At 65.3% G+C, this 114,291-nt stretch carries 109 protein-coding genes, 3 tRNA genes and 1 pseudogene (1 of these 113 only partly in view); 56 read left to right on the top strand and 57 right to left on the bottom strand.

The genetic code is table 11. The annotated features are described in order from the left end of the window. Positions 1-8, top strand: the 3' portion of a protein-coding gene (locus P0645_RS08900; RefSeq protein WP_284164219.1) for a DeoR/GlpR family DNA-binding transcription regulator. Its footprint begins 745 nt before the window's first position; the window shows 8 of its 753 coding nt (coding positions 746-753); its start codon lies beyond the left edge, outside the window; it ends in the stop codon at positions 6-8. 7 nt (positions 9-15) lie between these two features. Here the strand turns inward: P0645_RS08900 and P0645_RS08895 are convergent, their stop codons facing one another. Next, positions 16-318, bottom strand: coding sequence for a chorismate mutase (locus P0645_RS08895; RefSeq protein WP_284164218.1), 303 nt, complete (start codon positions 316-318; stop codon positions 16-18). 373 nt (positions 319-691) lie between these two features. Here P0645_RS08895 and P0645_RS08890 point away from each other — a divergent pair, with 373 nt between their 5' ends. The 5 genes from P0645_RS08890 (at position 692) to P0645_RS08870 (ending at position 5,244) form a co-directional block, all read left to right on the top strand. Further along, a complete protein-coding gene (locus P0645_RS08890) occupies positions 692-1,294 on the top strand; it encodes an acyl-homoserine-lactone synthase (RefSeq protein ID WP_284164217.1) in 603 nt (200 codons plus the stop codon). A 221-nt stretch (positions 1,295-1,515) separates the two neighbouring features. Next, on the top strand, positions 1,516-3,921 hold the full coding sequence (gene lon, locus P0645_RS08885) for an endopeptidase La (protein ID WP_284164216.1): 2,406 nt from the start codon (positions 1,516-1,518) through the stop codon (positions 3,919-3,921). An 85-nt stretch (positions 3,922-4,006) separates the two neighbouring features. Then, positions 4,007-4,399 carry an HU family DNA-binding protein gene (locus P0645_RS08880; RefSeq protein WP_284164215.1) on the top strand — a complete coding sequence of 131 codons (393 nt, stop codon included), beginning with the start codon at positions 4,007-4,009 and terminating at the stop codon, positions 4,397-4,399. Between the two features lie 13 nt (positions 4,400-4,412). Next, positions 4,413-4,487, top strand: a tRNA-Val gene (locus P0645_RS08875). A 142-nt stretch (positions 4,488-4,629) separates the two neighbouring features. After that, a complete protein-coding gene (locus P0645_RS08870) occupies positions 4,630-5,244 on the top strand; it encodes a histidine phosphatase family protein (RefSeq protein WP_284164214.1) in 615 nt (204 codons plus the stop codon). A 38-nt stretch (positions 5,245-5,282) separates the two neighbouring features. Here the strand turns inward: P0645_RS08870 and rpoD are convergent, their stop codons facing one another. The 7 genes from rpoD to P0645_RS08835 form a co-directional block, all read right to left on the bottom strand. Further along, positions 5,283-7,271: an RNA polymerase sigma factor RpoD gene (gene rpoD, locus P0645_RS08865; RefSeq protein WP_284164213.1), complete on the bottom strand. Its 1,989-nt coding sequence runs from the start codon at positions 7,269-7,271 to the stop codon at positions 5,283-5,285. Positions 7,272-7,382: 111 nt separating this feature from the next. Further along, the gene (dnaG, locus tag P0645_RS08860) at positions 7,383-9,353 is read right to left on the bottom strand and encodes a DNA primase (protein WP_284164212.1); all 1,971 of its coding nucleotides are present in this window, start codon (positions 9,351-9,353) and stop codon (positions 7,383-7,385) included. Positions 9,354-9,484: 131 nt separating this feature from the next. After that, positions 9,485-10,033 carry a sarcosine oxidase subunit gamma gene (locus P0645_RS08855; protein ID WP_284164211.1) on the bottom strand — a complete coding sequence of 183 codons (549 nt, stop codon included), beginning with the start codon at positions 10,031-10,033 and terminating at the stop codon, positions 9,485-9,487. Then, positions 10,026-12,965, bottom strand: coding sequence for a sarcosine oxidase subunit alpha family protein (locus P0645_RS08850; protein WP_284164210.1), 2,940 nt, complete (start codon positions 12,963-12,965; stop codon positions 10,026-10,028). Before P0645_RS08850 ends, P0645_RS08855 begins: the two co-directional genes overlap by 8 nt. Next, positions 12,962-13,297, bottom strand: a complete 336-nt coding sequence (locus tag P0645_RS08845; RefSeq protein ID WP_502854335.1) for a sarcosine oxidase subunit delta — start codon at positions 13,295-13,297, stop codon at positions 12,962-12,964. The genes P0645_RS08850 and P0645_RS08845 overlap by 4 nt, the downstream gene beginning before the upstream one ends. A 13-nt stretch (positions 13,298-13,310) precedes the next feature. Continuing rightward, the gene (locus tag P0645_RS08840) at positions 13,311-14,561 is read right to left on the bottom strand and encodes a sarcosine oxidase subunit beta family protein (RefSeq protein WP_284164468.1); all 1,251 of its coding nucleotides are present in this window, start codon (positions 14,559-14,561) and stop codon (positions 13,311-13,313) included. 320 nt (positions 14,562-14,881) lie between these two features. After that, the gene (locus P0645_RS08835; protein WP_284164209.1) at positions 14,882-16,318 is read right to left on the bottom strand and encodes a Glu/Leu/Phe/Val family dehydrogenase; all 1,437 of its coding nucleotides are present in this window, start codon (positions 16,316-16,318) and stop codon (positions 14,882-14,884) included. A 435-nt stretch (positions 16,319-16,753) separates the two neighbouring features. Between P0645_RS08835 and P0645_RS08830 the strand changes: the two genes are divergently transcribed. The 3 genes from P0645_RS08830 to P0645_RS08820 are packed head-to-tail and all read left to right on the top strand — an operon-like array spanning position 16,754 to position 19,771. Then, on the top strand, positions 16,754-18,490 hold the full coding sequence (locus P0645_RS08830; RefSeq protein ID WP_284164208.1) for a VWA domain-containing protein: 1,737 nt from the start codon (positions 16,754-16,756) through the stop codon (positions 18,488-18,490). 1 nt (position 18,491) lies between these two features. Then, positions 18,492-19,097 carry a TadE/TadG family type IV pilus assembly protein gene (locus P0645_RS08825; RefSeq protein ID WP_284164207.1) on the top strand — a complete coding sequence of 202 codons (606 nt, stop codon included), beginning with the start codon at positions 18,492-18,494 and terminating at the stop codon, positions 19,095-19,097. Between the two features lie 2 nt (positions 19,098-19,099). Then, entirely contained in the window at positions 19,100-19,771 is a 672-nt protein-coding gene (locus tag P0645_RS08820) for a TadE/TadG family type IV pilus assembly protein (protein ID WP_284164206.1), read from the top strand. A 40-nt stretch (positions 19,772-19,811) separates the two neighbouring features. Here P0645_RS08820 and P0645_RS08815 read toward each other — a convergent pair whose 3' ends face one another. Next, positions 19,812-20,396 carry a TetR/AcrR family transcriptional regulator gene (locus P0645_RS08815; RefSeq protein WP_284164205.1) on the bottom strand — a complete coding sequence of 195 codons (585 nt, stop codon included), beginning with the start codon at positions 20,394-20,396 and terminating at the stop codon, positions 19,812-19,814. A 125-nt stretch (positions 20,397-20,521) separates the two neighbouring features. On the opposite strand from P0645_RS08815, the gene P0645_RS08810 reads away from it, so the two are divergent. The 10 genes from P0645_RS08810 to P0645_RS08765 all read left to right on the top strand — a co-directional run bounded on the left by P0645_RS08810 (position 20,522) and on the right by P0645_RS08765 (position 28,692). After that, entirely contained in the window at positions 20,522-20,755 is a 234-nt protein-coding gene (locus P0645_RS08810) for a hypothetical protein (RefSeq protein ID WP_284164204.1), read from the top strand. Positions 20,756-20,834: 79 nt separating this feature from the next. Continuing rightward, entirely contained in the window at positions 20,835-22,121 is a 1,287-nt protein-coding gene (locus tag P0645_RS08805; RefSeq protein ID WP_284164203.1) for a homoserine dehydrogenase, read from the top strand. A 257-nt stretch (positions 22,122-22,378) separates the two neighbouring features. Further along, a complete protein-coding gene (locus P0645_RS08800; RefSeq protein ID WP_284164202.1) occupies positions 22,379-22,525 on the top strand; it encodes a hypothetical protein in 147 nt (48 codons plus the stop codon). Between the two features lie 108 nt (positions 22,526-22,633). Then, positions 22,634-23,497: a phage minor head protein gene (locus tag P0645_RS08795; RefSeq protein ID WP_284164201.1), complete on the top strand. Its 864-nt coding sequence runs from the start codon at positions 22,634-22,636 to the stop codon at positions 23,495-23,497. A 1-nt stretch (position 23,498) separates the two neighbouring features. Then, a complete protein-coding gene (locus P0645_RS08790; RefSeq protein WP_284164200.1) occupies positions 23,499-24,167 on the top strand; it encodes a hypothetical protein in 669 nt (222 codons plus the stop codon). A 201-nt stretch (positions 24,168-24,368) separates the two neighbouring features. Then, positions 24,369-25,334 (top strand): class II fructose-bisphosphatase, encoded by a 966-nt coding sequence (gene glpX, locus P0645_RS08785; protein WP_284164199.1) that lies wholly within the window; start codon positions 24,369-24,371, stop codon positions 25,332-25,334. Continuing rightward, entirely contained in the window at positions 25,331-25,912 is a 582-nt protein-coding gene (locus tag P0645_RS08780; protein WP_284164198.1) for a cysteine hydrolase family protein, read from the top strand. Before glpX ends, P0645_RS08780 begins: the two co-directional genes overlap by 4 nt. Beyond that, positions 25,905-26,666 (top strand): sulfite exporter TauE/SafE family protein, encoded by a 762-nt coding sequence (locus tag P0645_RS08775; protein ID WP_284164197.1) that lies wholly within the window; start codon positions 25,905-25,907, stop codon positions 26,664-26,666. The genes P0645_RS08780 and P0645_RS08775 overlap by 8 nt, the downstream gene beginning before the upstream one ends. Positions 26,667-26,730: 64 nt before the next feature. Further along, a complete protein-coding gene (gene recJ / locus P0645_RS08770; protein WP_284164196.1) occupies positions 26,731-28,482 on the top strand; it encodes a single-stranded-DNA-specific exonuclease RecJ in 1,752 nt (583 codons plus the stop codon). Between the two features lie 135 nt (positions 28,483-28,617). Next, a tRNA-Glu gene (locus P0645_RS08765) sits at positions 28,618-28,692 on the top strand. Positions 28,693-28,878: 186 nt separating this feature from the next. On the opposite strand, the gene P0645_RS08760 is transcribed toward P0645_RS08765, so the two are convergent. The 9 genes from P0645_RS08760 to P0645_RS08720 all read right to left on the bottom strand — a co-directional run bounded on the left by P0645_RS08760 (position 28,879) and on the right by P0645_RS08720 (position 37,366). Then, entirely contained in the window at positions 28,879-30,327 is a 1,449-nt protein-coding gene (locus tag P0645_RS08760) for a mannitol dehydrogenase family protein (protein ID WP_284164195.1), read from the bottom strand. A gap of 1 nt (position 30,328) precedes the next feature. Further along, entirely contained in the window at positions 30,329-31,096 is a 768-nt protein-coding gene (locus P0645_RS08755; RefSeq protein WP_284164194.1) for an L-iditol 2-dehydrogenase, read from the bottom strand. Further along, positions 31,093-32,082 (bottom strand): ABC transporter ATP-binding protein, encoded by a 990-nt coding sequence (locus P0645_RS08750; protein WP_284164193.1) that lies wholly within the window; start codon positions 32,080-32,082, stop codon positions 31,093-31,095. Before P0645_RS08750 ends, P0645_RS08755 begins: the two co-directional genes overlap by 4 nt. A 7-nt stretch (positions 32,083-32,089) precedes the next feature. Further along, on the bottom strand, positions 32,090-32,920 hold the full coding sequence (locus P0645_RS08745) for a carbohydrate ABC transporter permease (RefSeq protein ID WP_284164192.1): 831 nt from the start codon (positions 32,918-32,920) through the stop codon (positions 32,090-32,092). A 114-nt stretch (positions 32,921-33,034) separates the two neighbouring features. Next, positions 33,035-33,907: a carbohydrate ABC transporter permease gene (locus P0645_RS08740; protein WP_284164191.1), complete on the bottom strand. Its 873-nt coding sequence runs from the start codon at positions 33,905-33,907 to the stop codon at positions 33,035-33,037. A gap of 127 nt (positions 33,908-34,034) precedes the next feature. Then, the gene (locus tag P0645_RS08735; protein ID WP_284164190.1) at positions 34,035-35,348 is read right to left on the bottom strand and encodes an ABC transporter substrate-binding protein; all 1,314 of its coding nucleotides are present in this window, start codon (positions 35,346-35,348) and stop codon (positions 34,035-34,037) included. Between the two features lie 107 nt (positions 35,349-35,455). Then, a complete protein-coding gene (locus tag P0645_RS08730; protein WP_284164189.1) occupies positions 35,456-36,403 on the bottom strand; it encodes a sugar-binding transcriptional regulator in 948 nt (315 codons plus the stop codon). Next, positions 36,400-37,080, bottom strand: a complete 681-nt coding sequence (locus P0645_RS08725; protein ID WP_284164188.1) for an HAD family hydrolase — start codon at positions 37,078-37,080, stop codon at positions 36,400-36,402. Before P0645_RS08725 ends, P0645_RS08730 begins: the two co-directional genes overlap by 4 nt. Before the next feature lie 209 nt (positions 37,081-37,289). Continuing rightward, positions 37,290-37,366 (bottom strand) — tRNA-Asp (locus tag P0645_RS08720). Positions 37,367-37,537: 171 nt separating this feature from the next. On the opposite strand from P0645_RS08720, the gene P0645_RS08715 reads away from it, so the two are divergent. The 4 genes from P0645_RS08715 to P0645_RS08700 all read left to right on the top strand — a co-directional run bounded on the left by P0645_RS08715 (position 37,538) and on the right by P0645_RS08700 (position 40,941). Then, entirely contained in the window at positions 37,538-37,963 is a 426-nt protein-coding gene (locus tag P0645_RS08715) for a Fur family transcriptional regulator (protein ID WP_284164187.1), read from the top strand. Positions 37,964-37,974: 11 nt separating this feature from the next. After that, on the top strand, positions 37,975-38,856 hold the full coding sequence (locus tag P0645_RS08710; protein ID WP_284164186.1) for a DMT family transporter: 882 nt from the start codon (positions 37,975-37,977) through the stop codon (positions 38,854-38,856). Positions 38,857-38,926: 70 nt separating this feature from the next. Then, positions 38,927-40,204, top strand: a complete 1,278-nt coding sequence (gene eno, locus P0645_RS08705) for a phosphopyruvate hydratase (RefSeq protein WP_284164185.1) — start codon at positions 38,927-38,929, stop codon at positions 40,202-40,204. Positions 40,205-40,209: 5 nt separating this feature from the next. Further along, entirely contained in the window at positions 40,210-40,941 is a 732-nt protein-coding gene (locus P0645_RS08700; RefSeq protein WP_284164184.1) for a sulfite exporter TauE/SafE family protein, read from the top strand. Here the strand turns inward: P0645_RS08700 and P0645_RS08695 are convergent. After that, positions 40,928-41,296 carry an FAD-binding oxidoreductase/lyase gene (locus tag P0645_RS08695; protein WP_284164183.1) on the bottom strand — a complete coding sequence of 123 codons (369 nt, stop codon included), beginning with the start codon at positions 41,294-41,296 and terminating at the stop codon, positions 40,928-40,930. The two genes, P0645_RS08700 and P0645_RS08695, sit on opposite strands and share 14 nt — an antisense overlap. 439 nt (positions 41,297-41,735) lie before the next feature. Between P0645_RS08695 and speD the strand changes: the two genes are divergently transcribed. The 7 genes from speD to P0645_RS19295 all read left to right on the top strand — a co-directional run bounded on the left by speD (position 41,736) and on the right by P0645_RS19295 (position 47,643). Then, a complete protein-coding gene (gene speD / locus P0645_RS08690; RefSeq protein WP_284164182.1) occupies positions 41,736-42,110 on the top strand; it encodes an adenosylmethionine decarboxylase in 375 nt (124 codons plus the stop codon). Between the two features lie 116 nt (positions 42,111-42,226). Next, entirely contained in the window at positions 42,227-43,345 is a 1,119-nt protein-coding gene (locus tag P0645_RS08685; RefSeq protein WP_284164181.1) for a Rossmann-fold NAD(P)-binding domain-containing protein, read from the top strand. Continuing rightward, a complete protein-coding gene (locus tag P0645_RS08680; RefSeq protein WP_284164180.1) occupies positions 43,335-44,120 on the top strand; it encodes a class I SAM-dependent methyltransferase in 786 nt (261 codons plus the stop codon). The genes P0645_RS08685 and P0645_RS08680 overlap by 11 nt, the downstream gene beginning before the upstream one ends. Before the next feature lie 11 nt (positions 44,121-44,131). Beyond that, positions 44,132-45,358: an MFS transporter gene (locus P0645_RS08675; protein WP_284164179.1), complete on the top strand. Its 1,227-nt coding sequence runs from the start codon at positions 44,132-44,134 to the stop codon at positions 45,356-45,358. Continuing rightward, positions 45,351-46,154, top strand: coding sequence for a class I SAM-dependent methyltransferase (locus tag P0645_RS08670; RefSeq protein WP_284164178.1), 804 nt, complete (start codon positions 45,351-45,353; stop codon positions 46,152-46,154). The genes P0645_RS08675 and P0645_RS08670 overlap by 8 nt, the downstream gene beginning before the upstream one ends. Next, on the top strand, positions 46,147-47,394 hold the full coding sequence (locus tag P0645_RS08665; protein WP_284164177.1) for a trimethylamine methyltransferase family protein: 1,248 nt from the start codon (positions 46,147-46,149) through the stop codon (positions 47,392-47,394). Before P0645_RS08670 ends, P0645_RS08665 begins: the two co-directional genes overlap by 8 nt. Positions 47,395-47,424: 30 nt before the next feature. Next, a complete protein-coding gene (locus tag P0645_RS19295; protein WP_349775074.1) occupies positions 47,425-47,643 on the top strand; it encodes a hydantoinase/oxoprolinase N-terminal domain-containing protein in 219 nt (72 codons plus the stop codon). Here P0645_RS19295 and P0645_RS08655 read toward each other — a convergent pair. After that, positions 47,570-47,869, bottom strand: a pseudogene (locus P0645_RS08655) (DDE-type integrase/transposase/recombinase); the annotation flags it as partial. The gene P0645_RS19295 and the pseudogene P0645_RS08655 overlap by 74 nt on opposite strands. Before the next feature lie 80 nt (positions 47,870-47,949). Here P0645_RS08655 and rarD point away from each other — a divergent pair. After that, positions 47,950-48,885, top strand: coding sequence for an EamA family transporter RarD (gene rarD, locus P0645_RS08650; protein ID WP_284164176.1), 936 nt, complete (start codon positions 47,950-47,952; stop codon positions 48,883-48,885). Here rarD and P0645_RS08645 read toward each other — a convergent pair. Continuing rightward, on the bottom strand, positions 48,860-49,966 hold the full coding sequence (locus tag P0645_RS08645) for an anhydro-N-acetylmuramic acid kinase (RefSeq protein WP_284164175.1): 1,107 nt from the start codon (positions 49,964-49,966) through the stop codon (positions 48,860-48,862). The genes rarD and P0645_RS08645 overlap by 26 nt on opposite strands. Positions 49,967-50,028: 62 nt before the next feature. Here P0645_RS08645 and tyrS point away from each other — a divergent pair, with 62 nt between their 5' ends. Together tyrS and P0645_RS08635 are read left to right on the top strand one after the other, a co-directional pair. Next, complete coding sequence (gene tyrS, locus P0645_RS08640; protein ID WP_284164174.1) at positions 50,029-51,279, top strand: tyrosine--tRNA ligase; 1,251 nt, start codon at positions 50,029-50,031, stop codon at positions 51,277-51,279. 4 nt (positions 51,280-51,283) lie between these two features. Next, positions 51,284-51,640 (top strand): hypothetical protein, encoded by a 357-nt coding sequence (locus P0645_RS08635; protein ID WP_284164173.1) that lies wholly within the window; start codon positions 51,284-51,286, stop codon positions 51,638-51,640. Between the two features lie 9 nt (positions 51,641-51,649). On the opposite strand, the gene P0645_RS08630 is transcribed toward P0645_RS08635, so the two are convergent. From P0645_RS08630 to P0645_RS08620, 3 genes are all read right to left on the bottom strand, one after another. Then, complete coding sequence (locus tag P0645_RS08630) at positions 51,650-52,627, bottom strand: DUF3179 domain-containing protein (RefSeq protein WP_284164172.1); 978 nt, start codon at positions 52,625-52,627, stop codon at positions 51,650-51,652. Positions 52,628-52,714: 87 nt separating this feature from the next. Continuing rightward, positions 52,715-53,329, bottom strand: a complete 615-nt coding sequence (locus P0645_RS08625) for a peptidylprolyl isomerase (protein ID WP_284164171.1) — start codon at positions 53,327-53,329, stop codon at positions 52,715-52,717. Beyond that, positions 53,322-53,828 (bottom strand): peptidylprolyl isomerase, encoded by a 507-nt coding sequence (locus P0645_RS08620; RefSeq protein WP_284164170.1) that lies wholly within the window; start codon positions 53,826-53,828, stop codon positions 53,322-53,324. The genes P0645_RS08625 and P0645_RS08620 overlap by 8 nt, the downstream gene beginning before the upstream one ends. A 159-nt stretch (positions 53,829-53,987) precedes the next feature. Between P0645_RS08620 and P0645_RS08615 the strand changes: the two genes are divergently transcribed. The 8 genes from P0645_RS08615 (at position 53,988) to P0645_RS08580 (ending at position 62,031) form a co-directional block, all read left to right on the top strand. Next, a complete protein-coding gene (locus P0645_RS08615) occupies positions 53,988-55,178 on the top strand; it encodes a phosphoglycerate kinase (RefSeq protein WP_284164169.1) in 1,191 nt (396 codons plus the stop codon). A 90-nt stretch (positions 55,179-55,268) separates the two neighbouring features. Continuing rightward, positions 55,269-56,057 (top strand): SDR family NAD(P)-dependent oxidoreductase, encoded by a 789-nt coding sequence (locus tag P0645_RS08610; RefSeq protein ID WP_284164168.1) that lies wholly within the window; start codon positions 55,269-55,271, stop codon positions 56,055-56,057. A 174-nt stretch (positions 56,058-56,231) separates the two neighbouring features. Beyond that, positions 56,232-57,122 carry a fructose bisphosphate aldolase gene (locus P0645_RS08605; RefSeq protein ID WP_284164167.1) on the top strand — a complete coding sequence of 297 codons (891 nt, stop codon included), beginning with the start codon at positions 56,232-56,234 and terminating at the stop codon, positions 57,120-57,122. A 114-nt stretch (positions 57,123-57,236) separates the two neighbouring features. Then, complete coding sequence (locus P0645_RS08600; RefSeq protein ID WP_284164467.1) at positions 57,237-57,536, top strand: septum formation initiator family protein; 300 nt, start codon at positions 57,237-57,239, stop codon at positions 57,534-57,536. A gap of 176 nt (positions 57,537-57,712) precedes the next feature. Continuing rightward, positions 57,713-58,702, top strand: a complete 990-nt coding sequence (gene pdhA / locus P0645_RS08595; protein WP_284164166.1) for a pyruvate dehydrogenase (acetyl-transferring) E1 component subunit alpha — start codon at positions 57,713-57,715, stop codon at positions 58,700-58,702. 11 nt (positions 58,703-58,713) lie between these two features. Continuing rightward, positions 58,714-59,238, top strand: coding sequence for a hypothetical protein (locus P0645_RS08590; RefSeq protein WP_284164165.1), 525 nt, complete (start codon positions 58,714-58,716; stop codon positions 59,236-59,238). A gap of 85 nt (positions 59,239-59,323) precedes the next feature. After that, entirely contained in the window at positions 59,324-60,718 is a 1,395-nt protein-coding gene (locus tag P0645_RS08585; RefSeq protein WP_284164164.1) for a pyruvate dehydrogenase complex E1 component subunit beta, read from the top strand. 8 nt (positions 60,719-60,726) lie between these two features. Then, complete coding sequence (locus tag P0645_RS08580; RefSeq protein ID WP_284164163.1) at positions 60,727-62,031, top strand: pyruvate dehydrogenase complex dihydrolipoamide acetyltransferase; 1,305 nt, start codon at positions 60,727-60,729, stop codon at positions 62,029-62,031. A 65-nt stretch (positions 62,032-62,096) separates the two neighbouring features. On the opposite strand, the gene cysE is transcribed toward P0645_RS08580, so the two are convergent. From cysE to P0645_RS08450, 27 genes are all read right to left on the bottom strand, one after another. Then, a complete protein-coding gene (gene cysE / locus P0645_RS08575) occupies positions 62,097-62,906 on the bottom strand; it encodes a serine O-acetyltransferase (protein ID WP_284164162.1) in 810 nt (269 codons plus the stop codon). Continuing rightward, complete coding sequence (locus P0645_RS19340) at positions 62,899-63,276, bottom strand: DUF7742 family protein (protein WP_502854354.1); 378 nt, start codon at positions 63,274-63,276, stop codon at positions 62,899-62,901. Before P0645_RS19340 ends, cysE begins: the two co-directional genes overlap by 8 nt. Before the next feature lie 2 nt (positions 63,277-63,278). Next, positions 63,279-63,989: a DUF2793 domain-containing protein gene (locus tag P0645_RS08570; protein WP_284164161.1), complete on the bottom strand. Its 711-nt coding sequence runs from the start codon at positions 63,987-63,989 to the stop codon at positions 63,279-63,281. Further along, complete coding sequence (locus P0645_RS08565) at positions 63,982-67,905, bottom strand: baseplate multidomain protein megatron (RefSeq protein ID WP_284164160.1); 3,924 nt, start codon at positions 67,903-67,905, stop codon at positions 63,982-63,984. The genes P0645_RS08570 and P0645_RS08565 overlap by 8 nt, the downstream gene beginning before the upstream one ends. Next, positions 67,906-68,352 carry a C40 family peptidase gene (locus P0645_RS08560; protein ID WP_284164159.1) on the bottom strand — a complete coding sequence of 149 codons (447 nt, stop codon included), beginning with the start codon at positions 68,350-68,352 and terminating at the stop codon, positions 67,906-67,908. Beyond that, positions 68,349-69,239, bottom strand: coding sequence for a phage/gene transfer agent baseplate hub protein (locus P0645_RS08555; RefSeq protein WP_284164158.1), 891 nt, complete (start codon positions 69,237-69,239; stop codon positions 68,349-68,351). The genes P0645_RS08560 and P0645_RS08555 overlap by 4 nt, the downstream gene beginning before the upstream one ends. Beyond that, positions 69,236-69,868, bottom strand: coding sequence for a DUF2460 domain-containing protein (locus P0645_RS08550; RefSeq protein ID WP_284164157.1), 633 nt, complete (start codon positions 69,866-69,868; stop codon positions 69,236-69,238). Before P0645_RS08550 ends, P0645_RS08555 begins: the two co-directional genes overlap by 4 nt. Positions 69,869-69,874: 6 nt before the next feature. Next, the gene (locus tag P0645_RS08545; RefSeq protein WP_284164156.1) at positions 69,875-70,552 is read right to left on the bottom strand and encodes an RcGTA-type gene transfer agent tail tape measure protein; all 678 of its coding nucleotides are present in this window, start codon (positions 70,550-70,552) and stop codon (positions 69,875-69,877) included. Further along, positions 70,539-70,751, bottom strand: a complete 213-nt coding sequence (locus P0645_RS08540; RefSeq protein ID WP_284164155.1) for a rcc01693 family protein — start codon at positions 70,749-70,751, stop codon at positions 70,539-70,541. Before P0645_RS08540 ends, P0645_RS08545 begins: the two co-directional genes overlap by 14 nt. Further along, complete coding sequence (locus P0645_RS08535; protein WP_284164154.1) at positions 70,748-71,071, bottom strand: gene transfer agent family protein; 324 nt, start codon at positions 71,069-71,071, stop codon at positions 70,748-70,750. Before P0645_RS08535 ends, P0645_RS08540 begins: the two co-directional genes overlap by 4 nt. After that, a complete protein-coding gene (locus tag P0645_RS08530; protein ID WP_267633861.1) occupies positions 71,071-71,481 on the bottom strand; it encodes a phage major tail protein, TP901-1 family in 411 nt (136 codons plus the stop codon). Before P0645_RS08530 ends, P0645_RS08535 begins: the two co-directional genes overlap by 1 nt. A gap of 85 nt (positions 71,482-71,566) precedes the next feature. Beyond that, positions 71,567-71,974 carry a DUF3168 domain-containing protein gene (locus P0645_RS08525; protein WP_284164153.1) on the bottom strand — a complete coding sequence of 136 codons (408 nt, stop codon included), beginning with the start codon at positions 71,972-71,974 and terminating at the stop codon, positions 71,567-71,569. Next, positions 71,971-72,309, bottom strand: coding sequence for a head-tail adaptor protein (locus P0645_RS08520; protein ID WP_284164152.1), 339 nt, complete (start codon positions 72,307-72,309; stop codon positions 71,971-71,973). Before P0645_RS08520 ends, P0645_RS08525 begins: the two co-directional genes overlap by 4 nt. Then, a complete protein-coding gene (locus P0645_RS08515; RefSeq protein ID WP_284164151.1) occupies positions 72,306-72,905 on the bottom strand; it encodes a head-tail connector protein in 600 nt (199 codons plus the stop codon). Before P0645_RS08515 ends, P0645_RS08520 begins: the two co-directional genes overlap by 4 nt. 157 nt (positions 72,906-73,062) lie before the next feature. Further along, positions 73,063-74,259: a phage major capsid protein gene (locus P0645_RS08510; protein WP_284164150.1), complete on the bottom strand. Its 1,197-nt coding sequence runs from the start codon at positions 74,257-74,259 to the stop codon at positions 73,063-73,065. Between the two features lie 37 nt (positions 74,260-74,296). Then, positions 74,297-74,839 carry an HK97 family phage prohead protease gene (locus tag P0645_RS08505; protein ID WP_284164466.1) on the bottom strand — a complete coding sequence of 181 codons (543 nt, stop codon included), beginning with the start codon at positions 74,837-74,839 and terminating at the stop codon, positions 74,297-74,299. Positions 74,840-74,863: 24 nt separating this feature from the next. Continuing rightward, a complete protein-coding gene (locus tag P0645_RS08500) occupies positions 74,864-75,100 on the bottom strand; it encodes a GTA head formation protein, RCAP_rcc01685 family (protein ID WP_284164149.1) in 237 nt (78 codons plus the stop codon). Next, complete coding sequence (locus P0645_RS08495; RefSeq protein WP_284164148.1) at positions 75,097-76,272, bottom strand: phage portal protein; 1,176 nt, start codon at positions 76,270-76,272, stop codon at positions 75,097-75,099. Before P0645_RS08495 ends, P0645_RS08500 begins: the two co-directional genes overlap by 4 nt. A gap of 67 nt (positions 76,273-76,339) precedes the next feature. Further along, complete coding sequence (locus P0645_RS08490; RefSeq protein ID WP_284164465.1) at positions 76,340-77,686, bottom strand: DNA-packaging protein; 1,347 nt, start codon at positions 77,684-77,686, stop codon at positions 76,340-76,342. Then, the gene (locus P0645_RS08485) at positions 77,637-77,963 is read right to left on the bottom strand and encodes a hypothetical protein (RefSeq protein WP_284164147.1); all 327 of its coding nucleotides are present in this window, start codon (positions 77,961-77,963) and stop codon (positions 77,637-77,639) included. Before P0645_RS08485 ends, P0645_RS08490 begins: the two co-directional genes overlap by 50 nt. 273 nt (positions 77,964-78,236) lie before the next feature. Then, positions 78,237-79,394, bottom strand: coding sequence for an endolytic transglycosylase MltG (mltG, locus tag P0645_RS08480; RefSeq protein ID WP_284164146.1), 1,158 nt, complete (start codon positions 79,392-79,394; stop codon positions 78,237-78,239). Then, positions 79,394-80,656 carry a beta-ketoacyl-ACP synthase II gene (gene fabF / locus P0645_RS08475; RefSeq protein ID WP_284164145.1) on the bottom strand — a complete coding sequence of 421 codons (1,263 nt, stop codon included), beginning with the start codon at positions 80,654-80,656 and terminating at the stop codon, positions 79,394-79,396. The genes mltG and fabF overlap by 1 nt, the downstream gene beginning before the upstream one ends. A gap of 206 nt (positions 80,657-80,862) precedes the next feature. Beyond that, the gene (locus tag P0645_RS08470) at positions 80,863-81,609 is read right to left on the bottom strand and encodes a 1-(5-phosphoribosyl)-5-[(5-phosphoribosylamino)methylideneamino]imidazole-4-carboxamide isomerase (protein WP_284164144.1); all 747 of its coding nucleotides are present in this window, start codon (positions 81,607-81,609) and stop codon (positions 80,863-80,865) included. Between the two features lie 155 nt (positions 81,610-81,764). Further along, positions 81,765-82,310 carry a GNAT family N-acetyltransferase gene (locus tag P0645_RS08465; RefSeq protein ID WP_284164143.1) on the bottom strand — a complete coding sequence of 182 codons (546 nt, stop codon included), beginning with the start codon at positions 82,308-82,310 and terminating at the stop codon, positions 81,765-81,767. Between the two features lie 79 nt (positions 82,311-82,389). After that, complete coding sequence (locus tag P0645_RS08460) at positions 82,390-82,623, bottom strand: acyl carrier protein (protein ID WP_267633847.1); 234 nt, start codon at positions 82,621-82,623, stop codon at positions 82,390-82,392. A 208-nt stretch (positions 82,624-82,831) separates the two neighbouring features. Next, positions 82,832-84,406 carry an ABC transporter permease gene (locus tag P0645_RS08455; protein WP_284164464.1) on the bottom strand — a complete coding sequence of 525 codons (1,575 nt, stop codon included), beginning with the start codon at positions 84,404-84,406 and terminating at the stop codon, positions 82,832-82,834. A gap of 173 nt (positions 84,407-84,579) precedes the next feature. Next, positions 84,580-85,323 carry a helix-turn-helix domain-containing protein gene (locus P0645_RS08450; protein WP_284164142.1) on the bottom strand — a complete coding sequence of 248 codons (744 nt, stop codon included), beginning with the start codon at positions 85,321-85,323 and terminating at the stop codon, positions 84,580-84,582. A gap of 245 nt (positions 85,324-85,568) precedes the next feature. On the opposite strand from P0645_RS08450, the gene P0645_RS08445 reads away from it, so the two are divergent. From P0645_RS08445 to P0645_RS08415, 7 genes are read left to right on the top strand one after another with little or no spacing between them, the layout of a single operon-like run. Beyond that, positions 85,569-88,292 (top strand): nitrate/nitrite transporter, encoded by a 2,724-nt coding sequence (locus P0645_RS08445; protein ID WP_284164141.1) that lies wholly within the window; start codon positions 85,569-85,571, stop codon positions 88,290-88,292. 17 nt (positions 88,293-88,309) lie between these two features. Next, the gene (locus P0645_RS08440) at positions 88,310-92,050 is read left to right on the top strand and encodes a nitrate reductase subunit alpha (protein WP_284164140.1); all 3,741 of its coding nucleotides are present in this window, start codon (positions 88,310-88,312) and stop codon (positions 92,048-92,050) included. Then, positions 92,047-93,570: a nitrate reductase subunit beta gene (narH, locus tag P0645_RS08435; protein WP_284164139.1), complete on the top strand. Its 1,524-nt coding sequence runs from the start codon at positions 92,047-92,049 to the stop codon at positions 93,568-93,570. Before P0645_RS08440 ends, narH begins: the two co-directional genes overlap by 4 nt. Beyond that, positions 93,567-94,265: a nitrate reductase molybdenum cofactor assembly chaperone gene (gene narJ, locus P0645_RS08430; protein ID WP_284164138.1), complete on the top strand. Its 699-nt coding sequence runs from the start codon at positions 93,567-93,569 to the stop codon at positions 94,263-94,265. The genes narH and narJ overlap by 4 nt, the downstream gene beginning before the upstream one ends. Positions 94,266-94,274: 9 nt before the next feature. After that, the gene (gene narI / locus P0645_RS08425; protein WP_284164137.1) at positions 94,275-94,964 is read left to right on the top strand and encodes a respiratory nitrate reductase subunit gamma; all 690 of its coding nucleotides are present in this window, start codon (positions 94,275-94,277) and stop codon (positions 94,962-94,964) included. Between the two features lie 5 nt (positions 94,965-94,969). After that, entirely contained in the window at positions 94,970-95,758 is a 789-nt protein-coding gene (locus tag P0645_RS08420) for a peptidylprolyl isomerase (protein ID WP_284164136.1), read from the top strand. Between the two features lie 14 nt (positions 95,759-95,772). Beyond that, a complete protein-coding gene (locus tag P0645_RS08415; RefSeq protein WP_284164135.1) occupies positions 95,773-96,285 on the top strand; it encodes a DUF2478 domain-containing protein in 513 nt (170 codons plus the stop codon). A 27-nt stretch (positions 96,286-96,312) separates the two neighbouring features. Here P0645_RS08415 and P0645_RS08410 read toward each other — a convergent pair whose 3' ends face one another. Continuing rightward, positions 96,313-97,071 (bottom strand): gamma-glutamyl-gamma-aminobutyrate hydrolase family protein, encoded by a 759-nt coding sequence (locus P0645_RS08410; RefSeq protein WP_284164134.1) that lies wholly within the window; start codon positions 97,069-97,071, stop codon positions 96,313-96,315. 246 nt (positions 97,072-97,317) lie between these two features. Between P0645_RS08410 and P0645_RS08405 the strand changes: the two genes are divergently transcribed. From P0645_RS08405 to P0645_RS08375, 7 genes are all read left to right on the top strand, one after another. Next, on the top strand, positions 97,318-98,184 hold the full coding sequence (locus P0645_RS08405) for an FAD binding domain-containing protein (protein WP_284164133.1): 867 nt from the start codon (positions 97,318-97,320) through the stop codon (positions 98,182-98,184). Beyond that, positions 98,181-98,660: a (2Fe-2S)-binding protein gene (locus P0645_RS08400; protein WP_284164132.1), complete on the top strand. Its 480-nt coding sequence runs from the start codon at positions 98,181-98,183 to the stop codon at positions 98,658-98,660. The genes P0645_RS08405 and P0645_RS08400 overlap by 4 nt, the downstream gene beginning before the upstream one ends. Next, the gene (locus tag P0645_RS08395) at positions 98,660-100,912 is read left to right on the top strand and encodes a xanthine dehydrogenase family protein molybdopterin-binding subunit (protein ID WP_284164131.1); all 2,253 of its coding nucleotides are present in this window, start codon (positions 98,660-98,662) and stop codon (positions 100,910-100,912) included. The genes P0645_RS08400 and P0645_RS08395 overlap by 1 nt, the downstream gene beginning before the upstream one ends. A gap of 1 nt (position 100,913) precedes the next feature. Continuing rightward, the gene (locus tag P0645_RS08390; RefSeq protein WP_284164130.1) at positions 100,914-101,159 is read left to right on the top strand and encodes a MoaD/ThiS family protein; all 246 of its coding nucleotides are present in this window, start codon (positions 100,914-100,916) and stop codon (positions 101,157-101,159) included. Positions 101,160-101,406: 247 nt separating this feature from the next. Further along, positions 101,407-102,276 (top strand): cyanophycinase, encoded by an 870-nt coding sequence (locus P0645_RS08385; protein WP_284164129.1) that lies wholly within the window; start codon positions 101,407-101,409, stop codon positions 102,274-102,276. Between the two features lie 30 nt (positions 102,277-102,306). After that, entirely contained in the window at positions 102,307-105,111 is a 2,805-nt protein-coding gene (gene cphA / locus P0645_RS08380; RefSeq protein WP_284164128.1) for a cyanophycin synthetase, read from the top strand. Between the two features lie 12 nt (positions 105,112-105,123). Continuing rightward, positions 105,124-106,872: a Mur ligase family protein gene (locus P0645_RS08375; RefSeq protein ID WP_284164127.1), complete on the top strand. Its 1,749-nt coding sequence runs from the start codon at positions 105,124-105,126 to the stop codon at positions 106,870-106,872. A 1-nt stretch (position 106,873) separates the two neighbouring features. Here the strand turns inward: P0645_RS08375 and P0645_RS08370 are convergent, their stop codons facing one another. From P0645_RS08370 to fabD, 3 genes are all read right to left on the bottom strand, one after another. Further along, a complete protein-coding gene (locus tag P0645_RS08370) occupies positions 106,874-109,702 on the bottom strand; it encodes a DUF4344 domain-containing metallopeptidase (RefSeq protein ID WP_284164126.1) in 2,829 nt (942 codons plus the stop codon). Positions 109,703-109,769: 67 nt separating this feature from the next. Then, a complete protein-coding gene (gene fabG, locus P0645_RS08365; protein WP_284164125.1) occupies positions 109,770-110,507 on the bottom strand; it encodes a 3-oxoacyl-ACP reductase FabG in 738 nt (245 codons plus the stop codon). 68 nt (positions 110,508-110,575) lie between these two features. Next, positions 110,576-111,502, bottom strand: a complete 927-nt coding sequence (fabD, locus tag P0645_RS08360) for an ACP S-malonyltransferase (protein WP_284164124.1) — start codon at positions 111,500-111,502, stop codon at positions 110,576-110,578. Positions 111,503-111,713: 211 nt separating this feature from the next. Here fabD and P0645_RS08355 point away from each other — a divergent pair, with 211 nt between their 5' ends. Then, complete coding sequence (locus P0645_RS08355) at positions 111,714-112,892, top strand: cytochrome b/b6 domain-containing protein (protein WP_284164123.1); 1,179 nt, start codon at positions 111,714-111,716, stop codon at positions 112,890-112,892. Here P0645_RS08355 and P0645_RS08350 read toward each other — a convergent pair. Together P0645_RS08350 and P0645_RS08345 are read right to left on the bottom strand one after the other, a co-directional pair. Continuing rightward, positions 112,889-113,401 (bottom strand): GNAT family N-acetyltransferase, encoded by a 513-nt coding sequence (locus tag P0645_RS08350; RefSeq protein ID WP_284164122.1) that lies wholly within the window; start codon positions 113,399-113,401, stop codon positions 112,889-112,891. The genes P0645_RS08355 and P0645_RS08350 overlap by 4 nt on opposite strands. A gap of 95 nt (positions 113,402-113,496) precedes the next feature. Continuing rightward, positions 113,497-114,072: a YceI family protein gene (locus P0645_RS08345; RefSeq protein WP_284164121.1), complete on the bottom strand. Its 576-nt coding sequence runs from the start codon at positions 114,070-114,072 to the stop codon at positions 113,497-113,499. Between the last annotated feature and the right edge of the window lie 219 nt (positions 114,073-114,291).

Genomic DNA, 114,291 nt, shown 5'->3' with positions numbered 1-114,291 from the left:
TCGCCTGAGCAAGGCTCAGCCGAGCGCACGTTCCTCGCGCGCGATCGACCAGTCGATCAGATGCCGCCAGATGGTTTCGGCCAGGTCGGGATCGAGCCCCTCGGCCAGGGCCCGCGCGCGGACCTTCGCCACCACCTCCTCGACGCGCCAGTCGATGCGGGCGGGAAGGTTCAGCGGCCGTTTGATCTCGGCCGCGCGGTCGATATAGCCCACCCGGCGCATGAAGAGCGCCACAAGCTGTTCATCGACATGATCGATGCCGGTGCGGACATCCTCCATCGAGCGGCAGGCGCTGGGATCTCGGGGCTCTTCGGTCATCTGCGGGCTTCCAGAGGTTCGGGCCGCCCCCCTCCGGCAGAGGCGCCGCACCTGTCGCGCTGTCCTTGAGCGGCAGCAGGCGGAAGAGGACGCGGCTGGACTATGCCGGATGTGCCCATAAGGCAAGGCCTGAGGGCCAGACGGGTGCGCGTCCCGTCGCCGCATGGCGGCGCCGGTCAGGCTGCCGGCAGCGCCCAGCCTATCGGACGGAGCGGCCTGGTCTTGCCCCGCCTGGCGCAGGTGCAAGCGATCCGTCGGGACGAGGAGAATTTTCGCATCCACAGGTGGTATCTTAAAATTTTAGTCTCTTTTTAGGTTATCAATAGTTTCTGATTGGTTGTCTAATCACCGTGCCTGAAAAGGAGGGGCAACCATGTACAACATCACGTTCGATCTGTCCGACATGTATCAGTATGGGTCCGCTTTTTACGATTATCTCAAGTTGAGGAAACAGTATTTCGTCGACACGCTTCATTGGGACATTCCGCACAACGACGCGGTCGAGATGGACCAGTATGACAATCCTCTGGCCCACTATTCGCTGGTCATGAAGGATGGAAAGGTGGTCGGCGGTGCGCGGGCCATGCCCACAACCTCGCGTTGGGGAGAGCATACCTACATGATCCGGGATGCGGTGGCCGGGAAATTGCCGGGCATCCCGACCGGTTTGCTGCAAAACGGCATGGTGACGCCGCAGGTCTGGGAATGCACGCGGCTGATTACGGCGGATTCCGTCGACAATCACGCAGATCGCGGGCGCGTTCTGTCGCTGGTCATGCAGGGCGTGTCCGACATCGCCCGCCGCCATGGCGCCAGCGAGCTGATCGCCATTGCCCCGGTCCTTCTGGTCCGGGCGATGCGTCAGCTTGGCTGGCCGGTCAATCGGATATCCGAGCCCTACTACGGCAAGGAGGACGGGCGGTGCTACGCCGTCCTGCAGATGCCGGTCGAGGATATGCGGATCGCGGCGGAATAAGCGGCCCCCGCCAGTCCGCCGACGACGCAGGCCGTCGGCGGAACCTGTCATCAATGCCGGGTTCGCGCTTGTGCTACCCGAACGGGCAGCTATTCTTCTAGCCAACCCGGCGCCGGTTGAAGTGAACCGGCGCTGCGCTTAGATACGATGCCTGAACGGGGAAAGCCGGGGCTGCCGATCACCGGGGCCGGTGCTTTCCTGCAAGACCTAAGGAAACGCGAATGACAAACCATGCGACCCAGAGCTACCCGGTATTGCCGCTGCGCGATATCGTGGTGTTCCCGCATATGATCGTGCCGCTCTTCGTCGGGCGAGAAAGATCGGTGCGGGCGCTCGAGGAGGTGATGAAGGACGACCGGCAGATCCTTCTGTCGTCGCAGATCGACCCGACGGTCGATGACCCGACCAGCGACGGCATCTACCGTACCGGCGTGCTGGCCAATGTGCTGCAGCTTCTGAAGCTGCCCGACGGCACCGTGAAGGTGCTGGTCGAGGGCCGCGCCCGCGTGCGCATCACCACCTTCATCGAGAACCCCGATTTCTTCGAGGCCGAGGCCGAGGCGCTGGACGAGACGCCGGGCGAACGGTCGGTCGTCGAGGCGCTTCTGCGCTCGGTCGGCGACGAGTTCGAGAAATATGCCAAGATCAAGAAGAACGTGCCTGAAGAGGCCCTGTCTGCCGTGGCCGAGGCGCGGGAGCCCGCGAAGCTCGCCGACCTCGTTTCCGGTCATCTGGGCGTGAATGTCAGCCAGAAGCAGGAGCTTCTGGAAACGCTCGACGTGGGCGAGAGGCTTGAGAAGGTCTATGGCCTGATGCAGGGCGAAATGTCGGTCCTGCAGGTCGAGAAGAAGATCAAGTCCCGCGTCAAGACCCAGATGGAGAAGACCCAGCGCGAGTATTATCTGAATGAGCAGATGAAGGCCATTCAGAAGGAGCTGGGCGACGGCGAGGATGGCCAGAACGAACTGAACGAGCTGGCCGAAAAGATCGCCAGGACCAAGTTCTCGAAGGAGGCCCGGGAAAAGGCCGAAGCGGAGCTGAAGAAGCTGAAGTCGATGTCGCCGATGTCGGCCGAGGCGACTGTGGTGCGCAACTACCTCGACTGGCTTCTGTCGCTGCCCTGGGGCGTGAAGAGCCGGGTCAAGAAAGACCTGCGCGCGGCGCAAAGCGTGCTGGACGCCGACCATTACGGGCTGGAGAAGGTCAAGGAGCGGATCGTCGAATATCTCGCCGTTCAGGCGCGGCAATCCTCGCTCAAGGGCCCGATCCTCTGCCTCGTTGGCCCGCCCGGCGTTGGCAAGACCTCGCTCGGCAAGTCGGTCGCGAAGGCGACGGGGCGCGAGTTCATCCGCATTTCGCTGGGCGGGGTGCGCGACGAAAGCGAGATCCGTGGCCACCGGCGGACCTATATCGGCTCGATGCCCGGCAAGATCATCCAGGCACTGAAGAAGGCCAAGACCACCAATCCGCTGATCCTGCTCGATGAAATCGACAAGATGGGGCAGGATTTCCGCGGCGATCCGGCGTCCGCGATGCTGGAGGTGCTGGACCCCGAACAGAATGCGACCTTCGTCGATCACTATCTTGAGGTCGAATATGATCTCTCGAACGTGATGTTCATCACCACGGCCAACAGCTACAACATGCCGGGGCCACTGCTCGACCGGATGGAGATCATTCCGCTGGCGGGCTACACCGAGGATGAAAAGCGCGAGATCGCCAGGCAACATCTGCTGCCCAAGCAGATCAAGAACCACGGTCTGAAGAAGGGCGAGTTCAAGGTCAGTGACGAGGCGCTGACCGAGATTGTGCGCACCTATACCCGCGAGGCGGGCGTGCGGAACCTTGAGCGCGAGATATCGAAACTGGCGCGCAAGGGGCTGACCAAGATCCTCAAGAAAGAGGTGACGAAGGTCGAGATCACGCCAGAGGTGCTTGAGGACTATCTGGGCGTGAAGCGGTTCCGCTATGGTCTGGCCGAGAAGGAAGATCAGGTGGGCGTGGTCACCGGCCTTGCCTGGACGTCCGTTGGCGGCGATCTGTTGCAGATCGAGGCGCTGAAACTGCCCGGCAAGGGCCGGATGAAGACCACCGGCAAACTGGGCGACGTGATGAAGGAATCGATCGAGGCGGCGGCAAGCTATGTCCGTTCGGTCAGCCCCGAACTCGGCGTGAAGCCGCCGAAGTTCGAGAAGATGGATATCCATGTCCATGTGCCCGAAGGCGCGACACCCAAGGACGGGCCCTCGGCGGGCCTTGCGATGGTGACCTCGATCGTTTCGGTCATCACCGGCATCCCGGTCCGCAAGGACATCGCCATGACCGGCGAGGTCACGCTGCGCGGCAATGCGCTGGCGATCGGCGGATTGAAGGAGAAACTGCTTGCGGCGCTGAGGGGCGGGATCAAGACGGTCTTCATCCCGGAAGAGAATGCCCGCGACCTGCCGGAGATTCCGGAGAATGTGAAGGCGGGGCTGGAGATCGTGCCGGTGTCGCATGTGCGCGAGGTTCTGGCCCGCGCGCTGCTGCGTCAGCCTGAACCGGTGGTCTGGGACGAAGAGGCGGAGGAGCTGGCCGCCAAGGCGGCGGCCGAGCGGCCCGAGGGATCGGGCGCCACCGCCCATTGACACCATAGGGCGGCCCTTCGGGGCCGCCATTTTTCTTGCGCCACACCTCTGGTCGGGCGCTCATGACGGTGCGAAGGAGTGACCCATGCCAGCCATGAAGACCAAGACCCCCGCCGATGCCGCGAAGCCCGCCCGCAAGCGCCCCGCCAAGGCGTCAGAGACGCCCGCGAAGCCAGAGGCCGACATGGCGGATGCGGCGGAGGGAACGGTCCTGAAACTGCGTGATCTGGTGGAGCGTGCCGCGAGCCGCTCGGGCGCCAAGAAACCGGCGGCGAAGCCGGTGATCGAGGCAGCCCTTGCCGTGATCGCCGAGGCGCTCGATGCGGGCCAGAGCCTGAACCTGCCGCCGCTCGGCCGCGTCCGGGTCGGCAAGGTGAAGGAGGGCGCCCAGGGCGCGATGCTGACCCTGAAGCTGAAGCGCGGCGGCCCGGCGCGAAAGGACGACGCCCCTCTTGCAGAGGGCGGCGAAGCGGGCTAAGAGCCCCGGCAAGGGGCGATTAGCTCAGCGGTAGAGCGCTTCGTTCACATCGAAGATGTCAGCGGTTCAAATCCGTTATCGCCCACCATTCTTCCCGAAGGCGCGGCCCGACCGGCGCGCTTTTCCTTTTAACGCCCCGGGCCGCTCATCGTGCGCCTCGCGGCTTCTCTTCGCTGGCGATGAGCGCGCATGAGCGCGACGAAGAGCCACCCGCTGACGGCGGAACGGACATGAAGCACGAGATCTACATCATCCGCCACGGCCAGACCGAATGGAACGCGGCGGGCCGGATGCAGGGCGGCACCGCCGACAGCCCGCTCACCGCGCGTGGTCGCGCCCAGGTCGTGGCGATGGCCGACTGCCTCGCTGCGCGCGGCGTGACCGCCGAAAGCCACCTCTTTCTCGCGAGCCCCCAGGGCCGCACGCTGGAAACCGCTGCCGCCATCGCCCGCCGTCTGGATGCCCGCTTCACTCTCGACCCGCGCCTGCGCGAGATCGATATGGGGCCTTTCGCCGGACTGACCCACGACGAAATCGCCGCCCGCTTTCCCGGCGCTTTCGAAGAACAGCACCCCTGCCTGTGGTACGACACGATCCCCGGCGGCGAGGGGCTCGCCGCCCTTCAGGCCCGTGCAATCGCCGCCGTGCACGAGATCGACCGCCCGGCCGTCATCGTGACCCACGGGATGACTTCGCGCATGCTGCGCGCTGCCTATCTCGGACGTGATCATCTGTTCGCGGCGACCGAGATGGAGGGCGGACAGGGTATTCTTTTCCGGCTTGCGGATGGCGCCATAGAACGGATTCAGCCGCCGACGCCAAAGGGCCCGGAGACCCGGCCATGAAACAAGCGGGCGGCGCATGGCGCCGCCCGTGAACCAGATTACTGGTCGAGGAAACTTCTCAGCTTCCGGCTGCGGCTGGGATGTTTCAGCTTCCTCAGCGCCTTCGCCTCGATCTGTCTAATCCGTTCGCGCGTGACGCTGAACTGCTGGCCCACTTCTTCCAGCGTATGGTCGGTGTTCATGCCGATGCCGAAGCGCATGCGCAGGACGCGTTCCTCGCGCGGGGTGAGCGAGGCCAGGACCCGCGTCGTCGTTTCGCGCAGGTTTTCCTGGATGGCGCTGTCGAGGGGCAGGATCGCGTTCTTGTCCTCGATGAAATCGCCAAGCTGGCTGTCTTCCTCGTCGCCGATGGGCGTTTCGAGCGAAATCGGTTCCTTGGCGATCTTCATCACCTTGCGGACCTTTTCCAAAGGCATCTGGAGCTTTTCGGCCAGTTCCTCGGGCGTCGGTTCGCGGCCGATCTCGTGCAGCATCTGGCGCCCCGTCCGCACCAGCTTGTTGATCGTCTCGATCATATGCACCGGGATGCGGATCGTGCGGGCCTGATCGGCGATCGAGCGCGTAATGGCCTGCCTGATCCACCAGGTCGCATAGGTCGAGAACTTGTAGCCCCGGCGGTATTCGAACTTGTCGACGGCCTTCATCAGGCCGATGTTGCCTTCCTGAATGAGATCAAGGAATTGCAGGCCGCGGTTGGTGTATTTCTTGGCGATCGAGATCACCAGACGAAGGTTCGCCTCGACCATTTCCTTCTTGGCCTGACGCGCTTCCTTCTCGCCCTTCTGGACCTGATTCACGATGCGGCGGAACTCGGAGATATCGACGCCGACATACTGGCCGACCTTGGCCATTTCGGCGCGCAGGTCTTCGACCTTGTCGCGCGAGCGTTCCAGAAGCGCCTGCCAGCCGCGCCCGGCCTTATCGGCCATCCGGTCGAGCCAAGTCGGGTCAAGCTCATATCCGCGGTATTCGTCGATGAATTCGCGGCGGTTGATGCGGGCGGCGTCCGCCAGCTTCACCATGCCAGAATCGAGTTGCATGATCTTGCGGTTGATGCCGTAAAGCTGGTCGATCAGCGCCTCGATCCGGTTGTTATGCAGGTGAAGCGCGTTCACCAGAAGCACGATTTCCGACCTGAGCTTCTGATAGGCCGCCTCTTCGGCCACCGAGAAACTGCCGTCCTCGTTCAGGGTCGCCGACATGCGCAGATCCTGCATCTCGGCCAGAGTGGCATAGTCGCGCGCGATGATTTCGAGCGTCTCAAGCACCTTGGGCTTCAGCGCGGCTTCCATCGCTGCAAGCGACATGTTCGAGGCTTCATCATCCTCGTCGTCATCGTCGGCCCGCGCGATCGGATTGCCGTCGGCGTCAAGCTCCGGCTCGTCGGACGCGGCACGGCGCGGGGCCGCCGCCTCGCCGACGTCGACCTCCTCCAGGCCCGGCCCGTCCATCTCGCCGTCGCCATCGAGCGAACGGCCAAAGGTCGCCTCGAGGTCGATCACGTCGCGCAGGAGGATGTCTTCGTTCAGAAGTTCGTCGCGCCAGATGGTGATCGCCTGAAAGGTCAGCGGGCTTTCGCACAGCCCAAGGATCATCGTGTTGCGGCCCGCCTCGATCCGCTTGGCGATAGCGATCTCGCCCTCGCGCGACAGAAGCTCGACCGAGCCCATCTCGCGCAGATACATGCGCACCGGATCGTCGGTGCGGTCGAGCGTCTCGCCCGACGAGGTCGCGACCGCCACCTCGCGCGAGGTCGACACTTCCACGACCGCGCCGCCCTCGGGGTCTTCGGCCTCTTCCTCCTCGATGACATTGATGCCCATCTCGGAGAGCATCGACATCACATCCTCGATCTGTTCGGAGGAGACCTGTTCGGGCGGCAGCGCCTGATTGAGCTGGTCATAGGTGATGTAGCCCCGCTCGCGCGCGTCGGCGATCATCTTCTTGACCGCCGCCTGGCTCATGTCGAGCGAATGTTCGTTCTCTTCACCTTCCGGCTTCTGATCGTCGCTGTCCTTGGCGGCCATGGGCGCTCCCGTCTTCCAATGGGTGGTGATTCGGGCGGCGGCCCGAATCGCTTGTCCGGTTTGTACCGAATCGCGCGGCTGATTCGAAGGGGCGCGCGTACGCCCGGGGTTTCACTGTCGTTTCTTATGCCAGACCTGATCGTCGATCAGCCGCTGCAATCCGGCCGACAAGGCGGCGCGGTCCTCGCCCATGTCGCTGTCGTCATCCAGGCGCGAGCGTTCGGCGCGATGGCGCGCCTCGGTCGCCTGGCTGAGACGCCAGGTGACGCCCTCGTCGGCCAGGCCTGTCAGATCCTCCATCGCCTCCTCGATCTCGGCCCTCACGCCGCGCCGCGCCTCGAGCTTGGCGAATTCCTCGGCCAGGCACATGCGGGCAAGCGTATGATCCCTGGCATTGCGCACTGGCGGCGCGATGAGGACGTGGGGAAGGGCGAGGAGCTTTTCAAGGTGCCCGACCGCATCGGCGGGAAGCTTGCGGCGGAAAATGTCGGGCGGGCAATGGGCAAGCAGACCTTCATGCGCGGCATGGATCATCGCGTCGCGCAGGGCGGCATGGCCAGGCCCCAACATCGCGGCGCGTTCAAGCTGGCTTTCGAACTCCACCACCAGATTGGGGTGGATGGCGCAGATCGCGAGGATGATCGCCTCGCGCAAGTCCTCCTCGGCCCGCTCGTCCGCCATGCGTGCCAGAAGCGAGGCGCGGGTGCCGGCCAGGGGCGCTGCCGGCGGCGCAAAGCCGCCGCGCCCGCCGCGGCCCGTGCGCTGGCGCGGCGTGAAGCCGCGCGGCGCGGGCACTCCCTTACCGAAGAGCGCCTGGCGCAGGCGCTTGACCTCCTCGCCGTAATGGGCTCGGATCGACGGATCGCCGATGCGCTTCAGGATCGCGCGCAGGTCCTTGTCGAGCGCTGCCCGCCGTTCGGGGCTGTCCAGGACCTTGCCTTCGGTCTCGCGCCGCCAGAGCAGGCTGACCATCGGCTCGGCGGCGCCCAGCGCCTCCTTCATCGCCCCTGCCCCGCGCGCGCGGATCAGATCGTCGGGGTCCATCCCCTCGGGCAGGGTGACGAAGCGCAGCCCCTGCCCCGCCTCCATCACCGGCAGCGCAAGGTCGATGAGTCTCAGCGCCGCCCGGACACCCGCCGCATCGCCGTCGAGCATCACCAGCGGCTCGGGCGACAGACGCCAGAGAAGCCGGAGCTGATCCTCGGTGACCGCCGTGCCAAGGGGGGCAACGGCGCCGCCGAAGCCCGCCTCGACGAGCGCGATCACATCCATATAGCCTTCGGCGACAATCAGCGGCTGGCCCTTGGCGCAGGCCTCGCGCGCAGGCCCGTGATTGTACAGGCTGCGGCCCTTGTCGAATAGTTCGGTCTCGGGCGAATTGAGATATTTGGCGCTTTCGCCCGGGTCCATTGCGCGTCCGCCGAAGGCGATGCAGCGGCCACGCGGGTCGCGGATCGGAAAGATAATGCGGTTACGGAACGTGTCATAAGGTGCCTTGCCCTTGGTCGATGGCTTGGCGAGACCCGCATCCAGGATCAGATCGTCGGCGATCCCCCTGGCCTTCAGATGATCCCAAAGCCCCTGCCAGCCATCGGGCGCAAAGCCGATCTCGAACCGCTCGCGCCCCGCCTCGGTCAGTTTCCGACCATCAAGATAGGCGCGCGCCGCCGCCCCCGCCGCCGTCTTCAGCTGCAGGCGGTAGAATTTCACCGCCTCTTCCATCACCTTCGCAAGCTCTGTCCGCCGGTCGGCCCGCTCCGCTGCCTTCGGATCGGCCGCGGGCATCTGCATCCCCGCCTCGCGGGCAAGCACCTCGATCGCTTCCATGAAGGACAGATTCTCGGTCTCGCGCAGGAAGGAAACCGCATCGCCCTTCTGATGGCAGCCGAAGCAGTAATAATACCCCTTCCGGTCATCGACATGGAATGAGGCGGTCTTTTCCTGGTGGAAGGGGCACGGCGCCCAGAGATCGCCCTTGGCCTGATTGGATTTCCGCTGATCCCACGTTACCTTGCGCCCGACGACACGGGACAGCGTCACGCGCGTGCGCAGTTCATCGAGAAATCCGGGTGGCAGACTCATGTCCCCTATATAGCGGGGGCTTTGCGCCCCCGCACCCCCGCAGGATATTTTTGCCAGACTGAATTGCAGCCTTTCATCTTGGCGCAAATACCTCACGGGGGTGCGGGGGTGTGAAACCCCCGCTTCCGCGCTCAGAGACTGGCGCGCGCCAGAAGGGCGCGCATGACCGCCTCCAGTTCATGGACCGCCGTCGCGATCATTGAACGGAAGAGATAAAGGGCAAAGCTCTCCGCGCCCGTGCGGTGGAGAAGGATCGTGACATGCCCCAGGCCCGTGCGCGCCGTCGCGCCTTCGGGAAAGGCGGCAAGCGACAGGTCGAGCGGCACGAGCCGCGCAAGCACCGCCTCGCCCCCCGGCCCCGACAGGGCAAGGCCCACCCAGCCGTCGCTCTGATCGGTCTGCGCCGCCAGCGGGCCAAGCCCCGCGGGTGCGGCCGCGCCGATCAGGAAGGCAAGGTCGCGCCCGGCCCAGAGGATGCGCGCCCTGGCGGCCTGCCGCGAGGTGCCGGGCGCCGGAAAAGCCAGCCCGAGCTTGTCGAGCGCCGCCGAAACCTCGTCTGTCTTGCCCGGATAGGGGGCAATCGCCGTGATTCTCTCCTGCGGCAGGTCCGACAGGGTCAGCGGCCCGATGGTGAGGGGCAAAAGCTCGCCCGCGGCGGGTTTGGCGATGAGCTTAGCCACGGGCACGTCCTCCGTCGGGGTCGAAGAAGACCGGGTGGGTGACTTCGCACAAAAGGTCGAGGCCGCGCAGGTGATCGACCAGCCGCACCGACTGGCCGTGCCGGGCGCGGCCGTTCTTCAGGAAGCCGATCCCCAGATGGGATTGCAGCGTGGGCGACCAGCAGACCGAGGTCACATATCCCTGATCGTTCTCGCGAACCGGCGCCGCGCCCGGATCGAAGAGATGCGCGCCCGCCGTGATCGGCTTTTCGGCGCCGAGCGGCTTCAGCCCGACAAGCTGCTCGCGTTCCGGCCCCGAAAGGCCGGGCCGCCCGCTCGCCGCCTTGCCGATGAACTCCTTCTTGTCGCTCATCATCCCCTGGAGGCCGATGTCGAAGGCGGTGACCCGGCCGTGTATCTCGGCGTGGGTGATGAAGCCTTTCTCGATCCTCAGCACATTCAGCGCCTCCATCCCGTAGGCGCATCCGCCGAAGCTTTCCGCCCGGGCCACCAGATCGCGGTAAAGCGCCTCGCCGTATCGCGCGGGCACGGCGATCTCGTAACCGAGCTCGCCCGAGAAGGAGATACGGTAAAGCCGCGCCGCGACCCCGCCGAGCTTCACCGTGCCGCAGGACAGGAAGGGAAAACTCGCCGCATCGATCGGCGCGTCGAGCATCGAGTTCAGAAGCTCGCGCGCAAGCGGCCCCGCCACGGCGAATTGCGCCCATTGCTCGGTGACGGAAATGGCGCGCACCTGCCAGCCGGCGCAGAAGGCCTGGCTCACGAAATCGATATGGCGCATGACCTGTCCGGCGGCGGCGGTTGTGGTCGTCATCAGGTAATGGTCGCGGGCAAGGCAGGCGGTGGTGCCATCGTCCATCACCATCCCGTCCTCGCGCAGCATCAGGCCATAGCGCACGCGCCCCGGCTTCAGCGTCGAGAAACTGTTGGTATAGAGGAAATCGAGGAAGCGGCCCGCATCCGGCCCCTGGATGTCGATCTTGCCCAAGGTCGAGACATCGCAGATGCCGACGCGGTTCCTGACTGCGATCACCTCGCGGTCGCAGGACTGGCGCCAGTTGGTCTCGCCGGGCCTAGGAAAATAGGAGGGCCGGTACCAGAGCCCCGCCTCGATCATCGGCGCGCCGCGTTCCTGGGCGGCCTTGTGCGAGGTGGTGAAGCGCTGGGGCGCGAAACCCTTGCCCTGCCCGCCCGCGCCCATCGACGCGATCGAGACGGGCGTGTAAGGCGGGCGGAAAGTGGTGGTGCCGGTTTCGGGGATTGCGCGGCCGGTCGCATCGGCAAGGATCGCCAGCGCCGCGACATTGGAATTCTTGCCCTGATCCGGCGCCATGCCCTGCGTCGTATAGCGCTTCATATGCTCGACAGACCGGAAACCCTCCTGCGCGGACAGTTTCACATCCTTCACCGTCACGTCGTTTGCGAAGTCCAGCCAGGCGCGGCCCGTGGTATCCGGCACCTGCCAGTAGGCCTTCAGGCTCGGGGTGCCATTCTCGGCCCGGGGCGCATCGAGCCTTGCGGACTTGCGTCCAAGCGCTGCAAGCGCCTCGTCTGCGGCGGCCAGGCCTTCCGCCAAAGCGGCGGCGGTCGAAAAGACGCCGTTCGCAGCACCCGCGACCACCATCCCGGGCACCATGCCGGGACGCGGCACGAAGGCCGCAATCTCCTCGCGCCAGTCGGGGCGGCCGTTCATGTGGCAGGCAAGATGCAGGGCCGGGTTCCAGCCGCCCGAGACGGCGAGGCAATCGGCCACGATCTTCTCGACCGTGCCGCCGTCCGTCCGCACGCTGATCTCGCCGAGCCCCAGCCGCCCCTTCGTGCCCACGACCGCGCCGCCCGCGATCACCCGCCAGTCGGCGGACTGGGGCGCATCGGCGCGCGGGTCGATGACGGCAGCGACCTCGATCCCGGCGGCGGCGAGGTCGCGCGCCGTGCGGTGGGCCTGATCGTTCGCTGCGAAGACCGCGACCTTCTGGCCCGCAGCGACGCCATAGCGGTTCAGATAGGCGCGCACCGCGCCCGCCTGCATCACGCCGGGCCGGTCGTTCATCGGGAAGGCGATCATGCGTTCCTGCGCGCCGGAGGCGAGGATCGCGCGGCGGGCGACGATCCGCCAGAAACATTCGCGCGGCAGGTCCTTCGGCGCCCGCGCCACATGCAGGCCCACCCGCTCCAAGGCGCCATAGGTACCGTCGTCATAGGCGCCGGTCACCGTGGTGCGGGTCATCAGGCGGACGTTCGGCAGGCTTCCCAGTTCATCTGCCACGCCCTTTGCCCAGAGGGCCCCGGGCTGGCCGCCCACCTCCTCGACCTCGGCATTGAGCCGCCCGCCCGGCAGGAAATCCTCATCCGCCAGGATCACCCGCGCCCCGGCCCGTCCGGCGGCCAGCGCCGCCATCAGCCCGGCAGGCCCCGCGCCGATCACCAAGAGATCGCAGAAGGCATAAGCCTTCTCGTAATGATCCTCGTTGTGCCTGCGCGACAGGGCGCCAAGCCCCGCCGCGCGGCGGATCGCCGGTTCATAGAGCTTCTCCCAGAAGCTACGCGGCCACATGAAGGTCTTGTAATAGAAGCCCGCGCCGAAGAAGGGCGCCATGAGGTCATTCACCGCCATCACGTCGAGCGAGAGCGAGGGCCAGCGGTTCTGGCTGCGCGCCTCGAGCCCGCCATGGATCTCGACCTGCGTGGCGCGCAGGTTCGGCACCTGCGCCGCCCCGTGCCCCACGGTCACCAGCGCATTCGGCTCCTCCGACCCCGCCGACAGGATGCCGCGCGGGCGGTGGTACTTGAAGGATCGGCCAAAGAGCCGCACGCCCGCGGCCAAGAGGGCCGAGGCGAGCGTATCGCCCTCGAACCCGGTATAGTCCCGCCCGTCGAAGCGGAAGCCGACGGTCTGGCCGCGGTCGATGATGCCCTTGCCCGCGATCCTCATGCCTGCCCCTCCGCCGCCTTTCCGGCCGGTTTCCGTCGCGGTTTCTTCTTTGGCCCAATACTCCCGCCGGAGGCTTCCCCGCCCGCCACGAGCCGCACCGCGAAAATCTCGTGCGTCACCGTATCGCGCTCGACGGCGAGCCAGGCGGCGCAGCCCTGTTCGTGATACCAGAGGTCCTCGGTCCGGCCCGCCGGATTGTCGCGCAGATGCAGGTAGCTGTCCCAGGCCTCGGGTGCCGCGCCCTCGCCCGGGCGGTCGAGGTAATCGCGCGCGCCGTAATAGGTGAATTCGCGCCGGTCGCGGGTGCCGCAGAGGGGGCAGGTGATGCGCATCTCTCTGCCTCCCTCAGTGCAGGTTATGCTGGCTGCCGGTCCCTTCCTCGTCGAGGAGGTGGCCGGTGGCGAAACGGTCAAGGCGGAAGCGGCGGGCGACCTCGTGGCTTTCGCCGGTGGCGATCAGGTGGGCAAGGCACCAGCCCGAAGCGGGCACCGCCTTGAAACCCCCATAGTTCCAGCCGCAATTGAGGAACAACCCTTCGGTCTGCGTCTTGTCGATGATGGGCGATCCGTCGGGCGACATGTCCATGATGCCGCCCCAGGACCTCAGCACCTTCGCCTTGCCGATCATCGGCATCAGCGTCATGCCCGCCTCCATCACATGTTCGACCATCGGCAGGTTCCCCCGCGCCGCATAGGAGGCGTAGAAATCCAGATCGCCGCCGAACACGAGCCCGCCCTTGTCGGACTGCGAGATGTAGAAATGCCCCATCCCGAACGAGATCACATGGTCGATCACCGGCTTCAGCCCCTCGGTCACGAAGGCCTGCAGCACATGGCTTTCGATGGGCAGGCGCATGCCCGCCATCGCAGCGACCTGGCTTGAGCGGCCCGCGACCACGATCGCCACCTTCTTGGCCCGGATCGCGCCGCGTGTGGTCTGCACGCCCCTGACCTTGCCGTTCTCGATATCGATCCCGGTCACTTCGCAGTTCTGAATGAGGTCGACGCCGCGCTGGTCGGCGCCCCGCGCATAGCCCCAGGCGACCGCGTCATGGCGGGCCGATCCGCCGCGCGGATGGTGCAGGCCACCGTAGATCGGAAAGCGCGTCTGGTCGAAATCGAGATAGGGCAACAGGCGGCGCACTCCTTCGCGGTCAAGCAGCACCGCATCGTCGCCCTGGTTGATCATCGCATTGCCGCGCCGGGCAAAGGCGTCACGCTGGCCGTCGGAATGGAAGAGGTTGATGAGGCCGCGCTGGGAATGCATGACGTTGTAATTGAGCTCGCCCTCGAGCCTTTCCCACAGCTTCAGCGAATGGCTGTAGAATTCCTGATTACCGGGCAGGAAATAGTTCGCCCGCACGATCGTGGTATTGCGCCCGACATTGCCGCCGCCGAGATAGCCCTTCTCCACAACCGCGACATTGGTGATCCCGTGGTTCTTCGCGAGGTAATAGGCGGTCGAAAGCCCGTGCCCGCCGCCGCCGATGATGACGACGTCATAGTCAGCCTTCGGATCGGGCTCTCGCCAGACCGGTTTCCAGCCCCTATTGCCGAAGAGACCCTCGGTCAGGATCTTCAAGCCCGAATAGCGCATCACCGCCCGTCCCCGCCCGCTGCGGGATCGCATCGCCCCGCCTTTGACCGATCTTGCGACGACGGGCGCGAAAGGCCAAGCGTTTTTGCGACGGAAATCTGTCGCTTCGCTCACATCGGGGCTACAAATGGCACCGGCCCGGACGAAGCCCGGGCCGGTTGCGCGATGGTGACTGGTCAGAGCGCGAGGCGCAAATGATCGACCTCGAATGATTGTTGCGGTTGATCGAGTTGCCGCCGTCCGGATGGATGCAGAAACCAAGGGCCATCCGGGCGGTGAAACTGATTCGACCGCCTTGCAATCCGCACCGCGGCGCTGCGTCAGAGACCCTTTGACCTGTAGGTCGCGGCAACCCGGCTGATCGCCACGATATAGGCGGCCACCCTCAGATCCTCGACATCGTTGCGGCCATGCCAGACCTCGCGCATCGACTGGTAGGCACCGCGCATCGTGTCATCGAGGCCCGAGCGCACCAGCATCAGTTCGTCCGAGCCTTGCAGGAACTTCTCCTTGAAGTCGGCGGCGAGCGTCCAGCCGAGGCCCTTGTCGGCCGACAGCCGTTCCAGCTCCTCGACGATCAGGCGCGAGCGTGCCTCCTCGGCCCGGCGCTGCATGCGGCCGAAGCGGATGTGGCTGAGGTTCTTGACCCATTCGAAATAGGAGACCGTCACGCCCCCCGCATTCGCGTACATGTCGGGGATGATCAGGATGCCCTTGTTGCGCAATATCTCGTCGGCGCCGAAGGTGATCGGCCCGTTCGCCGCCTCGATGATCAGGGGGGCCTTGATCCTTTCGGCGTTGCCCTTGTGGATCACGCCCTCCATCGCCGCAGGAATGAGGATGTCGCACTCCTTTTCAAGGACGCTCGCGCCATCCTCGACATAGGTCGCCTCGGGGTAGCCCTTGATCGTGCCGTGCCTGGCGATCCACTGGCGGACCTCCTCGACATTCAGGCCCTTGTCGTCGACCAGCGCGCCGTCGCGTTCGATGATCGCGGTGACGATCGCGCCATCTTCCTCGGTGACGAATTTCGCGGCGTGATAGCCCACGTTGCCGAGGCCCTGCACGACGACGCGCTTGCCTTCAAGGTCGCCCGACAGGCGCGCCATCGCCGCGTCCTCCTTGTGACGGAAGAATTCGCGCAGCGCATATTGCACGCCGCGCCCCGTCGCCTCGACCCGGCCCTGGATACCGCCCGCATGCGGCGGCTTGCCGGTGACGCAGGCCTTGGCGTTGATGTCTGTCGTGTTCATTCGCGCAAACTGGTCGGCGATCCAGGCCATCTCGCGCTCGCCCGTTCCCATGTCGGGGGCGGGCACGTTCTGCGCGGGATGGATCAGGTCGCGCTTGATCAGTTCATAGGCGAAGCGGCGGGTGATACTCTCCAGCTCGTGCTCGTCCCACTGGCGCGGGTCGATGCAGAGCCCGCCCTTCGATCCGCCGAACGGCGTTTCCACCAGCGCGCATTTGTAGGTCATCAGCGCCGCCAGCGCCTCGACCTCGTCCTGGTTGACCGAGGTGGCATAGCGGATGCCGCCCTTCACCGGTTCCATATGTTCGGAATGGACCGAGCGGTAACCGGTGAAGGTTTCGATCTTGCCGCGCAGGCGGACCCCGAAACGCACCGTATAGGTCGAGTTGCAGACCCGGATCTTTTCCTCAAGCCCGGGGCTGAGATCCATCAGCCGCACCGCGCGGTTGAACATAAGGTCCACGGACTGGCGAAAGCTGGGTTCGCCGTGGCCATTGGTCGACATGAGATCCTCCAGACTGTCGGAACCGGCGCCCGCCTCCCCGGGGCGCGAGGACAGAGCGCATCGGCGCTTCGAGCGCGCACTCTATAGTCGCTTGGTTAACAAGAAATGTCGCTTTCACAACCCCGGGCCGGGTCAATCGCGCCGGTTTGCCCGACCGAATCCTACAGTTTGACCGGCATCGTAGCGGCGCCTTGCACGCTTTTGCGCTAACGGCCCAGCCTATCGGCTGGTACATCGCGGGGGCGCGATACGCCTGGCAAGGCCCAAATCCCCGCAATCGACCGCGATTGTCCACGGGCCCCGAACTTTCCGCGCCACCGCCCGCAGCCCGCCCAACTTTCGCCACACTCGACGCGCCTTGTTCGGTCCCAAATATTTCTCGGGCTGCCTGCGCCATTTTCGCGGGCAGGGTGCTGCTACGGAGAAGGAACGAACATGCCGGTTCAGGGGATGCCTGCAACGTCCGCGACAGGTCTGGTGCGCCGTGCCAGACAGTCGCTCATCACTTACCACCGCGCGGATGAAGGATCGATGCTGATCTTCGGCATGTTCCTTTTCGTCTCGATGCTGTTGATCGCGGGCATGGCGCTTGACCTCATGCGCTTCGAGGAGCGGCGCACGAAACTTCAGGCCACGATCGACCGCGCGGTTCTGGCCGCCGCCGACATGGACCAGACGCTTGATTGCAAGTCCGTCGTGAAGGACTGGTTCGTGAAGGCCGGCGCTGGCGCACCGAGCGATGATCAGATCACCTGCACCAAGAACGATTTCGGCAGCGAGGTGAAGGTCACCGCCAGCACCACGATGCCCACCTGGTTCATGAAGATGGTCGGCGTTCCGACGCTGCAGACGCCGACGGCCAGCACCGCCGAGGAAAAGATCGGCAGCGTTGAAATCTCGCTCGTGCTCGACGTGTCGGGTTCGATGTGGGGCAGCCGCCTCACGAACCTGAAGGCCGCCGCGAGTTCGTTCGTTGACCAGATGTTCGCATCGGTCGAGACCGGCAAGCTGTCGATATCGATCGTCCCCTATTCGACGCAGGTGTCGCTTGGGCAAGACTTGCTGAAGTATTTCTACTACACCAACTACGACCATGGGCAATCATCGTGCCTCGAATTCGCCACGACCGACTTTTCCGCCACCGCAGTCAGGCTGAAACCGACGGTGCCGACCTCGGCAGATGTGCCCTATCGGCTGAACGGTCACTTTGACCCTTTCTACTCTAACAACCGGTTGTCGCTCCCCAACTGCCCTCCCGATACCAAGACGTCCCAAGCGATCCTGCCCTTTTCGGCCAGCGCGGACGCCCTGAAAGCACGAATCAAAGGGCTGTCTATCGACGGCAACACTTCAATCGACCTAGGGATGAAGTGGGGCGCAGCGCTGCTCGACCCGTCGATGCAGCCGGTTGTCACGAAGATGATTGGCGAAGGAAAAGTTGCGGGCGCTTTGAGCGGCCGCCCATACAGCTTCACCAAAGCCGACGGCACCAGGAACAACGACGTGCTGAAGGTTATCGTTGTCATGACCGACGGCCAAAACACAGTAGAATATAAACTGAGGGACGGTTATGAAAACGGCGCAAGCAATCTGTTCATGACCAACACCAAATACCCTGGCTATGATGGGTTTTCCGGTTTCTACAAACGCTTTTCTTGGTACGATCCAAGCCGTTCGGGAAACAAGTACTATAGCCTTTCTCAGCAAGCGTGGCGTTCCCAGCCCTGGGGTGCGAACCCGTTGGACATTCCGAACAACTATAACGGTGACGACGACAAAGACGGCGTCAAGGACGAAGACGTGACCACTCAGCTCAATTGGGACGAGGTCTGGGCAATGATGACGGTTCTATATTTATCGGATGAGATCGTCTACAAAGTGTACGGGTCGACGTGGATCCGCAATCAGTGGCGCCCTGGCTACAACAATTCGCTTACCACGAGCTATGTCTACGGCACGAAGGACAGCAACGTGCTGTCCGTGTGCAGCGCTGCCAAGGACAAGGGCGTGAAGGTCTATGCCATCGCCTTCGAGGCGCCGACCAACGGGCAGAACCTGCTCAAGCAGTGCGCCTCCTCGCCCGCGCATTACTACTACACGTCCGGCTCGAACATTTCGCATGTGTTCTCGTCCATCGCCAATTCGATCAACAAGCTGAGGCTGACGCACTGATATGGGACAGATATTCAGGTTCCTGACGGCGCGCGCGCGCCGCTACCGGACGGACGAGGACGGGGCGTCGACCATCCCCTTCATCATCATGGCGCCGTTCTTCATCATCCTCACGCTCTCTTCGATCGAGCTTGGCATGCTGATGATGCGTCATGTGATGCTCGAACGCGGCCTTGACATGTCGGTGCGCGAACTGCGGCTGGGCCTGTGGATCCCCGCAAGCGACGATGGCATGACCGACGAACAGCGCGCCATCCTGCATCAGACGCTGCGCGAGCGCATCTGCAAGAACGCGGCGATGATCCCCGATTGCGACAAGGTGCTGTCGGTCGAACTTCGGCCGGTTTCGAAGGACACCTGGGCGCCGCTTGCGGGTGGCGCGACCTGTGTAGACCGCTCGGCCGACGCGCTGCCGGTGACCGAATTCAAGGTCGGCACATCGAACGACATCATGCTGATCCGCGCCTGCGCGATCTTCACACCCGTCTTCCCGACCGCGGGTCTCGGCGCCAGCCTGCGCGTCGCCGATCCGAACGATAAGGACGACTGGGCCTATGCGCTCGTCTCGACCACCGCCTTCGTCAACGAACCACGTCCGGGGACCTGATCATGCGCATCTTCCGTGCCCTCAAGAACCGTCTGTCGGAATTTCACCGCGATGAGGAGGGATCTGTTGTCATCGAGGGAATTCTCGTCACCAGTTTCCTGACCTGGTGGTATGTCGCCTCGTTCCAGTATTTCGACGCCTACCGGCAGAAGAATACCAACCTGAAGGCGGCCTACACGATCGCAGACATGCTGTCGCGCGAGACCGGACCCACCAGCGACGATCCTGATGCGGCGGAGGTCAACCAGACCTATGTGAACGGCCTGAACCAGATGTTCGACTATCTGTCGAACGCGCGGGAGCCGACCTGGATCCGCGTCTCCTCGGTCTATTTCGACGAGAATGACGACAAGTATCACGTCGACTGGTCGGCAACGTCCGGCAGCGGCCATCCGATCATGACGACCGCCGCCATCCAGAACTACAAGAACAGCATTCCGGTCCTGCCGCGCGGGGGCAGCGTGATCCTGGTCGAGACCTTCATGGAATACGAGCCCATGTTCGCGATCGGCCTCGATGAACAGACCTTCTCGACCTTCATCACGACTGCTCCGCGCTTTGCCTCCTGCCTGCCATGGCAGACCTATGGCTGCGGCATCGATGCGGCGGGCAACTGGACCAATCCCGACATTCCGGACCTGCCGGACCCTGAGGCTGACCCTGACTCGATCTGACGTGTCGGGTCTGCCACGTTGACTTCTGGATCGGCGCTCCTCACCGGGCGCCGATCATACCTTTGGCCATGGTTTCGTGAATGGCAAGCACCTCGTCCCGGCTGAGCCGACCGCTCTGGCGGTACCAGGTGTTCACCCCGTTCAGCATCGCGATGACCGCCATGGTCGCGAGCCGCACATCGGTGATCTGGAACGCCCCCTGCCCCACCCCGTCGCCGAGAATGGCAGACAAGCGGTCCTCGTAGCGGCGGCGCAGGCTTTCGATGGCGGCGAAATTCGCCGGCTCGAGGTTGCGCAGCTCCATGTAGGACAGGAACACTTCATCGGCATGGTCGAGGTTGTAGCCGATATGGAACCGCACGAACTGTCGCAGCCGCGCCTCGGGCGGCCCCTCCGGCACGCGATAGGCGGCCAGAAGATCCTCCATATGGCCGCGCAGAAGGTCGAAGAGCAGTGTCTGCTTGTCGGGCGTGTAGAGGTAGAGCGCGCCCGCCTGAAGCCCGACTTCGGTCGCGATCTGACGCATGGAAACGGCGGCATAGCCGTGGCGGGCGAAGAGCCTCAGCGCCGCCGCTCGGATGCGGGGGCCTGTGACTTCGGCGGAGGAACCGGTGCGGCGTGCCATTGGCGTATGGTTATATGAACGCCCGTTCAATACAAGGGTCGCCTTCCACCCTTGCGGCGAACCGGCGCGGGGCTATTGTGCAAGACGACCGCAGCGAAGGAACCGAAGTGCGCGACAGACCGCAAATGATCCGGATCGTCCTTATGGCCGCGACTTGCGTCTGCCTGACGGCCTGCGCGCCGCGCCCCGTCGTCAAAGCCGCCGAGAGCGCGGCCGTCGCCCAGGCTCCCTACCCGATGCTTCTGCCGTTCGAAACGCTCACCCCGCCGCCCGCACCCCCGCCCGGCCTTGTGGAGGGGCTTCTGGCGGAGGGTGCGGCCCTCAGGGCGGCCGCGACCGGGCAGCAGTCGCAACCCTAACCCAATGCGCGGCGCACATGCGTTGCATGGTCGCCTGCCTTGGGCTAACACCCGCCCGATAAGACAAAGAGGACGCAGCATGGCCGACCCGTTGAGACTTGGCATCGCAGGGCTGGGCACTGTCGGCACCGGCATCGTCCGCATCGTGCAGACCCATGCGGCGCTTCTTGAAAAGCGGGCCGGGCGGCCGATCGTGATCACTGCGGTTGCCGCGCGGTCGCGCACGAAGAACCGGCCGGTCGACCTGTCGGACTATGCCTGGGAGGACGATCCGGTGGCGCTCGCCCGCCGCGCCGATGTCGATGTCTTCGTCGAGGTGATGGGCGGCTCCGAAGGCCCGGCGAAGGCCTCGACCGAGGCCGCCATCGCGGCCGGGAAAGATGTGGTCACGGCGAACAAGGCGCTGCTGGCCCATCACGGCCAGGCCCTGGCCGAGGCCGCCGAGGCCAAGGGCCATGTGATCCGGTTCGAGGCGGCCGTCGCGGGCGGCATTCCGGTGATCAAGGCGCTGACCGAGGGGCTTGCGGGCAATCAGATCCGCCGGGTCATGGGCGTGATGAACGGCACCTGCAACTATATCCTGACGCGCATGGAAAGCGCCGGGCTTCCCTATGACACGGTGTTCGAGGAGGCCCGCCAGCTTGGCTATCTGGAGGCCGACCCGACCCTCGACGTGGGCGGCATCGACGCGGGCCACAAGCTGTCGCTTCTGGCGGCCATCGCCTTTGGCACCAAAGTGTCGTTCGACGCGGTGGAGCTGGAGGGGATCGGCCGGATTTCCATCGACGATATCCGCCGCGCCGCCGATATGGGCTACAAGATCAAGCTGTTGGGCGTCGCCCAGATGACGGGCCGGGGGCTGGAGCAGAGCATGTCGCCCTGCCTCGTTCCCGCCGACAGCCCGCTTGGCCAGCTGCAGGGCGGCACCAATATGGTGGTGCTGGAGGGCGATTCTGTGGGCCAGATCGTGCTGCGCGGCGCGGGCGCGGGCGAAGGGCCGACTGCCTCGGCGATCATGGGCGATGTGATCGACATCGCGCGCGGCACGCGGCTTTCGACCTTCGGACAGGCCGCCGCGACGCTTTCCGAGCCGGTCGCGGCCAGGGCCACCTCGCCCGCGCCGCATTACCTCAGGATGGAACTGGCCGACAAGCCGGGCGCGTTGGCCAAGGTGGCGACCGTCCTCGGCGACGAGGGCATCTCGATCGACCGGATGCGGCAATATGGCCATGCCGACACGTCGGCCCCGGTTCTGATCGTCACCCACAAATGCACCCGCGAGGCGATTGCACACGCTTTGTCGAGACTTCCGGCAACGGGGGTGATCCTGGGCGAGCCAGTGGCGATCCGGATCGAGAACGTCTGAGGCCCAAACCGTTGAGGACGCTGGGTTAACGGTGCCGTCCTGCGGCGGGAACAGGGTATTCCCGACGTATTCCAAACGTATTCCGGAGAGGCATACGTCCGACCCTGTGGCGCAGCGTTAATCCTGCGGCGAGAGGCTCGTGATTCGACGGACGGGCGAGTGGCAGAGGTGCCCGGCGCCACCGGCGCTCTGCACTCTTGGTTACGGCCACGTTAACCATTTGGTGGTTCGCTCTTGCGGCGTGCAGGGAGCGAGCGATGTATCGAACAAGTTTTGAAACGTTCATCCGGTCTGGCGGGGGTGGAACCTTCACGCTGAATACGATCGGCCATCCGCCCCTCGCCATGAAACAGGATCGCGCAACGACCGAAAGTGCCGTGCGCCAATGGGTCGACCAGGTCTGAAGCCGGCGCTTCGGAGCAACGGCGCAGGCCATTCTCAAGACCGAGCCATTCGAATTTTCCGCGGCGGGCCTGTCCGATCTGGATCAGGAGGCGCTTCGTGCCGACGCGGTGAGCGAACTTCTGGCTGCAATGGAGCGGGAGGGGTTCGATCTGACGAGCGACGAGGGCGAACAGCGGGCCATCGCCGTGCTGTTCGGCTTGCTCAATCAGGCCCAGCAGAAGGCCATGGGCATCGAATTCTATGTCTGGATCACGCAGCACGACGGCCGCGTCCGCGACAGCCATGCCGAGCGCGACGACAAGATCTTCCGCTGGGACAATCCGCCAGAAGGCGGGCATCCCTCGCAGGACTACGGTTGCAGGTGCTATGCGCGGCCGCTGGGTGTGGAGGGATACTGGGAGCGGGTGAGCGAGGGCGTCGAAACTTTTGCTGCGGACCTGGGCCGATGGGAGGGAAACGTCGATCACATGTATCTCGATACAGACAGCAATGTGACTGTCGGAAAGGGCAAGCTGCTGCCGGACGCTGAAAGCGCAGCGGCACTTCCGTTTCGAGATCGAGCGACCAACGAACTCGCATTTGCTGATGAGATCACCATTGACTTTGATTTGATTAGCGCAATGGAGGGGTCGCAAAGTCGTCGGGCAAGCTACTACGAGCCGTTCACGCACCTTTATTTGCCGCAGTCCGACATCGATCGCATGGTAACTGAGCATATGCGAAAGGATTTCAAGGCACTGCTACGGCAGTATCCGGAGTTTGGAAACCTGCCAGTATCGGTTCAGGTTGCCCTCTGGGACATGATTTATAATCTCGGCGCAGACGGATTGGCGGCGTTTCGTTTACTGCGGCAAGCCATAGAGGATGGCGACTGGGCAGAAGCGGCGCGGCAATCGCATCGGATCGGGCCAGCGGAGGAGCGGAATCAGTTTGTCTTCGATCTTTTCATGGACGCGGCCGGAGAGCCTTAATGTGCTGGCAGCCGCCATGGTCGCGGGCTGTATCTCGGCATCCGCGACGTTCGCCGGTCCCCAAAGCGTCCGCCTGGGACAGCACTTTCGTGACGTCGCGGGCTATCAGATGCACGGTTTCGGCAATGTCGCCACCGTGCTCGAACGGCAGAGTTTGGGGGTTGAAGCCTTTGTCAGAGAGGCTCGCGACTGCCGAGACCTGCTGGCAATTCCTCAGGGCAAGGAACATGGCTACGATACGCTCCGCGAAACCTATGCGGTCATTCAATCGATCAAGGTCGAGTGCTGGGTGATGTCGCATGTCGATCCCGGAGTGCTTACGACGCCAACGGAAGCGACCGACCTGATTACGCCAGCGATGATCCGCGGCATCATGGCAAACGCCCGAAACCTGTCCGCCGCAAACGAGGACTGGGCGAAGACCTTGCTCGACTTTTCAGACGGAGAAATAGCCTGCCGGGACAAAGAGCGCTGCCGCCTGGAGAGGCCCGACGGGAAGAAGCCTCCCGAGCAGTCCGTGGGCTTTGAGCTGGTCCTCGCCCGCGGTGATGAGCGGTTCATCCGTGTCATTCAGATGATCTACGGGCGGTCTGGCTTCGTCTACGGCGTGCGCTGGCGCGAGGCCGGGGGCGGCGGCGAGGTCGTGGCGGTGTTCCCGGAGTTGCAGTGAGGCCGGGGGGCGATTGATTTGACTCGAAGGCGGGCGGGCCGCGCGCCGGGATGAGGATGGCGCGAGGGGCACGAATTTTCAGACGAGAAATCGGGACCCTTTCGCGGAATGCGAGCGGTAACGGGGCGGCCGCCCCCTTGCCCGGCGGGCGGGGGGCGGGCTAGATGCGGCGAAGACATCTTTGACGCCGGAAGGACCGCCATGACCAACGCCCAGGACTTTCAGGACCGCATGCTGTCGCTCGGCCTCGCCCGGGTCAGCGAGGCGGCGGCCCATGCCTCGGCCCGGCTCATCGGGCGGGGCGACGAGAAGGCGGCCGACCAGGCCGCGGTCAATGCGATGCGCGACCAGCTGAACATGCTCGACATCAAGGGCGTGGTCGTCATTGGCGAGGGCGAGCGTGACGAGGCGCCGATGCTGTACATCGGCGAAGAGGTCGGCACGGGGAACGGACCGGAGGTCGATATTGCGCTCGATCCGCTGGAAGGCACTACGCTGACGGCCAAGGACATGCCGAACGCCCTGACCGTGATCGCCATGGCGCCGCGCGGCACGCTTCTGCACGCGCCCGACGTCTATATGGAAAAGCTCGCGATCGGGCCGGGATATGCCAAGGATGTGGTCAGCCTCGACATGCCGCCCGCCGAGCGGGTGCGGGCGCTGGCCAAGGCCAAGGGCTGCGACACGAGCCATATCACCTGCTGCATCCTCGAACGGCCCCGTCATCAGGACCTGATTGCCGAAGTGCGCTCGACCGGCGCCGCGATCCGCCTCATCACCGATGGCGATGTGGCGGGCGTCATCCATTGCGCCGAGGCAGAGATCACCGGGATCGACATGTACATGGGTTCGGGTGGTGCGCCCGAGGGCGTGCTGGCGGCTTCGGCGCTGAAATGCATGGGCGGGCAGATCTGGGGCAAGCTTCTCTTCCGCAATGACGACGAGCGTGGCCGGGCGGCCAAGGCCGGGATCACCGACCTCAACCGCATCTATTCGCGCGACGAGATGGTGCGTGCCGACGTGATCTTTGCCGCGACCGGGGTCACCAACGGATCGATCGTGCAGGGCGTGAAGCGCGAGCCGGGATATATCACCACCGAGACGATCCTGATGCGGTCGAAGACCGGTTCGGTCCGGCGGATGATCTACCGCAATCCGGCGAAATGAGCGGGCCACACGCTCTCCTCCTCGTCGATTTCCAGCGCGCTTTCCTCGATCCGTTCTGGGGCGCGCGGAACAATCCCGATGCCGAGGCGCGGGCGGTGGACCTGCTGGCCCATTGGCGGGCGCGGGGCTGGCCGGTGATCCATGTGCGGCACGAAGGCGCGTCGCCCGAAAGCCTGTTCCGGCCGGGCTCGGAAGCGGTTTCCTTCCTGCCGGGGCTGGAGCCCCTGCCCGGCGAGATGACCTTCACCAAGTCGGTCAATTCGGCCTTCATCGGCACCGGCCTTGAGGCCCATCTGCGTGCCAAAGGCATCCGTGATCTGGTGCTGTGTGGCCTGACCACGCCGCATTGCGTCTCGACCAGCGCGCGGATGGCGGCGAACCTCGGGTTCGGCGTCACGCTTGCCCATGACGCCTGCGCCGCCTTCGCCGCCACCGCGAACATGGGCTGGGCGGCGGGCCTGCCGCAAGCGGATGCCGAAACTGCCCACATTCACGCGGTCGCCCATCTGCATGGCGAGTTCGTCACGGCGCAGGCGAGCCGTGACATCATCGGGGCGGAGGCGGCGCCTGTTGCCTGACATCGCAACAGACCCGCTGTCCTTTGGCCTTCTGGTCGCCATCACCTTTGCCGCCGCACTGGCGCGGGGATTTTCGGGCTTCGGGGCCGCGCTGATCTTCGTGCCGCTTGCAAGCGCGATCCTCGGCCCGCGCGTCGCTGTGCCGCTCCTGCTGGTGGCAGACGGGGTGATGACGGCGGGCATGATCCCGGGCGCGGTCAGAACCGCCGACCGGCGCGCGGTGATGACCATGGCGGCAGGCGCCGTTGTGGGGGTGCCTGCCGGGGTCTGGCTTCTGGGCAGCCTGCCGCCCCTCACGCTGCGCTGGGGGATTGCGGGCCTCGCTGCCCTGATGCTGGCGCTTCTGCTCTCGGGCTGGCGCTATCACGGCCGCCCGAAGCAGCTGCTGACCGTGCTGGTAGGCGCGCTTTCGGGCCTCTTCTCGGGCGCGGCGCAGATCGGCGGGCCGCCGGTCGTGGCCTACTGGCTTGGCGGCCCCTCCCCGGCGGCGGCGGTGCGCGCCAACATCATCTTCTTCTTCGCGGTCACCACCGTCTTTTCGGCGGCGGGCTATGTCTGGAACGGGCTGGTCAACTGGCAGACCCTCACGCTCGCCGCGATCATCGCGCCGGTCTACGGGGTCGGCGCCTGGGCGGGCAGCCGGATGTTCGGGCTGGCGAGCGAGCGGACCTTCCGCCGCATCTGCCTTGGCATGATCTTCATCGCGACGATCGCCAGCCTGCCTGCGCTTGACGGCTGGCTGCGCGGCGGCTGATGGCGGGCGTCTGCCCGAGAGGTTCGGCCTTGCATGAACCGGCCCTTTGCGGCACCCCTGCCCCATGAGTTCTTCCGCTGCCTTCCTGAATGTCGAGCAATCCCTGACCGGCCGCCGCTGGGTCGGGCCGGATGCCGCCGCCGACCGGCTGGCCGAGGCGATGGTGCAGGAGACGCGGCTGCCCTTGGCCCTGGCCCGCATCCTCGTCGCGCGCGGCGTGGCACCGGAGGAGGCCGCTCGCTTTCTGGAGCCGCAGTTGCGCGACCTGCTGCCCGATCCGCGCGGGCTGAAGGATATGGGGGCTGCCGCTGCCCGGTTCCTCAAGGCGGTGAAGGGGCGCGAGCGGATCGCGATCTTCGCCGATTACGATGTGGATGGCGGATCGTCGGCGGCGCTTCTGATCAGCTGGCTCAGGCATTTCGGCCAAAGGGCCACGCTTTATATCCCCGACCGGATCGACGAGGGCTATGGCCCGAACGTCCCGGCGATGGAGGCCCTGGCCGAGGCCCATGACCTGATCCTGTGCGTCGATTGCGGGACGCTGAGCCACGAGCCTGTGGCGGCGGCGAAGGCGGCCGATGTGGTGATCCTCGACCATCACCTGGGCGCCGAGACGCTGCCTGAGGCGCTGGCCGTGGTGAACCCCAACCGGCAGGATGAGGACGGGGCGCTGGCCCATCTCTGCGCCGCCTCGGTCGTCTTTCTGATGCTGGTGGAGGCGAACCGGCTTTTGCGAGAGGATGGGTTGCAGGGGCCGGACCTGATGGCGATGCTCGATCTTGTGGCGCTGGCGACGGTCGCCGATGTCGCGCCCCTGACCGGGGTCAACCGGGCGCTGGTGCGGCAGGGGCTGAAGGTGCTGGCGCGGCGCGAACGCGCGGGGCTGAGGGCGCTTGCCGACGTGGCGCGGGTGAACGAGGCGCCGAGCGCCTATCATCTGGGCTTCATTCTTGGCCCGCGCGTGAACGCGGGCGGCCGGATCGGCGCGGCTGACCTCGGCGCGCGGCTTCTCGCCACTGACGATCCGCGCGAGGCCGCAGCTTTGGCCGAACGTCTGGACCATCTGAACAGCGAAAGGCGCGAGATCGAGAACCGGGTGCGGGAGGAGGCGCTGGCGCAGGCCGAGGCGCGTGGGGTGGAGGGCCCGCTGGTCTGGGCGGCGGGGGAAGGCTGGCATCCCGGCGTCGTCGGTATCGTCGCGGCGCGGCTGAAGGAGGCGACGAACCGGCCTGCCGTGGTGATCGGCCTCGAGGGTGGGATCGGCAAGGGCTCCGCCCGCTCGGTGAACGGTGTCGACCTCGGCGCAGCCGTGCAACGTGTGGCGGCCGAGGGCCTTCTCCTGAAGGGCGGCGGGCACCGGATGGCGGCGGGTCTGACGGTCGAGGCCGGGCGGATCGAAGCCGCGATGGAACGGCTGGGCGAACTTCTCGCCCGTCAGGGCGCGGGCGCGGGCGGGCCGCGCGACCTGAGGCTCGACGGTCTTCTGATGCCCGGCGCGGCCACGCCCGCGCTGATCGAGGAGATCGAGAAGGCAGGGCCCTTCGGACAGGGCGCCCCTGCCCCGCGTTTCGCCTTCGGTTCGGTGATCGTGACCTATCAGAAACGGGTGGGCGAAAGCCACCTGAGGTTCGGCTTTTCCGACGGCACCGGCCCGGCAATCGAAGCGATCGCCTTCGGCGCCTTCGACGGCCCGCTCGGCCCGGCGATCGAGGCGCATGGCCGCCTGCCGATGCATCTGGCGGGGCGGCTGGAACTGAATGTCTGGGGCGGCCGGAGCCGGGTGCAACTGCGGCTGGAGGACGCGGCAAAAGCCTGAGCGCGCGCGCCCGGGAGCGCGCCGGACACCACCCAAAAAATCTGCAAACTGGCCGCAAAAGCCCCTTGCGCAGCTTCGCCGCCTGCCATAAACACCGCCCACGCCACGCGAGAGCAACTCGCTTGTCCCAAGCGCGGCCCGTTCGTCTATCGGTTAGGACACCAGGTTTTCAACCTGGGAAGAGGGGTTCGACTCCCCTACGGGCTGCCATTTCTTTCTGTAAAGCAGCATGCGACACCGGATCGGGAAAGCTTTTCGCGCTGGTTCGCCTGTCTATCCCGTCAAAGCGCCGGTCGTCACTCTCATCGATGCAATGGCGCAGCAAGCGGGCGAGGGCCTGGAGGGGCGCGCGTGAGCGGGCCTGTCTGTGACCGGACGGGCAACGCGGCGCGCGTGCTAACGGGCCCGGCCCAGATAGCGTTCCAGCGTGCTGCGGACACCGGCTTTCCAGATGTGATCGAGCGCCCGGGCGAAGGCAGTCGCAAAGGGTGTGTTGTGGCCCAGATCGCCATAAATCTCTGCGATGCCGAGCCAGGCCTCGGGCCGGACACGCGCCGCCTTGGCAAGGTCGGTCAGCCTGGCCCAGGACGGGTCGTTCGGCGCGATGGGCGCGCCGCTGTCGGTTTGGCCATGGCAGTAGCGGCACCAGAGCGCGGAGACGAGCGCGAGCCCCTCGATGGAGCCCCCCGCGGCCAGCGCATCGCGCAGCGAGGGCAGGATGAATTTCGGCTGGCGGTTCGAGCCGTCTAGGCAGAGCCTGCGGGTCGTGTCGGCCACCTCGGGGTTCGAGAAGCGGCCACGGACGGTCCGGTAGTAGGTGCCGATGTCGGTATTCGGCACGGGTGGGACATAGGGGATGACCTCGTCGGTCTCGACCCGGTCCAGAAAGGCCGAAACCAAGGGATCGGCCATCGCCTCATGCACGAATTCGATATCCATCAGCGCGGCCGGATAGGCGATGGTCGCATGGCCGCCGTTCAGGATGCGGATCTTCATCGCCTCGAACGCATGGACATGGGGGGTGAAGGTGACGCCCACCTTTTCCAGCGCCGGGCGTCCCGCGGGGAACGTGTCTTCGACGACCCACTGGCGGAAAGGCTCGCAGGTCACCGGCACGGGATCATCGAGGCCGAAATCCCGCGCCATGCCGCGTTCGCGCGGGCCGGTTGCCGGGGTGATCCGGTCGACCATGCCGTTCGGGAAGGCGACATGGGCCCCGATCCAGTCGGCGAAGGCGGGGTCGGACAGGCGAGCGAGGCCCGTGACCGCCGCGCGCGTGACCGTGCCGTTGCCGGGAAGGTTGTCGCAGGACAGGACGGTGAAAGGCTGAATTCCTGCCGCACGACGAGCCTTCAGCGCGGCGATGATGGCGCCGAAGGCGGTGGCGGGATGGCCGGGCCGTGCGGCATCTTGCCTGATCTCCGGCGCGTCCGGATCGAACCGGCCGGTGGCGGCGTCGATGAAATAGCCGCCCTCGGTCACCGTCAGGCTGACGATGCGGATTTCGGGGCGGGACATTGCGGCGATGAGGCTGCGGTTGTCGGGTTCCACGGGCAGGAAATCGACCATCGCGCCAACCCGGCGCGCCCGGCGGCCTGACGGGTCAAGCTCGATCACTGTCGAGAGGCAGTCCTGCGCCAGCATCGCCTCGCGCATCCGGGCGTCGCCCGCGCGGACGCCCGCGCCGATGATCGCCCAGTCATGGCCCTCGCCCAGATTGAACAGGTCGTCGAGATAGACCGCCATATGGGCGCGGTGGAAGTTTCCAAGCCCGATATGGACGATGCCGGGGGTCAGCCGGGACCGGTCGTAGGCAGGCAGGCAGAGTTTCGGGGCGCCGGTCATCTCAGGCCATCCAGTTGCCGCCGTCGACGCCATAGCATTGCGCGACGACATAATCGGCCTCGGGCGAGGCGAGGAAGATGGCCATGCCGGTCAGGTCGGCCGCCGTGCCCATGCGGCCGAAGGGCACGGCCTCGCCCACCAGCCTTTTCTTCTCGCCCGGCGCGCGGCCCTCGTAGCGGGCGAAGAGGCTGTCGACATGGTCCCAGTGTTCGCCCTCCACCACGCCGGGCGCGATCGCGTTCACGTTGATCCGGTGCCTGATGAGGTCGAGCCCCGCCGACTGGGTCAGCGAAATGACGGCGGCCTTTGTCGCGCAATAGACGCCGACCAGGGCCTCGCCGCGGCGTCCGGCCTGGCTCGCCATGTTGATGATCTTGCCGCCGCGTCCTTGGGCGATCATCGCCTTCGCCGCTGCCTGCATCATGAAGAGCGTGCCCGCGACATTGATGGAAAAGAGCCGGTCGTAGCTGGCCCTTTCGATCCGGGCAATCGGCGCCATGTCGAAAAGCGCGGCATTGTTCACCAGGATGTCGATGCCGCCGTCGGCGGCGACCTTCGCCATCGCGCCGTCGATGCTGTCCTGCCTGCTGACGTCAAGTTCGATCGCCGAGGCGCCAGCGCCGATTTCTGCGGCGGCGGCCTGGGCTGCGGGCAGGTTGATGTCTGCGATCCAGACGCGCGCGCCTTCGGTGACATAGGCGGCGGCGAAGGCCTTGCCGATGCCGCGGGCGGCGCCGGTGATCAGCGCGGTCTTGTTCTTCAGTCTCATAGGGCGTTGCCGCTTTCGTCGAAGCGATGGATCTTTCCGGCAGGAGCCAGGCGAATGCGGTCGCCGTGATGCACGCCGACCTCGCCCGCGGCGCGGACGGTCAGGGTGCCGATCCCTTCGACCGCCACTTTCAGGAAGCTGTCCGACCCCAGATGTTCCGAAAGGCCGACCACCCCTTCCCACGGGCCCTCGCCCACCGTGACATGTTCGGGCCGCACGCCGATCGTGTGGGCCTTGTGCCTGGCCGCCTCGGCGCCCTCGATGAGATTCATCTTCGGGCTGCCGATGAAGCCCGCGACGAAGAGGTTGCGGGGATTGTGGTAGAGTTCCAGCGGCGCGCCGACCTGTTCGATCCGGCCGGCGTTCAGGACGACGATCTTGTCGGCCATGGTCATCGCCTCGACCTGATCGTGGGTTACGTAGATCATCGTGGTCTTCAGCGACTGGTGCAGTTCGCTGATTTCCTGCCGCATGCCGACGCGCAGGGCTGCGTCGAGGTTCGAGAGGGGTTCGTCGAAGAGGAAGGCCGCCGGTTCGCGCACGATGGCGCGGCCGATGGCCACACGCTGGCGCTGGCCGCCGGACAACTGGCCGGGCCGACGGTCGAGGTAGGAGGCGAGGTTCAGGACCTTGGCGGCGCGTTCGACGCGCCTGTCCTGCTCGGCCAGGTCCATCCCCGCCATCTTCAGCGGGAAGGCGATGTTCTTGCGGACGGTCATGTGCGGATAAAGCGCATAGGACTGGAAGACCATCGCGAGGCCGCGCTTGGCGGGCGGCAGCGTGGTTGCATCCTTGCCGTCGATCTCGATCGTGCCGGAGGTCGTATCCTCGAGCCCCGCGATCAGGCGCAGGAGCGTGGACTTGCCGCAGCCCGAGGGACCCACGAAGACAACGAATTCTCCGTCATGGATCGTCAGGTCGATGCCGGGAATGACATGCACGTCGCCGAAGCTCTTGCGGACCTTTGTCAGTTCTATCTTGCCCATGTCTTCCTCACTTCACCGCGCCGAAGGTCAGGCCGCGCACGAGTTGCTTCTGGCTGAACCAGCCAAGGATCAGGATCGGCATGATGGCCATGGCAGAGGCCGCCGAGAGTTTTGCGTAGAAAAGGCCTTGCGGTGCCGAGAAAGAGGCGATGAAGGCCGAAAGCGGTGCGGCCTTGGTCGTCGTCAGGACGATGGTCCAGAAGGCCTCGTTCCAGGCCAGGATGATGTTCAGGAGCATGGTCGATGCGATGCCCGGGATCGCCATCGGCGTGAGCACATAGAGGATCTCGCCCCAGAGGCTCGCGCCGTCCATGCGCGCGGCTTCGAGGATCTCGCCGGGGATTTCCTTGAAATAGGTGTAAAGCATCCAGATGATGATCGGCAGGTTCATCAGCATCAGCGCGATGACAAGGCCGATCCTGGTGTCGATGAGACCCGTCCAGAGGAAGATCAGGTAGAGCGGGATCATGACGGCCACGGCCGGCATCATCTTGGTGGAGAGCATCCACATAAGAAGGTCCTTGGTCCGCTTGCCGGGTACGAAGGCCATGGCCCAGGCCGATGGGATGGCGATGGCGAGGCCAAGGAGGGTGGAGCCGACCGAAAGGACGACGGAGTTCCAAAAGAAGCGGGGATAATCGGACCGCGCCCAGACTTCGGCATAGTTCTCCAGCGTCCAGTCGGCGGTGAAGAGCTGCGGCGGGCTGGCGACGGCGGAGACCTCGGTCTTGAACGAGGTGAGGATCATCCAGAGCACCGGAAAGAAGATGATCAGCGCGACAGCCCAGGCGGCGAGGGTCGTCAGGAGCTTGCGGCGGGGGGAAACGGCACGGGCCATGGTCAGGTCCTTTCAACCCCGTCCCGGGCCTGACCCGGGACCTCGCACGACACGGGGCGGAACGGGTGGGCGAAGAGGCCCCGGATCAGGTCCGGGGCGCGATGTTTCTGCTGCTTACGCATCGAGGTTCCTCCCCAGGCCGCGCATCAGGAAGTAGGCCACGACATTGGCGAGGATCACCGCGATGATCCCGCCTGCCGCCGCGCGCCCGATGTCCTTGGCCGCGATCGCCTGCTTGAAGATCATGTAGGGCAGCGTGGTAGAGGCCGAACCGGGGCCGCCTTGCGTGGTAGTGAAGATCTCGCCGAAGATGCCCAGAAGGAAGATAGTCTGGATGAGGATCACGACAGTGATCGCGCGCGTCATGTGCGGCAGGATGATATAGCGGAAGCGGCTGAGGGCGCCTGCGCCGTCCATCTCGGCTGCCTCAAGCTGCTCGGAAGACAAGGATTGCAGCGCGGTCAGAAGGATCAACGTCGCGAAGGGCAACCATTCCCACGACACGATGAAGATGACCGAGGCCATCGGATAGTTTTCCATGAACAGGATCGGCTTCATGCCAAGCCCGAGGGCAAGCGACGCCAGCATCCCGTTCTGGGGGTGCATGAAGAGGTTTTCCCAGATCGAGGCCGCGACCGGCGGCATCACGAAGAAGGGCGCGATGACAAGGATGCGCAGCGGGCCCTGCCCCCAGACCGGCTGGTCGATCAGAAGCGCGATGAGGGTCCCGAGCACGATGGTGATGGCCAGAACGCCGCCGACCAGCAGGAGCGTGTTTGAAATCGCCAGCCAGAATTCGGGGGAGTTGACGAACCAGGTGTAATTCCGGAACCCGACCCAGCCGGTCCGGTCCGGCGAGATCAGCCGGTAGAGCCGGAACGAATAATAGATGGCCATCGCGAGAGGGATGATCATCCAGATGAAGAGGACGAACACCGAGGGCGCGACCATAAGACGTGCCGCAAAACGTGAGGATTGCGTAGCCATGGGATGCCTCCGATGTCAGGAATTGCGCCGGTCCGGCCGCAGGGTACTTGCCGGGCAAGCCCCCCCGCAAACGTTGATTTCGCGGGGGAGAGAGGGCACCGGCCCGCGGAAGGGCCGGGTCCTGAACTTACTTGATGTAACCGGACGCGGTCATTTCATCGAGCGCCAGCGCCTGAGCTTCGGCCAGCGCGTCATCGACGGACTTCTGCCCGGCCAGTGCCGCCGAGAAGATTTCACCCACACTGGTGGCGAGGCCTGCAAACTCGGGGATCGCGACGAACTGGACGCCCGTGTAGGGAACCGGCTTCACCGTCGGATTGGTCGGGTCAGCCGCGTTGATCGAGTCGATCGTCATCTTCGCGAACGGCAGGGCCGCATAGTCCGGGTTGGAATAGAGCGACGTGCGAGTGCCGGGAGGGGCTGCGCCCCAGCCTTCCTTCGAGGCGACAAGGGCGATGTAGTCCTTGTTGGTCGCCCAGTTGATGAAGGTCTTGGCCGCATCCTTGGCATCCGACGAAGCCGGGATGGCCAGCGACCAGGCCCAGAGCCAGTTCGCCCGCTTGCCCAAGCCTGCGTCAGGGGCCAGAGCGAAGCCGACCTTGTCGGCAAACTCGGACTGCTTGGGATCGGTCAGCGCACCCGCCGACACGGTGGCGTCCATGCGCATCGCGCACTTGCCCTGCAGCGACAGCGTCAGGTTTTCGTTATAGCCGTTGTTCGATGCGCCGGGCGGGCCGTACTTGGTCAGCATCTCGACATAGTCGGTCATCACGGCTTTCCATTCGGGCTGGTCGAACTGGGGAACCCAGTTTTCGTCGAACCAGCGCGCGCCATAGCTGTTGGCCATGGTGGTCAGGAAGGCCATGTTCTCGCCCCAGCCGGCCTTGCCGCGCAGGCAGATGCCGTAGATGCCGTTGGCCTGATCGGTCATCGCGGCCGCGGCGGCCTTGATATCGTCCCAGGTGGGGGCGTCCGGGATGGTGATGCCGGCTTTCTCGGCCAGGTCCTTGCGGTAGTTCAGGAAGGACGATTCACCGTAGAAGGGCGAGGCAAAGAGGTTGCCGTCGACGGTCAGGCCGCCACGGATCGGCGGCAGAAGATCGTCCACATCGTAATCGGCGGGCAGGTCGTTGAGGCTCTCCAGCCAGCCCTGCTTGCCCCAGATCGGAACCTCGTAGGTGCCGATGGTGATGACGTCATACTGACCGCCCCCCGTGGCGATGTCGGTCGTGACGTTCTGGCGCAGGACGTTTTCCTCAAGCGTCACCCACTCGACCTTGATGTCGGGGTGCTTGGCGTAGAAATCGTCCATAAGCCCCTGCATGCGGACCATGTCGCCGTTGTTGACGGTGGCGACGGTGATCGTGGTTTCCGCCGCGGCTGCCGAGCAGATGGCGCCAACGGCGCAGGCGCCCAGAAGCGCCCGGATCGTGAAAGTCATGATATCCTCCCTAAGAATGAGCATTTGCCCATTGCATGAGTAATTATTCATGTTAGCGCAGGTCAGGTCAATCGGGAAAATGTGAGCAAACTCAGGGGAGCCGGTGGTCAGGTCCGGGACAGAAGCGCGCTTGCGGTCGGTTCGTCAGTGACGAGGCAGTTGACGATTCGGCCCGTGAGCGCGGCGCGGATCGCCGAGACTTTCGTCGGCCCCGCCGCCACGGCGATCACCGGCCCTGCGCGGCCGGGCTCCACCCTCACCCCGCCGACGAGCGCCGAAATGGGCGTCTCGATATAACTGCCGTCGCGGTCGAATACCCCGCCCACGATCTCGCCCGCCGCGCCCTTGGCCTGCATGTCCCGAAGCTGCGCGCGGGTGACGAACCCGTCCTTGTAGAGGGGCGCATCCTCGCCCATCTGGCCGACCCCGACGAAGACCACGTCGGCCTCGGCTGCAAGCGTCGCGACCGTCTGCACGGGCCTGAGGGCATGGAACAGGGCACGTTCCTCGGGCGTTTCGGAAATCAGCGGCACGGGCATCGGATAATGCGGCGCGTGCAGCTTGTCGGCGAGCCGCATGATGACGTCGTAGAACGAGGCGGAGCCATCGGGCGCGATATTGCCGATAAGCGAGACGATCTTGTGGCGTTCGTTCGGCTGGGTCGCGATCTCGTTCACCATCGCACTCAGCGCCCGGCCGGTGCCGAAGGCGATCGTCAGGCTTTCGGGGCGCGCCAGATAGCTTTCCAGAAGCGACGCCCCCGCCCCCGCCGTCGCCCGCGCGGGGTCGGCGCCTTGCCCGAGATCGGGCGCGACGCGCGCCTGCTGCAGGCCGTAGGTGCGGACAAGACCCGCCTCAAGCTCCAGACAGCGTCCGATCTTGTGATCGAGCCGCACTTTCACCAAACCCTCGGCCATCGCCTTGCTCACAAGCCGCTGCGCGCGCTGGCGCGACACGCCGAGTTCCGTCGCGATCTGGTCCTGCGTCATGCCCGCGACGTAGGAGAGCCAGCCCGCGCGGGCCGCCTCGTCGAGCAATGTCGGTTCGCCTGTCATGCCGCCGGTTCGCCTTTCGCCAGATCCGGTGCAATCTGGAAGAAGTTCTCGAATGAAACAAGTCTGCGGTGCGGGCGGGCGCCTTCGGGCTCGTCGTCCGTGCCGGGGCCGAGGTGGCTGGCGCCGACGAACCGCCAGACCGTCATCCCCGCCGCAAGCCCGGCGCGGATGCCGGTCAGGCTGTCTTCGATGACCAGAGTGCGGGCCGGATCGGCCCCCATCGCGGCGGCGGCGTGAAGGAAGAGATCGGGTTCCGGCTTGCCGCGTGCGACCTGCGAGGAGGTGAAGAGCCGCTCGCCCACCAGACTGCGGAGCCCGACGAGGTCAAGCGACATGTCGGCCCGGCGCGGGCTGGACGAGGTGGCGACACAGAAGGGAACGCCGATCCGTTCCAGAACCCCGCGCACATGCGGCACGATCCTCAGCCCGCCCCGGAAGGCGTCGAGCAGGTTTTCGCGGTAGCTCGCCTCGAAACTGTCGGGCAGGTCCACCCCGAACTCCGCCCGAACCTGACGGATCACCGTCGGATAGCTGCGGCCGAGGAAATGGCGGCTGACATAGTCCATGTCGATCATCAGCCCGAGCTTCGCCAGTTCGGCGATCAGCATGCGCGCGCTGATGATCTCGCTGTCAATCAGCACGCCGTCGCAATCGAAGATCACCAGCGAGAATGTCATCCAGTCACCCCGATCTGGCCCGGCGGTTGGCGTAGGCGGCCCCGTAGGCACACACAGACGCGTGCACCCGGGCACGCACACTATGGGGCGGCTGGGGCCGGTCATCAATGGCTGGCCAAAACAGGTGCGGCCCGAAGGCAAGGCGGATCCTTGGCCCTGAACGCGCCCCGAAAAACCAAAAGCCCCCGTTGCCGGGGGCTTTGGAAAAGTGGCGCGGTGGACGGGGCTCGAACCCGCGACCCCCGGCGTGACAGGCCGGTACTCTAACCGACTGAGCTACCACCGCGCGTCTGGCGATCCGGGCATCGGCCCGAAGCGTGGGGGGTGACATAGGGCCATGGGCGGGCCGCGTCAAGCGGGCTCTGGCGGCCGGTGAGAGGAAATTTGGCAAGGCCCGCCGGGCGGCTGCTTTCATCGCCGGTGCAAATCGACTAAGGCGGGGGCGAAGGGGATGCGCATGGGCCAGACCGCCGCCAAGACGATCACCGAACGCTGCGAGGCACGGGGCCTGCGGATGACCGGCCCGCGCCGGGTGATCGCGCGCGTCCTGGAGGAATCGCCCGACCATCCGGACGCGGACGTGCTTTACGCCCGCGCCACCGCCATAGACCCCCGTATCTCTCTTGCGACCGTCTACCGGACGGTGAAGCTGTTTGACGAGGCGGGCATTCTCGACAAGGTCGAATTCGGCGACGGGCGCGCGCGCTACGAGGATGCCGAGCGCAAGCACCATGACCATCTGATCGATACCGAAACCGGCCGCGTCATCGAATTCGTCGAGCCCGAGATAGAGGCGCTGCAGGAGCGGATCGCGGCAAAGCTCGGCTACCGGCTGACCGGCCACCGGCTGGAGCTGTTCGGCACGCGCCTGAAGAAGGACTGAGAGGCGGATTCATGTCGGACGGCAACCTTCGCGGCATCCTGCTTGTGCTCTATTCGATGGCGATCTTCGCCGTCGAGGATGCGCTGATGAAGCATCTGTCCGCCGCGATGCCGGTCGGGCAGCTTTTGATCATCATCGGGCTTGGCGGCATGGCGGCCTTCGCGGCGCTGGCCGGTCCGCACGGGCGCCGGGGCCTCTGGGCCGCGCTTCGCAACCGGCCGGTCTTCTGGCGCACGGCGGCAGAGGCGGTGTCGGCCATCACCTTCGTCACCGCCCTGTCGCTGATCCCTCTGTCGACCGTCGCGGCGGTCTTTCAGGCGACGCCTCTGGCCGTTACGGCGGGGGCAGCGCTCTTCCTCGGCGAAACCGTTGGCTGGCGGCGCTGGACGGCGGTCGCGGTCGGGTTCGCGGGGGTCCTGATGATCATCCGTCCGGGGCTGGAAGGCTTCCGGCCGGAAGCCGGGCTGGTGCTGATCACGGTCTTCTCGATCGCGCTGCGCGATCTGGTGACGCGCGCGATACCGGCGAGCCTGTCGTCGGCGGTCGTGTCGTTTCACGGCTTCCTCGGCGTCGTCGTGGCCGGGCTGGTCCTGATCGCGGCGGGCCAGCGCCCGGCGATGCCGGACGGTTCGGGCATGGCGCTTCTGGTCCTGACGCTTTTCTGCGCGACGACCGGATATCTGGCCATCGTCGCCTCGATGCGGGCGGCGGAAGCCTCGGCGCTGATGCCCTTCCGCTATGCGCGGCTGATCTTCTCGCTGGCGATCGGCGTTCTTTTCTTCGCCGAGCGGCCCGACGGGCTGACGCTTTGCGGCGCGGCGCTGATCCTTGCCGCTGCCTTCTACACCTATCTGCGCGAGCGGGCGCGAAAACAGGTTGCCGCCGCGGCCTGAGGGCCTTTTCCTTGCGCGGATGAGGGCGTAAAGGACGCGCGAGAGCATTTCCCCGCGAAAGGACCGGCCCATGAGCACGATCATCGACATCCATGCCCGCGAAATTCTCGACAGCCGGGGCAACCCGACGGTGGAAGTGGATGTGACGCTGGAGGATGGCACGCTTGGCCGTGCCGCCGTGCCCTCGGGCGCCTCGACCGGCGCGCATGAGGCGGTAGAGAAGCGCGACGGCGACAAGAAGCGGTTCCTCGGCAAGGGCGTCTTGGAGGCGGTCGCGGCGGTGAACGGCGAGATCGCGGAAAACCTCGTGGGCGAGGATGCGACCGAACAGGTGGCGATCGACCGGCTGATGATCGAACTGGACGGGACGGCGAACAAGGGCCGCCTGGGCGCCAATGCCATCCTCGGCGTGTCGCTGGCAGTTGCCAAGGCCGCCGCCGATTTCACCGCGCAGCCGCTCTATCGCTACGTCGGCGGCACTTCGGCCCGCGTCCTGCCGGTGCCTATGATGAACATCATCAACGGCGGCGAACATGCCGACAATCCGATCGACATCCAGGAATTCATGATCATGCCGGTCGGCGCGGAGAATATCCGCGAGGCGGTGCGGATGGGCTCGGAAGTCTTCCATACGCTGAAGAAGGAATTGTCGGCGGCGGGCCTGTCGACCGGCATCGGCGACGAGGGCGGCTTTGCCCCGAACCTGTCGTCCACCCGCGACGCGCTCGACTTCATCCTGAAGGCCATCGAGAAGGCGGGCTACAAACCCGGTGAGGACATGTACCTCGCGCTTGACTGCGCCTCGACCGAATATTTCAAGGGCGGCAAATACGAGATGAAGGGCGAGGGCAAGAGCCTGACCTCGGCCGAGAATGTCGAGTATCTGGCGGCGCTGTGCGGCGATTACCCGATCATCTCGATCGAGGATGGCTGCGCCGAGGATGACTGGGACGGCTGGAAGATGCTGACCGACAAGCTGGGCGGCAAGGTCCAGCTGGTGGGCGACGACCTTTTCGTCACCAACCCCAAGCGTCTGGCCGAGGGGATCAAGAAGGGCGTCGCCAATTCTATGCTGGTGAAAGTGAACCAGATCGGCACGCTGACCGAAACCTTGCAGGCGGTCGAGATGGCGCATCGCGCGCGCTATACCAACGTCATGTCGCACCGCTCGGGCGAGACCGAGGATGCGACGATTGCCGATCTGGCGGTCGCCACGAACTGCGGCCAGATCAAGACCGGCTCGCTTGCCCGGTCGGACCGGCTGGCGAAATACAACCAGCTGATCCGGATCGAGGAGATGCTGGGCGAGACGGCAGAGTTTGCCGGACGGTCGATCCTGAAGGGCTGAGGCCGGTGCTGCCTTTCGCCGATCTCCTCCTGATCGGCGGGGCGGCGTTTTTCGCGGCGCTTGTCGGCGGGGTGACCGGCTATGGGACCGGGCTTCTGCTGCCGCCGGTCCTCGTGCCGCTGATCGGGGCCGAGGCGGTGGTGCCGGTCATCGGCCTCTCGGCCCTTTTCACCAACGCAAGCCGCGTCGCGGCCTACCGGCCGGACCTTGATATCGACCGGCTGAGGCGGATCGCGCCGGTCGCGCTGCCCGCGACGCTTCTTGGTGCCTATGGCTTCACGCTTCTGTCCGGGCGGGGCGCGGCAATCCTGATCGGCGCGATGCTGATCCTTCTGGTGCCGCTCAGAACGCTCGCACGGCGGCGGGGGCTGGTTCTGACCGGGCGCGGGCTGACGGCGGCTTCGTTCGGATACGGCGTGGTGAATGGCGGCACGTCGGGGTCGGGGGTGATGCTTCTGACGCTCCTCATGGCGGCGGGGCTGACGGGGCCGCAGGTCATTGCCACGGATGCGGCGATTTCCTTCCTTCTGGGCATCAGCAAGTCGGGGATGTTCGCCGCGCGCGGCGCGCTTGATCTGCGCCTTGCAGGGCTCGCGCTGATGATCGGCGCGGCGGCGGTGCCCGCTACCTTCCTCGCCAGGCGGCTGGCCCATCTTCTGCCCGGGACATGGCATTTGCGCCTTCTCGATGGCGCGGTGCTTCTGGGCGGGTTCCTTCTGATCCTCAGAGCGGGCTGAGGAGCCTTGCGGGCCGGAAGGGCGCGAGGAGCGCATGGTTTCCCTGCCCTGTCAGTTCATCCGCGAGGCCCGAGGCGACGAGGGGCGCGAGCGTGACCCCGGAATGCAGGACGGCAAGCGCGAGGCCGGGACGCGCGGTGGCCGGGCCCACAGCGGGCAGGCCGTCGCCGGAGACCGGACGGTCGGCATGGAGGATGGCGGCGGGCCGGAAGTTCTGACCGGGCAAGAGACGGGCAAGGCTAGCGAGCGTGGCACGAGCGAGATCGCCCGGGCTTTCCGTCGCACGTTCGGTGCGGTCGGACTGATGGCTCGCCGAGGCAGGGGCGAGAATGGCGCCGAAAGCGTCTTGCCGCACCTCCTGATCGGGGCTGGCGAGGATATGGCCGAACAGCAGGGTAGGAACCTGGCTGGTCTGCGGCGATGGTATACGCCAGCCAAGGCCCTGCGCCAGGCGACGTCGATGAATGCGACAGTTCTCGACCTGTCCGGGCCACGCAAGCCCTATGCCGGTGCTTTGGGTCTGGTCCGGGCCGGGGCTTGCGCCGACTTGCTGCTGGTTGACGGCGACCCGACCGAAGATCTGTCGCTGGTTGCCAATGTGACCGCCCTGACGACATCAGTATGCAAAGGCGGTTCTGCGAGAATCCACACAGAAGAGCGAACACAGCAGCGGAGCAGCGTGTCGTATCCAGAACTTCACGGGGCGCATTTTTGCATCTTAGGTTGCAGAAGATAGTTAGAAATGCAACCGAGAAGAGAGATTGGTACTACCTTCTTATGGACGGGGGCATTGCATGGAAGACTTGCTGTTAGCCGCTGCGCCCGGACTGGGCCGCCATATTTTGGCCGAGTTCTGGGGCTGCGTGAATATCGAAAATCCCGAGAAAGTCGAGGACGCCATCGTCGATGCTTCCCGTTTGGCGGGTGCCACGGTTTTGGGCGTGAATGTCCATCATTTTGGCGAAGGGATGGGCGTGACCGGGGTGGTCATGCTCGCAGAATCCCATCTGTCCATCCACTCCTGGCCGGAAATCGGTTATGCGGCGATCGATGTGTTCGTCTGCGGCAAGGCAGACCCGCACAAGGCGATCGACCACCTTAGAAAGGCATTCCTGCCTAGCCGGGCCGAAGTCAGGGAGATTGCTCGGGGCGAGATGGCGCATGCCTAGAGAGGGCATCTCCGGCATCAACGAAATGCCGGACTGCACCTCGCTGTTTCTTCTTTCAAGCGAGCCTTCGCACCGACTGACACAAACTTAACCGAACACTTCCGGGGGGCGTCACTATGGCCGGCAAAAGTATTTCGATCCTGAAGGAACGACGGAGCGGGGAGAAGCGGGTCATCCTGCTTCCCGAGGCTGTTCGACAGTTTACCGCCAACGGCTATCGCGTTCTTGTCGAGCATGATGCCGGTCTTCTGGCGGGCTTCCCCGACGCTACCTACGCCGATGCTGGCGCGGAAATCGTCGACTGTGACGGTGCATGGACCGGCAGCGATGTGATCTTCAAATACAAGGCACCTGGGCCTGACGAATATCGGCGCTTCCGTCCCGGTATGCACCTTGCGAGCTTCATGCACGCCGAAGGGAACCTTTCACTGGTTGAGGCGATGCGGGCAAGCGGGATGTCGGCCTATGCGCTGGAATTTTTCCGCAACGACGCCGGGGAGTATCCGGTGCCTGTTTCCGACAACGAGATTTCCGGCAAGCTCGCGATCCTGCTGGCTGCCTATCATCTCCAGAGCCACATGGGCGGTAGTGGCACCTTGCTCGCAGATGTGCCGGGGGCGGCGCGGCCGAAGGTCGTTGTCATCGGATACGGGAATGCGGGCGGCGGTGCGGCACGGCTTGCCGCTGCGATGGGCGCCGACGTGACCGTCTTCGGAACGCGTTGGGAAGGGTTGCGCCGTTTCATGGCAGGAATGCCCGCCAATGTCCGATGCCTGCTCAACACGCCCGCCGCCCTTGAGGCAGCAGTGCTCGAGGCGGATGTGGTCGTCGGCGCTATTCTGATCTCGACCTACGACACTCCGGTCATGCTGAGCGACGATCTGGTTGCCAGGATGAAGCCCGGTTCGGTCATCGTTGATGTCACCTGCGGCTATGGCAAAGGCTACATGCCGAGCTTCACCAATCTGACCACCTATGACGCGCCGTTCTATGAGCGTCACGGTGTCCTGCACTGCAAGATCGACGCCATGCCGGCGTCGGTCCCGCTGACCGCGGCGAGAGCCACCAGCGCGAATGTCTGGCGCTACCTTCTCGGGTTGGCGCGCGCGGCCTGCGAGGGCCAAAAAGACACCACATCGAAGAATGGCTGTGTCGTTTCCGGGGGCAGTATCGTTCATCCGGAAGTGCTGCGCCATGTCGCCATGATGGAAGGTGGTCTGGCGGATGCCGTATAGTGATCGCGCCAAAGTCTATGAGGTCGAGTATGTCGAGGAACGGGACTTCGCGTTTGTCGACACGCTCCTCGGCGCTGGCGGGCTCAGGGTGCTTGAAGTGCCTTGCGGGGCCGGTCGCTTGTCGGGAAGGATTGCGCGAAAAGCCGCGGAACTGACTTTGGTGGACCTGGAGCCTGCGATGGTCGCAAAGGCGGCCGTCGCGGCAAGAGCATCAAATGGCTCTATCCACATCCACACCGAAGTCCAGAACATGCGGACACTCGACCTTGGCAGAAGTGTCGACCTGGCGATCATCCCGCGCGAAGCGCTCCAGCTTCTGCCACCATCTGAAGGAATGGAGGCCCTTGCAGCAGTTTCGGCGCATTTGGTCGAGGGTGGATTGCTGTTCGTTGATGTCGCGACATTTCGCGCCGGGCCAGGACCAGCCGCGGCTGATCCCGACTATTTCAATGCGTCCCGTGAAGATGATGCCTGGGGCGTGGATTGGACCCGAGACCTGCCTGATGGCTCCAGGTTGACCCGTCAGTCGGCGCAGCGCCAGGATGACGCATCAATCCTGCTGCGGCTCGCCTATGAAATTAAAGACAAACTTCATGGGGTGGAGAGCTGGCGCTCGGAAATGCGCCTCTATCGCTACGACCCCGGCTGGTTCGGCCCGGCCACTCCCGATGGGATGACGCTTGAATCTGTCTGTGGCGACTATGATGGCTCGCCAGTTTCAGATCTATCGCCACGCCTGCTCGCAATGTATCGGAAATCAAACTCGCTTTCGTAATGGGAAACACCATGTCATCAGGCAGCCGCAAAAGCGTTGAGACGACGCTGCTTTTCACCGCCTTCATCGCCGCTACATACGGCTTCGGGATGTATCTGTTCCCGGCGATGGTCGAATCTGTTCGCCTCGACATTCCATTTTCCTACGGAACGATGGGGACGATCTCCGGCTTCGTTCAGGCAGGCTTCATGATCTGCGCCCTGCTCGCAGGCTTTCTGACCGTGCGGTTCGGTGCGATGCCGATGATCCTGGGTTCGATCTCGCTTTGTGCGATAGGTCTTCTTGGGCTGGCTGTTGCGCCCAACATCATCGCGATGGCGATCTGCCTGACGGTCCTCGGCGGTGCCGCCGCGGCGATCTGGGTTCCGATGGTCGAAGTCGCAAGAGACCACATCTCGAAGGAACATCAGGGCAAGGCACTTGGTCTCATGTCGTCGGGGACCAGCTATGGGGTGTTCATCAACAGCTTCCTTCTGACTACCCTATTGCCGCAACAGGGATGGCGGTCTCTCTGGCTGGCGACGGGCGTTCTTGTGGGATTGCTCGCCCTGGTTGCAATGTTGCGTCTGCGGAGTGCGAAGGGCGAAACGGCCAAGGACGCCTTGACGGAACGCGTATCCGTGGCCTCCCGCGTGAAGGCGCTGCCCAAGGCGCTGACCGCCGCGATCCTGTTCATGATGTTCCTGAACGGGCTTTCCTGCATGCCCTACCAGACCTATCTCTCTGCATTCCTTCAAGCCGAAGCGGGATATTCTGCCGAGACAGCCGCCCATATGTGGCGCATCATCGGCGTTGTCGGGATGGTGAGCGGTTTTGCCGTTGGCTGGCTCGCGGATCGGATCACGGTCCGGATCGCGATGATCCTCACCTATGCGGTACTCGCTGGTTCCTGTGCGCTTCTCCTCAACGCGACAGGAGGGGCCAGCTATGAATTTCTCTACATCGCTGCGGTGACGTTCGGGATCACATTCTATGCAATCTTCGGCTTGGTTCCGGCCTATATCAGCCATGTCTTCGGGCAGGGCAGCGCGGCTTTGGTTTTCGCTTTCGGGAATATTGCGCTCGGCCTGGGCGGGATCGTAGGGAATATTCTGGGCGGCGCGCTCAAGGTATCATCGGGATCGTTCGAGCCGATCTACATGGTCATGCTGGGCGCGGCGGTCGCCTCGGCCGTGCTGAGTATGTTAATGCCGAGCGAGCAGCGCGCTTTCGGCGAAGCGGTCCCCGCCAATGGCTGAGGGCCGGGTTGAAGCAATCGGCGGGTGGCTGAAGGAAAAAGACGGTAGCCTTGACCGTTCGTACCGTCGCTTGGACGATATTCCCACGACATCTTTCAGCGCAGACCATATCGCCTATTTTGAGGACTATCGGCAGCGATATTTCAACGAATGCCTAATCCCCGGACAGGGGGTGGAGGAGATATTGCAAGCCCTCAAGGAACTGGGAGGAACGCCCAGGAACTGGATTGACCTAGGAGCTGGTGTCACAACTCTATTCTGGGCGACAGGTGTCAACGCGCCACAAGCTGTTGCTGCCTGCGATCTGGTGCCGGAGGCATTGCACGTCCTGTCTCTGTTCAAGGATGGATCGGAATTGCCGCAATGCTACAAGGATGGGCTGGAGATCACGGGAAAGACGGAAGACGATTTAAGCGCGATCCGATCTCTGAAATGGGACTTCCACGTCATGGATTGCCTAAAACCATGGGCTCTGCCAGAGGGAAGGTCAGGTTTCGACCTGATTACGGCCATTGGCTGTTTCGGCCTGGCAGCGGACTCCCACAGATATGAAGAAGCCTTCTTGGCCGCAGCAGCAAGGCTTGAGCCAGGCGGCAGGTTGGTCGGTGCCGACTGGATCCGCAGCGCAGCCTTCATCGAGAAGGAAGAGCATGACAACCGCTATCTCGGATGCGAGCTGTCCGAGAGGTGCGCCCAACGAGCGGGCCTTGCCAAGCTCTCGTGCCAGACTGTCGGCATCGCGAGCGATCCGTATTACGATGCCTTGATCGTGTGGGCTTTTTCTCGCGATGCGTGAAGAAACAATGCAGCCTCTGCCACAAAAGGACCGCCGGCTTTGCAATCTCTCGCCAGTTGACTCACTTCAACTGGATCAGATCGAGCGTGGTACCGACCGGATTCTTGAGGAAGTCGGCCTCCGGTTTGAAGGTGATCCTGAAACGCTGGACATGTGGCGGTCACAGGGCATGTCGGTCAAAGAGGATCGCGTTTTCCTCGACGGTGCCTGGCTGCGTTCCGTGATCCGTGCCTCGGCGCCGAAATCCTTCAGGCTTCGCGCCAGAAACCCGGTTCATGACACGATCATCGGCGAGCATGCTCCGCAAGTCTTCGCGCCGATCTACGGGGCACCGAACCTTCAGTATGCCGATGGCCGGCGCAGCATGGGCGCGCTGCGCGACTACAGGGAGCTGGTTGCTCTTGCGCACCAATCTCCTGCCTTGTCGAACACCGGGCACATGATCTGCGTGTTGAACGAGCTGCCCGAACCGGAGAGGCCGATACAAATGGCCCTCGCGCACCTGGAGTGCTCTGACAAGCCCTTCATGGGCAGCGTTGCATCGTCCGAGGCGGCTGAAGCGGTTATCGACATGGCGAGCCTGGCGATCGATCGGGGGAGTAGCGAGGGCGAATGCGATCTATTGCACTTGATCAATGCAACGCCGCCCCTAACATACAAGGCGAACCCGCTGAAATGCCTCAGAGCTATCGCCAAGCGCCGTCAGGGGCTGATGGTGACATCCTACATGATGATGGGGGCGACAGCGCCGACAACGGTTGCAGGGGCCCTGATCCAGGGCTACGCGGAGACGCTTGCAGGACTGGCTTTGTCGCAGCTCTGGCACCCGGGAACCCCGGTCGTTTTCGGTCTCTTCGCTATCCCATTCTCCATGCGGACCATGGTGCCCGTCTTCGGCGATCCGGTGTCGGATCTCGTGCAGATCTATTCGGTACAACTGGCAAGACGGCTCGGCATCCCCGCGCGTGGCGACGGTGGAGTGACATCAGCGAACATCGACGACGCGCAAGCCGGCTACGAGGGTGGCCGCGCAACATCGATAGCAATAGCTGCCGGCGCTGACTTCATCCTCCATGCTGCCGGATGGCTTGAACAGGGCCGATGCGTATCGTTTGGCAAGTTCGAGCGTGACGAGAGGGCTCTCCGCGAGATGTGCGGACGGGGGACCGAACCCGTCGCACCGCCCAAACCTCTGGATGTCGACGTGGCGGCCGCCCTGCGCCGGAGAGTTGCGGTATGAGAGGGCGGATCGAGGGGCAGCTCACCCATCATGGATCAGCTCTATCTCGGCACCGATACCGGCGGGAGATATACGGATGCCGTTCTCTGGTGCGAAGACCATGGCCTTGTGGCAAAGGCGAAAGCTCTGACGACGAGATACGACCTTTCGGTCGGTATTTCCGAAGCGGCTGGGCGGACCAGCCGACCACGCGTCGCGAGAACAGATCGATCACGACCGAAAGATACAACCAGCTCTCCTGGGTCTTGATGTAGGTGATGTCGGTCACCCAGCCCCTGTCGGGCGCATCGACCTCAAACTGCCGGTCCAGGGTGTTGTTCACGAGGACGGCGGGCTTACCGCCATAGCGGCCGGGACGGCGCTTGTAGCCAACCTGCGCGGCTATCCCGGCCATTGATGCCAGCCGTGCCACCCGGTTCTCCGAAACGTGCTCGCCTTGGTCACGCAGATCGTCGGCGAGCTTGCGGTAGCCGTAGGGGGCAAAGCGTCTACAAATCTAGGGGCACCTCAAAGTTCCGGGTGGCGCCCGGGTGCGACGGGGCGTAGGACGCCGACATGACCGAGACGAATGCAAGCCGACAGCCCATGGCTCAGAACGAGGATTCGCTGCGCGGCTTCTTGTTCGCGCTGGCCGCCTATGTGCTCTGGGGCTTCCTGCCCCTGTACATGAAGGCGATGGCCCATATCCCGACGCTGGAGGTTCTGGCGCATCGGGTGATCTGGTCGGTGCCGGTGGCGCTCCTGATCCTTCTCTGGCTTGGCCGGACGGCGGATCTGACGGCGGCGCTAAAGACCCCGAGGATGCTTGGCATGGCGGCGGTAACGGCGGGGTTCATTTCGATCAACTGGGGCATCTATGTCTGGGCGGTCCAAAGCGGGCATGCGCTGGACGCCGCCCTTGGCTATTACATCAACCCCTTGTTCAGCGTCTTCCTGGGTGCCGTCCTTCTGGGCGAGCGGCTGGACGGGATGCAGAAACTCGCGATCCTTCTGGCCACACTGGCAGTCGGCGTCCTGACCTGGGAAGCCGGGCGGCTGCCTCTGGTGGCGCTCAGCCTGACGCTGACCTGGGGGATCTATGCCTATTTCAAGAAATCGCTGCCGATCGGCCCCAACCAGGGTTTCGCGCTTGAGGTGATCCTGCTTCTGCCCTTGGCGCTTGGCTATTTGGCCTGGCGGGCGGCGACCGGCGCGCCGGTGGCTTTCGGCGGCGCCTGGACCGATACGGCGCTTCTGGCGGGCTGCGGGCTCGTCACCGCCGTGCCGCTGATGGTCTATGCCAACGGCGCGAAACTCTTGAGGCTCTCGACCATCGGCATCATGCAATATATCGCGCCGACGATGATCTTCCTGACCGCCGTCTTCCTCTTCGGCGAGCCGTTCGGGCGGGGCAAGGCCATCGCTTTCCCGATGATCTGGGCGGCCTTGGCGATCTATTCGATGGCACTGATCCGGCAGGCGGGCGTCAGGCGGGCACGGTCGGGCGGCTGACCTGGCCGCCGCCAACCGCCATGCGGGCGCCGGTGGTTTCCGGGCAGGAGGTCGGCAGGCCGTTCAGAACCCGGACCGCGAGATAGGCGAAGGCCTGCGCTTCCAGCATGTCGCCATTGAGACCCGCCGCCTCGACCGGCTTGACCGGACAGGGAAGCCGGTCGGCCAGCATCTTCATCAGTGTTCTGTTATGCCGCCCGCCGCCTGAGACGAGGACCGCCTCGGGCGGGCTTGGAAATTGGGAGAAGCCTGCCGCCACGGCGGCGGCGGCGCAGGCCGTGAGGGTGGCGACGGCGTTCGGGATGGTGCGGGTGCGAACCGATTTCAGGAGCGTGTGAAAATCGTTCCGGTCGAGCGATTTCGGCGGGACTTTCAGGAAATAGGGATGGGTTAGGAAGGTGCGGACGATGCGGGCATCGACCCTGCCCTTCGCCGCAAGCGCGCCCGCCTCGTCGCGTTCCTTTCCGAGCCGCAGGCGCATGTAGTCGTTGATCGGCGCATTGGCGGGGCCGGTGTCGAAGGCGACGCAGGCGCCCGGCTTGTCGGGGTCGGGGATGGACGGATCAACCCAGGTCACGTTGCCGACGCCGCCGAGGTTGAGAAAGACCACAGGCCTTTCAGCGCCGGTGAGGCGGGCGAGCGCATGGTGGAAGAAGGGCGCAAGCGGCGCGCCCTGCCCGCCCAGGCCCACGTCGGCCGAGCGGAAATCCCAGACGACCGGCAAGCCCAAAGCCTCGGCCAGCAGCGCGCCTTCGCCTGCCTGATGGGTGCCGCGCCGGGCCGGGTCATGGGCGAGCGTCTGGCCGTGGAATCCCACGAGATCGGCACCGGTGAAACGTGCGAGAAGCTCCGCATGCGCGGTTTCAACCACTTCCGCCGCCTCGGCCACCCCCGGCTCGCCCGGCCAGCGGCCGAGGGCGGCGCGCAGGGTCGCGCGTTCGGCGTCGGTATAGGGACGGTAGGCGGTCGTGCCGAACTCGAATATCTCGTGCCCGTCGGTCCGGATCATGGCCGCATCGACCCCGTCGAGCGAGGTCCCGGACATGGTGCCCAAGGCCCAGAGTGCCTGCCCCTTCATCATCCCTTTCCTCGCGCCCAAGGCGCCGATATACCGCCACTGTCAACAGAATGGACGATAGGACGATGACCTACCACCCGAAATCGGATTTCATGCGCGTGATGATCGAGCGCGGCTTCCTGGCCGATTGCACCGATTATCAGGGGCTGGACGAGGCTTTGGTGAAGGGGGTCGTGCCGGCCTATATCGGCTTTGACGCGACGGCGAAGTCGCTGCATGTCGGATCGCTCATCCAGATCATGATGCTGCGGTGGTTGCAGAAGACCGGGCACAAGCCGCTGGTCCTGATGGGCGGCGGCACGACGAAGGTGGGCGATCCGTCCTTCCGTGCGGAGGAGCGGCCCCTGCTGACGCCCGCGCAGATCGACGACAATATCGCCGGGATCAAGCGGGTGTTTTCGGCCTATGTCACCTTCGGCGACAAGCCCGGCGACGCCTTGATGCTGAACAATGCCGAATGGCTGGACAGTCTGAACTACCTAGATTTCCTACGCGATATCGGGCGGCATTTCTCGGTCAACCGGATGCTGTCGTTCGAAAGCGTGAAATCGCGGCTGGATCGCGAACAATCGCTCTCGTTCCTCGAATTCAACTACATGATCCTGCAGGCCTATGACTTTCTGGAGCTGAACCGGCGCTATGGCTGCCTGTTGCAGATGGGCGGGTCCGACCAGTGGGGCAATATCGTCAACGGGATCGACCTGACGCGGCGGGTGCTCGACCGGGAAATCTATGGCCTGACCTCGCATCTTCTGACCACCTCGGACGGCAAGAAGATGGGCAAGTCACAGTCGGGCGCGGTCTGGCTGAACGCCGACATGTTCAGCCCCTACGCGTTCTGGCAGTACTGGCGGAACACGACCGATGCGGACGTGGGCCGTTTCCTGAAGCTGTACACCGAGCTGCCCGTCGAGGAGTGCGACCGGCTGGGAGCGCTTGGCGGGTCGGAGATCAATGCGGCGAAGATCGTGCTGGCCAATGAGGTGACGACGCTTGCCCATGGGCCGGAAGCGGCGGCGGCGGCGGAAGCGACCGCGCGCGAGGTGTTCGAGAAGGGCGGCGTGGGCGATGACCTGCCGACCTTGCGTGTCAGTGCCGAGGAGGCGGCGGAAGGTCTGGGCATCGTCCAGCTGTTCGTACGGACCGGCCTTGCCGCCTCGGGCAAGGATGCCAAACGCCTGATCCAGGAAGGCGGCGCGCGGCTGAACGACGAGCCGGTGACGGATGCGGGGCTCAGGCTCGGCGCGAGCCATCTGGCCGGGCCCCTGAAGCTGACGGCGGGCAAGAAACGCCATGCTTTGGTGGTGATGGACTGAGATGATGAGACGGATTTTCGCGATTCTGCTTGCGCTGACCGTGCCTGTCCCGTGTCTCGCGGATTTCCCGCTGTCACCGGAAACGCAACTTGCTATCAGCCGCGCGCCCTTCAACTCGAACGAAGTCTACACGGGCGGGAGTTTCATTTTCGTCATCGACGAGGACGTGAAGTTCAAGGGCAAGGTACGCTACAAGCACGGTATGGCCTTTGATGCCGAAGGGAACCCGCTGAGCGACGACAGTGCGGTGCAGGCTGCGCTTCGCAACATTCAGGCGCGATCAGGCTGCAAGCTGGCGGAAAGCACTTACATTCCCGCAAAATCGCTTGCTTTCGTCCTGGAATGCCGTCCCGGCGGCTGATCGCCGACGTCACCGCCCGAGCATCCATTCCCCCTGCGGGTGGAAGGCGTGAAAGGCAAAGGCGAAGGGCAGGTCGTGGACGAGGTCGCGCCCGGTCGCGGGATCGGTGACCCGCACGCTGCCCACGTCGCGGCCCTTGCCGATTGCCTTCTCGTCAAGCGCCGAGGCCTGGCCGCCGGTCCAGGACAAGGTCACGCCGGCCTCGGTCAGGGTCCCGGCGGCCACCACCCGTTCCATCGGCCAGGCGCGATTGCCCACCCGCACCACGCGGGCAAGGGGCGCGATACCGTGCGGCGGGTCGTCGCCGGTATAAAGGAAGGGCCGCGCTGCGCTGTCATAGCCCACGTAAGGGTTGCTGCCATAGGCACGCGGCCAGTCGGGTTCATCCATCACCAGCCCGTCGGGATGGGCGCGGCGAAAATCGCCCCAGCTTTCCATGCGGGCGGGCAGTTGCGTGAGGCGCTTGCCCGCCATCTGCCCGGCGATCCCCTCGCCCAGCGCCTGTTGCCACCAGCTTTCGGTCTCGCGGTCGTACATGATCATGTCGGAATGCCGCAAAAGGCCCGAGACGCCAAAACTGTAGGTCCGCCCACCAAGGCGGCGGTCGAAGATCATGCCGGTATTGCAGAGCGGACAGAAGGTGACGGCGACGGGCATATCGCCCACCCGGTCATTCACGATTTCATGCCAGATCAGATAGCGGATGGGCCAGGCCCGCGGCGCATCGCCGGGATGCGTGAGGGTCATCACCGGCTCCGCCTCGGTCAGGCGCGTCTCGTCTGCAACCGCGATCATCTGCGGTGCGTCGATCGCCGGAATGCCGTCCTTGGGCGGACCGCCGGAGAGGACCTCGTCAAGATCGATGGTCGTCCGGCTGAAATCGGTCGCGGGCCAGAGCGCGCGCCAGCGTGCTTCGTCACCTGCGGCGGGCGGTGCCGTCAGGATTGGCGCGAGCGCCAAACAGAGGACAAATGAGAAGCGGATCATCGGCGGCCTTCCTCCGTCAGTCAGACTGCCGGAAGAGGTGCCCGGAGGCCAACCAAAAGGCCGCCGATCACCGGATTATGAACGGGCCTACTCGGTGACCGAGACCCGCGCCATCACGTCGGGCGCGTCGGTGACCGCGCCGCCGAGGTTGACCTCGCCGCGCTTGATCTTGTCGACGACCTCCATCCCCGAGATCACATGGCCGATCACGGTATAGTCGCCGTTCAGATGCGGGGCCGGGCCGAACATGATGAAGAACTGGGAGTTGGCGCTGTCGGGCGAATTCGTCCGCGCCATGCCGACGATGCCGCGTTCGAACGGCACCTTCGAGAATTCCGCCGGCAGATCGGGCAACTCGGAATTGCCCATGCCCGCCTGCGAAATGTCGCCGCCGGAACGGCCATATTGCACATCGCCGGTCTGGGCCATGAAGCCGTCGATCACCCGGTGGAAGACGACGCCGTTGTAAAACCCGCCCTTCGCGAGTTCGACCACCTGGGCGACGTTGCGGGGCGCAAGCTCGGGCTGGAGGTCGATCACGACCGTGCCGTTCGCCTGCCCCGCCACCTCGATCACCAGGTTCGGCCCTGGTCCGTCGACATCGCTGACCGAGCTTTGCGAGAGTTGCCCGAAGAGCCACCAGGCGGCGACGATGGAGGCGAGCGCCGCCGCCCCGCCGGTCAGGAAGATACGGTCAGACATCCGCCGCCACCTTGACCGAGACCATGCGGTCGGGGTTCGCGGGCGGCTCGCCGCGCGTGATCTTGTCGACATGTTCCATGCCCGAGATCACCCGGCCATAGACAGTATACTGGCCATTCAAGAAGTGATTGTCCTTGAAGTTGATGAAGAACTGGCTGTTGGCCGAGTTGGGGTTCATCGAGCGCGCGGCGCCGAGCGTGCCGCGATCATGGGGAAGCTTGGAAAATTCCGCCGGAAGGTCGGGCAGGTCCGAGCCGCCGGTTCCGGCGCGGCCGGGGTTCCAGCCCGCCTCCATATTGGCATGCTGCACGTCGCCGGTCTGGGCCATGAACCCGTCGATCACCCGGTGGAAGGCCACATTGTCATACTTGCCCGCGCGGGCGAGGTCTTTCATCCGTTCGGCATGCTTCGGCGCCACATCCTTCAGCAGCTCGATGACGACGGGGCCGTCCTTCAGCGTGATGATGATCGTGTTCTCGGGATCCTTGATGTCGGCCATGATCGCCTCCTTAATTCGTTCGCGCGGGAACCTAGGGCTTGACGGCGGGCAAGAAAAGCGAAAAGCGGCCAGAAAGGCATGGTTGGGCAGAGATCGGTTGATCGAGGCTGCCGCGGCCTGCGAGACTGGCCGCGAGAGCGCGGTGGGAAAGGACGGATCATGGGGTTCAAGACGATCGACGACATGGATGTCGCGGGCAAGGTCGCGCTGGTGCGGGTCGATATCAACGTGCCGGTGGAAGCGGGCGTCGTGACGGACGCGACCCGGATCGAGAAGATCGTGCCCACGGTGAAGGACCTGATCGCGAAAGGCGCGAGCGTGGTGCTGCTTGCCCATTTCGGCCGCCCCAAGGGCAAGGTCGTGCCGGAGATGAGCCTGCGCGTGACGCTGCCAGCCCTTGAAACGGCGCTAGGGCTGCCGGTGGCCTTTGCCGAGGATTGCGTCGGCGGACCGGCGAAGAAGGCCGTGGCGGCCCTGCCGCCGGACGGCGTGCTGCTTCTGGAAAACACCCGTTTCCATGAGGGCGAGGAAAAGAACGACCCCGCGCTTGCCGCCGGGATGGCAGCCCTTGGCCAGGTCTATGTGAACGATGCCTTTTCGGCCGCGCACCGGGCCCATGCCTCGACCGAAGGGATCGCGAAACTGCTGCCCGCTTGTGCGGGGCGGCTGATGGAGGCCGAGCTGAAGGCGCTGAACGCGGCGCTTGGCGAACCGCAGCGGCCGGTGGCGGCGGTGGTGGGGGGCGCGAAGGTCTCCACCAAGCTCGACCTCTTGGGCAACCTGATCGAGAAGGTCGACCATCTGGTGATCGGCGGCGGCATGGCAAACACCTTCCTCGTCGCCAGGGGCGTTGAGGTCGGCATCTCGCTGGCCGAGCGCGAGATGGCCGAGACGGCGAGCGCGATCCTGGCCAAGGCGGAAGAAACCGGCTGTGCCATCCACCTGCCGGTCGATGTCGTGGTGGCGCGCGAATTCAAGGCGGGCGCGGAGCATGAGGTGGTGCCGGTCTCGCACTGCCCGCCGGATGCGATGATCCTCGATGCCGGACCCTCGACGGTCGCGGTCCTGGACACGGTCTTCCAGTCCTGCCGGACGCTCATCTGGAACGGACCTTTGGGCGCGTTCGAACTGCAGCCCTTCGATGCGGCGACCAATGCGGCGGCGGCGAAGGTGGCGGAGCTGACGCGGGCGGGCAAGCTTGTCTCGGTCGCGGGTGGCGGCGATACGGTCGCGGCCCTGAACAAGGCGGGCGCGGCCGATGATTTCACCTTCATCTCGACGGCGGGCGGCGCCTTCCTCGAATGGATGGAGGGCAAGGACCTGCCGGGTGTCGCCGCATTGATGGACTGAGGTCCGGGCGGGCGGCGTGACGGCAGGGAAAGCTTGCAAGACTGCGCGAATGTCCTACCTTCGAGGGGCGCGCGGACAGAGGAGGTCTTGATGGCGGCTGGCAGTGGCCTGAAGGGCTGGACGCTCATCACCGGAGCCTCCGAGGGGCTGGGGCGCGAGTTCGCGATCATCGCCGCCGCCGAGGGGCGCGACCTGATCCTTGCCGCCCGGCAGGAAGCGAAGATGGAGGCCCTGGCCGAGGAGCTGCGCGCCAAGCACAAGATCGCCATCGAGGTCATCCCGACCGACCTGGCAGACCCGGACGCGGTCGAGCTTCTGTGGCGCAAGGCCTCGTCGCGGCGGCGGATCGACGTTCTGGTGAACAATGCGGGGCTTGGCTACAACGGGCCCTTCGGCGGCGAGGATTTCATCCGCGAGGAAATCTCGATCCTCGTCAATGCGCTAGCGCCCACGATCCTGATGAAACATGCGATCCCGCACATGCAGGCAGCGGGTGGCGGGCGGATCCTGAATGTCGCCTCGACGGCGGCCTTCATGCCGGGACCGAACATGGCGGTCTATCATGCGACCAAGGCCTATCTTCTGTCGCTGAGCGAGGCAGTGGCGGAGGAATTGCGCGGCGGGACGGTGAAGATTTCCGTCCTCTGCCCCGGGCCGACGGCGACCAACTTCCAGAAGGACGCGAAGATGGAGGAGGTGACGCTGTTCAAGCGCGCGCCGGTCCAGTCGGCGCGAGCGGTGGCGAAAGCGGGCTGGCGGGCGATGAAGCGCGGCAAGAGGGTGAAGGTGACGGGACTGTCGAACAAGGTCTTCGCGTTCGCGCCGCGCCTCGCGCCCCGCTGGCTGACGACGCGGATCGCCGCGAAATTCCTGAAATAGCGGCTGCGAAAGCGTTTCCGGGTCGAGCTGTGCAGGCGGAATGCGGCCGAATTGGCGCCGCCCGGGAACCGGGTCGCGCCTGTTAGCGCCACCAGATTTGCAAGCCCGCCTGCCCTGTCCTAAGAGCGGTGGAAAGGGTGGCGCTTCCTGCCGCCCGCAGTGACGGAGAGACAGATGGCACGTCAGAGCCAGGCCGAACAGATGCGCAAGGGCAAGGGCTTCATCGCCGCACTCGACCAGAGCGGCGGGTCGACACCCAAGGCGCTGAAGCTTTATGGCGTGCCGGAAAGCGCCTATGCGGGCGACGCAGAGATGTTCGCGTTGATCCATCAGATGCGTGCACGGATCGCCCAGTCGCGGGCCTTCGACGGCAGCCGCGTGATCGGGGCGATCCTGTTTGAGCGGACCATGGATGGCGAGATCGGCGGCAAGCCCGCCGCCGATTATCTGTGGGACGAAAAGCAGGTCGTCCCCTTCCTGAAGGTCGACAAGGGGCTGGAGGAAGAGGCGGACGGCGTGAAGCTGATGAAGCCGATCGGCGGGCTGGATGCGCTGTTGAAGCGGGCGGTCGAGAAGCGGATCTTCGGCACCAAGATGCGCTCGGTCATCGATGCGGCGAACGCCAGGGGGATTGCGGCGAACGTCGCCCAGCAGTTCGAGGTGGCAGCGCAGATCCTTGACGCGGGCCTGATGCCGATCATCGAGCCGGAAGTCACGATCTCGATCCCCGACAAGGCCGAGGCGGAAGAGATGCTGAAGGCGGAGATCCTGCGCCAGCTCGACGCGCTGCCTGCGGGCCGCGAAGTGATGCTGAAGCTGACGCTGCCCACGGTCGAGGGCCACTATCGGGCGCTGATCGACCATCCGAAGGTGATGCGGGTGGTGGCGCTTTCGGGGGGCTACAGCCGCGACGAGGCCAACCGCATTCTCGCCCGGAACCCCGGCATGATCGCGAGTTTCTCGCGGGCGCTGACCGAAGGCCTGTCCGCCCAGCAGGATGATGCAGCCTTCGACCGGGCGCTGGATGCGGCGGTGCAGGGCATTTACGAGGCCTCGATCACCTGAGCAAAGGGCTGAATTCTCGGCGAGAATCCCCCATGGGGGATTCCCTTCGCGAATCGGATGTGCCATGATTCGTCCATGACCGCCCGTGAGAGGCGGCATGGAGTGCATGGGCAGATGCTGGCGACATTGAAACCTGCGGTGGGCATGGCCACCATGGCCGGGCTATTCCTGGCGACGGCGGCCTATTTCACTTTCGCTGCCGTACAGGGCGATTACGGCGTGGTGAAGCGTGTCGAGATCAGCGCCGAAAAGCAGGAACTGATGGCCGAGCGCGACCGGCTGAAGGCCGAGGCGGCACGGATGGAAAACCTGACGCGGCGCCTCTCGGACGATTACCTCGACCTCGACCTTCTGGACGAACGGGCCCGCAACGTGCTGGGCTATGTCCGCTCCGACGAACTGGTCATCCAGTAAAGGGCAGCCGCATCCTTTGGGCGAACCGAAATCTTTCAAAGATTTCGGACCGGATTTCGCATCGAAATCCGGTACCCGCCCTTCCGTCGGGGAAGTTTTCGCTCGCATTGCGGGTGTAATTGCGCTATAGATAGTTTAACGTTGAACTATCTTACCGCCAGCGGGAGGTCGCCAGGATGGCAGCGCGTAAAAGTTCCGAAAAATCAAATGTCTCCAAGGATGAGTTGCTCAAATATTACCGCGAGATGCTGCTGATCCGGCGATTCGAGGAAAAGGCGGGTCAGCTATACGGCATGGGTCTGATCGGCGGCTTCTGCCATCTCTACATCGGGCAGGAAGCGGTGGTGGTGGGGCTTGAGGCCTGCACCAAGGACGGCGACAAGCGCCTGACCTCCTACCGCGACCATGGCCACATGCTGGCCTGCGGGATGGAAGCGCGCGGCGTGATGGCGGAGCTGACCGGGCGCGTGGGCGGCTATTCCAAGGGCAAGGGCGGCTCGATGCACATGTTCAGCCGCGAGAAGCATTTCTACGGCGGCCACGGCATCGTCGGCGCGCAGGTGCCGCTGGGTGCGGGCCTTGCCATGTCGGACTGGTACAAGGGCAATGACAATGTGACCTTCGTCTATTTCGGCGACGGGGCGGCGAACCAGGGCCAGGTCTACGAGACCTACAATATGGCGGAACTCTGGGGCCTGCCGGTGGTCTTCGTGATCGAGAACAACCAATATGCGATGGGCACCTCGATGAAGCGCGCCACGAAGTCGACGACGCTTTTCGGGCGCGGCACCGCTTATGGCATCCCGGGCGAGCAGGTCGACGGGATGGATGTGCTCGCCGTGAAGGCCGCGGGCGAGAAGGCGGTGGCGCACTGCCGTGCGGGCAAGGGCCCCTATATCCTCGAGATGATGACCTACCGCTACCGTGGCCATTCCATGTCGGACCCGGCGAAATACCGGACCCGCGAGGAGGTGGAGAAGATCAAGCAGGAGAAGGACGCGATCGATCATGTGCGCGACCTTCTGGTCGGCGCGGGTCATGCCTCCGAAGAGGATCTGAAGACGATCGACAAGGAAATCAAGGCGATCGTCAACGACAGCGCCGATTTCGCCAAGGAAAGCCCCGAGCCGCAATTGAGCGAGCTCTGGACCGATATCTACGCCTGAGGATACTTCCGATGTTCGACGCGATCGCGAGTTCCTTCGACGGCATGAACCTGATCGAGCTTCTGGTGATGCTCGCCTTCGGAGTATTGGTCGGCAGCCTGCTGGCGTCCTGGCTGATGGCCGTGGTCAGCCGGACGCTGCTGCGATTCCCTGCGACATGGGCTTCGTGCTTTTCGGCCTATTGGTGGTCCGTCCTGTTCGGCACGATCGCGGGTCTCATCCTGGGGTTCGGCATCGCAACTGGGAAAGTGGCGGTATCGGCCACCGCTCAATCAGGAGGCGGATGGCAGAGCTGGGTGACGTTTGCCACGACAAGCCTCGTCTGCATACTGGTCTATTCCCACTATGTCAGAGACCTTGATGGCCGACGGCTGGGGCTTTTGCGCTCCATCGGGCTGAATGTCATCTACTATCCGATCATCGTCGGGCTGGCGGCATTCGCGGTCTGGGCATTCGCCGGATTCGACCGGCCGGAACGGCTTGCGACCTCATGGTGCGGCTTCTGGCCGTCGATCTGCGACTGGACGCGATTTTGATCATTGCGTCGGCCGAGTCGTCGGCCCGCGCGAAAGTGAACCAGCCGCGCGGGGCGCGCGCGCGCATGAGGGAGAGAATGGCAAGATGGCAACCGAAATTCTGATGCCGGCCCTGTCGCCCACGATGGAAGAGGGCACGCTGGCGAAATGGCTGGTCAAGGAAGGCGATGCGGTCAAGTCCGGCCAGATCATCGCCGAGATCGAGACCGACAAGGCGACGATGGAATTCGAGGCGGTCGATGAAGGGACCGTGGGCAAGATCCTGGTGGCCGAGGGAACGCAGGGCGTGAAGGTCAATACGCCGATCGCGGTTCTGGTCGAGGAAGGCGAAGCGGTTCCGGCAAGCGGCCCGTCGGGCGCCTCATCGGGCGCGGCCGCGCCCTCTTCGGCGAAGAGCGACGCCCCGCAGAGCGATGAGCCGCCCGCCGCGCCTGCGGTCGTGGCCGCACCGGTTGCCGTCGTCTCCAACGCCTCGCCGGACTGGGCCGAAGGCACGGCGATGAAGACGATGACGGTGCGCGAGGCGCTCCGCGAGGCGATGGCCGAGGAGATGCGCGCCAACGGCAATGTCTTCCTCATGGGCGAGGAGGTCGGCGAATATCAGGGCGCCTACAAGATTTCCCAGGGGCTCTTGGACGAGTTCGGGCCGAAGCGGGTGATCGACACGCCGATCACCGAGATCGGGTTCGCGGGCATCGGCGTCGGCGCGGCCTGGGGCGGGCTGAGCCCGATCGTCGAATTCATGACCTTCAACTTCGCCATGCAGGCGATCGACCATATCATCAACTCGGCCGCCAAGACCAATTACATGTCGGGCGGCCAGCTGCCCTGCCCCATCGTCTTCCGTGGCCCGAACGGCGCGGCAGCGCGGGTGGCAGCACAGCACAGCCAGGATTATGCCGCCTGGTATGCGGCGATCCCGGGCCTCAGGGTGGTGATGCCCTATTCGGCGGCCGATGCGAAGGGTCTTCTGAAAAGCGCGATCCGCGATCCCAATCCGGTCGTGTTCCTGGAAAACGAGATCCTGTACGGCCGGTCGTTCGAAGTGCCGGACCTGCCCGATTTCACCATTCCCTTCGGCAAGGCGCGCATCTGGCGCGAAGGTTCGGATGTCACCATCGTGTCGTTCGGCATCGGCATGGCCCATGCGCTGGAGGCGGCGGATCAGCTGGCGAAGGACGGGATCAGCGCCGAGGTCATCGACCTTCGGACGCTCAGGCCCATCGATTATGACACGGTGCTCGCCTCGGTGATGAAGACCAACCGCTGCGTCACCGTCGAGGAAGGCTTCCCGGTCGGCTCCATCGGCAACCATCTGTCGGCGGTGATCATGGAGCGGGCGTTCGACTATCTCGACGCTCCGGTCGTGAACTGCACCGGTAAGGATGTGCCGATGCCCTATGCGGCGAACCTTGAGAAGCTGGCGCTGATCACGCCCGCCGAGATTGTGACCGCCGTCAAATCCGTCTGCTACCGGTGAGGTGACCCATGGCAACCGAAATTCTCATGCCCGCGCTTTCGCCCACGATGGAAGAGGGCACTCTGGCCAAATGGCTGAAGAAGGAAGGCGACACGGTCAAGTCGGGCGATATCATCGCCGAGATCGAGACCGACAAGGCGACGATGGAATTCGAGGCGGTCGATGAAGGGACGCTTGGCAGGATCCTGATCGCCGAAGGCACGCAGGGCGTGAAGGTCAACACGCCGATTGCGGTGCTGGTCGAAGAGGGCGAGGCGGTTCCGGCCGCTTCTGCCCCGGCGGCTCAGCCCGTTGCGCCTGCGCCGGCCGCTGCACCTGCGGCTGCTTCCGAACCGGCTGCGGTCGCTGCGGCACCCGCGCCTGCAGCTCCGGTCAAGGCCGGTGCGCGCGTGATCGCCTCGCCGCTCGCACGGCGGCTGGCGAAGGAAAAGGGCGTCGATCTGGCCGCCATAGCGGGCAGCGGCCCGCATGGGCGGATCATCAAGGCCGATGTCGAGAAGGCGGTGCCGGGCTCCAGACCCACAGCTGCTCCCGCCGCAGCCCCGGCGCCAGCCGCCGCTGCACCTGCGACGATGCCGTCTGGTCCCGCGACGGCGACGGTTCTCAAGATGTACGAGGGTCGCGCCTTTACTGAGGTCACGCTCGACGGCATGCGCCGTACGATCGCGGCACGGCTGACCGAAGCCAAGCAGACGATCCCGCATTTCTACCTGCGGCGAGACGTGCAGCTTGACGCACTGATGGCCTTCCGCGAACAGCTCAACAAGGGGCTGGAAGCTCGGGGCGTGAAACTGTCGGTCAATGACTTCGTCATCAAGGCCTGCGCCGCAGCACTTCAAGCCGTGCCGGACGCGAACGCCGTCTGGGCGGGCGACCGTATCCTGAAGCTCAAGCCCTCGGATGTCGCTGTCGCGGTGGCCGTGGAGGGCGGGCTTTTCACACCGGTCCTGAAGGACGCCGAGGCGAAGAGCCTGTCAGCTCTGTCCGCCGAGATGAAGGACCTTGCCACCCGTGCCAAGACCAAGAAGCTCGCACCTCATGAATATCAGGGCGGGAGTTTCGCGATCTCGAACCTCGGGATGTTCGGCATCGACAATTTCGATGCGGTGATCAATCCGCCCCACGGCGCGATCCTTGCGGTCGGCGCGGGCGTAAAGAAACCGGTGGTGAAGGCCGACGGGACGATCGGCGTGGCAACCGTCATGTCGATGACCCTGTCTGTCGATCACCGCGTGATCGACGGCGCGCTCGGGGCGGAGCTTCTGAAGCAGATCGTGACCAATCTGGAAAACCCGATCGCGATGCTCGCGTGATCAGGGAAAACAAAAGGCCGGAGCGCGAAGACGCCCCGGCCTTCCTGTTTCTCAAGGACTGAAGCTCAGCCTTCGTCGTCGAAATTCTGATCCATGGTCAGCGAGGGCTGCGAACAGCCCGCCTCCCCCACGATCCGCGCCGGAACGCCGGCGACGGTCTTGCAGGGCGGAACATCGTGCAACACCACCGACCCGGCGGCCACGCGGCAGCAATCGCCCACGCGTATATTGCCGAGGATCTTCGCGCCCGCGCCGATCAGCACACCATTGCCGATCTTCGGATGGCGGTCGCCGTCCTCCTTGCCGGTGCCTCCCAGCGTCACTGAATGGAGCATCGAGACATTGTCGCCCACGACCGCCGTCTCGCCGATGACGATGGAATGGGCATGGTCGATCATGATCCCCTTGCCGACACGGGCATTGGGATGGATATCGACGCCGAAGACCTCGCTCACCCGCATCTGGACGAAAAGCGCCAGGTCGCGGCGCCCCGTGGTCCAGAGCCAATGACCGATCCTGTAGGCCTGGATCGCCTGATACCCCTTGAAGAATAGAATGGGTTGCAGGAAGCGGTGGCAGGCGGGATCGCGGTCATAGACGGCGACGCAATCGGCGCGCGCAGCCTGGCCGAGCTCGGGCGCCGAGGCGTAGGCTGTGTCGGCGATCTCGCGCAGGAGCTGCTCGCTCATCTCGCCCGAGGCAAGTTTCAGCGAGAACCGGTAACCCAGAGCCCGTTCCAATGTCGGGTGGTGTAGAATGCCGGTATGGAAGAACCCACCCAGCAACGGCTCGTCCCGCACGGCGGCGCGGGCCTCTTCGCAGACATGGGTCCAGACCGGATCGACCTGCGCGACTCTTGCTGCAACTTCAGCCATCTGCTTCTCCCTCAGTTCTGCGCGTCAGGGTAGCAGATATGGCGCCGGGAGAAAACGGCAAGCGGACGTCAGGCCGTTTCACATTTTGGCGGGTTCGCCATTCCAGAATGCCATGTCGAACCGCCAGCGTCGCCGCGAAATACAAAGCGCTGTCCCCGTCTGGCTGAGCGCTCATGTTTCCGCCGACAAGTGCTGAAGCCAATCCGCCGCTTCCCCATCGCGGCTGAAGACGGCCCAGTCTTTTTCGGTACAGATCTGCGGCTTGCACATGCTGCAAATGGCTCTGAACTAGCCTCTGCCAACCGACCGGCGACGTTGTTGCAAGGGCGAGAGCGAGCAGTTCCACATCGGTCGGCGTCACTGACCGCATTCTCAGAGATCAGGCAGACCGATCTCGAGATAATGGACCGCGATCCGGACGCTTCCCCCCGCGAAGTTCCCGCCCGTCGCATCGAGCTGCATCGGCGTCGCGGAATAGAATGCCGTCGGCTGACTAAGAACGCCGCGCGCGAAGGCGTTGGCGGCGGTTCCAAGGCCCGACCCATAACGACCGACGGCGCCGGGATTGCCGAGCTGCCAGCTGGTCAGCGTACCGGTGATCGTCGTCAGGACCCGCGCGGTGGCGCCTAGGACGACGGCGTTCGGAGGGATCAGATTGGCTGTCGTCGAAACCGTTCCCGCAGTGACTGTATGGTCGATCTCGGCTACTTTCGCAGCCATTCCGGCATTGTTGGGCGACAGCGTCAACATGCCGCCGCGCCAGGCTGTGCCGTCGTGGATCGCCTGAATACCTTCGTCCAGCAGCAGTGCGCGCCAGCCGCGTTTCGGCGCGACGAAATCCCAGCCACCGTTGCGCCCGACCGCCAGCGCCCCGTCCTGTCCCGACCATTCGTTGACGGCCCCCGAGGGTACGGACCAAACAAGCCCCTCGCCAACAACGGCCGGCGGAACGGCGAGCGTCCTTGATTGGACGACCAACTGGACAAGGCCATCAATTCGCGCAAGCGCTTCGTTCATTGTCACATGTTTCTGGGCCTGTGCCGCCTGAAGAAGCGGAAGGCCGAGCTGAGACGTATTAGTCATTGATCGTGATCTCCGTGAAAGGCCCCGGCCCGAATGCGTCGGACAATTGAGCGACGAGAAGCTTGAAGGTCTGCCCGATGGTTCCATCGGCCGTCCGCATTGCACCGGAGTAGGTCCAGTCCGGGCTGCCGAGCGTCGCTTCGCGAACCATGGCGCTGCCAACCATCACACGCAGCAGATAGCGCTCGCGCAGCTCACCCAGCGGCACCTCATAGGCCGACCAACTGTCGCCATCGATCCGCGTGCGGCGGATCCAATCGACCGCATAATCGCCCGAGCCCGAACGCCGGGCCTGCAGGTGACAGGGCGAGAGCGGCCGAAGACCAATCCCCGAGAAAGCCTCCGTGACATGCTCGTATGACGGGTCGGTATAGGGGCGCTTCGCCGCACCGATCCGGTAGTGCCGGAGGAGATCGCGCTCCGAGATCGACATCGCCAGCTGTTTCGGCGCCCCGTTCATCAAAACGATCCGGCTGCCGGCGGGCCAACCTCCGCCAACCGCTGCATCGGTTCCCGCCTGCCCGCGAAGGCGCATAAACAGATCATAGGTGTCGGGCGCGACCAGAACCGCGTCGCGGAATTGCAGAAGTTCCCAGGTGGCAGCGCTCCCGTCACCGATGGCGAGCAGATTGGCGCCGTTGAACAACTGATCATCCGTTACCGACGCCAGCGCGCCGCCGGTGACCCTGACCCTGAGAGCCGGGCCGCGGTCCCATACCCCATGACGCGCCGGATCGAGCGTCGATAGCGTTTCGCCGATAACCGACCGTGCGGTGATCTGCCTGTTCAACCGATAACCCGCGTCCACATCGGACGAATAGACTGCTACCGCCCCGGGCCAGGGCGTGGCCGTTACAGCGACATGCGGCTGATGTTCCACCTCATTGCCGGACATCAGCGGCAGATCAAGGAAGGAGAACTCGACCGGCACCGGCGGGACGAAGGCCCGTGGCGTCACCCGCACCTCGGCTTCATCGGAGGGCTGATAGACCGCCGGTTCCACGCGGACGGCCTCGACCGCTACGGCACCGGCGCGCTCGACCCGGTCGATCCGGTAGGCCCCGGTCGGACCGTCAGCCAACTGAACGACATCTCCTGTCCCGATGTGAGCAAGCGAAGGCGGCAGCGCGAACTTCGCGCCGTCTCGCGCAACACGCGCCTCGCTCAGCCAACGCTCGACCACGCGCCGCGCTTCCGGCTGGGTCAGGGACAGGTTGACCTCCGACTGCGATACGCTCGTCGTTTCTTCGTCAGGGAAGATCGCCTCGACCGCCCGTGCCTCATAGTCGCCCTCTGCCTCGACAAAAGACAGCCTTACCCTGCCCGCGACCTCCGCCTCCATGGCCCTTGCCGTCTCGACAAAGCCGGTGAGATCATCGGTCGTGGCCAACCAGTCCTGCCCGACCGTATGATCTGGCCGGCCGTCCCGCATCCGGAAGACGAGAACCCCGTCGCGCTCCAGCGCCTCGAACCCATAGGCGATCATCAGCGGCTGCAGGGCCTGCCGCGCGGTGCTGACATCGGGAACCGCATATCCCCGGACAAGACCATAAAGGCCCGACACGTCGAACGCAGTCAGACCGGTGCGACCGCATATCTCGGCAACAACGCTCGACAGGGGCTGAGCCGTGGTACGGCCGCTCACCCAATGGCCACGGCGATAGTTAGGACCGTCCGACCAGGCAGTTTCGTTGCTTGGAAACTGCGGGAAGGGCCGCGCATCCCAGCACCAGACATGGGCACGCTCCATGTCAATCATCGGTCCGTTGTAGACGGCCGACACCGGATTGTTCGCCGGTTCTGCCCAGAAATCGATCATCGCGCGCAGATATTGCATCTGGATCAGATCGTCGCGCCGCCCGTTTGAATGGATCGGCAGAACCGACTCTGACGATTTGGGGTCAAGGAACTTGTTCGGCTCGTTCGTCCCCTTGTCGATGGCCGCACAGCCATATTCGGTGAACCAGATCGGCTTGGATCCCGGCACCCAGTCCGTCGCGGCCGCCTGCCTGACCCCGTTCAACCGGTCGTGGTGTGCGTTTTCCCACCAGCCGCGAATATCCTTGACCCGCCAGACCCAGGGCTCGCCATAGGCACCATCGGTGATCGGCGTCCGGCGCTGGGCAGCGCGCTCTTCGGGCGACCCATAGTACCAATCGTAATATTCACCCCCTGCGACATTCGCCTTCAGATAGTCGATGCTGTAGATCGACCCCCAGCTTTCGTCCGCGTGCCCCTCCTCGTCGCGCCAATCCGACAGCGGCAGATAGTTGTCGATCCCGATGAAATCGATGTTCGGATCCGCCCAGAGTGCATCGAGGTGGAAATAGAGATTGCCCTGGCCGTCGTTGTAACTCGCATATTCCGACCAGTCGGCAGCGTAGGTGATCTTGACCGAGGGGCCGAGGATCGACCTTACATCCGCAGCGAGCGACCTAAGCTCGTCTACCGTCGGGAAACTGTCAGACGCGCCGCGGATCTGCGTCAGACCTCGCAGCTCCGATCCGATGCAAAAGGCCTCGACCCCGCCCGCAGCCGCACAAAGCTTCGCATAATGCAGGATGAACCGCCGGTACGACCATTCACTCGGGCCGGAATAGCTGATCGAGCTGCCGGAGCCGGAAAAATTGCCCGGCGCGGCGGCGCCGAAGAAGCTGTCAACCTCGGCCGCAGCGGCGGCTGTCCGATCCGGCGTGCCGCCGCGTCCCGGCGCAACCGACAGGGTGATCCGCCCGCGCCAGGGAAGTGCGGGTTGATCGCCTGCCCCCGTCCATGGGTCGGGCAGGCCATTGCCCGCCAGCTGATCCATCAGCACGAAAGGATAGAACATGACCTCCTTGCCCGATGCATGAATAGACTGGATGGCTTCGACAACCGACGCGTCCGAAGGTGTCCCGCCGTAGGCCGGTCGCCCCGCAATCCGCACCACCTCCTCGGCCTGCGAACGGTCGATACCGCCCGCGCGCCATGCCAGCGGCACACCGTCGACGCTCGCATCCTCGACCTTGGGCTTGATCGTACAATGCCCCGCACGGAGATCGCTGCCAAACCAGCTGACAACCAGCGACACGGACTGACAGGCGGGCAGCTCGACACCCAGCGTCCGAAGCGACACCACCATGTCGGTGCCGCCCGCCGGGCTGTGGATATTGGCCGACACGTTCTGGCCAAGCGCGCGGGGATAGTGGACAGGGCTGGTCGCAAGCGCATATTCCCCGGTGCCGGGAATAAGCGCCACAGCCTTGATCCCGCGCGAAAGATCGGGCGCCTTGTCGATCAACGGCCCCTGCGCCTGCCGGAAGACTTCGAAGGAGAACTGCGGGACCCGGTTGCCATAGGGCGCAAGCTCCAGATCCTCGAACACCACATAGGCCGTGCCGCGATAGGCGGGTACCTGCCCCGCTGCCTCCACCGCCTCGATCTTGGGATCGGGAAGTTGCGTCTCGCTGCCGGTGTAGACGCGCATGTTCACACTGCCCGGGGCAATCTCGACCCCATCCGCCCAGACGCGGTTCACGGCGGCGATCTCGCCTTCGCAGAGTGCCAGCGCAAGGCTCACCGAGTAGCTATATTCTGTGACCGTCGTCGACGGCTGCGGCGCACCCTTGCCGCCACCGCTCTCGGTCGTCGTCGTCTTCTCCAGAAAGCGCGATGCCCAGATCACCTGCCCGGCAACCCGCATCCGGCCCCAGACCTGACCGACCGGCGCACCCTCGCTCGCGCCGCTCAAGCGAAACCGGTCGATCTTTCCGGTTTCGACAGCTTGCGAACCCGGCCCCATCAATCTCTGGTCGATCGCCCGACCGATGGTCGCGCCGATCGCCCGGCCGATCACCGCGCCGGAAAGCCCGAATATGGTGCCGCCAAAGCCCGCGCCAATCGAGGCGCCTGCGGCCGACAATAGGATCGTCGCCATTCATCTTTCTCCCTCGGGAAAGGTAAAACGCGCCACGATCCGGCGCGCCCAGGGGGCGGAAAGCGGGCTCTCGACTACCGCATGCCCACTATATGCATGGATGAAGCCCGGCCCGCCGGGCCCGGTGCTGAGAATGCCCAGATGCTTGGCCACGCCGCCGTCCCGCATCCTGAAAAGCGCAACCTGCCCCGAGTGAAAGCGAATTTCCTCAGGCACAGGAAGCAAATGCCGCAGTGCGGCTGCCCAAAGCAGCTCCTCTCCACCCGGCTCGGACCAGTCCGCCGTATAGGCAGGTGGCAATTCCGGCTCATGCCCGTAAAGTTCTCGCCAAACTCCGCGGATCAGCCCTAGGCAGTCAGCCCCGGCTCCTTGCGTGGATGCCTGATGCCGATAAGGCGTCCCGAGCCAGCGTCGGGCGGCGGCAACGGCGCGCTCACCGACCGTCATCCGTTCAGGCTCCCGCCATCATTCAGGCCGCCGCTGGTCGGAAAGGACATGAGCCAGTCCTCGCCTGGAATGTGCGGAAACCCTCTGAAATTCAGGAAGTTCGCGAACTTCAGCCGACAGGTGTCCTCGCGCTTGTCGCAGCCCGCCTCGATCCGGACCTGATCGCCCGCCGACGGCGACAGACCAAGCGCCTGCCACAGCTCCACCACCCGCGACCCATCCACGCCAAGGCGGTCGTTCTTCACCACACCGACCAGACCCGCCGCCTGCCCGCTCAGAACGACAAATCGCCCCTTTTCGAAGAAACGATCCTCATATCCTGCAAAGGACGCAAACCTGAACGTCCGCGCACCCGTCACAACCTCGACCGGACGTTCATCGCTATATCCAGGCTGGTTCAGATCGAATGCGCAACGTGCGTCACCCAGGATTGCCGAACATTGCCCGTGATAAATGCGGCCCTGCGGCTGGTTGAGCCGCTCGGACAAGCCGCGCAGCTCCGCCGTGAACGACCCGCCCGACCGGCTGACCTCGCCTATGGTGCCCGTGAACTCCCGCGCCCGCACCGAAACGTCCGCCCAGTTGACGATCCAGGCCGTGACCTCGGCGCCATCATAGCGCCCGGCCAGGATATCCTCCTCGGTGATCGCGTCGGACCTCAGCGCACCGAACGCCTCGCTGTTGTCGACCGACAGGCCCGTGCCCATCTGCAGCGCCCGCGCCGTCAACCCGGTATCCGCGCGATAGGTCACGCCGCCAAAACTCAGATCGCGGTCATGGTCGGTGAAGCCAAGCGTCAGCCCGTCCCTGCGCTTCAGCGAAAAGCACCGCGCGATGGTGGTCGAGCCGCTCGCAAGATGCGCCTTCAGTGCGTCTGGATAACTCACAGCCGCACCTCCGCTACCGGCACATGCGGCACATCACCCGCCTGAAAAGACGCAACCGAGACCTGGATACGATCCACGTCGAAGCGCACCGGCACATCGAACTCGAACCCGGCCGTGACCTGTTCGCCGACGGCGGGCGGCGTGACGAAACTCACGATCCCGCTCGTGTAGTCCACAGTAAACTGCAGGCTCTCCTGCACCTCATCGCCCTGCAGCCCGATCCGTACCGTCCCGAGGACCGGCTTGGTGATCCGCCGCACCTGCGCCGTCGGGCCGGAGGAATAGGTCTTGGTCAGTTGATAGTCGGTCGCGACCCCATCGCCGACGCCAATCAGCTGGTCCTCGAAGCCGACCGCAACCGACGACCGGCAGCTCTTGTAATCCGCCCAGTCCTTCCAGCGGAAAGCGTGCAGCTGCCCCTGCCGCGCCTCGAAGAAGGCGATCAGATCCTCGATATCGTCGAGGCTCCTGAGCGATACGCCCGCATCATAGCGCCGCCGCGCCTCGGCCCAGGGCGTGTTGCGTTCCTCAAAACCGTTGGTCAGCGTCACCACTTCGGTGCGTCGCTCGGGGCCTCCGACCGACCCGAAGGACAGGTTCGCCGGAAATCTGACTTCATGAAAGGCCATGGTCCCTCACCTGTTCCTGTCGCCGCGCGCAAGCGCGCGTGCCATCTGCGCGGCGATCTGGCTCTGGCTGCGCTCAAAACCCTTCACGTCCGGCGTCGTGACGTTGACCGTCACATTCACCGGCCGCCCCCCGCCCGCCGTCTGCACGCCAAGCCTCCCGTCGGCGCCGCGCGTCAAAGGCATGATCGCCTCCGGCCCCGCTTCGCCCATCAGCCCGCGCCCGCCCCGCATCGGAAACATCGTGGGGCTCGACACCACGCCGCCTCGCGCGAAAGGCATCACGCGACCCTGCGCAAACCCGGCCCCGTTCGCGAACGGAAAGAGGCCCGAAAGCATGTTGTTCATCCCGGTCGCGATCGCCCCACCGACCGCATTCTGGATCGGCCGCATCGCGACATTGTAGACATTGTCGATGATCGACTGGCCAAGTTGCTTCAGCGCATCCGACAGTTTCATTCCGTCGAAGATCACACCATCGAAGGCACTCCTAAGCCCGCGCCCGATGCCAAGCGACAGCGTATTCACCTCGCGCGAGGTGAAGATCATGCTGTCCTTCATCCGGACAAGCTCGCTGTCGAAGGCCGCCGCCACCGCCTGCGCACCGCCCAGCGATTGTTCCAGCGCCTGAACCTGTGCCTGAAACCCGTCGATCCCGTCCGTCCCGAACGGCTTATCTTCCGCCATCTCCCGGCTCCTTTCGTCCATCCGGCCAGGCCGCGATCAGTGCCTGAAGCCGGTTCCGCCCCATCGGTGTCACCGCCGCCGGATCACCGAGCATCAGCGCGAGTTCCGCGGGCGTCAGCCGCCAGAAGTCCTCGGGGCGCAGGCGCAAACCCTGCATCCCCGCCCGCATGAGCCCGGGCCAGTCGAGCCCACCCCTCATGCCTCCGCCTCCGGCACGGTGAACGCCCGCGCCAGCAGTTCCGCCGCGATCCTGACCGCTGCCAGCGGCCCGCCACCGATCTCCGCGGCGCTCAGATCAGAAGCGCTGCCGCGCCAACCCCCGCCCCTCAGCCCCGCCAGTAGCACGGCAATCACGTCACGGGTCGAAAAGCGCCCGCTCTCGAACCGCTCGACAAGATCGAGGAGCGAACCGGCCCCCAAACCCGCTTCCAGCTCGGCCAGCGCGCCCAATGTCAGCTTCGCGACCAAAGGCGTCCCGTTCAGGACAACCTCGACCTCGCCCGCCCAGGGGTTCACCATCAGATCGCCGTGAAGCTCAGGACACCGGCCGAGGCGAGCGACAACTCGTAGGTCGCCTCGCCATTGTAGCTGCCCGCATATTCGATCGCGGTGATCTGGAACGGGCCTTCAACGATGCCAAAGTCCGGGATGATCACCTGAAAGACCTCGACGGTTCCCGCGAAGAATATCTGCCGCGCGCGATCATCTGTGTTGGCGTCAACGAAGACGCCCGAGCCCGAGACACTGGCCGACCGCACGCCCGCGCCCGACAGAAGCTCGCGCCAGCCACCCTGGCTCTCGAGGCTCGTCACGTCGACCGTTTCCGCATTGAAACTGATCCTCGTCGCGCGAAGCCCGGCGACCGTCGCGAAATTCGCGCCGCCGAGGTCGAGCTTTATCAACAGGTCCTTGCCGTTTTGGGCCACCATGTCCGTTCTCCGAATTGTGAAGGAAGAAGGCGGCAAGACCCCGCCCTGAACCGCTCATAGGTTCGATAATTGAAAATTTGTCGCCCTAGTCCTCGATCCGGGCCCTGAAGACCAGGTCGATCCGGCGCACGTCCGCCTCTTCGACCCGCCGCGCCCGCGCCCTGAGGAACCAGAGGCCGACCAGATGGCCGCGTACCAGAACCAGACTGGCCCCCGTCAGCGCGTCCGACACCGCCGCCGCAACCGCCTTCGCGTTCTGGAAACCCGCCGCATCGGTTACGACCGATATGGTGAACTCATGCTGCGCGCCCCGCTCGGTCTGGCTGGAGGCATCCTTGACCACTTCCGGCCCGATCGACACATATGTGCCCGCCGTATTGCCCGGCGGCACGGAATCGTAGATCGCGCCAGAGACCAGCGCATCCAGCGGACTGTCCGCCACCAGCCGCTGATAGATCGCCGCCTGCAAGGCGGCGGCTGCACCATAACTCATGACAGCACCTCCTCGGTCGCATAGCAGGTCAGATAGCGCCCGCTGTCGTCCGCCTCGGTCACGGCGGTGATCAGATAGATCCGCCCCCCCTCGCTGAACCGTTGTTCCGGTCGCGGCCGCGACGGCGCGCCTTCGGGCGCCCCCCGAACCGTGATCCGGTAGGACACCTGCGAGACAGTCACCGACTCCCCCGCCCGCTCCCGCCCCGTCACCGGATCGATAGCGGCCCAGAGGATACCACGCGCGGTCCAGACCAGCGAATAGCCGCCCGCGCCGTCCGGCGCCCTGACCGCTTCCTCAAGCGTCAGTCTGCGATTGAGGCGGGGCGCGTTCATGCCTCACCTCCGCCCAGTACCCGCACGGTGCGCCAGCGCTCGATCAGAGCCATCACGCCGAAGGGCAGCGCGGTCGCGCGGTCGCCCACCTCATGCCGGTTCTCGTGGTAGTGCGCCGCCAGCAGGAACACCGCCTGCGCCAGATCGACCGGCACATCGGCCCAGACCGGGCCGAACCCCGCGGTGAAGGCAACCTCCACCGTTCCGTCGGTCGGCACCGAGGGCAGCGACCCGCCGACGCCTGCGATCTTCGGCCGATGTGCATCGCGCACCAGCCGGTATGCGCTGCCGGGAAGCGCCGTCGGCGCCCCGGCTGCATCCTTTAGCGTAACCGAAGCGATCAGCGTCACCGGCGCCACCGGCAGCGCCTCGGCCGACGCACCCCGCCAGCCATCCAGCACCCACAGGAAATCCCGCGCCAGCAGCGCCTTGCCGATCCGCCCCTCGATCGCGGCAATCGCCGCGCGCAGATAGGTCTCGGCCAGGGCGTCCTGCACCCCGTCGTCGGCAAACCCGCTGCCCAGACGCAGATGGTCCTTGAACGCCTGCACCGGCAGCGCCGATCCGGGCACCACACTCGTCTCTGTCAGCAACATCAGGGTTTTCTCCGAATTCCAGGTCTCGCCCGTGGGCGCGGGACCCCGCCTTCCGGCCAGGGACCCACATTGCTCGGACGGAGGGAGCAGCTAGACAATGCGGGCCGGGGCCCGCGCCCGGGGCGCGGCCCGCAAGGGCCGGCCCCATCCGCGACCGTCAGCTGGTCGCGAACTTCAGAAGCTTGACCGCGTTGAAGTCGGTCACATCGCCGCCCACGCGCTTGGTCGCGTAGAACAGCACATTCGGCTTGGTCGAGAACGGATCGCGCAGAACCCGCAGGTCCGGACGCTCCGCCACGGTATAACCCGCATGGAAGTCACCGAAAGCGATGGCATAGGCATCGGCGCCGATATCGGGCATGTCCTCGGCGATCAGCACCGGATAGCCCATCAGGCGCGACGGCTCGCCCAGTGCCAACCCGTCGGACCACATGAAGCGGCCGTCGGCATCCTTCATCTTGCGAACCGCACCTGCGGTCTTCGAATTCATCAGGAAGGTACCGTTCGCGCGGTAGTCCGCGCCGAGCGCATAGACCAGATCGACGATCGAGTCCGAGGCGTTGGTCGCCGCGAAATCTCCCGCCGCACCCGTGGGAATATACCCGAGCGACCCCCAGGCCCAGGACCCGTTGTCAACGGCCGGATAGTTCAGGATGCCCTTCGGCTTGTCGATCCCGTCTCCATTGATGAACGCCGCCGCCTCGGCGCGGGCGAACTTGTTGGCGATCCGCTCGGAAAGCCAACCCTCGACGTCGAATGCCGCATCATCGAGCAAGCGCTGGCTGATCTTCGGCATGGCTGCAAGCTCGTGGAGCTTGATCGAGATGCGCTCGATGGTCGGCGTGGCGGTTTCGGCGAAAGCCGCGATTTCCGTCGCCCAGCCCGACCCCAGATCGGTGCGATCGATCACCACATCGAACGACCCGCTCTCGACATTGACCACATTGGCGACGGCCCGAACCGACACGCTGGACCGCAGCACGCCCTGAATGCGCTCGGCCATCTCGGGGTTGATCAGATAGCCGCCATCGGCGCTCACCGCCGTGTTCATCGCCTTGCCTTCCAGGCTCAGGCCGCGCAAGCCGTCATCTTCGCCATGGCGGACATAGGCCGCAAAGGCCTTCTGATGCGGCGCGTCCGCATCCGCCGTGACAGACAGCGCCGGACGCCCGGCGGCATAAGTTTTGCGATCCAGCATGGTCAGTCGCTCTTCCTGTTGTTGAAGCTTCGATTTCAGTTCGTCCTGAAAGCCCTTGAACTCGCTGACAAAACCAGCGATCGCAGCCTTCACTTCCTGGGCCGGAGCGTCAGACACGCCTTCCCCGGCCCGAGATTTCACCTCGGTCTTCGTCATACCCATCACCTTCGTCAGGGGTTGCGTTCGGCGGGTCCTAGCGGCCCGCCAGCCTCCGGCGCGCGTCGGCAAAGACCGCCGCCAGGTCTTTCAGATCGGCCACCAGCGCCTCCGCGCCCTTCGCGCCGATCCTCGCCTCGGGAAGCATCGGAAAGGTCACGAGCGACACTTCCCACAGCTCCACCTCACGCAGGAGCCTCTGCCCCTTCGCGTCCTTCTCCGCCCTCACCGTGCGGTAGCCGATCGACAGCCCGTCAATCGCCCCCGCCGCGATCAGCGCCGCCGCCTCGCGGCCCCTCTCTACATCCGACAGAAGCCGCCCGCGCACCCACAGGCCCTTGCCATCCTCACGGATCTCGTCCCAGACGCCGATTGGCTGCGCGGGATCGTGCTGCCACAGCATCTTGACCTGCCGCCCCTCGGCCTTCAGCCGGGCGAGCGACCGGCCATAGGCCCCCGCCACCACCACGTCGCCGCCCTGATCGCCGACCCCGAAGAGCGAGGCATAGCCCTCGATCCTGACGCCGTCCGAAACCGTCACCGCCTCGCCGAGGCGCGCAAACTTCGTCTCAAGCCCCATCCATTCCGCCTGCATTGCCGCCTCCTATTTCGGAGCAAATTCAAGGATCGACTGCGCCGCCTGGGCGAGCATCACCCCCACGACGCCGAAGACAGTCATCCACAGCCGCTTCTCGACCCCGCCGATCATCGCCTCGATCCGTTCCAGCCGCCGCTCGACCGTCTCGAACTGCAGCGACATGATCTTTTCGGTCGCCTCGAACCGGTGTTCATGCGCGCATTCGAACGGTTCCTTCAGATAGCGCGATCCCGCCCCGCTCATGCATCGCCCTCGTCGCTGAGACGCGGCAGACCAAGGATCGCGCGCTTCTCGGCATCCGTCAGGAAACTCGCCGCGCCGACCCGCGCCCATTGCTGGTCACGCTCGGCCGCAAGCGCCGGCACCTGATCAAGATCGGGCTTCATCTCCATCCGTTCGCCCAGATGCGTCGACAGCCAGTAGGCCACCGCCGCCGTCACCCGCGTCGCGAGGGGCAGAACCGTCAGCCGGTAGAAGGCGCGGTTGGCCTCCTGATAGTTCGCATAGGTCGCATCACCCGGAATGCCCAGCAGCATCGGCGGCACGCCGAAGGCCGTCGCGATCTCGCGCGCCGCTGCCTCCTTCGTCTTCTGGAATTCCATGTCCGACGGGCTGAACCCCATCGGCTTCCAGTCGAGGCCCCCTTCCAGAAGCATCGGGCGCCCCGCATTGCGCGCGCCCTGATGGTGCATCTCCATCTCGCCGATCAGCCGGTCATACTGGTCGGGCGACAACTGCCCCTGCCCGTCCACGCCCTTGTAGACGATGGCCCCCGAGGGCCGCGCCGCATTGTCCAGAAGCGCCTTCGACCAGCTCGACGCCGAATTATGCACGTCGATCGCCACCGCCGCCGCCTGCAGGGGCGACAGGCCGTAATGATCGTCCTGCGGATGGAAGGCCTTGATATGACAGACCGGATCGACCGGCCCCCGCATGTCGAACCGGTGCTTCCGGCCCGACACCGTATAATCATAGGCCACCGGCCAGCCATCCGCCCCCGGCACCAGGCTCATCCGGTCCGAGCGCAGCACATGCAGCTCGACCGGCAACCCCTGATCGCCCACCGCCTCCAGATACCCGTTCCCGGTCAGAAGGATCTGGCCATAAAGCGCCTCGAACAGCTCCGCCCGCCCCTGCCCGGGATTGGGCCGGGCGATCAGGTCTAGAAGCGGATGAATATCGAACCGCCGCTCCTGATCCTGACAGACGAGCGGCAGCGCCGCCGCCGCCTCGGCGATCAACTTCACCGCGCGAAACCCGACCGGATTGGCGGCAAAGCCGGTCTTCGTCAGGCTCACCACATCGCGCGGGCTCCAGGCCACGCGCCCCGACGATCCCCAGGCGATCACCCGGCCCGTGGCCGAGGCCTTGGCCTCGGGCGCACCCGTCCCGCGGCGGAAAATGTTCCAACCCATGCCCAACTCCATGTTCCTGCTTGTCCCTCGGCGCCGCTTCCGGCCCACAGGGTCGAAATGTCGGCGCTCAGATCGCCCGCACCTGCGGGTGAAGCGCCCCGAACCGCGCCGCGTCGATCATCACATCGGTCAGCGCCCAAACGAGCGCATCGACCCGGTCGGGACTGCCCTTGCCCTGATAGCCCTGCCGGGTGACCTGACACATCTGGTCCTCCAGCGCGCCCAGATCACGCACATGCCCGACGCGGCCCTGCTCATATAAGGCCGCTACCGGCTCGGCCCGAGCCACCTTGTTGGTCGAGGCCGAAACCTTCCTGACCGGCAGGAACGGATCGACCGCCCTCAGCACATCCTCGACCAGCGCCCCACCCTGATTGACCTCGGCCACCACCCGCGAGGCGCCATGACGGTGATAGGCGGACACCACTGCCTCCGCCCATTTCTGCGGGCTGCCGCCAGTGACCGTCGCATCTTCCAGCACCCAGGCCCGCCAGTCCTTCGGCGGCCCATCGGTCACCGCGCCGACCACCACGATCCCGCATTCGTCCGACCCGGGCTTTCCCGCCACCGACGGATCGACACCCACCACGACCCGGCTGAAGCTCCCGGGCGGCTCGCCCCGCGCGACCTCGATCATCTCGGTCGTCCAGAGCGCCCCTTCGAAATCCTCCAGAAGCACCCCGTCCAGTTCCTGCCGCCCCAGCCGGGTTCCGTCATAGCGCGCCCGGATCTCCTCCAGGAACGAAGCCGCCAGATAGGCCTTGTTCGCTTCCGTCGGCGCATGCGTCACAACCGTGGACGGATTCTTCAGGATCGTCTTCAGAACCCCCACGTTCTTCGGCGTCGTCGTCACCACCTGCCGGGGATGGGAACCGAGCCTCAGGGCAAACTGCAGCATGTCCCAGCTCTCCTGCCCCTTCTTCCATTTCGCCAGTTCGTCCACCCAGGCCGCATCGAACTGCGGCCCCCGCAGGCTCTCGGGCTCATGCGCTGAAAAGACCTGCGCGACCGCGCCGTTCGGCCAGACGAGCCTGCGTCGCCCTGCCTCCCAGACCGGGCGGCGGTCGGGCGGCGAGCAGGCAAGGATGCCGCTCGGCCCGAAAACCATCACCTCGCGCACCTGATCGATCGTCTCGCCGACCAGCGCGACCGATTTCGCCCGGCCTGTGTCCAGGGGCCGCGCCCCCTCGACCTGCGCCCTGACCCATTCGGCGCCCGCCCGCGTCTTGCCCGCACCGCGCCCGCCCATGATCACCCAGGTCCGCCAGGCGCCTTCCGGTGCCATCTGGTGCGGCAGGGCCCAGAATTCAAAGAGCCAGGGCAGCGCCATCAGCGCCTCGTCGGACAGTTCGCCCAGAAAGCTCTCAACCGTCTCCGGCGTCGCGGAGGCGAGCCAGGCGGCTGCCGATCTCAGCTCGGGCCGCGTCGAGGTCGAGGGCGTAGTCGTAGGCAATTCCTTCGTGCTGCTTGCTGATTTTGGCAACCTTTGACCTTTCCTCTAACACCAGGAGAAGCAGCTGGCGCATCTCCCGAACCGCCTGCGTGGCCGACTTGGCCTCGATCTCTCCGGCCTGGATCTTCAGGATCGCGGCGTGAACGTCCGCGACGACCATGTCATAAAGCGCCTGCGTGGCCCGGGCGGGGCCCTGCGGCTCCGGCTCCGGTTCCCCGGCGGTAAATCTCACTGTCATTCAGCCCCGCGCCTAAGCTCTGCCTGTCCGCACGAGCGAAACGAAAAAGCGGCGTCAGGGGCCACCCCCGCGCCGCTCGCCCATTTCTTCTAGCATGCCCGAAGGTATATATCGGACCGGTCGCCAAGTCAAGATGAAAATCGAACGATATCAAAGCGTTATGCGAACGACGCCGTAACGTTTTGTTAAGGTGCCCTCATCGTCGCACGTCGTGCGCTCTTCGGCCCGCCCGACGAGAAGCGAAGCGCCCGAGGAGGCAGGCGCCCCGATATCTCAGTTGCCCTGCCCCTGCTGCGCCTCGATCTCGCGCCATTTGGCGACGTTCTTGTTATGCTCGGCAAGCGTCTCGGCAAAAACATGCCCACCCGTCCCGTCTGCCACGAAGAACAGGAACTTGCTGTCCGCCGGATGCAATGCCGCCTCGATCGCCTCGCGCCCGGGGTTTGCGATCGGCCCGGGCGGCAGCCCGTCGATCACATAGGTATTGTAGGGCGTGTTCGACCGAAGCTCGCTCTGCCGCAGCCCGCGCCCCAGCACCCCCTGCCCCTTGGTCAGCCCATAGATCACCGTCGGGTCGGTCTGCAGTTTCATCCCGTCCCGCAGGCGGTTGATGAAGACGCTTGCCACCAAAGGCCGCTCCGCCGCCACGCCGGTTTCCTTCTCGATGATCGATGCCATGGTCAGCGCCTCCTCCGGCGTCTTGTAGGGCAGCCCTTCGGCACGACCTTCCCACAGTTCCGCCAGCGCCTTCACCTGGTTCGCCTGCATCTCGGCCAGAAGTGCCGCACGATCTGCGTCCTTCGCCACCTCATATTGCTGCGGCGACAGCATGCCTTCAGCGGGCACCTCCGGCACCTCGCCCGCAAGGAAATCCACCCGCGACAAAGTATCGACCACCTGCCAACTCGTGACCCCTTCCGCGACAGTGATCTTCAGCCGCACATCGGGGTCTTCGGAAAATCGGGCATAGTCCGCGGGTACCCCATCCGCCACCGGATCAAACTTCAAGACCTCGACCAGCTTCTGGCTTTCGGGGTCCAGTTCGCTCACGCGCACATCGGCGCCATTGACCCCGATCCGGTAATTGATCTCGGTCCCGCAAGTCGACTGGCCGCTCCCGGTGATCGTCTCGACGATCCCCGCCATCGGCGCACCGGCCCTGATCAGATAGGAGCCCGCCTTCAGCGCGCCAGTCCGGCCGGAATAATCCGCGCCCACCTTGAAGATATAGGGATGCGCCACCGCCCCCCGGTCCGCCAGCGACTGCGCGACCGAACGAAAGCTCGCCCCGCGTTCAACCTTCAGGCAAATCGCCTGCGACAGCGGCCCCGGCCCGAGATACTCATTGCGTGCCCAGCCAAGAAGGGCAGCCAGCGCGACCAGCGCCACGACCAGAAGCGTCAGCGCGTTCGCGGCGACATGTCTCCACATCAGGCGCCGACCCGGCCCAGAACCAGCGAGGCATTGGTGCCGCCGAACCCGAACGAGTTCGACAGGGCCACATCGATCACCCGCTTCACCGCCCTGTCCGGCGCAAGATCGAGCTTCGGCTCGACTGCGGGATTATCAAGATTGATGGTCGGCGGCGCGATCTGATCGCGTAGCGCCAGCACGCAGAAGATCGCCTCGACCGCGCCGGCAGCGCCCAGCAGGTGCCCGATGGCCGATTTGGTCGAGGACATGGTCGCCCCGGCGGCCGCATCGCCCAAAAGCCGCTCCACGGCGCCCAGCTCGATCGTATCGGCCATGGTCGAAGTGCCATGCGCATTGATATAGTCGATCCGGTCCGGCGTGATCCCGGCGCGCTTCAAGGCCGCCGACATCGAGCGGAAACCGCCATCGCCATCCTCGGACGGCGCAGTGATGTGATAGGCATCGCCCGACAGGCCATAACCCAGAACCTCGGCATAGATCTTCGCGCCGCGCGCCTTGGCGTGCTCGTACTCCTCCAGCACCACACACCCTGCGCCCTCGCCCATCACGAACCCGTCGCGATCCGCGTCATAAGGGCGCGAGGCCTTGGTCGGATCGTCGGCACGCTTCGTGGACAGGGCCTTGCAGGCATTGAACCCGGCGATGCCGATCTCGCTGATCGGGCTTTCCGCACCGCCCGCCACCATCACGTCGGCATCGCCCCACTGGATCAGCCGCGCCGCATCGCCAATGGCATGCGCCCCGGTCGAACAGGCGGTCACGACCGCATGGTTCGGTCCCTTGAACCCATAGCGGATCGAGACCTGCCCAGAAATCAGGTTGATCAGCGCACCGGGGATGAAGAAGGGCGAGACCCGCTTCGGCCCCTTCTCCTTGATCAGCACCGCCGTCTCGGCAATCGAACTCAAGCCGCCGATCCCTGAGCCGATCATCACGCCGGTGCGCAGGCGGCTTTCCTCGTCCTCGGGCATCCAGCCCGCATCCTCGACGGCCTGCTGGGCGGCCGCCATGCCGTAAAGGATGAAATCATCGACCTTCCGGCGATCCTTCGGCTCCATGAAGAGGTCGGGATTGAACGTGCCGTCGGACCCGTCGCCGAACGGGATCTCGCAGGCATAGGTCGTCACCACGTTCGACGTATCAAACCGCGTGATCAGCCCGGCGCCCGACTGGCCCGCGATCAGCCGCTTCCAGGTCTCCTCCACCCCGCAGGCGAGCGGCGTGACCATTCCCAGACCCGTGACAACCACCCGACGCATGGCGCCTCCCCTTCAGCTGTTAGCCTGGCTCCTGATAGCAGCCGCCCCGCGACCACGCAACCAAGCCACACCCCGATCGGCAGCGCGGCGCCCGGCCAGAAGACCAAGCCCCCTTTGTCGTCTTCCGTTCGGAAATATCCCGGAGGGGGTCCGGGGGAGGCAGAGCCTCCCCCGGCGGGTCGGCCCGCGCGCTGCGCGGGACGAAATCAGATGAAGGCCGCGACGTGCTCCCGCCCTGGCCGCGCTTCCTTCAACGCTTCGGCCAGATCGACCGTCCGGTTGAAGAGCGCACGTCCAACGATGGCGCCCGCCACCTTGTCCAGAAGTCTCAGCCGCGCAATATCGTCGATCGTGCGCACCACGCCGCTCGCGATCACCGGCACTCTCGCCATATCGGCAATCGCCGATATCACCCCGTAAGTCGCGTCCGACGTCTCTCGCAGGTCGGCACCGATATCGGTTGCGATGATCGCGGCGAAGGGCGTGTCGCGGAAGCTCTCGATATAGCCCTCGGGGCTGTAGGCGCTCTGGCTCTTCCAGCCCTCGATCATCACATGATCGCGCCAGACATCGACCGCCAGCACGATCTGGTCGGCATGGCGCTCCGCCAGTTCCCTGACCAGATGAGGGTTCTGCGCCGCAAGCGTGCCGACGACGATCCGCCCGGCCCCGAGGTCGATCCACTCCTCGACCCTGTCGCGCGACCGGAAACCGCCGCCCAGTTGCACAGGCAGGCCCGCCTCATGGATGATCCGTTTCACCAGATCGCGGTTACGGGAAACACCGCCCACCGCATCGAAGTCCGTCACATGGATCCACTCCGCCCCGGCATGGGCGAATTCCTTGGCCTTCTCGACCGGATCGACATGCCAGACCAGCGGCTCCTCGATCCGCCCCTTGGGCAGGCTTACACAACGGCCGTCCTTGAGTTCGATCGTCGGATAGAGAATCATCGGCCTCCCCTCCTTTTCATGGGTCCGGGCGCGATGAGGTGCCGCTGACCGGACCGTTCCTTGCAGGCGGCCAGTCTATACCGACGGGCGAACTTTCAAAGTCCCTTCTTGGACCTCGGGTCTGCCTTCGGGCCCTGCGCCGCCCGCCTCGCGGATCAGCCGGAAGGCGTGCCCGGGGGCGGAGAACGCTCCAGCAGCGTCACGTGATCGCCCAGATCCTCGGTCTGCCTGAACGGCCGGTAGCCCATCCGCTCCGCGATCCGGAACGAGGCGCCATGCCCCGCCTCGATCATCGCGCAGGTCCGGCCCGCAAAGGGCTGCCGGTCGAACCAGCCATGCGCGGCCGCCACCGCCTCCGGGCCGAAGCCCTGTCCGTGCGCGGCGGTCGTCAGCACCCAGCCCGCCTCGGGACTGCAGTCAAAGTCCTCTCCCAGCCCCCGCATCGCGGTGAAGAACCCGGTCTGCCCGATCAGCACGCCGTCCGCCTTGCGCTCGATCGCCCACTGGCCGAACCCCTCATGCACCCAGTTCCCGGCCATCTTCAGAAAGACACCCCAGCTCTCGGACACCGAACGCGGCTTCTTGCCGATGAAGCGCATCACCTCCGGCTCTTGCCAGATCGCGGCGAAGGTCTCGAAATCCTCGCGCCGGAAGGCGCGCAGGATCAGCCGTTCCGTCTCGACCACCGGTATGGACAACAAGGGACCGCTCCTATGCCAGCCGCACAAACGAAAACGGCACCCGCGAAGGGTGCCGTTTCAATCAGCGTCCGTCCACCGATCAGGCGGCGGCCGAGATGAACTTCACCGCGTCGCCGAAGGTCTGGATGGTTTCGGCGGCATCGTCCGGAATTTCGATCCCGAATTCTTCCTCGAATGCCATCACGAGTTCCACGGTGTCGAGGCTGTCAGCGCCGAGATCGTCGATGAACGAGGCGCCTTCCGTCACCTTGTCCGCTTCGACGCCGAGGTGCTCGACCACAATCTTCTTCACGCGATCAGCGATGTCGCTCATGTTCTTTCCTCTTCTGTCGGGGATCGTGGCCCCGTTGGTTTCTTGCTCTTGCCGAACGGCCCGGCCCCGTTTTCACAAAGCCGCCGGACGGCGGGCCAATGGCCCGCCCCGGCAAGTTCGCGCCGCCTATAGCACAGTCTAGACCCGAGGCAAACGCTTTCGCAACTGGTGACGCGCGGGGCAGCGCGACATTCGGCGACCTGCCTACTCAGCGGCGCCCGGCGAAATTCGCACGCGCCAGAAGCGCGACCGCACAGAGGCCGACCGCGATGATCAGAAGCGCAGCGGGCGCCGCCCCCGAGATATTCTCGAGGCTCGCCTTTTCATGCGTGCGCGTCGCGAGCGTGTTGAAGTTGAAGGGCCGCAGAAGCAGCGTCGCAGGCAGTTCCTTCACGCAATCGACGAAGACCAGAAGCAGCGCGGTCCCGACCGAGCCCTTCATCAGTGGCAGATAGACATCGCGTAAGGTCCCGCCTTCGCTCCGCCCCAGCGACCGTGCCGCCATCGGCAAGGAGGGCGACACCCGACCGAAGGCCGCATCGACCGCGCCCTGCGCGATGGCGAAGAAGCGCACCGAATAGGCGAAAACGACTGCAGCGGCTGAACCGGTCAGCAACAGGCCCGGATCATGCCCGGTGAGCGCGAGGACAAGATCGGCGACCTTGTGATCAAGTGCTGCAAGCGGCAGCAGAATGCCGACCGCCAGCACTGCGCCGGGTGCCGCATAGCCGATCGTGGTCAAGGGCAGCAGATAGCGCGGGCCGCGCCCCCGCGCGAGGCGCACACCATAGACCATGAACAGCGCCGCCGCGACGGTCAGAAACGACGCCAGCCCGCCTACCATCAGCGTATTGCCGAAGGCCCGCGCCAGCCCTTTGTCCGCCCACGAGGTCGGACTGGCGACCGCATGCGACAGCATCACGCCGACCGGCAGCACGAAACCGACGGCGAAGGGCACAAGGCAAAGCCCCGTCGCCCCCCAGGCCACCAGCCCTTCCAGCGCCTGCGGCGTCACCGGCCTGCGCTGTCGCGCCGTGGCGTGAAAGCGCAGCCTCGCCCGCCCCTTCCGTTCCAGCGCCATCAAGGTCAGGATCACCGCCAGGATCAGGCAGGCGATCTGAGCCGCGCCGCCGACATTGCCCGCCTCGAGCCAGGTCGAGAAGATGCCCGTCGTCAGCGTCTGCACCGAAAAGAAACTCATCACGCCATATTCGTTCACCGTCTCCATCATGACGATGGCGGTTCCGGCGGCGATGGCGGGACGCGCAAGCGGCAGGCCGACCCTGAGCGCCAGCGACAAGGGCCCGGAGCCCAGCGCACGCGCCACCTCGTAGCTGCCGCCCGGCTGTTCCCGAAAGGCCGCGCGCGCGAGCATGTAGACATAAGGATAAAGCGCCGCCGCCATCACCACGATCGCCATGCCGGGCGAGCGGACCTCGGGAAACCAGTAGTCCCGCGCCGACTGCCAGCCGAAAAGATGCCTGAGCCCGTGCTGGACCGGGCCGGAATATTCCAGGAAATCCACCACGACATAACCGCCGACATAGGCGGGCACGGCGAGCGGCAGGAGAAGCAGCCATTCCAGAAGCCGCGACAGCGGGAAGCGGTACATTGTGACCAGCCACGCGGCCCCTGCCCCCACCGCGGCGGCAAGCGCCCCGGTCCCGAGCGCGAGGATGACCGTCATGCGAACGTATCGCGGCAGGGTCGTCGCCATCAGATGCGGCCAGATATTCTCCGTCGGATTGAGCGCGGTCCAGACGACCGACAGGATCGGCACCATGACCAGCCCCGCGATCAGGGCCGCACCCAGGGACCATGCGAAGGGCGCCACGCGGCCGAACGCACCGGGCACGCGCCGGGTAGCACTCTCTGCCTGAGCGTTTTGGTCGGTCATTCCCGCCGCTTAGTGGATTGACCCGGGGCTGTCCAGCGGACCATCACGCGGGCGGCCCCTTAGCTCGCCTCTGGCAGAGGCAGGCTGACGCCTGCAGCCGAAGCGTCGGGATCGGGCCCGTCGAGCAGAAGCGACAGACCGGCAAGCGCCTCAAGCCGCGCCCGGTCGGTTATGATCACGCGCTGGCCGTCAATCTTGCAGCCGTCCGCCGCGAGCGACTTGAAAGCGCGCGACAGGTTTTCCGGCGTCATCCCCATGTAAGAGGCGATAAGCCTTTTCTCCACCGGCAGCGTAAACCCCGGCGCATCGCCGATGAGGCGCGACTGGCGCAGAAGGTAGGCGGCGATCCGTTCGCGGGTATTCCTCAGCTTGAGGTTCTTGGTATGCCGCACCAACCCACGATAACAGCCCGCAAGGTCCTGCATCGCGTTCAGCGCGAACCGGCTGTCGGCCGCAACCGCCGCGCGCACATTGACCGAGGGCACCAGCAGCAGCCGCGAGCGCTGCAGCGTGCGCGCCGACATGAGGTAAGGCGCGTCGCGCACGCAGGCGGCCAGAATGAAGGTCGATACCGGCCGAACCACCGCCATCGTCGCGTCGCGCCCGTTCGTCGAGGCGAAAAGTTCCACCATCCCCTCGACAACGACATGCAGGAAATCCGCGGGTGCGCCCTCGCTCACGACCGTGACATGCGGCGGCATCTGCTGGTCGTAGGCCGCCCGCATCAGATCGCGGAAGGTCTCTTCGCCGATCCCGGAAAACAGGGGCAAGCGACGAATGTCTTGATGAAGGGCGTGGGGCACGACTCGATCCGCTCCGGCTCTCTCAGTGTTTTTTTCTGACTTAAGGTTGACAAATATCAACCACTCGCCTGATCCTTGTCAACGTCCGACATGACATAGTCAGCCGTAACGACAGGCACCGGTCAAATCCTGTCGGATTGTCCCCGCCACCTGTCATGACTTGATCTGAATCAAGCAACTCCCCGCTTGCCCGTCCCATGCCCGTCCCCAATCGGGGCAAATCCCCGTTGGCGACGGAGATCACGATGCTGCAAGGCACAACCGTATCGAAGGGCGAACAGAACCGCGCCCTCTTCCTCAGCACGATCGCCTTCACCGCCTGTTTCGCGGTCTGGACGATCTTTTCCATCATCGGCGTGGCCATCAAGAAAGAGCTTGGACTGAACGAGTTCGAGTTCGGCCTTCTGGTGGCAACCCCCATCCTCACCGGGTCACTCACCCGCCTCTTCCTCGGCGTCTGGACCGAGAAATATGGCGGACGCGCGGTCTTTTCGCTGCAGATGATCCTCACAGGCCTCGCCACCTGGGCACTGACCTGGGCGGACACCTATGTGATGTACCTTGTCGCGGCGCTTGGCGTCGGTCTTGCGGGCGGATCTTTCATCATCGGCGTGGCTTACGTCTCGCGCTGGTATGAGGCGGGCAAGCAGGGCACGGCGCTTGGCATCTTTGGCGCGGGCAACGTGGGCGCGGCGGTGACGAAATTCGTGGCACCCTTCGTGATGGTGGCCTACGGCTGGCACGGCGTCGCCCATGTCTGGGCGGCGGGCATCGTGCTGATGGGTGTGCTGTTCTACATCTTCGCCAAGGATGATCCCGAACTGGTCGCGCGCCGTACCAAGGGTGTAAAGGCGCCATCGCTGGCCGAACAGTTCGCGCCCCTGAAGAACCTGCAGGTCTGGCGCTTCTCGCTTTACTATTTCTTCGTCTTCGGCGCCTTCGTCGCGCTGGCACTCTGGATGCCGCACTATCTGATCGACGTCTACGGCGTCGATGTGAAGACGGCCGGCATGTCGGCGGCTGCCTTCTCGCTTTCCGCCTCGATCTTCCGCGCCTATGGCGGCCACCTGTCCGACCGGTTCGGCGCACGGGCCGTCATGTACTGGTGCTTCGGCTTCAGCCTGATCTTCCTCTTCATGCTGTCCTATCCGCCGACCGACTATGTGATCCAGGGCAAGGACGGCCCGATCACCTTTGCAACCAACATGGGTCTCTGGCCCTTCGTCGCCATCCTCTTCGCGCTTGGCTTCTTCATGTCGCTGGGCAAGGCGGCGGTCTACAAGCATATCCCGGTCTATTATCCCCACCATGTCGGCGCCGTCGGCGGTCTTGTCGGCATGATCGGCGGTCTGGGAGGCTTCATCCTGCCGATCATGTTCGGCGCGCTCCTCGACATCACCGGCATCTACACCAGCTGCTTCGCGCTGCTCTTCCTGCTCGTCGCGATGGCGCTTGGCTGGATGCACATGTCGATCCGCGCGATGGAGCGGGCCGCGCATGGCGAGATGCTGGACCAGCTGCCAAGCCTGCCCGAAATGCAGGAGGTCCACGTCCCCGGCAAAACGGTGATGCCGCGCACGCTGGCCGACTGGCAGCCCGAGGACAAGGATTTCTGGGCTTCGCAGGGCCGTGCGGTCGCCCGGCGGAACCTGTGGCTGTCGATCCCGGCGCTCCTTCTGGCCTTCTCGGTCTGGATGGTCTGGTCGATGGTCGTGGCAAAACTTCCCGCCATCGGCTTCAGCTTCACGCCCGGCCAGCTTTTCTGGCTGGCGGCGCTCCCCGGCCTTTCGGGTGCGACGCTTCGCATCTTCTACAGCTTCATGGTGCCGATCTTCGGTGGCAGGCTCTGGACGACGCTTTCCACCGCCTCGCTCCTCCTGCCCGCCATGGGCATCGGCTATGCGGTGCAGAACCCCGAGACGCCCTACCTGATCTTCATGGTGCTGGCGCTTCTCTGCGGCCTTGGCGGCGGCAACTTCGCTTCGTCCATGGCCAACATCGCCTATTTCTTCCCCAAGGCGGAAAAGGGCAATGCGCTGGCCCTGAACGCGGGCCTCGGCAACCTCGGCGTCTCGGTCATGCAGTTCCTCGTGCCGATCGTCATCGCATCCGGGGTCTTCGGCGCGATGGGCGGCGAGGCGCAGAGCCTGACCGACGGTGGCCAGCTCTGGGTGCAGAACGCGGGCTTCGTCTGGGTGCCGTTCATCGCCATCGCCACCATCGCGGCCTGGCTCGGCATGAATGATATCGCCGATGCGAAAGCCTCGTTCCGCGAACAGGCGGTGATCCTCGGACGCTTCCACAACTGGATCATGTGCATCCTCTACACCGGCACCTTCGGGTCCTTCATCGGCTATTCGGCGGGCTTCCCCCTTCTCACGAAGCTGATGTTCCCCGAGGTGAACGCGCTGCAATATGTGTTCCTTGGCCCGCTGGTCGGCGCCCTTTCCCGCGCCGGGACCGGCTGGGTGTCGGACAGGTTCGGCGGCGGACGGGTGACCTTCTGGACCTTCCTCGGCATGATCGTGGCGACCTGGGGCGTCATCACATTCCTGCCAGACAACGGCACGGGTGGCAGCTTCCAGGGCTTCTTCGCCTGCTTCCTCGCGCTCTTCTTCCTGACGGGCGTCGGCAATGCCTCGACCTTCCAGATGATCCCCGCGATCATGGGGCGCGAGATCCCACGCCTGATGCCGGGCCTCGACGCCACCGCGACACGCCGCCAGGCGGAACGCGAAAGTGCGGCGATCATCGCCTTCACCTCGGCCATCGCCGCCTATGGTGCCTTCTTCATCCCGAAGGCCTACGGCACGTCGATCGCGATGACGGGCGGGCCAGTTGCGGCGCTCTGGGCGTTCCTCGGCTTCTACGTCCTCTGCCTCGTTCTGACCTGGGTCTACTACACCCGGCGCGGCGGACTTCTCCATGACATCGAGCGTGGCCGCACTCCGGCCACCGCCCACGCCTGAACGGAAAGGGTTAGGCCATGAGCCAGCTTCTCGACAAACTGAATTTCCTCAAAAGCCTGCGCAAAGACACGTTCGCGGATGGCCATGGCCAAACCACCCTTGAGAACCGCGACTGGGAGGACACCTACCGCTCGCGCTGGCGCCACGACAAGATCGTGCGCTCGACCCACGGGGTGAACTGCACCGGGTCCTGTTCCTGGAAGATCTATGTGAAATCCGGGATCGTGACCTGGGAAACCCAGCAGACCGACTATCCCCGCACGCGGCCCGACCTGCCGAACCACGAACCGCGCGGCTGCGCGCGGGGGGCCTCCTACAGCTGGTATCTCTATTCCGCGAACCGGGTGAAGAACCCGCTGGTGCGCGGGCGGCTGATGAAGCTCTGGCGGCAGCGCCGGGCGACTATGAGCCCGATCGAGGCCTGGGCCTCGATCCAGCAGGACCCTGCCGCGCGGGCGTCCTATACGAAGAAGCGCGGCCTGGGCGGTTTCGTCCGCGCGACCTGGGACGAAGCGACCGAGATCGTGGCGGCTGCGAACGCCTATACCGCCAAGACCTACGGGCCGGACCGCGTCTTCGGCTTCTCGCCGATCCCGGCCATGTCGATGGTCAGCTATGCCGCCGGATCACGTTACCTCAGCCTCCTCGGCGGTACCTGCATGTCCTTCTACGACTGGTATTGCGACCTGCCGCCTGCAAGCCCCATGACCTGGGGCGAACAGACCGACGTGCCGGAATCGGCCGACTGGTACAATGCGGGCTTCCTGATCCTCTGGGGCTCGAACGTGCCCCAGACCCGCACGCCCGACGCGCATTTCTACACCGAGGCGCGCTATCGCGGCACCAAATCGGCCGTCGTCTGCCCGGACTATTCCGAGGCCGCGAAGTTCGGCGATATCTGGCTGAATGCCAAGCAGGGCACCGATGCGGCACTCGCCATCGCGATGGGCCATGTGATCTTGCGCGAATATCACCTCGACCGGCAGGTCGACTATTTCGAGGATTACACCCGCAAATATTCCGACTTCCCGATGCTGGTGAAGCTCGAGGAGAAGGACGGCCGCTATGTGCCGGGCCGCATGCTGCGCGCGGCCGATTTCGCGGACGGCCTGGGCGAAGCGAACAACCCCGACTGGAAGACCGTGGCCTTCGCGGAAAAGGCCGGAAAGGTCGTCGTGCCAAACGGCTCCATCGGTTTCCGCTGGGGCGAACAGGGCAAATGGAACCTCGAGGAGCAGGCGGCGGGCAAGGACACGCGCCTGAAAACCACGCTGATCCTCGAGGGCGACAATGACGGCACGCTGCCGGTCGACTTTCCCTACTTCGGCGGGCAGGCCACGACGCAATGGGCGGCCTGCGACTTCCCGGACGTGCTGACCCGCAACATCCCGGTGAGGAAGCTGAAACTGGCAAGCGGCGCGGCCGCCGTCTGCACCGTCTTCGACCTCTTCGCCGCGAACTACGGGCTCGACCGTGGCCTTGGCGGCGACTGGGTGACGAAGGATTACGATCAGGACATCCCCGGCACGCCCGCCTGGGCCGAACGGATCACCGGCGTCAAGCGCGACAAGATCATCCAGGTCGCCCGCGAGTTCGCGACGAACGCCGAAAAGACCAACGGCAAGTCGATGATCATCATCGGCGCGGCGATGAACCACTGGTACCACATGGACATGAACTACCGGGGCGTCATCAACATGCTGGTGATGTGCGGGTGCGTGGGCCAGTCGGGCGGCGGCTGGGCGCATTACGTGGGGCAGGAAAAGCTCAGACCCCAGACCGGCTGGACGGCCCTGGCCTTCGCGCTCGACTGGGCGCGCCCGCCACGGCACATGAATTCGACCAGCGCCTGGTACGCGCACACCGACCAGTGGCGGTATGAAACCGTGTCGTCGGCCGAAATCCTGTCGCCGACCGCTCCGGCGGGCGACTACAGGGACCTTTCCCTGATCGACTACAACATCCGCGCCGAGCGGATGGGATGGCTGCCATCGGCGCCGCAACTCCGGACCAACCCACTGCAAGTGGGTGCCGCCGCCAAGGCCGAAGGGATCGAGGCCAAGGACTATGTGGCTCGCGAACTGAAGTCGGGCGCGCTGGAAATGTCGGCACAAGACCCCGACGCACCGGAAAACTGGCCAAGGAACCTGTTTGTCTGGCGCTCGAACCTCTTGGGATCGTCCGGCAAAGGACATGAATATTTCCTCAAGCACCTTCTGGGCACCGAACATGGCGTGCTTGGGAAGGATCTCGGACAGGAAGGCCGCCAGAAGCCCGTCGAGGCGCGCTGGCACGACAAGGCGCCGGAGGGCAAGCTGGACCTTCTGGTGACGATCGACTTCCGCATGTCCACGACCGCCGTCTATGCCGACATCGTCCTGCCGACGGCCAGCTGGTACGAGAAGGACGACCTCAACACCTCGGACATGCACCCGTTCATCCATCCGCTGCAGGCGGCGGTGGACCCGGCGTACGAATCCAAGACCGACTGGGAAATCTTCAAGGCGATTGCGAAGAAATTCTCCGACGTGGTCCCCGGCTATCTCGGGACCGAGACCGATGTGGTCCAGCTACCCCTGCAGCACGACAGCGCGATGGAGGTCGCCCAGCCGCATGTGAGGGACTGGAAGAAGGGCGAATGCGACCTGATCCCGGGCAAGACCGCGCCCGCCTATATCGCGGTCGAACGGGACTATCCCAACCTCTACAAGCGCTTCACCGCCCTTGGGCCGCTGATGGAGAAGGTCGGCAACGGCGGCAAGGGCATCAGCTGGGATACCAAGACCGAGGTTCATCACCTCAAGGCCCTGAACGGCACCCATCACGAGGACGGCCCGACGAAGGGCCTCGCCAAGATCGAGACCGCCATCGACGCGGCCGAGGTGATCCTGATGCTGGCGCCCGAGACAAACGGCGAAGTGGCCGTGAAGGCCTGGGACGCGCTCGGGCGTGCCACCGGCCTTGACCACAAGCATCTGGCCGAGGTGAAGGAAGACGAAAAGATCCGCTTCCGCGACATCGCCGCCCAGCCGCGAAAGATCATCTCGTCGCCCACCTGGTCGGGGATCGAGAGCGAGGAGGTCTGCTACAACGCCGGCTGGACCAACGTCCACGAACTGATCCCATGGCGCACGCTTACCGGACGCCAGCAGCTGTATCAGGATCACGAATGGATGCTGGCATTCGGCGAATTCTTCCTTACCTGGCGGCCGCCGGTAGACCTCAAGACCATTTCGGCCGATGCCACCAAGGCGCTGAAGTCGGGCGAAAAGCATGTCGTCCTGAACTTCATCACCCCGCACCAGAAATGGGGCATCCACTCGACCTACTCCGACAACCTCCTGATGCTGACGCTCAATCGCGGCGGCCCGGTCGTCTGGATCAGCGAGCATGATGCGAAAACGGCGGGCATCGTCGACAATGACTGGGTCGAGGTCTTCAACTCGAACGGCGTCCTGACCGCCCGCGCCGTCGTCAGCCAGCGCATGAAGGACGGCACGCTCTTCATGTACCACGCGCAGGAAAAGATCGTGAATACGCCCGGCAGCCAGATCACCGGCAAGCGCGGCGGCATCCACAATTCGGTCACGCGGGCGGTCCTGAAACCGACCCACATGATCGGCGGCTATGCCCAGCAGTCCTACGGCTTCAACTACTACGGCACCGTGGGCTGCAACCGCGACGAGATGGTCGTCGTGCGCAAGATGAACTCAGTGGACTGGCTCGACCGTCCCGCCAAAGTGGAGGCTGCGGAATGAAGGTTCGTGCACAAATCGGCATGGTCCTGAACCTCGACAAATGTATCGGGTGCCATACCTGTTCGGTCACCTGCAAGAATGTCTGGACCTCTCGCGACGGCGTGGAATACGCGTGGTTCAACAATGTCGAGACGAAGCCGGGGATCGGCTATCCGAAGGACTGGGAAAACCAGAAGCGCTGGAAAGGCGGCTGGGAACGCACCGCCTCGGGCGGCCTTCAGCCCAAGCAGGGCGGCAAATGGCGCATCCTCGCCAACATCTTCGCCAACCCCAACCTGCCTGAAATCGACGACTTCTACGAGCCGTTCGATTTCGACCATGACCATCTGAAATCGGCCCCCGAGATGGAGGCTTTCCCGACCGCCCGCCCGCGTTCCAAGATCTCGGGCGAGCGGATGGAGAAGATCGAATGGGGCCCGAACTGGGAGGAGATCCTTGGCGGGGAATTCGCCAAGCGTTCGCAGGACTACAATTTCGAAGGCGTGCAGAAAGCCATCTACGGCGAGTATGAAAACACCTTCATGATGTATCTGCCGCGGCTGTGCGAACATTGCCTCAACCCGGCCTGCGTCGCCTCCTGCCCCTCGGGCGCCATCTACAAGCGCGAGGACGACGGCGTTGTCCTGATCGACCAGGAAAAATGCCGGGGCTGGCGGATGTGCGTTTCGGGCTGCCCCTACAAGAAGATCTATTACAACTGGTCTTCGGGCAAATCCGAGAAATGCACACTGTGCTATCCGCGTCTGGAAAGCGGCCAGCCAACGGTATGCTCGGAAACCTGCGTGGGGCGCATCCGCTATCTGGGTGTGATGCTCTATGACGCCGACAAGATCGCCGAGGCGGCGAGCGTCGAGAAGGAAATGGACCTCTATGACGCGCAGTTGGGTGTCTTCCTTGACCCGAACGACCCCGCCGTGATCGAGGCCGCGCGGAAGGAAGGGGTTCCGGAAGACTGGATCAAGGGCGCGCAGAATTCGCCGATCTGGAAGATGGCGATGGAATGGAAGATCGCCTTCCCGCTCCACCCGGAATACCGCACCCTGCCTATGGTCTGGTATGTGCCGCCCTTGTCGCCCATCCAGAACGCCGCGCAGGCGGGCCAGATCGCGGCGCAGGACGACATGCCCGATGTGCGCAGCCTGCGCATCCCGGTCCGCTATCTCGCCAACATGCTGACGGCGGGCGACGAGACGCCGGTGGTGGCGGCACTCGAACGGATGCTCGCCATGCGCTCCTACATGCGCTCGAAGACAGTGGACGGCGTCGTCAACCTTGGCGTTGCCAACCGCGTGGGCCTGACACCGCACCAGATCGACGAGATGTACCAGCTGATGGCCATCGCCAATTACGAGGACCGGTTCGTCATCCCGACGACCCACCGCGAGATGGTCGAGCAAGCCTATGACATCAAGGGCGGTTGCGGCTTCACCGACGGCAACGGCTGTTCGGGCGGGTCGTCCGGCAAATCCCTCTTCGGCGGCGGCAAGAAGTTCCGCTCCCCCACGGAGTTCATCGCATGAAAACCTTCAAGGCACTCTCCCTCCTGCTCTCCTACCCCGAACAGGACCTTCAGGCGACGATCCCGGCGATCCGGGCGACCCTGAAGGACGAAGGGCTCCTCGGCCCCCATCGGATGGGGCATCTGGAACCGCTGATGGCCTCGCTGGCGGTCGACGACCTCTATGACCTGCAGGAGCGCTATGTGCTCCTGTTCGACCGCTCCCGCAGCCTCTCGCTCAATCTCTTCGAACATATCCACGGTGAAAGCCGGGACCGGGGCGGCGCGATGGTCGATTTGTTGGAGACCTACCGGGCTGGCGGCTTTGACCTCGACGGGCCGGAATTGCCGGACCACCTGCCGGTGTTGCTGGAGTTCCTGTCCACCCGGCCATTGGAGGAAGCGCAGGGCACCCTCGCCGACGCGGGCCATATCCTCGTGGCGCTGGCCGAGCGTCTGACCCGCCGCCAGTCAGTCTATGCTGGCGTGCTGGAAGCGCTGGTGGCGCTCGCCGAGGCCCGCGCCGATACCGAAGAAGCGACGGCGCTTCTCGCTGAACCCGAGGACGATCCGATGGACCTCGCCGCCCTCGACAAGGTCTGGGAAGAGGCCCAGGTCTCCTTCGCCCCCGATCCGAACGCCGGTTGCCCGGTCAGCCGCGATATCCTGGCCCGGATGGATCTGCCCGTCCGCACCGCAGCCACCGCTGCCGAATAGGAGCCTCAGATGCACCATTTCCTCTATGGGATTTATCCCTATATCGCGCTCTCGGTGATGGTGATCGCCAGCGCGGCCCGCTACGACCGCGACCCGTTCACCTGGAAATCGAAATCGAGCCAGCTCCTCAGACGGCGCAGCTTCGTCATCGGCTCGGTCCTCTTTCACGTCGGGGTGCTGCTGATCTTTGCCGGCCACCTGATCGGCCTTCTGACGCCAATCTGGATCTTTGACTCGCTCGGCATCCCCCACGGCGCCAAGCAGCTTCTCGCCATGGCGGCGGGCGGCATCGCCGGGGTGATGGCGCTGATCGGCGGCTTCATCCTTCTGGCCCGCCGCCTCTTCGACCCGCGTATCAGCGCCAACTCGACCGTCGCCGATACCGGCATCCTGATCCTGCTTGTCGCCCAGCTTCTCCTTGGCGTCGGCTCGATCTTTGTCTCGGTCCAGCATCTCGACGGGCATGAAATGGTGAAATTCATGTCCTGGGCGCAGGGCATCCTCACCTTCGACCCGAAGGCGGCAAGCTACATCGCCGACGTGAACTGGATCTTCAAGGCCCATATCGCGCTCGGTCTGACGATCTTCCTTCTGTTCCCCTTCACGCGTCTCGTCCACATCGTCTCGGCCCCCGTCCGCTTCCTCTGGCGCCCGGGCTACCAGATCGTGCGGACGCGCAAAGAGACGCCGGCGGAGTAACGCAGATGAAACCGCTTCTTGCAGAGATCACCGTGAACGGCGAACGCATCGCGCCCGCAGCCATCGCGGAGGAGGCCCAGATGCATCCCGCGCCCCACGGCAAGCCGGGACTTGCCTGGCGGGCGGCGGCACGGGCTCTGACGATCCGGGTGCTTCTTCTGCAGGAAGCCCGGCGGCAGGGGCTCAGCCCCCTGCCGCGCGAGGTAGCGCCGGGCCAGCACGAAACAGAAGAGGAAGCCCTGGTCCGTGCCGTCCTTGCGGCGCATGTCCGGCCCGCGCCGGTGACGGACACCGATCTTGAGGCGGAATATCGGGCGCGGCCCGACCGGTTCCGCGCGCCCGCGCTTTATGAGGCGGCTCACATCCTACTGCCTGTCGGCGACGGTAACGAAGCCGCGATGAAGGCCGAGGCCGAAGCCCTTCTGTCCGAGCTTGCCCGCGCCCCTGCCGCCTTCGCCGAAATGGCGCGCGCGCGGTCCGCTTGCTCGTCTGCGGCGAACGGCGGCCTGCTCGGCCAGATCTCCGCAGGCGACACGGTGCCGGAGTTCGAGGCGGCACTGGCCCGCATGACGCCCGGCACCATCGGCGCCGAACCGGTCCGCAGCGCCTATGGCTGGCATATCATCCGCCTCGACGCCAAGGCCGAAGGCGCCGTCCTGCCGTTCGAGCGGATCGCGGCGCCCCTGCGCCGCGCGATGGAGGAACGCGCCTGGGCGCACGCCGCGCGCGCCTACACCGAAGGTCTGATTGCGGAGGCCGCAATCGATGGTATCACTTTCGAAACCGCCGCCTGAAAGGCAGGAAAGACATGACGCTCGCCTATGTATCCCTGCCCGGCCGCGGCGAAACCGACGCCTTCCTGCGCGCCGCCGCCGATCATCTCGCTGGCCGGGGTCTGAAGGTTGCCGGAACGGTGCAGACCAACAGCGAACGCGCCTGCACCCATCATTGCGACATGGATGTGCGCGTCCTGCCCGACGGGCCGGTGATCCGCATCAATCAGGACCTCGGGCCGGGCTCCACCGGCTGCCGCCTCGACCCCGGCGCGCTGGAAACGGCGGTCGCCGAAGTCGGGCCACGGCTCGCTGGGGCCGATGTGCTGATCCTCAACAAGTTCGGCAAGCATGAGGCCGAAGGCCGGGGGTTCCGCACCCTGATAGGCGAATCGATGGCCGAGGGCATCCCGGTTGTCATTGGAGTGAACGCCCTGAACCTGCCTGCTTTCCTCGCCTTCGCCGAGGGCTGCGCAAAGCCCCTTTCGGGCGATCTGGCGGCACTGGAGCGCTGGCTGTCAAACCTCAGGGCCGTGGCTGCGGAATAGGGTGCCGCCCGTCGCCGGACCCGAAGGTCAGGCCCGGCCCGCAGCGAAAGCACGGGCCGCGTCGCCGAACGCCTCGAACAGCGGGCGCGAGACCGGATCGTTCGCGGCATTCCATTCCGGATGCCACTGCACCGAAAGCGTGAAACCCGGCGCATCACGGACGTAAAGCGCTTCGGGCGTGCCATCGGGCGCCCAGCCCGCGATCTCGATCCGCTGGCCCGGCGTCTTGACCCCCTGTCCGTGCAGCGTGTTGGTCATCACCTCTTCCGCTCCGAAGAGGTGGTGGAACGGGCTGCCCTCGGCAAACCGCACCGCGTGACGCAGGGCGAATTTTTCCTCCAGCGTGCCGTCCGGCGGCATACGGTGGTTCATCCGCCCCGGCAGATCGCGAATCTCGGGGTGGAGCGTGCCGCCAAAGGCGACATTCACCTCCTGAAACCCCCGGCAGATGCCGAGAAACGGCTGCCCCAGTTCGACGCAGGCGCGCACCAAGGGCAATGTGATCGCATCGCGCGACCGGTCGAAGGCGCCATGCGCCTCGGTCGCCGCCTCGCCATATTCCTCGGGGTGGACGTTCGGGCGCCCGCCGGTCAGAAGGAAGCCGTCACAGACCTCTAGCAGTTCATCCACCGAGACGAAGCGCGGATCGGACGGGATGAGAAGCGGCAGGCACTGCGCCACTTCCGCCACCGCGGCGGAATTGCTCAGCCCCCCGGCATGGACGGGGTAGTCGTTGATGAAATTCATGTTGCCGATTATGCCGACAACAGGCCGAACTGCTGGCATGTCACCCTTCCTTGCGCGGAAGATATGCTTTGACTGCGGAAGTTGGAAGCCCGCGCACGAGCGGTCGCATGTACGCCAGTGCACGGAATGCCAGCCTTGCCGTCCGCGATGGCGCCGCCGCGCCTGTTGAACGATTCACCAGTTGCAGTTTGCGCCCGTTTCAAAGAGTTTGATCAAGGACGGTCCCGCGACCAACGCGTTGGGGGACGACACGAACTCACACCGCCACCCCGCTCAGGAGGCAGCATGCGCTACCACACGCCCACCAGTTTTCAGGAGGCCGCGCGCCTCGCCGCAGCGTCAGGAGGGTTGTTGCGCTATCTTGCGGGCGGCACCGATGTGCTCGTGCAGATGCGCGCGGGCATGGTGCAGCCCGACGAGCTGATCGATCTGAAACATATCCCGGGCGTCTTCGACATTTCGCGCAACGCGGACGGCGGCTGGCGCATCGGCGTGGCGGTTCCCGGCCGGGTCCTCGGCGCGCATGAGGCGCTCTGCGGCGACTGGCCGGGCGTGGTCGAGGGGATGAACCTCGTGGGCTCCACGCAAGTGCAGGGCCGCGCGACGCTCACCGGCAATCTCTGCAACGGCTCGCCCGCCGCCGACAGCGTGCCGGGTCTGGTCGCCGCCGGGGCCACGGTCACCATCACCGGCCCCGATGGCAGCCGCGAGGTACCGGTCGAGGCGATCCCGACCGGTCCGGGACGGACCGTCCTCAAGAAAGGCGAGCTGATTTCAGCGATCACCCTGCCGCCGCGCGGCGCGCATGGCGGCGATGCCTATCTGCGCTTCATCCCCCGCACCGAGATGGACATTGCGGTCGTGGGTGCCGCGGTAAACGTCACCCTCGACGGCGACCGGATCGCCAAGGCGCGCGTGGCGCTCGGCGCAGTGGCGCCGACCGTCCTTCTGGTCGAGGCGGCGGCGAAGGCGATCGTCGGCAGCACGCTCGACGAGGCAGCGCTCGACCGGCTCGCGGCGGCGTCATCGGCGGCGGCCAAACCGATTTCGGACAAGCGCGGCACGGTCGAGTTTCGTGTCGACGTGGTGGGCGTCCTTGCCCGCCGGGCAGCGAAGATCGCCTATGATCGGGCGAAAGGGATGAGCAAATGAAGAAGGTTCACGTCACCACAACCGTCAACGGCGATCCCGTCGAGTTTCTCGCCGATCCGCGCGAGACGCTGCTTGACTGCCTCAGAAACCATCTCGACCTGACCGGCACCAAGGAAGGCTGCGGCACCGGCGATTGCGGCGCCTGTTCGGTCACGCTCGACGGCACGCTCGTCTGCTCCTGCCTTGTCCTGGGGGTGGAGGCCGAGGGCAAGAAGGTCGAAACGATCGAGGGGATGGCGAGCGAGGGCGAACTTCATCCCCTGCAGCGCCAGTTCATCGAACATGCCGCGCTGCAATGCGGCTTCTGCACGCCCGGCATCCTCGTCGCGGCAAAATCGCTCCTGGAACAGAACCCGGATCCCAGCGAAAGCGAGATCCGTTTCTGGCTCGCGGGCAATCTTTGCCGCTGCACCGGCTATGACAAGATCGTCCGCGCGGTACAGGATGCGGCGGCGGAAATGAGGGGGGCGGCCTGATGGCGAAGGACGAGATCACCAAGGGTTACAAGCTGGTCGGCACGCGTCCGAACCGGCCCGACGGGCTCGACAAGGTCACGGGCCGAGCGCGCTATGGCGCCGATTTCTCGTTGCCCGGCATGCTCTGGGCGGCGGTCGTGCGCTCGCCGCACGCGCACGCGAAGATCAAGCGGATCGACGCCACCAAGGCGCTGGCGCTTGATGGCGTGAAGGCGGTCGTCACCCGCGCCGATCTGCCTACCGGACTGGAAGGCGAGGACCTTAACCTGCAGGAAAACACGCTGGCAGGTGAAAAGGCGCTCTATGACGGCCACGCCGTCGCCGCCGTCGCCGCGACCTCGGCCCTCTTGGCACAAGATGCTGCCCGCCTGATCGAGGTGGAATACGAGGTCATCCCCCATGTGACCGACGTCGATGCGGCGATGCAGCCCGGCGCCCCGGTGATCCGCGAAGGTGCCGCCGATTATTCTGTGCCGGAAGGCATGCACCCCAACGTCGTGCGCCATATGGAATTCGGCCACGGCGATGTCGTGGCCGGTTTCGCCGCCGCCGATATCGTGCGCGAAGAGACCTACAAGACAGAAGCCACCCATCAGGGCTATATCGAACCCCACGCCTGTGTCGGCCAGATGGGCGAGGACGGGCGTGGCGAAATGTGGGTCTGCACCCAGGGCCACTGGTACATCCGCCGCATGTGCGCCGCCGTTCTCGGGATCGAGGCGGCGAATCTGCGGGTCACGCCATCGGAAATCGGCGGTGGCTTCGGCGGCAAGACCACGATCTTCATGGAACCGCTGGCGCTTGCCCTTTCGAAGAAGGCGGGCGGGCGTCCGGTGAAACTCGTCATGTCGCGGGCCGAGGTGCTGCGCGCCACGGGGCCGACCGCATCGGCCTCGATGGATGTGAAGATCGGCATGAAGAAGGACGGCACCGTCACCGCCGGTCAGGTGATGTTCCGCATGCAGGGCGGTGCCTTCGTCGGCATGTCGCCCATCGGCGAGGCCCTGCCCTGCGCCTTTGCCTGCTACGACATTCCGGCCCTGAAACACGAGGCGGTGGAGGTTCTGACCAATCGCCCGAAAGCCGCCGCCTATCGGGCGCCGGGCTCGCCCATGGCGGCCTTCGCGGTCGAAAGCCTGATGGACGAGATGTGCCGTGAGCTTGGCCTCGACCCCATCGACGTCCGGCTGAAGAACGCTGCGAAAGAAGGCTCGAAGTCGAGCTACGGCCCGGTCTACAACCGCATCGGCCTCGTCGAGACGCTGGAAGCGGCAAAGGCCCATCCGAACTACGCGATCCCCCTTGGCCCCAATCAGGGGCGCGGCGTCGCCTCGGGCTTCTGGTTCAACCATGGTGGCGAGACGTCCGTCAGCCTCGCCATCGGCGAAGACGGAACGGTGCAGGTCTCGATCGGCACGCCGGACATCGGCGGCAGCCGTGCCTCGATCGCGCTGATGACGGCGGAAACCCTGGGCATTCCCTATGAAAATGTCCGGGTGAACGTGGTCGAGACCGGCGCGCTTGGCGTGAACGAGCCGACGCATGGCAGCCGCGCGACCTTCGCAAGCGGCAAGGCAGCGGTCGAGGCGGCACGGCAGGCGATCAAGGAAATGTGCCGCCGCGCGGCAGCGGAATGGGAGATCGAGCCCGAGGCCGTCGAATGGAAGGACGGCGCGGCCCAGCCCGCCGGGCCGAACGCGGGCAAGTTCCCGCCCATGACCATCGCCGAGATCGGCGCCAAGATGGGCGGCACCGGTGGGCCGATCTCGGGTCATCACGAAACGAACGCGGGCGGCGTGGGCGCGAGCTTCGGCACCCATGTCGTCGATGTCGAGGTCGATCCTGAAACCGGCCGCACCACGGTTCTGCGATATCTGGTGGTGCAGGACGCGGGCACCGCGATCCACCCGGCCTATGTCGAGGGTCAGTATCAGGGCGGCGCGGCGCAAGGGATCGGCTGGGCGCTCAACGAGGAATATGTCTATGGCGCCGACGGGCGGCTGCAGAACACCGTCTTCCTCGATTACCGCATCCCGGTCGCCTCGGACCTGCCGATGATCGACACGGTCATCGTCGAGGTACCGAACCCCGGCCATCCCTACGGGGTGCGCGGCGTGGGCGAGACCGGCATCACGCCCCCCCTGCCCGCGCTGGCCGGTGCGGTCGCGGCGGCGGCGGGGGTGCGGCTGCGCAGCTTGCCGATGTCACCGCCAAAGGTGCTCGCGGCGATCAAGGCCGCGCGGCAGGCTTAGGATGGCGCGTGTCCATCTCTGGTCGAGCCTGAGGCGCTTCGCCGAGGGCCAGGAGGTGGTCGAGGTCGAAGGTGCGACCGTGGGCCAGATCTTCGACGCGCTGGCCCGGACCTATCCTGGCCTCGCGCCCGCCATCGCCGCGGGCCTTTCGGTTGCGGTCGATGGCGAGGTGATTGCCAATAGCCGCAGCGCGCCCGTCAGGCCCGACAGCGAGGTCTACCTGCTGCAACGGCTGAAAGGCGGCTGACCGACCGAGAGGCGGCTCGTCGAGCACTGCGTGCACTCCTCGCGGGGCGCCGCCCGACGAGTGCATGGAATGCTCGAGGAGGCGCTGGCCGGACGGGCGCTGTCGTGCCGCCTCACCAAAACACTTGCGGAGCCCGAAAGGCTCGGCCAGACTGCGATCAAATCGGGGGGCGGCGCGACCTTTTGGTCCTGGCCGCGACGGGGGAATTGCAACCTGCCTTCTGGCACCGCTGGGGTCGTCCCGTAACATGTGTCCTGCGCCTGTGCTGAAAGAGAACCCCCGCGGTTTCATCATCCCGATCGGCGGGGGCGAAGACCGCGTCCGCGAACGCCATATCCACCGGCGGTTCGTAGAACTGTCCGGCGGCAAGGGCGCCGATATCGTGGTGATCCCGACCGCGTCGGAACTTGAAACCACCGGCGCCGACTACAATCGCATCTTCAAGGGCTTGGGCGCCTCGGCGGTCGACTTCCTGCCGATCACCAAGCGCGCCGATTGCGACAATCCGCGCTATGTCGACATGCTCGACAGCGCTACCGGCATCTTCCTGACCGGCGGCAACCAGTTGCGCCTCTCGACCATCCTCGGCGGCACCGGCATCGCCCAGAAGATCCGCCGCCGCAATGCCGCCGGCATCGCCGTCGCGGGCACGTCTGCCGGTGCCTCGATCATGTCGGAACATATGATCGCGGGCGGCGACAGCAATTCCGCCCCGGTCGTCGGCGCGGTCAGCCTCGCGCCCGGCCTTGGTCTGACAAATGCCGTCATCATCGACCAGCATTTCACCGAGCGGAACCGCCTCGGCCGCCTGCTGACCGCCTCCTCCTACAACCCGTTCCTCATCGGCCTCGGCATCGATGAGGATACCGCTGCCTTCATCGGCCCCGACGGGCTGTTCGAGGTCGTGGGTTCCGGTACCGTCACCGTCGTCGACGCCTCGGGCCTCACGCATTCCTCGATGTGGGACGCCTCGCCCGGCCAGTCCCTGACGCTTCTCGGCCTCAAGGTCCACGTGCTCGGCGAAGGTTGCCGCTATGACCTTGTCGGTCGCCACGCCTATCCGCCGGATGACACGGCGGCATTCTGCTCATTGCCAAACACATCCAAGACCGGCTGACGAAAGCCGACAAAAGGGGGGGGAACCGCTATGAAGATCGTCTCGACGAATGTGTTTGTCGGTCCGAATGTCTGGGCGGGGTTCCCGGTCATTCGCCATGTCGTCGATCTGGGCGTCTTGGAGGACTGGCCGTCGGCCAAGATCGGCGAGGCATGGATCGACGCGCTTGTCGAGGCGCTGCCGGGCCTGCGGGAACATGGCTGTTCCTACCGCGAACCCGGCGGCTTCGTCCGCCGCCTGCGCGAAGGCGACGGCACCTGGCTCGGTCATGTCGCCGAACATGTCGCGCTTGAAATTCAAGGCGTTGCCGGATCGGACGTCACGTTTGGCCGGACCCGCTCGACCGGGGAGCCGGGTCGCTACAACCTTGTCTACGAGTATCGCCAGCGCGATGTGGGCCTCGACGCGGGCGCGCTCGCTATCCGGCTTCTCATGCATCTTCTGCCCGCCGACCTGAAAGCCAAGGTCGACTACGAGTTCGACCCGGAGTTCGATTTCGCGGCCGAACTGAAAAGCTTCGTTCTCTCCGCCCAGCGCCGTGAATTCGGCCCCTCGACCGGATCGCTCGTCAAGGCGGCGGAGGAGCGCGACATTCCCTGGATCCGGCTCAACAACAATTCGCTCGTCCAGTTCGGTCACGGCAAGTTCCAGCAGCGCATCCAGGCGACGATCACCAGCCAGACCAAGCATATCGCCGTGGAAATCTCCTGCGACAAGGAAGACACCCACAACATGCTGAACGACCTCGGCCTGCCGGTGCCGCAGCAGCGCCTGGTCTATTCGCCGCGCGATGCGGTCCGCGCGGCGAGGCGCATCGGCTACCCGGTCGTGGTCAAGCCCTTGGACGGCAATCACGGACGCGGCGTCTCGATCAACCTGACCGAGGACGCGCAGGTCGAGGTGGCCTTCGGCGAGGCCAGGGAACAATCGAAAAGCCGCGGCATCCTGGTCGAGCAGTTCATCACCGGCATGGATCACCGGATGCTCGTGGTGAACGGCGAACTCGTTGCGGTCGCCAAGCGCGTGCCCGGCCATGTGGTGGGCGACGGCAAGCACACGATTGCCGAGCTGATCGACATCGTGAACTCCGACCCGCGCCGGGGCATCGGCCATGAAAAGGTGCTGACCAACCTCGAACTCGACAGCCAGGCCGAACGCCTGATGGAGGCGGCGGGTCATACGGCGCAGACCGTGCTGCCCGCCGGCGAAACCTTCTACCTGCGCTCGACCGCGAACCTCTCGACCGGCGGCACGGCGATCGACATGACCGACGTCTGCCACCCCGACAATAAGGACATGGCAGAGCGCACGATCAAGGCCGTGGGCCTCGACGTTGGCGGGGTCGATTTCCTGACCGCCGACATCACTAAAAGCTACAAGGACGTGGGCGGCGCCATCGTCGAGGTGAACGCAGCGCCGGGCTTCCGCATGCATGTGGCGCCCTCAGAGGGCAAGCCGCGCGATGTCTCGGGCAAGGTGATGGACATGCTCTTCCCCAAGGGCACCCAGTCGCGCATCCCGATCGCCGCCATCACCGGCACCAACGGCAAGACCACGACGTCGCGGATGCTCGCCCATATCATGAAATCCAGCGGAAAGATCGTCGGCCTCACCTCGACCGACGGGGTCTATGTCGACGGCAAGCTGACGGTGAAGGGCGACATGACCGGCCCCGCCTCGGCGCAGATGGTGCTGCGCGACCCCTCCGTCGATTTCGCGGTGATGGAAACCGCGCGCGGCGGCCTTGTGCGATCCGGCCTCGGCTACCAGCGCTGCGACGTGTCGGCCTGCCTCAACGTGACATCCGACCATCTGGGCATGGGCGGCATCAACACGCTCGATGAACTGGCGGTCGTCAAGCGTGTGGTGGTGGAAACCGCGACCGATACGGTCGTTCTGAATGCCGACGACAAATATTGCCTGCGCATGGCCGATTTCTCGCATGCGACGCATATCTGCTATGTGACGACCAATTCCGATCATCCTTTGGTCAAGGAACATATCCGCGCGGGCGGGCGCGCCGTGGTGCTGGAAAAGGCCATGAACGGCGACATGATAACGATCTATGCGAACGGCCTTCACATGCCGGTGCTCTGGTCGCATCTGATCCCCGCGACGCTTGAGGGCAAGGCGCTCTACAATGTTCAGAATGCGATGTTCGCCTGCGCAATGGCGCATGCTTTCGGGCTCGACCTCGACAATATCCGACATGGGCTGCGCACCTTCGACACCTCCTTCTTCCAGGTGCCGGGCCGCACGAACGTCTATGACGAACATCCGTTCAAGGTCATCCTCGACTACGGCCACAACCCCGCCGCCATCGCCGCCATGGCAAGCCTCGCCGACCGGCTGGACGTGAAGGGCCGTCGGCTGATCGTGGCCGCCATGCCCGGCGACCGGCGTGACGAGGATATCCGCGCGGCCGCGCGCGAGCTTGCGGGCCATTTCGACCATTATTTCCTGAAGCCCGACGACGACCGGCGCGGCCGGGGCGAGATGGAAGTGCCCGGGATGCTGCGCGAGGAGCTTTTGAAGGCAGGCGTTGCCGACGACCAGATATCGCTCGTGCCGAGCGAGATGCAGGCAATCGACACCGCCCTTGCCGCGGCGCAGGCGGGCGACCTTCTGGTGGTCCTCGCCGACGAACTCGCGCGGTCCTGGAAGCAGATCATCTATTTCAAGAAGGCCGAGCGCGAGGCGCTTCTGCAGGCCAAGCCCAAACGGCCCGAGCCGAAGGCGGCGGGGTTCGAGGAGCTGATCTCCGAAGGCGACCAGCTGATCCGCGACGAACGCGGCGTCCGTCTGGCGCGCGTCGAAACCGAACAGTCCGACTGACCGGGTCCGGCCTTGGCACGATCGGAAGAACTGCAGGAGGCGCTGGTCCTCCCGATCCCCCAGAATCCGGGGCTGGTGCTTGACGGTTGCCGTCGGCTGCTCGGTCCCAATCTCTACGGGCCGGAGCCGGGGGCGGTCGGCGATTGCCTCGTCGCGGGCCATGACCGCGATGAAGTTCTCGCGCTCTGGTCGGGCCATGTGCGCCACTTCCTCGGCACGCTGGGTCTGCCGCAGGCGGGCCTGCGGCTGCGCCCCTTCGATGGCGGCGGCAGCCTTTACTTCCCTGCCCCGGTCGACCAGCTTTTTACGGCTGCCTATGTCATCGAAGCCGCATGGTATCTGACCGCGACCGGCCTCCTTGGCCTGTCCGCGATGGCGCCCGAGGCGCTTGCCACTGAGCTGACCCGCATCAGCGCGATGGAACGGTCCCCTGACCTCGCCGCGCTGGTCGCAGAGGTCGCGCGGAGAGGCATCGACAGGCTTCTGGACGACGATGCACTGACACTTGGCCATGGCGCCGGGTCAGCGACCTGGGCGACCGACGCCCTGCCCGGCAGCCCGGACTGGGCGCGCCTGCACGACATCCCTCTCGCGCTCGTTACCGGCACCAACGGCAAGACCACCACGACCCGGCTGATCGCCGCCATGGGCGCGGCCGCGGGCAAGGTCTCGGGCCTGTCCTCGACCGAATTTGTGAAGGTCGGCGACGAAGTGCTTGATCGCGGCGACTATTCCGGTCCGGCAGGTGCGCGCCTTCTTCTGCGCGACAAGCGGCTGGAGGTCGGGGTTCTGGAGGTCGCGCGCGGCGGCATTCTCAGGCGCGGCCTGCCCGTGACCCGCGCCCGCGCGGCCGTGGTGACCAATGTCGCGGCCGACCATCTTGGCCAATACGGTATCACCACGGTGCCGGAACTGGCAGAGGTCAAGCTCTCGGTCCATCGCGCGCTCGCCCCTGGCGGGCAGCTGATCCTGAACGCAGACGATCCCATGGTCGTCGAGGCCGCAGGCGCGCCCCGCCTTTCGCCGGTCTGGTTCTCGCTGGGCGCGGGCAGCGCCCTGATCCGCGCAGCGCGGGCGGCAGCCCTCCCTTGCGGCTGGCTGGCGGACGGTATGATCCACCTCTCCGACGGCGCGGAAGAGACCGCGCTTGTCGCGGTGGAGGAGGTGCCGCTGACGCTCGGCGGCGCGGCGCGCTACAATATAGAAAATGCGCTGGCCGCAGCGCTTGCCGCTCGTGCACTCGGCCTGCCCGACACGGCGATCCGCAAGGTGCTGACGAGCTTCCGCAGCGACCCGACCGACAATCCTGGCCGTGCCAACGAGTTTGCCGTGAAGGGCGCGCGGGTCTTCGTCGACTTCGCCCACAATCCCCATTCCATCGCCGCGATCACCTCGGCGCTCGCCGCCCTGCCCGCCAAGCGCCGCTTCGCGCTGATTACCCATGCAGGCGACCGGTCCGACGAGGATATCGCTGCCCTGACGCGGGGCCTCTTCGCGCTTCGCCCCGATATCGTCGTTGCCGCCGAAAACCCGAAATATCTGCGCGGCCGCGCGCCCGGCGAGGTTCCCGCGCTCATTCGCAGGGCCTGCCGGGACTGCGGCCTGCCCGACGACAACATCCTGTCGGCGACCAGCCCCGCAGACGGCGCCGGAAAGATCGTCGCACACCTGCAGCCGGGCGATCTGGCACTTCTTCTCGTCCATGACGAACGGGCCGCGATCTTCGATCTGCTGCGCGCGGCCCCCTCGCCCGCCGCCTGATCTATTGCGGCGGATAAAGCGGCAGGCCGTTCGCCACCCATGCCTCGATCCCGCCCCGATACCAGAGCGCGTTCCAGCCGATCGCGCCCGCCCTCAAGGCCGCATTATAGGCCGACCGGTCCTGCATGCCGGACCCGAAGAAGACCACCGGCACCTGAGTGTTGCCGCCGGTCTGGTCGCGCAGGAACTCGTCGAGCATCTTCTGGAAGTTGTCGCGCAGACTGCCGTCGCGACCGGCATCCGTGACCACGATCGCATTGGGCAGACTGTCCCCCCGCCCGTTCGTGTCGATCAGGAGCATGCCGCCCCCGCCATTGATCATCCCCGCGAGATCCTCGGTCGTGACCGCCTGCGCAAACGGGTTCGACACCGGCGTCGGCCCCTTGTAGGGCGCGAGGAACAGTTCGCGCGTCTCGGGCACGCCCATCTCCTGCAACTCATCAAACGCAGGCGCCGCTGGGGCCGCGCCGCCGCCAAACGGATTGGTTCCGCCCGATGAGCCGCCGGAACCGCCGAACGGGTTGGTACCGCCCGATCCGCCAGACCCGCCACCTGCGAAGGGATTGTTCCCGCCGCCGGCAGGCGCGGGCGCCGAGGCGGGTGCCGCTTCCTCGCCGTTCACCGTGCCCATCTCGATGTCCGAGATCATCACGATGATATATTCGACGAGGTTGTAGCACATGGTGATCGTGCCTTCGCGCGGATCGTACCATGCGTTCAGCTCGTCGCAGTCGCGGTAGATCACCTCGATCGGGCGCGGCAGCACAAAGTCCGCTGAAAGCAAGTCCAAATAGCCTTGGAAGGTTCCGCTGTCGCCGATGACAGCCTTCACGAAGTCGCCCACCCTTGTGCGCGACGGTTCGAACCGCGCGGTGATGGCAGCGCCCGGCGCGTCGGCTGGCTGCTGACCCTCGGGGTGGCTGGCCGACACGCGGGTATGGGGCGCAAGGATCGTCCGCCAGGCGCGGTTCTGCTTGGTGAATTCGTCCTCGCAGCGGTAAAGCGTGCGCTCGTCCATGCCCACCTGCTGGGCGATCGGCGCGAAAAGATCGGGATTGCCGCCGTACATCACGCAGAACGTATTGCGGAACCGTTTCAGGTCGGCGGTATGTTCATCCTGCCAGGGCACGTCCGCCCCGCCGCTCTGGGCCTGCACCATGCCGGAATAGTACCATTGCAGCGCCGCATAAAGCGCCATGTCCTCGTTCAGCTTCGTTGCATCCGCGCTCGGCCCTTCAAGCGACGTGGGCGAGGAGATGCGCAGGGCCGAAAAGATGTCGACCGCATCCTCTTCCGGCCCGGTCGAAGGGATCTGCAACTCGCCGATCAGCGCATGGCCGAATTCATGCAGGAAAATACCGGTCATCACACCAAGATAGGTCGAGGTGATCCGCCCGCTGTCCCCGTCAAACATCGGCAGGGGGCCGGTCAGGCCGCCTTGCGCTCCGCCGCCAGAACCGCCACCGCCAGCGCCGCCGTCCTGCATCGGCGCGCCGCCGTCCTGTCCGAGGCCATCGGTGATGGTGAAGCCGCCCAGATAGAACCGGCCCCTCTCATAGGCCAGAACGCCGATATCGGCGCCAAAGGCCGAATTGGTCTCGACCTGCCCCACGACCTGGCCGTTGACGATAACCTGCGCGACGCCGGGAAGCTCCAGAAACTCGACCACGTCGGAACCGTCATTCCTGGCGATCCCCTTCAGGCGGCCGATCTCGCTTGCCTTGCCGTCCGCGCCGAAACACAGCATCAGCGCGTCGCCCGCGCCGGTGATCTCGCCCAGGCACGAGGTCTTGGCCTGCCGGTTCTCGGCGATGAGACCCACGGCGGAATAGGGTATGTCCTCGATCCTCTGGCCATCCAGCGGCGCGATCGCGACATTGATCCGCGTCGCGCGACCGTCATTGCCGACAGGGCCTGCCGGAACGGCGAAATAATTCTCGCCGGAGGCAACGGTCGCATTTTCCATCACCAGCCAGTCGTCCTTGAGATACAGATCCCAGCCATCGCGCGTCTGCGCGTTGGCGATGGTGGCGGCAAGCGGCCCCATGATCGAGTCCAGCGTCGGCGCGCCGCCGCCAGCCGTCGCGCCGCCCGAGGCACCACCGCCCTGCGTGCCACCGCCCTGCGTGCCACCGCTTCCCGCGCCACCTTTCGGAGGCAATCCGCCCCCGCCCCCGCCTCCGGCCCCGCCCCCCGCGCTGGCGTCACCCACCACATTGCCGTTCGCGTCCAGAAGCGAGACACGGAAATCGGCGATGCCGAAAGTGCCCCGGTCATAGGCCATGATACCGATCTCGGAGCCAAGCGCGGCCGCCCCTTGCAGATCGCCGATCGTCTGGCCGTTCAGATAGAACCGCGCGCCGCCGGGTACGTCCACCATCTCGATCACGTCGCTGCCGTCGAGCCTGGCGGCATTCGGCACCGTCGCGATTTCCTGATATTGCTTGTTGACCATGCAGAAGAGATTGGCCGAGGCGGCGGCGGTGATCTCCATCAGGCAGAGACTGCCCGCAGGCTGGTTGCGCACCAGGATGCCGACCGAGGCGGTCTTTTCCTGCGAGGAGAGCGAGACAGTGACCGATGTCAGGCGCCCGTTCTCCGGCGCGGGTCCGAGCGTGACAGTCAACGCCTGTTCGGAATTGTCGGCCTGCGGGTTGCGCAGAACGAACCAGTCACCCTCCGCCCCCGCCTGCCAGTCCGCCAGCAACTGCTGGCCAAGCGCACCGCCAAGCGGGCCGATCAGATTTTCATAGTCCGCCCGCGCGGGCGACGAGGTCTGGAAGAGCGCGGCCAATAGAACCGCAACTGCTGCGAGGGGGCGCACGCGCATCTCCGTCTCCGTAACTCAAGCCACAGTCAGATTTAGCAGGCCGCCCGCCCCCTTGGGCAGCCCGGTTTCACAGCATTGCCATGCCGCCGTTCACGTGCAAGACTGCTCCGGTTACATAGGCCGCTTCGTTGCTCGCAAGATACAGCACCGCGGCCGCAACCTCATCCGCCTCGCCCATGCGCCCCGCGGGAACCTGAACGAGGATCGTGTTCTTCTGATCATCCGTCAGCTTCTCGGTCATCGCCGTGGTGATGAAGCCGGGCGCCACGCAATTGACCGTGATATTCCGGCTCGCCACCTCCTTGGCAAGTGACTTGGACATCCCTTCGAGGCCCGCCTTCGAGGCCGCGTAATTCGCCTGACCCGGATTGCCCTCAAGCCCCACGACCGACGAGATATTCACGATCCGCCCCCAGCGCGCCTTCATCATGCCCCTGAGAACCCCGCGGCACAGCCGGAACGACGCGGTCAGGTTCACGTCGAGGACCGAAGCCCATTCCTCGTCCGACATGCGCATGAAAAGATTGTCACGGGTGATGCCCGCATTGTTCACCAGGATATCGACCCCGCCCATCGCCTCGACCGCCGCCTTGGGCAAAGCCTCGACCGAGGCCGGTTCGGCAAGGTTGCAGGTCAGGACATGGACGCGCCCGCCAAGCTCCGCCGCCAGGTCATTGAGCGGTGCCTCGCGCGTTCCCGACAGTGCCACGGTCGCCCCCGCCTGGTGCAGCGCCCGCGCGATCGCGCCGCCGATGCCGCCCGAAGCGCCGGTCACCAGCGCCGTCTTACCCGTCAGATCGAACATCTCGCCCTCATCTCTTCCGTTTCCAAATATCCCGGGTGGGGTCCGGGGAGGGCAGCGCCCTCCCCGCCTCAGGCCGAAAGGCCCGCGATATCTTCCGGTGCGCCGACCGCCTTGCAGACCGCTTCCTTGGCGATCCGCCGGATCATGCCCGAAAGGGCCTTGCCCGCACCGATCTCCCAGAACTCGCTCACGCCCTGTCCCGCCATCCATTCGACCGACTCGCGCCAGCGGACCGAACCTGTCACCTGGCGGACAAGCAGATCGCGGATCGCGCCCGCGTCGGCATTGGCGGATGCAAGCACATTGGCCACCACCGGCACGCGGGGCGCCTTGACCTCGACCGCGGCCAACGCCTCGGCCATCCGGTCGGCCGCGGGCTGCATCAGAGCGCAATGGAACGGTGCAGAAACCGGCAGAAGGATCGCGCGCTTGGCGCCCTTGGCCCTGGCGATCTCCAACGCCCGCTCGACCGCCGCCTTGTGGCCCGACACCACGACCTGCGCGGGGTCATTGTCATTTGCGGCCTGGCAGACCTCGCCCTGTGCCGCCTCTTTCGCCACCGCATCGGCAGCGGCGAAGTCGAGGCCGAGAAGGGCTGCCATCGCGCCGACACCGACCGGCACGGCGGCCTGCATCGCCTGCCCCCGGATGCGCAGAAGCTTTGCCGTATCAGAAAGCCCGATCGCGCCCGCCGCGCACAGCGCCGAATATTCGCCCAGCGAATGACCGGCGACGAAGGCCGCGTCCGTCACCGCATGACCTTCCGCCTCCAGCGCGCGCAAAGCGGCAATCGATGTGGCCATCAGCGCGGGCTGGGCGTTCTGGGTCAGTGTCAGCACCTCCTGATCGCCCTCCCAGATCAGGGCGGACAGCTTCTCGCCCAGCGCCTCATCGACCTCGTCGAAGACCGCGCGCGCAGCCGGATAGGCATCGGCGAGCGCGCGGCCCATGCCAATGACCTGTGCCCCCTGCCCCGGAAATACGAATGCCTTCATCTCACTCCCCTCGGTCGCCGCCAATGTCTGGCTGTCTCTTGGCCGTTTTCCGCCCCATACCGCGCATCGCCCCGCGCTGCAACGCGCGGATTGACCTGTGACGTCCCCGGGTTGCGCCGCACAGGGCCTGTGCAATCGGCGCCTTCCGCCAATCGCGCGCGCGCCCTATTCTCGCCCTCGACCCATCGGCCGCAGCATCGGAAGCGCAAACATGTCCCTGTCGAATACCGCCCGCTCCTACGGCAGCATCGCGCGCCTCCTGCACTGGGCCGTGGCGCTCCTGATCCTCGCGAACATTCCCCTTGCGCTCTGGGCAGAGGGATTGCCGCGCACTTCCGACGCCGACGCCGCGCTTCTGGCGCGCGTCTATTCGGCGCACAAGACCATCGGCGTCACGGTTTTCGCGCTCGCCCTCGTCCGCATCTTCTGGGCGCTGACGCAACCGAAGCCCGCCCCCCTCCACCCCGGGCGGCGGCTGGAAACCTTTGCCGCCGAAGCCGTCCACTGGTCGCTTTATGCCGCGATCCTCGTCCTGCCGCTCTCGGGCTGGATCGGCCACGCGGCCTCGCAAGGCTTCGCGCCGATCCTCTGGCCCTTCGGCCAGACCTTGCCCTTCGTGCCGAAATCCGAACACCTCGCCCATCTCGCGGGTGCGGTCCATGGCGCGACCTCGAAACTTCTGATCCTGTCGATCCTCCTCCATGTCGCGGGCGCGGTGAAACATGCGCTTGTCGACCGCGACGGTACGCTGGCGCGGATGATCACCGGCCGCCCTGCCGGGGATGGCCGGACCCGGCCGAGCCACCGCCCCGCGTTCCTCTCGCTCGCGCTCTGGGGCGCGCTTGTGGCTGCGGTCCTCGCCGTCGCACCTGCATCGCGCGACGAGGGCGCGGCCTCTGTCGCCACCGCCGAAGGCGGCAACTGGACGGTCACCGACGGCACGATCACCTTCACCCTCCGCCAGATGGGCCAGGAAGTGACCGGCGCCTTCGCGGGCTGGAGCGCCCGGATCAGCTACGACCCCGACAGCCGCACGGGCGAGACCGAGGTGACGATCCCGCTTCAGGGCATGAGCCTCGGCGCCGTCACCGAGCAGGCGGCAGGGGCGGAATTCTTCGACCGCGCCACCTTCCCCGAAGCGAGATTCAAGGCCGCTATCGCCGACGAGGCGGGTACTCTCACGGCACGCGGAACGCTCTCCCTGCGCGGCAAGGATGTGCCGGTCGCCCTGCCCTTCACCCTGATCATTGACGGGGACACGGCCACGGCGGCGGGCACCGTCACGCTCGACCGGCGCGACTTCGGCATGGGGCCGAGCTATCCTGATGAATCCACCGTCGGCTTCGCCGTCCGGGTCGACATCGCCCTGACCGCGCAGCGCGGCGGCTAGATCCTATCCAGACGAAACTTGCGGAAGCGCTCGCCCGCATAGTCGATCTGGCCGATCTCGACCGCGCCGAGCCGCGCCAGCGCGCCAAGATGGCGGCGCGAGGGCGGCAAGAGGAAGGTGACGAACGGTATGCGGCCATCATCTCGCGCGAAGGCCAGGGCCTTGCGCGCGATGGCCATGCCAAGGCCGAAAGCATCGGGGCGCAGCACCAGGCCGAAGTCCCATTCCTCGCCCTCCTTCTGGAACCCGCCCCAGCCGACATAGCGCCCGTCGGCGAGGAAGGCCCAGTGACCGAGCCCGTCACGCTGCCAGCACGCCTCTTTCGCCGCGACGAACCCCGCGACGGTTTCAGGCGTCCAGGGTTCGCTCAGCAGCGGCATATGCTCCGCCATCCGCGGATCGGACATGTGATCGAGGATCGCCTCGGGCGCGATCGCGGTCAGCCGGACGAAGTCGATCGCGGCCCCGGGGCGTTTCACGGCGGCGGTGTTGGTCACTGGCGCGGTCATGCGGACCTCCGGATCGGTTCGGCTTGCGGTTCAAAAGGCTGAGGGCCACCGCAAGACTGCGGCGGCCCGTGCCGACGGGTGAAAGCCTCGGGCCCTTAGCCGTCGACCTTGCCCGCCTCGACCGAGATGTTGACCTCGACCTCGTCGGCGACGAAAGGCGCGAACATGCCAAGGCCATAGTCCGACCGCAGGACTTTCGTCGTCGCGGTGAAGCCAAGCCAGGGCTTGCCCTCCATCGGATGATCGCCCGCCTGGGTCAGGACCGCGTCGAGAACGACGGGCTTCGTGACACCGTTCAGCGTCAGATCGCCGGTGATCTTCGCGCTCTTCTCGCCGGTCACCTCGATGCCGGTCGACGTGAAGCTCACCATCTCATCCTCGGCCGCATCGAAGAAATCGGGCGACATGAAGTGGTCGAACCGTGCCTGCCAGCCGGTCAGCATGGTCCTGACCGGGAAGCTCACCGTCACGCTCGACCCGGCCGGATCGGCGGCGTCATAGGCGATTTCGCCCTCGAACCCCGAGAAGAGGCCGTAGCTCGTCGAATAACCGAGGTGGTTGTAGGAAAAAAGGATCTGGCTGTGGCCGGGGTCGAGACGATAGGTCTCGGCCGCGCCGAACGCGGCTGAGGCCGACAGGCCAAGGGCGGCGGCAAGAAGGGTGGTTTTCACGGCAGAGATCTCCAATACACCGAACAGGTTGAAGGCAGACCATCGCGGCAACCTCCCGTCCGCGCAATTCCGCAGGGTCAAACAGCCAGTGTGGAGCGACGAACAGTCGCGCCCCCGCTCGACCGCCCCCAAGCCTTCGGCGCACGCACACCTCGGCAGGGGAATCGCATTTGAGAAATATCTCTGGCGGTGAGGGGTGATATGGATTCTTTGGAGGGC

The sequence above is a fragment of the Frigidibacter sp. SD6-1 genome, from assembly GCF_030143255.1.
Classification (GTDB): Bacteria; Pseudomonadota; Alphaproteobacteria; order Rhodobacterales; family Rhodobacteraceae; genus TMP-24.
The sequence above is the reverse complement of the archived record's forward strand: the minus strand, read 5'-3'. Positions and strand labels throughout refer to the sequence as shown.

Coding starts and splice junctions, on each gene's coding strand:
- P0645_RS08605 (WP_284164167.1), top strand. CDS start 56,232: ATGGCACGTCAGAGCCAGGCCGAACAGATGCGCAAGGGCAAGGGCTTC.
- P0645_RS08515 (WP_284164151.1), bottom strand. CDS start 72,905: ATGTTGCTGACAGAGACGAGTGTGGTGCCCGGATCGGCGCTGCCGGTG.
- P0645_RS08725 (WP_284164188.1), bottom strand. CDS start 37,080: ATGACATTCTCGCTGGTGATCTTCGATTGCGACGGCGTGCTGATTGAC.
- P0645_RS08620 (WP_284164170.1), bottom strand. CDS start 53,828: ATGGCCGACATCAAGGATCCCGAGAACACGATCATCATCACGCTGAAG.
- P0645_RS08470 (WP_284164144.1), bottom strand. CDS start 81,609: ATGATTCTCTATCCGACGATCGAACTCAAGGACGGCCGTTGTGTAAGC.
- P0645_RS08520 (WP_284164152.1), bottom strand. CDS start 72,309: ATGAACGCGCCCCGCCTCAATCGCAGACTGACGCTTGAGGAAGCGGTC.
- P0645_RS08350 (WP_284164122.1), bottom strand. CDS start 113,401: ATGACCGCGCCAGTGACCAACACCGCCGCCGTGAAACGCCCCGGGGCC.
- P0645_RS08810 (WP_284164204.1), top strand. CDS start 20,522: ATGATCCGGATCGTCCTTATGGCCGCGACTTGCGTCTGCCTGACGGCC.
- P0645_RS08710 (WP_284164186.1), top strand. CDS start 37,975: ATGTCGGACGGCAACCTTCGCGGCATCCTGCTTGTGCTCTATTCGATG.
- P0645_RS08800 (WP_284164202.1), top strand. CDS start 22,379: ATGTATCGAACAAGTTTTGAAACGTTCATCCGGTCTGGCGGGGGTGGA.
- P0645_RS08370 (WP_284164126.1), bottom strand. CDS start 109,702: ATGCGCGTGCGCCCCCTCGCAGCAGTTGCGGTTCTATTGGCCGCGCTC.
- P0645_RS08415 (WP_284164135.1), top strand. CDS start 95,773: ATGACGCTCGCCTATGTATCCCTGCCCGGCCGCGGCGAAACCGACGCC.
- P0645_RS08830 (WP_284164208.1), top strand. CDS start 16,754: ATGCCGGTTCAGGGGATGCCTGCAACGTCCGCGACAGGTCTGGTGCGC.
- narH (WP_284164139.1), top strand. CDS start 92,047: ATGAAGGTTCGTGCACAAATCGGCATGGTCCTGAACCTCGACAAATGT.
- P0645_RS08570 (WP_284164161.1), bottom strand. CDS start 63,989: ATGACTAATACGTCTCAGCTCGGCCTTCCGCTTCTTCAGGCGGCACAG.
- P0645_RS08670 (WP_284164178.1), top strand. CDS start 45,351: ATGGCTGAGGGCCGGGTTGAAGCAATCGGCGGGTGGCTGAAGGAAAAA.
- P0645_RS08665 (WP_284164177.1), top strand. CDS start 46,147: ATGCGTGAAGAAACAATGCAGCCTCTGCCACAAAAGGACCGCCGGCTT.
- fabG (WP_284164125.1), bottom strand. CDS start 110,507: ATGTTCGATCTGACGGGTAAGACGGCGCTGGTGACCGGCGCTTCGGGC.
- P0645_RS08535 (WP_284164154.1), bottom strand. CDS start 71,071: ATGGTGAACCCCTGGGCGGGCGAGGTCGAGGTTGTCCTGAACGGGACG.
- recJ (WP_284164196.1), top strand. CDS start 26,731: ATGAGTTCTTCCGCTGCCTTCCTGAATGTCGAGCAATCCCTGACCGGC.
- P0645_RS08825 (WP_284164207.1), top strand. CDS start 18,492: ATGGGACAGATATTCAGGTTCCTGACGGCGCGCGCGCGCCGCTACCGG.
- P0645_RS08390 (WP_284164130.1), top strand. CDS start 100,914: ATGGCGCGTGTCCATCTCTGGTCGAGCCTGAGGCGCTTCGCCGAGGGC.
- P0645_RS08755 (WP_284164194.1), bottom strand. CDS start 31,096: ATGAGACTGAAGAACAAGACCGCGCTGATCACCGGCGCCGCCCGCGGC.
- P0645_RS08615 (WP_284164169.1), top strand. CDS start 53,988: ATGGGGTTCAAGACGATCGACGACATGGATGTCGCGGGCAAGGTCGCG.
- lon (WP_284164216.1), top strand. CDS start 1,516: ATGACAAACCATGCGACCCAGAGCTACCCGGTATTGCCGCTGCGCGAT.
- P0645_RS08500 (WP_284164149.1), bottom strand. CDS start 75,100: ATGAGCGGGGCGGGATCGCGCTATCTGAAGGAACCGTTCGAATGCGCG.
- eno (WP_284164185.1), top strand. CDS start 38,927: ATGAGCACGATCATCGACATCCATGCCCGCGAAATTCTCGACAGCCGG.
- tyrS (WP_284164174.1), top strand. CDS start 50,029: ATGACCTACCACCCGAAATCGGATTTCATGCGCGTGATGATCGAGCGC.
- P0645_RS08835 (WP_284164209.1), bottom strand. CDS start 16,318: ATGTCGACCAATGGCCACGGCGAACCCAGCTTTCGCCAGTCCGTGGAC.
- P0645_RS08685 (WP_284164181.1), top strand. CDS start 42,227: ATGGCCGGCAAAAGTATTTCGATCCTGAAGGAACGACGGAGCGGGGAG.
- P0645_RS08625 (WP_284164171.1), bottom strand. CDS start 53,329: ATGTCTGACCGTATCTTCCTGACCGGCGGGGCGGCGGCGCTCGCCTCC.
- P0645_RS08445 (WP_284164141.1), top strand. CDS start 85,569: ATGCTGCAAGGCACAACCGTATCGAAGGGCGAACAGAACCGCGCCCTC.
- P0645_RS08820 (WP_284164206.1), top strand. CDS start 19,100: ATGCGCATCTTCCGTGCCCTCAAGAACCGTCTGTCGGAATTTCACCGC.
- mltG (WP_284164146.1), bottom strand. CDS start 79,394: ATGTGGAGACATGTCGCCGCGAACGCGCTGACGCTTCTGGTCGTGGCG.
- P0645_RS08455 (WP_284164464.1), bottom strand. CDS start 84,406: ATGGTGCCGATCCTGTCGGTCGTCTGGACCGCGCTCAATCCGACGGAG.
- dnaG (WP_284164212.1), bottom strand. CDS start 9,353: ATGAGTCTGCCACCCGGATTTCTCGATGAACTGCGCACGCGCGTGACG.
- P0645_RS08890 (WP_284164217.1), top strand. CDS start 692: ATGTACAACATCACGTTCGATCTGTCCGACATGTATCAGTATGGGTCC.
- P0645_RS08545 (WP_284164156.1), bottom strand. CDS start 70,552: ATGGCGGAAGATAAGCCGTTCGGGACGGACGGGATCGACGGGTTTCAG.
- P0645_RS08460 (WP_267633847.1), bottom strand. CDS start 82,623: ATGAGCGACATCGCTGATCGCGTGAAGAAGATTGTGGTCGAGCACCTC.
- P0645_RS08880 (WP_284164215.1), top strand. CDS start 4,007: ATGCCAGCCATGAAGACCAAGACCCCCGCCGATGCCGCGAAGCCCGCC.
- P0645_RS08845 (WP_502854335.1), bottom strand. CDS start 13,297: ATGCGCATCACCTGCCCCCTCTGCGGCACCCGCGACCGGCGCGAATTC.
- P0645_RS08505 (WP_284164466.1), bottom strand. CDS start 74,839: ATGGGGCTTGAGACGAAGTTTGCGCGCCTCGGCGAGGCGGTGACGGTT.
- P0645_RS08410 (WP_284164134.1), bottom strand. CDS start 97,071: ATGCCAGCAGTTCGGCCTGTTGTCGGCATAATCGGCAACATGAATTTC.
- P0645_RS08850 (WP_284164210.1), bottom strand. CDS start 12,965: ATGAGGATCGCGGGCAAGGGCATCATCGACCGCGGCCAGACCGTCGGC.
- P0645_RS08645 (WP_284164175.1), bottom strand. CDS start 49,966: ATGATGAAGGGGCAGGCACTCTGGGCCTTGGGCACCATGTCCGGGACC.
- P0645_RS08385 (WP_284164129.1), top strand. CDS start 101,407: ATGTGTCCTGCGCCTGTGCTGAAAGAGAACCCCCGCGGTTTCATCATC.
- P0645_RS08870 (WP_284164214.1), top strand. CDS start 4,630: ATGAAGCACGAGATCTACATCATCCGCCACGGCCAGACCGAATGGAAC.
- P0645_RS08805 (WP_284164203.1), top strand. CDS start 20,835: ATGGCCGACCCGTTGAGACTTGGCATCGCAGGGCTGGGCACTGTCGGC.
- P0645_RS08560 (WP_284164159.1), bottom strand. CDS start 68,352: ATGACGGTCGGTGAGCGCGCCGTTGCCGCCGCCCGACGCTGGCTCGGG.
- P0645_RS08590 (WP_284164165.1), top strand. CDS start 58,714: ATGTTCGACGCGATCGCGAGTTCCTTCGACGGCATGAACCTGATCGAG.
- P0645_RS08485 (WP_284164147.1), bottom strand. CDS start 77,963: ATGACAGTGAGATTTACCGCCGGGGAACCGGAGCCGGAGCCGCAGGGC.
- P0645_RS08400 (WP_284164132.1), top strand. CDS start 98,181: ATGAAGAAGGTTCACGTCACCACAACCGTCAACGGCGATCCCGTCGAG.
- P0645_RS08815 (WP_284164205.1), bottom strand. CDS start 20,396: ATGGCACGCCGCACCGGTTCCTCCGCCGAAGTCACAGGCCCCCGCATC.
- P0645_RS08680 (WP_284164180.1), top strand. CDS start 43,335: ATGCCGTATAGTGATCGCGCCAAAGTCTATGAGGTCGAGTATGTCGAG.
- P0645_RS08840 (WP_284164468.1), bottom strand. CDS start 14,561: ATGCGCTATTCGGGCTTGAAGATCCTGACCGAGGGTCTCTTCGGCAAT.
- P0645_RS19295 (WP_349775074.1), top strand. CDS start 47,425: ATGGATCAGCTCTATCTCGGCACCGATACCGGCGGGAGATATACGGAT.
- glpX (WP_284164199.1), top strand. CDS start 24,369: ATGACCAACGCCCAGGACTTTCAGGACCGCATGCTGTCGCTCGGCCTC.
- narJ (WP_284164138.1), top strand. CDS start 93,567: ATGAAAACCTTCAAGGCACTCTCCCTCCTGCTCTCCTACCCCGAACAG.
- P0645_RS08355 (WP_284164123.1), top strand. CDS start 111,714: ATGTCCCTGTCGAATACCGCCCGCTCCTACGGCAGCATCGCGCGCCTC.
- P0645_RS08580 (WP_284164163.1), top strand. CDS start 60,727: ATGGCAACCGAAATTCTCATGCCCGCGCTTTCGCCCACGATGGAAGAG.
- P0645_RS08610 (WP_284164168.1), top strand. CDS start 55,269: ATGGCGGCTGGCAGTGGCCTGAAGGGCTGGACGCTCATCACCGGAGCC.
- P0645_RS08565 (WP_284164160.1), bottom strand. CDS start 67,905: ATGGCGACGATCCTATTGTCGGCCGCAGGCGCCTCGATTGGCGCGGGC.
- P0645_RS08420 (WP_284164136.1), top strand. CDS start 94,970: ATGAAACCGCTTCTTGCAGAGATCACCGTGAACGGCGAACGCATCGCG.
- P0645_RS19340 (WP_502854354.1), bottom strand. CDS start 63,276: ATGCGGTCAGTGACGCCGACCGATGTGGAACTGCTCGCTCTCGCCCTT.
- P0645_RS08395 (WP_284164131.1), top strand. CDS start 98,660: ATGGCGAAGGACGAGATCACCAAGGGTTACAAGCTGGTCGGCACGCGT.
- P0645_RS08600 (WP_284164467.1), top strand. CDS start 57,237: ATGCTGGCGACATTGAAACCTGCGGTGGGCATGGCCACCATGGCCGGG.
- P0645_RS08635 (WP_284164173.1), top strand. CDS start 51,284: ATGAGACGGATTTTCGCGATTCTGCTTGCGCTGACCGTGCCTGTCCCG.
- P0645_RS08675 (WP_284164179.1), top strand. CDS start 44,132: ATGTCATCAGGCAGCCGCAAAAGCGTTGAGACGACGCTGCTTTTCACC.
- P0645_RS08510 (WP_284164150.1), bottom strand. CDS start 74,259: ATGACGAAGACCGAGGTGAAATCTCGGGCCGGGGAAGGCGTGTCTGAC.
- narI (WP_284164137.1), top strand. CDS start 94,275: ATGCACCATTTCCTCTATGGGATTTATCCCTATATCGCGCTCTCGGTG.
- P0645_RS08525 (WP_284164153.1), bottom strand. CDS start 71,974: ATGAGTTATGGTGCAGCCGCCGCCTTGCAGGCGGCGATCTATCAGCGG.
- rpoD (WP_284164213.1), bottom strand. CDS start 7,271: ATGGCCGCCAAGGACAGCGACGATCAGAAGCCGGAAGGTGAAGAGAAC.
- P0645_RS08530 (WP_267633861.1), bottom strand. CDS start 71,481: ATGGTGGCCCAAAACGGCAAGGACCTGTTGATAAAGCTCGACCTCGGC.
- cysE (WP_284164162.1), bottom strand. CDS start 62,906: ATGGCTGAAGTTGCAGCAAGAGTCGCGCAGGTCGATCCGGTCTGGACC.
- fabF (WP_284164145.1), bottom strand. CDS start 80,656: ATGCGTCGGGTGGTTGTCACGGGTCTGGGAATGGTCACGCCGCTCGCC.
- P0645_RS08735 (WP_284164190.1), bottom strand. CDS start 35,348: ATGACTTTCACGATCCGGGCGCTTCTGGGCGCCTGCGCCGTTGGCGCC.
- fabD (WP_284164124.1), bottom strand. CDS start 111,502: ATGAAGGCATTCGTATTTCCGGGGCAGGGGGCACAGGTCATTGGCATG.
- P0645_RS08585 (WP_284164164.1), top strand. CDS start 59,324: ATGGCAACCGAAATTCTGATGCCGGCCCTGTCGCCCACGATGGAAGAG.
- pdhA (WP_284164166.1), top strand. CDS start 57,713: ATGGCAGCGCGTAAAAGTTCCGAAAAATCAAATGTCTCCAAGGATGAG.
- P0645_RS08495 (WP_284164148.1), bottom strand. CDS start 76,272: ATGGGTTGGAACATTTTCCGCCGCGGGACGGGTGCGCCCGAGGCCAAG.
- P0645_RS08405 (WP_284164133.1), top strand. CDS start 97,318: ATGCGCTACCACACGCCCACCAGTTTTCAGGAGGCCGCGCGCCTCGCC.
- P0645_RS08550 (WP_284164157.1), bottom strand. CDS start 69,868: ATGGCCTTTCATGAAGTCAGATTTCCGGCGAACCTGTCCTTCGGGTCG.
- P0645_RS08745 (WP_284164192.1), bottom strand. CDS start 32,920: ATGGCCCGTGCCGTTTCCCCCCGCCGCAAGCTCCTGACGACCCTCGCC.
- cphA (WP_284164128.1), top strand. CDS start 102,307: ATGAAGATCGTCTCGACGAATGTGTTTGTCGGTCCGAATGTCTGGGCG.
- P0645_RS08540 (WP_284164155.1), bottom strand. CDS start 70,751: ATGAGGGGTGGGCTCGACTGGCCCGGGCTCATGCGGGCGGGGATGCAG.
- P0645_RS08750 (WP_284164193.1), bottom strand. CDS start 32,082: ATGGGCAAGATAGAACTGACAAAGGTCCGCAAGAGCTTCGGCGACGTG.
- speD (WP_284164182.1), top strand. CDS start 41,736: ATGGAAGACTTGCTGTTAGCCGCTGCGCCCGGACTGGGCCGCCATATT.
- P0645_RS08730 (WP_284164189.1), bottom strand. CDS start 36,403: ATGACAGGCGAACCGACATTGCTCGACGAGGCGGCCCGCGCGGGCTGG.
- P0645_RS08760 (WP_284164195.1), bottom strand. CDS start 30,327: ATGACCGGCGCCCCGAAACTCTGCCTGCCTGCCTACGACCGGTCCCGG.
- P0645_RS08740 (WP_284164191.1), bottom strand. CDS start 33,907: ATGGCTACGCAATCCTCACGTTTTGCGGCACGTCTTATGGTCGCGCCC.
- P0645_RS08630 (WP_284164172.1), bottom strand. CDS start 52,627: ATGATCCGCTTCTCATTTGTCCTCTGTTTGGCGCTCGCGCCAATCCTG.
- P0645_RS08895 (WP_284164218.1), bottom strand. CDS start 318: ATGACCGAAGAGCCCCGAGATCCCAGCGCCTGCCGCTCGATGGAGGAT.
- rarD (WP_284164176.1), top strand. CDS start 47,950: ATGACCGAGACGAATGCAAGCCGACAGCCCATGGCTCAGAACGAGGAT.
- P0645_RS08715 (WP_284164187.1), top strand. CDS start 37,538: ATGGGCCAGACCGCCGCCAAGACGATCACCGAACGCTGCGAGGCACGG.
- P0645_RS08440 (WP_284164140.1), top strand. CDS start 88,310: ATGAGCCAGCTTCTCGACAAACTGAATTTCCTCAAAAGCCTGCGCAAA.
- P0645_RS08780 (WP_284164198.1), top strand. CDS start 25,331: ATGAGCGGGCCACACGCTCTCCTCCTCGTCGATTTCCAGCGCGCTTTC.